The sequence below is a fragment of the Aminobacter anthyllidis genome, from assembly GCF_018555685.1.
Taxonomy (GTDB): Bacteria; Pseudomonadota; Alphaproteobacteria; order Rhizobiales; family Rhizobiaceae; genus Aminobacter; species Aminobacter anthyllidis.
On record NZ_JAFLWW010000003.1, the window covers coordinates 506,736 to 622,078 of the forward strand.

Below are 115,343 nucleotides of genomic sequence, written 5' to 3' on the forward strand. Positions count from 1 at the left end.
CCGCAGGAGAACGCCTATATCGGCGTGCTGCGCCAGGCGATGGCGACCGATCGGCTGGACCCCGCCGGCGTCTACTTCGGCACCAGCTCCGGCGCCCTGTTCGCCAGTCCCGACGAGGGCGAAAGCTGGGTCAGCGTCGCCCAGCACCTGCCGACGATCCTGTCTGTCGAAACGCTCGTCGTCGACTGACGGCGCGGGTAGCGACAGTGGACAACACCCCTTCCCCCGGAGCCAGGCCAGCCTCGTCGCTAGCCACCATCGTGGTGCGACTACCCGGCGTGCTGGTCGACCTGTTTCCCGGCGCCGTCAGGCGCGTCGAGGTGCCGGCTGCGACTGTCCGCGACATGGTCGACGAACTCGACAGGCTTTGGCCGGGCATGCGCGACCGCATCTGTGACAGCCGCCCCGCAATCCGCAAGCATATGAATGTCTTCGTCGAAGGCGAGCGCGCCACGCTGAAGACGCGTCTCAGGCCCGGCGTCGAGGTCTTCGTGCTCACCGCCATCAGCGGCGGCTAGTCCGGGTCGGGCGCCTTCCGAAAATCGATTCCGCAGCGCCAGGGCATCGGCTAGTATCCCCCCGGGATTGACCACAAGGGGTTATCAGATGCGGAAAATTGGCCTTCTTCTTGCAACGATGCTGGCATTTGCACCTGTTTTGCCCGAGGTGGCGGTGGCGCAGGAGCGCGTGGAGACGCTGCGCATGCGCCCCGGCGCGACGCAGACGACGGTGCGCGGCATCGTCATCGGCAGGATCAGCGCCTCCTACCGGCTCGAGGCGCGGGCCGGCCAGCGCATGAGCCTCGACCTCAATTCGCGCAACACCTTCCTCTACTTCAACGTACTCGACCCGCGCGGCCGCGCCATCGCCCGCGAGGAAACGCAGTGGGACGGCCGCCTGCCCGCCTCCGGCGTCTACACCATCCAGATTTACCTGGTTCGCGCCGAGGCGCGCCGCAACCGGCCGGCACCGTTTTCGCTCGACGTCCGCATCGCCGGACGCGGCGAAGGCCCCGGCCCGGCACCAGGGCCGGACCCGGCACCCGGCCCACGTTCGTGGCGTGTCGTCGGCGTCGCTGCCAACGACGTGCTCAATCTCCGGGAAAGCCCGTCGCCGCGCGGCTTCGTCGTCGCCGAAATTCCGTTCGACGCCAACGGCCTGCGCAATCTCGGCTGCCAGGACGGCCAGAGCTGGTGCAAGGTGCGCTATCGCGGCCAGGAAGGCTGGGTCAACGGCCGCTTCCTCAGGCCGGAATGATCCGCCCGAAGCCGGCGCCGGCTCAGATCTCGGAAACGGGATCGACCAGCAACGGCCCGCTGTGCAGGTAGCGCGTGGTCTTGCGCTTGGAGGCAATGTCGGTCCACACGCGTCCGACCTGCTCGGCGGTCAGCCCCGAAGCACGGCCGACCTCTTCGGCCGCAATGCCGTTGTTGAGCCCGTAAAGGCACAGGTCCATGCGGTCGTAAGGCAAGGAGAAATAAAACTCCTCCTGCGTCTGCTGCAGCGAATAGGTATCGGTCGTCGGCGGCCGCCGGCGGATTTCCTCGGGCACGCCGAGATGGGCGGCGAGCTGGTAGACCTGCGACTTGTAGAGATGGGCGATCGGCTTGACGTCGGCGGCACCGTCGCCGTTCTTGACGAAGAAGCCCTGGTCGTATTCCAGCCGGTTCGGCGTGCCGATGACGGCATAGTTGAGCCGGTCGGCGTGGAAATACTCGACCTGCTTGCGGGTGCGCTGCTTCATGTTGGTGGAGGCGACGATGCCGAGATAGACATGCGGCGGCATGCGCAGCTTGGTCTGCTTGCCCTCGGGGTCCTGCACCACCAAGGACGAGATGTTGTAGCCGCCCTCGTTGGTCAGCGCGTTGGCAATCACGATCTTGCACGCCCAGCCGGCACCGTATTCAGGCACGAGCTCGCGGATGAAGGCGTCGCGGCGCTCATAGCAGCCCATCGCCTTGAGCGTCGGGCCGATGTTCTCGATGACCGCCGATATGCCGAAGGTTTCGGCGACGAGCCGCCCGAGCTGCAGGCTCTCCGGGTCGGAATCGTCCTCCGGCATGAACAGGGCAAAGACATTCTTGGCGCCGACCGCGCGTACGGCAAGAGCAGCACTCACGCTCGAATCGACGCCACCCGACAGGCCGAGCACCAGCCCGCGCCGGCGCAGCGTGCCCGTCAGCTGGCTGCGCAAGGCGGCTGATATCCTCGCGGCCTCGGTTTCAGGATCGATCGTCAGCGTCGCCGCGCCGAAACTGCCGGTTTGCGCCAGTGGCATGTTCATTGCGTCGGCTCCATGGATTCGGCGGCGAGACGCCGGCTGACCTTGCCGGTGTCGGTCCTGGGCAATTCGGATCGGAACTCGATGATCTTGGGCACCATGAAGTCCTCGAGATGGGCCTGGCAGTGGCGGAGGATTTCACGCTGGCTGAGGTTGGGATCGGACAGCACGATCAATGCGCCGATGGCATGGCCGAGGATGGGATCGGGCACGCCGATCACCACCGCCTCGGCGACGCCGGGGCAGGCGTGCAGAACGGCCTCGACCTCCTTGGGCGCGACTTTTTCGCCGCGCGTCTTGATGATGTCGTCCTTGCGCCCGACGAAATAGAGGAAACCCTCGGCGTCGCGGCGGAACAGGTCGCCGGTGTAGAGCAGCTTTTCCCAGGGGTTGAAGCCCGGGCGCAGCATGCGGTTGGTGGCTTCCGAGTTCTCCCAGTAGCCCTGCATGACGTGGGGCCCGCGGATGACCAGCTCGCCCGGCGTGTCGGGCGGCACCGGCTGGCCGAAGTCGTCGACAACGAAGGCTTCGGTGTTGGGGATGGCGATGCCGACCGAGCCGGGGCGCCGGTCGAGTTCCGCCGGCGGCAAATAGGTGCAGCGCTTGCACTCGGTCAGGCCGTACATGGAATAGAGGCGGACCCCGGTGAACAGTTCGCGCAGCCTGGCGATATGCGCCGGCGGCAGCGCGGCCGCCGTGTTGGTGACGTAACGCAGGCTGGGCAGGAAGCCCGGCTTGATGTCGCGCATCTGCAGGATCAGCGCCGCCATTGTCGGTACCAGCGGGAAGCCGGTGACGTTCTCGGCGCGGATGACGTCGAAGATCGCCTGCGGGAAGGAAAACGACTTTTCGAGCACCAGCGTGGCGCCCATCTTGACCGACATGATCAGCTGGTAGAGGCCGTAGTCGAAGGCCAGCGGCAGGACGTTGAGGATGATGTCGTCCGCTGTGTTTTCGAGATAGGTGGTGATCGAGCTGGCAGCCGCCTCGATGTTGCGGTGGGTCATCATCACGCCCTTGGGCCGGCCGGTCGAACCCGAGGTGTAGATCAGCATGGCAAGGTCGACATCGATGCCGCCATGACGTGGCGGTTCCGCACTGCCCTGCAGGCATTCTTCGAACGAGACGGCACCTTCTGCTGACTTGCCGCCGGCCGAGGTCGACACGACGATCAGCTCGCCGCCGTCATTGGCCTCGGTGACGACGGGCAGCAGCCGCGCCTGGGTCAGCACGGCGCGCGCGCGGCAGTTGCCGATGATGAAATCGAGCTTGTCAGCCTTGGTCGACGGGTTGATCGGACTGAAGACGGCGCCGGCCTTGGCAATGGCAAACACCGACACCGCGGCTTCCCAGCAATTGTCCATGAAGACCAGCACGCGATCGCCACGGCCGACGCCGAGATCGCCGAGCCTAGCTGCCAGCCGGTCCGACATGCTGTCGAGCTCGGCATAGGTCAGGCGCACGTCGCGGGCAATCAGTGCGGTCTTGTCGCCCCGCAACCGTGCACTGTCGCGCAAGAATTGCTCCAGTCGCATTGCCCCCTCCCAGGCGCCTCAGGCGGCGCCAGCTGCCTGCTTGATCGGCTGCGCCGCTGCCTGCTTGGCCTCGATGAAGGCGGCGATCCGCACCAGCGAGTCGAGATTGGCCGGAACGATGTCGGAATCCGCCATCTCAAGCCCGAACTGGTCCTCGATATAGGTCACCAGCTCGAGCACGCCGGTGGAGTCGATCACGCCGCTTTCGATCAGCGAAACGTCGTCGGCCAGTGCGTAGGACGTGTCCCCGAACAGGAAGTTGTCGATGATGAAGGCTTTGACCGTGTCCTTGATCTGCTGCGTCATGCTCTCTCCTTTTGGTCCATTGTCAGGCAGCCTCGGTAACGTCGGACCTCGATCCGGCGAATGACCGGTTCCACAGCTGCGTCGACAGGATGCCGACGAAGGCGGCGTTGTCCCGGAAGCCCGATACGGCTTGCTGCCGGCACTTTTCGGTCAGCTTCCTTACCGTTGAAACGTCGAAGAATCCTGAATCGGCGATCGCCTCGGCGCTCATCGCCTCGCGCAGCCACACCGGCTCGCTGGCACCGACGAAGGATTGCGAATCCGGGGCGCGGTAGGGCTGCTTGACGCGCTGGCCGATCGATGGTGGCAGCAGGTCCTTGGTCGCCTCGCGCAATATGTGCTTTTCGACCAGCCCCTTGAGCTTCATGCCGGGCGGCAGCCGGCTTGCAAACTCGACCAGCCGATGGTCGAGGAACGGGAAGCGCCCTTCGATGCCGTGCGCCATGGCCATGCGGTCGCCCTGGCTCGACAGGATATAGCCGGGCAGCAAAAAGCGGCTTTCGAGATATTGCGCCTGATGCAGCGGGTGCCAGCGGGCGAAACGCTCGGGTAGCCGCGAGGCGAGTTCCGCGGCGGCATCGTAGGATGCGAGCTTCGCGCGCAGGTCCCCTGAGAAGAACAGCTTTGCCGCGGCGGTGTTGCGCATGCGCGGACGGTGCGAATAGAGCGGATCGTCGAGGCTGTCCTTGCCGGCACCGAAGAAGGCGGCGAGATAGGCGGCCGACTGTTTCTGCAGCCCAGGCAGGTAGGGATAGAGCTTGCGGAACAGGTGCGGCCGGCTGGTCGAGCCGGGCTGGCGGTCGCAGAAGCGCCGCACCAGCGTTTCCTTGAAGATGTCGTAGCCGGCGAAGACCTCGTCGGCGCCCTCGCCGGTCAGCACCACCTTGATGCCCTTGGCGCGGACAAGCCCGGAAAGCTGGTAGAGCGGCGCTGGTGCGGTGCGAATGACCGGGCGCTCGGTGGCGTTGATCACCTCGGGGAAGATCGAAGCGATGTCGCCGGGGCCGACATTCACCGCGCTGTGGTGCGAGCCGATGGCAAGGGCCATCTCTTCCTGGAATTCGCTTTCGTCATGCTCGGCACTGTCGAAGGTCACCGAGAAGGTGCGCAGCCCGCCAGCGGCCATCGGCGCTGCCAGCGCCGAGACGATCGATGAATCGAGGCCGCCCGAGAGATAGGAGCCGACGGTCACGTCGGCGCGCATGCGGATGCGCGTTGCATCGGTGAGCAGCGCCCTGAGTTCTTCCGCCGCCGCCTTTTCGTCGCGCGGAGCGCGGTGCGTTTCGGCGTCGGGGAAATCGAGCTGCCAGTAGGGACGCGTGACGAGCCCGCCTTTGTCGGCGATCATGATGTGTGCGGGTTCGAGCTCGTAGACGTTCTTGAAAGCGGTGCGCGGCGCGATCGGCGCCCACAGCGTGAATATCTGGTCGAGCGCGATTTCGTCGAGTTCGGCGGTGAAGCCCGGCACCTTGGCAAACGCCTTGACCTCGGAAGCAAAAAACAAGGTACCGCGCACCTCGGTGTAGAACAGCGGCCGCACCCCCATCCGGTCGCGAGCCAGGAACATGCGCTGCCGCGGCGCGTCCCAGATGGCAAAGGCGAAGTCGCCATTCATCACGTCGACGCAGTCCGGGCCCATCTCCTCGTAGAGATGCAGGATCACCTCGGTATCACTGCCGGTGCGGAACCGGCGGCCCCGCGCCTTCAATTCGTCGCGCAACTCGACATAGTTGAATATCTCGCCGTTGAAGGCGATGTGGAGATCGCCCGAGGCGCTGGCCATCGGCTGCTGTCCATCGCCAAGCCCAACGACCGACAGGCGCGCATGGCCAAGGCCCGCCGATGGCGCGACGAAGATGCCTTGCTCGTCGGGGCCTCTGTGGGCGATGCTGCCGGTCATCCGCCGCAGCAGCATTTCAGCTGCCGCCGGCTCGACACCTCCGAGATACCCGACAAAACCACACATACGCTGGACTCTGTTCCGCTAGTGCGACGAGCGCACGTGTTTAGCGCAGGTTAACCAATGGCAGGAAAGCACACTTCCGATATCAAAACACATCACAAAGCCGATAGTCTTCGGTTTCGCGGCCAGAGATACGATAGTAGATATCGATATGAGGTTCTTTGCGTAATGACTTGTATGAACAAGTCATGTTGATGACAATCGTGCCTGACAGAAGCATTGCCCGGTTGACGATCCAAGGCACTAGGGTTGTCATGGGCAGGGCAAGGGACTTGGCGAGGGCAACAATGCATATCGTTGAGAACAGCGGCGGCAAATCGGGAATAGCGCTGCACAGGTTCATGGACATCGAGCTCGAACTGGGGCCCGACGTGCTTGTCCCGCGCGAGGAAACAGAAATTCTCGGCCGTGCCGCGATCGGCATCCTCAACGGCCGCGAGCCTGATATCAGGGTGATCGACATGTGTTGCGGTTCCGGCAATCTCGGACTGGCGATCGCCAGCAAGGTGCCGGGCGCGCGGGTGTGGAGCGCCGACCTGACCGACAGCACCGTCGCCACCGCCCGCCGAAATGCCGACCGTCTCGGCGTTGCCGACCGGGTGACGATCGCCCAGGGCGATCTGTTCGGCGCGTTCGACGGGCTCGATCTCGCCGGATCCATGGACCTCGTGGTCTGCAATCCGCCCTACATATCGTCGGCCCGCCTGGAAGGCGACCGCAGCGAGTTGCTTGCATCCGAACCCAGGGAGGCATTCGACGGCGGACCCTATGGCCTGTCCATCCACCAGCGGCTCATCCGCGATGCGGCGGCATTTCTGAAGCCGGGCGGGTGGCTGGCCTTCGAATTCGGCGAAGGCCAGGACCGCCAGGTGGCGGCGCTGCTTGCCAGGGCACGCGCCTACGCGCCGGCGGAATTCGTCGCCGACGGCGCCAAGACACCGCGCGTGGCCATCGTCCGCAAACTCGACCCCGCGTGACCGGGAGTTCGAACTTCACCCTTCCTAGATGTTTCCCACCTAATCCATTGCTGCCGTGACATGACCGAGGCTTCGCCCGATGCCTGAAATTCGTCCATTGCAGGCCGCCGATCTCGCGGTCGTCGCAGACATGTTCCAGCGTGTGCTGCGCAAGCGCCGCACGCCCACGCCCGCCTCCCTTCCCGGCTACCTCCAGCGGCTCTATCTCGACTCCACGGATGGCACGGCTGGATCGCCGTCGCTTGTCCATGTCGCCGACGACGGCCAGATATCGGGCTTCATCGGCGTCACCTCGCTGCCCATGCGCTTCAACGACAAGAAGCTGAATGCCTCGATCTGTGGCTCGCTGATGGTCGACGAGGACCAGCGCAACGACCTGTCAGGCGCAAGGCTGCTCAAGGCGTTTCTCGCCGGCCCGCAGGATCTTTCGTTCAGCGAGACGGCGAGCGACGTCACCGCCAGCATGTGGACGACGCTGCGCGGTTCGATCCTGCCGCAATACAGCCTCGACTGGATCAAGGTGTTCAAGCCGGCTGCCTTTGCGGTTGCCGGCGCCAGGCAACGGCTGCCCGTTGCGCGCTTTGGTGCCCCGTTGGCCCGCGCCGTCGATGCCTGCCTCGGCCTTCGCCGCAGCGGCGGCGAATTTTCACGCTGGTTCGGCGCCGGCGATGCGACGGCATCGCAAGGCCGCTATACGGTTTCGGACATCGATGCCGACGGCTTCGCCGGATTGCTCGGCAAATTCACCTCGCGCTTCGCCATTCATCCGGATTGGGACGAGCAGGTGCTGTCCCGCGTCATGTCGGATGCCTCGACCAAAAAGGACTATGGCGAAATTTTCCGCTGCACGGTGGCTGCGCGCACCGGGGCCGTCATCGGGGCCTTTGTCTATTTTGGCCGGCCCGGCGACATCGGCCACGTCCTGCAGGTCCTGGCGTTGCCCGGCCAGGCAGGTGCCGTGATCGACTGCCTGATCAACCATGCCGCCGCTGCAGGCCTCGCCGGGATCAGGGGCAGAACCCAGCCGGCATTGCTGGAAGCAATGCTCGGTAGGCGGATCATCTTCATCAACGTCAACTCGACGGTCGTGCATTCCCGCGATCCCGAACTCGTGCGGCAATTCCAGGCCGGCAACGGCTTTTTCAACGGGCTGGTTGGGGAGCATTGGAGCCGGATCTTCGGCGACCACTTCGACTGACGGCTGGGTGGTCGGCCTGAACTAGAATGCGTAGGACAGGACGTCGCCGGCCTGGCTGCTCATTGGCCCGAAGCGGCAGGCATTCGGCACCGACTTTTCCGCGCAGTAGCGATTGACGGCACGCGTGGTCGTGCCGCTGAGGACGCCGGTGACGGGTCCTTTGTAGAAGCCGGCCTGCTTGAGCTGCTGCTGTGCCAGGTAGATGTAGCCGTTCGGATGGGTGGTTCGCATCATGCGGATCAGCGACTGGCGCTGTTCCGCAGAGAGTTCGTGCATGCGCGCGGCGATCGACTGGTAGTTCTGGCGGCCGGAGCCTGCGGCAGCAAACAGCATTTCCTCGACAAGGCGGTCGCCACGCGACAGCCACGGCGACACGCCCGCGATCAGTTGCTCGGCGCGTTTCGGATCGGCCTTGATGAAGGTCGTTCGGCCATAGCGGCGGCCGTCGCGATAGTAGCTGATCAGGTGCCGGGCCGCCGCGACGTTGCCGCTGCCCGCGGCCTGTTCGAGCAGCGCCACCGCTGCCTTGGCGTCGCGCTTGGTGCCCATGCCGTAGAGCATGGCATCGGCCAGCGGGATGACGGCATCGTCCAGCCCGGTCGCTTCGGCCTGGCGCAAGGCTGCGACCCCATCGGCCGGCTTGCCGGCATTGCGCAGCAGGCTCTCCGACAGAGCAGACCCCAGGATGAGCAGGCCGTAGGGATCGCCCGCCTCCGCCGCCTGGCGATAGTAGCCGGCGGCTCTCTTGCCGTTGCTCTGCAACAGCTTGCCTTCCCGAAAGAGGTCGCCGAGCCTGATCAGCCCTTGCGTCCGTCCGAGCGAGGCAGCCTCCGCATATTCGCGCATTGCGGCCTGGACGTCGGGTGGGCCGCCATCACCCCGGCTCAGCAGGTCGCCCATCACGACATGCGCCTCGGCTTCGCCGCTCTCGGTCGCAGCCTTGACCATGGCCCGGCCTGTGGCAATGTCTTGCGCTGTGCCCTGCCCGCGCGCCACCATTGCGCCGGCACGGACGGCCCCGATGACGTCGCCGAGCCCTGCGGCCTGGCGGTAGTAGCCGAGCGCCTTGGGCAGGTCCACGGCGACCGTCATGCCGTCGCTATAGAAGTCGCCGAGCCGCACCAGCGCCTCGACCTCATTGAGGCTCACAGCGCGCTCGTAGGCCGCGACAGCCGCATCGCCATCGACGTCGCCCGACTCCGGTTCACGCAAAAGGTCGCCAAGGCTGATCAGCGCCTGCGGGTTGCCGGCATCGGCGAACCGCCGGACGATGTCGCGCCCGCCCGAAACGTCGCGCAAGGTGCCCAACCCATGCGCCGTCATCTCGCCTGCCCGCAAGGCGGCGCGCGTGTTGCCCGCCTCGGCGGCGCGCTTGTAGTAGTCAAGGCCAGCGCCGGCATCGGTCGCCACCGGCGACTGCACCACGCCGCTGTAGACATCGCCAAGGAACGTCAACGCTTCGGCGTCGCCCGCATCGGCGAGGCTCTTGATCGAGGCCAGCCCGCCTTCGACGTCCTGGCGGGTGCCCTGGCCACGGAACGTCAGTTCGGCGACGCGCAGCTTGCCGAATTGTTGTCCAGCCTGCGCAGCCTTGTCGTAGAACTCGAAAGCCTTGACGTAATCGGGCTTGCCGGCGCGTCCACTGCCGTAGAGATCGGCAAGCCGCAGCAAGGCGTCGGCATGTCCGAGAGCCGCCGCCTTGGCATAAGCTGTTTCCGCCTGCTCCGCGTCCAACGCACCGGCATCGGCGTCGTTCATCAGGTCGCCGAGCGAAACGAGCGCGTGCATGTTGCCGCGATCGGCAAGCGAGCGCACCAGCGCTAGCCCGGCCTCCCGGTCCCTGGCGATGCCCTGCCCGCGCGCCAGCATCTCGCCGCTGCGCAGGATGCCTGTTTCGTTGCCCGCCGCGGCAGCGCGGCGGTAATAATCGTAGGCCCGCGGCAGGTCGAGCGGGATCGCCTGGCTGTCGGCGTGACTATAGAGACCGCCAAGCGAGGCGAGCGCTGCACCATCGCCGGCCGATGCCACCTCCTCGATGGCCGACAGGCCGGCGGTGATATCCCGTTCGGTGCCTTCGCCCAGCACGCGCATTTCGCCGACCCGCAACCGTGCTATGGCGCTGCCGGCCTCCGCCGCCTGGCGGTAGTAGTCGAACGCCTTCGCCGGATCGCGGTTGGCGTTGCCGGCATTGCTGTAGAGATCGCCGAGCCGCAGCAACGCATCGGCGTTGACGGCGCGCTCCGAGGTGGCTCCGCCCGATGTCGACGACGCGCCTGCCTCGGGCGCAGTTTCCGCCGACATGGCGGTGCCCGCCGAGAGTGCGACGAACACCGTCATCAGCGCCACATGGCAGATACGCGACAATGCCAACTCCTTAACAGCCGTCGGCCAAGCGACGCCGTTCAGTTCTGTACATTTTCTCCTGCTGCCGGGTTCTCCGCGTCGACCGCCTTCAGGTAATATTCCGCCGCCTTGCCGCCGTCGGCCGGAACGCCCTTGCCGTCGCGATAGACGTCGCCGAGCCTGAGCAGGGCATCGGCGCGACCCTGCCGGGCTGCATTTTCGTAGGCAGCGACGGCGGCATCACCGTCGACCGGTCCCACCGCACCGGACAGATGGAGGTCGCCAAGCACGACATAGGCATAGGGGTCGCCTGATATGCCGACCTGCCTGACAAGCTCGAGACCCGCCGGAATGTCCTGGCGCGTGCCTTCGCCCCGTGCGGTCATCTCGCCCTGGCGCAGCCTGCCGGTCTCGTCGCCGGCCATGCTGGCCCGGCGGTAATAATCGAACGCCTTGGCAGGGTCGGCCGGTATCGTGCCGCCAAGCCGATAGATGTCGCCGATGCGCACAAGCGCGTCCGGGCGTCCCAGTGCTGCTGCCTTCTCATAAGCCAGCACTGCCCCCGACGCGTCGACCTTGCCCGTCGAGCCATCGCCGATCAGCGCCGCGAACGACATCAGCGCATCGCTGTTGCCGGCGTCGGCTACGGCCTTGACCAGCCGCAGGCCGCCCGCGACGTCCCTGGCAGTGCCCTGGCCACGCACCATCATCTCGCCGGCGTGCACCGCTCCCATGACGCTGCCGGCATCGGCGGATTTGCTGTAATAGCCGAACGCCGTTGCCGGATTGGCCGGCAGCAGCCCGCCGATACCGCGCTGATAGAGCCCGCCGAGCAGGTTCATCGCGTCCGCGTCGCCGTCGTCGGCGAGCGAATTCATCTGGGCAAGGCCGGCGGCGACGTTGCGATCGGTGCCCTGCCCGAGAACCGTCATTTCGCCGACGCGCAGCTTGCCGGCCAGATTGCCGGCCTGCGACGCCCTGACGTAGTAGGCGAAGGCCTTGGGTGGATCGGAAGCAATCGCGCCGTTGCGGCTGTAAAGGTCGCCGAGCCTGACCAGCGCATCGCTGTGACCGAGCGACGCGGCCTTTTCGTAGGATGTGACGGCAGCGGGAAGGTCGACGGGGGCGACCGCCGCATCGCTGAGCAGGTCGCCGAGCGCGATCAGCGCGAAGGTGTCGCCGTGGTCGGCAAGACCGGTCAGCATCGCCCGCCCGGCCTGGTAGGATTGGCTGGTGCCGCGACCCCGCGCCAGCATTTCGCCGGTGCGCAGGATGCCGGTCTCGTCACCGCTGTCGGCGGCACGGCGGAAATAGCCGAAGGCCTTGCCGAGATCGATCGCGATGACGCCGCCATCGGCGCGGCTGTAGAGCGAACCGAGCAGGACGAGCCCGGCGGGGTTGCGCGTGCGCGCCACCACCTCCTCGATCATCGCCAGCCCGGCTTGGACGTCCTGCGTCGCCCCTTGCCCGATGGCGATCATCTCGCCGACACGCAGCTTGGCCATGTCATAGCCGAGATCGGCTGCCTTGCGGTAATAGTCGAGCGCCTTTTCCGGCTCCATCGCGACCATGCCCTGGCCGCCGGGCCGGTACAGGTCGCCAAGCAGCACCAGCGCCTCGGGGTTGCCGGCATCGGCGAGCGCGCCGATCATCGCCAGGCCCTTGCCGGTGTCGCGGGCGACGCCTTGCCCACGCGCCAGCATCTCGCCGACACGCAGCTTGCCGTCGGCGTTGCCGGCCTTGGCGGCCTGGTCGTAGAACAGGTAGGCCCGCTTCGGGTCGGCGGCAACGACCCTGCCCTCGCGGTACAGGTCGCCAAGCCGCATCAAGGCTTCCGAGCTGCCCATGCTCGCCGCCTGCAGGTAAAGCTCGGATGCCGCGAAGGGGTCGGCCGGCGCGTCCTTGACGACGCCGATCAGGTCCGACGGCGAGATGACCGCGTAGATCGCGGCGGGTCGGCCGGGATTGTCCAGGCCGCGATAATAGGCGAGCGCCGCTTCGGCCGCGGCAGCCGTCGTCTTGCCGTCGCGGTAGAGGTCGCCCAGGGCGATGTACGACGCCGCAAGCGCCTGCGTGAAACCATCGCGGGCATCCGCCTTGGATTTGGTAGCCTGGATGGCGTGGGGTTCGGCCGGGGACGCAAGGCCCAGCGCCGGCGACGTTGGAGCCTGTCCGGCGGGACTGGCTTCAGCTATTCCCGACACAACAGCGCTGGCAACCAACAACCAGCCGATACGCATGGGCCCAAGCTCCCAACAGCGCGGCGCATCCAGGATGCGCCGCTGCTAATATGAAACAGTTATTGCATTTTTCCGGCAAGAGTATTCTTCAACGGCGCCGTTCACGAAGCCGTATCCTCCGACGTGTCCGTCCGTTTCATCCCTATGGTTCGGCGCGCGCATCACTCGATCCACTCGCCCATGCCGATCCCCTGGTCGTTGGGTGCGAAAACGCTGGCATCGGCTGTTGCGCGCACCAGCCGGAACCGCGCCGAGTCGCGCAAGGCCTTCTCGATTGCGTCGAGCGAGCCCTTCGGCATCACCCCGAGATCGTCGATATAGGCCTTCTGGCTGCGCGTGATGATGATGAAGGCCGAGCCTGCCGGCACGGCCCGCAACCAGTCCCCGAGCTCGGCAGCAGGATCGGCGAGAACCGCCGCTATGGATTGCCTGCTCTCGTTGGAGATCGGCACATAGGTGAAGTTTTCGTAGTTCATGAACTGCTCGGGATAGTTGGGCGCGCCCTCGACAAGGACCGAACCGGCCGGTGCGTTGCGGTAGAGCCATTCGGACGCCTGCACTTCCGCTTGTGAGAAGGTGTACTGGCGGTCCTTGCCATTGTTGGCGAGAACGAAGGCGACGGAGAGTGCTGCGCCGAACAGGCCGATCGCAAAGCGCGCGATGGCGTCGCGTTGCGTACCCGACCACGGGAAGAACAATGCGGCGGCAAAGAAGGCCAGGAACGGCAGCGCGAACAGATAGACGCGGAACACGATCTCGCCGCCATAGGATGTGGCAACGACCATGAACGCAGGCGCCAGCGTCAGCACGATGGCCGGCCCGTCGCGATATCCCGCAACAAGCCTGCGCAGGCCACCCAAGACGGCTGCCAAAGCGACCGCACCGGTCAGCGCCCGCGACGCCCAGGACACCACCACCTGCCCCTCACTGACGATCGAGGTGTCCACCAGGCGCTCGCTGATTTCGTTTGAGGTGTCGCCAAAGCGCTGGACCAGTTCAGGCAGGATCGACGCCATGTAGCCGTCAGCGTAAAATAGAAGCCACGCAACTTCGACGAGGCCGGCAAAGACGAGGTAGCCGAGGCTCAGCTGGCCGATAACCCAAAGACCGCCAAGGGCCATGAGCACGACGATCGGCGTCAGCGGGTGTGTCGCGGTGATCATCACGATCAGCGCCATGGCCGCCACCGAGGCGGCGACACGGACATATGACTGGATAGCCAGCGTGGCCGGCGGCTGGCCGCGCGAGACGAAGGCGAAGTAGCGGCCGCAAAGCCTGGAAAGGCCACGCCCACAGGGATCGGCCCAGGCGGGCGAGATCCTGAGAGGGCCGACGCAAAGCGCGATCAGCATGAGGTAGAACAGGAACGCGACGCCCTGCGGCGAAAAGTAATCCTGGCCGATCCAGTTGCCGATGACGAACACCCACACCCCGCCCCAGACCAGCCGCGGGTCGGCGGTGAAGCGGCGATAGATCTGTGGCAGCACCAGCACATAGAGCAGGTTGAGCGCGGGCGGCGAAAAGCGTGCGATTTCGGCAAGCTGGATCGGCTTGATGTCGAACAGGTTGGCGATCGCGGCGCTGACGACGAACAGGCCGGGCCAATTGGCGTAGGCGGCGAGGAAGGGTGCCTTCGGGTCGATCTGGCCGTGCCGCTGGACGTAGTCGACGACACCGACATGCTTCCAGGCCCAGGCGTAACGCAATTCGTCGTAGACGATGGCCGACGTGCCATGAAGTAACAGCACCAGCATGACGATCATCAGGAGCGGCATGCGGGTCTCGCAGACGCCGCGCTTCAGGCTGAAGGCGAAACCCAGGCCAACGGCCGCATAGGCCGCCCAGATGATGCCGGGCAGGACCGAGATCAGGCCATAGTCGTCGACACCGGCGGGATCGGTGATGAAAAGGACGACCAGCCACAAGGCAAAAGCCAGGCAAAGGCAGGTCAACGACAGGGCGAACGACACTGTCGAGGCGCGGCTATCCCTGGCCAAAGGCGGCAACCGCAACGCCGGCGACAATGCGAGGCTGGCTTCCCTCGTCATCACATTCATATCGCGCCTCCATCGGTGGAGACGATCCTGAGAACACGATCGACGTTCGACGCAATCCAGAGCCGGCCGACACCTGCCTGCGCAGGGCTCCTTGCCCGCCCGCTGACCTGATGCAGCCAGACGAGGCCGACCATGGCACGGACCGCCGCGCCATTGCCGCTCCAGTCATCCGTCCCGTCAGGCCCGATGCCCAGCCATTGCCGTTCGTCGTCGCGCCATTGCGACGTCCACAGCAGGTCGGCAACGACCGCGCCGAGCGGCTCGGCGCCAACCATCATGCGCATGGCAATCGCCAGGACGCAGCCGTCGAAGCCCGATGGCGCGTTGGAGCGCGCGTTGCCCCATTCCAGCAGGCAGGTTAGCCGGACCCCGTCGCCATCCCCTGCCGCATCTGTGGCAGCGAAGTTCAGGCTCTGCGGCAGCAGGTCGCCGTGGCACCAGCCGAGGCGCACCTTCCGGCCAAGCCAGTAGCGGCGCTGCTGGGCAACGAAACTGTCAATTGCCCGCCGTCTTGTCGTGGCCGACATCGTCGATCCGCCGAGATGCGCGAGCTTTGCCGCCGGGCGCTCGACCCATTGCTGAAACCAGACTTCATCGATGGTGCGCATGGCCGAGGTCTGGCCGTGCAACGTGGCGGCGGCGTTGGCTGCGGCTTCGAGGCCCGCCTGCCGCTCGGAGGCGCTGCGCAACAGCACGCGACCGTCCGTCCCCGGCGCTATGGTCTCGATGCAGTCGACCGCGCCGTCGACGCGGGTAACGGCCAGCCTTGTCGGCAGCATCGGCCACAGTGCCTTGAGACGCGTATCTGCCCGTAGCAGGTCGAGATTGTCGATCAGGCGCTCGAGATAGGCGGCTGCGACCGGATCGCGCGAACTGCGGAGAACGGCATAGGTGCCTTGCGACCGGACCGGCTCATGCCTCGCCGCATCGTCCAGCACCAGGTCACCGAGATAGACGATTTCTGTTCCTTCGGGTCCGTGTTCGGATTTCAGCGCATGCCAGCCCGAGGCGGCGGAACTTCCCGTCATCGCCAGAAGCGGCCGAAGCTCGGCGTCATCCGGAACAGCAATCCCCTGCTTGCGGCCGAATGGCATGAACTGGGCCGAGAGCGTCTTCAGCGAAGCGGCAACCGCAAGACCCCAGTCATGCATGCTGTGACGCCGGCTGGTGACAAGCGCGAGCGCACCGACACCAAAGGTCACCACCAGCATCGCCAGCAGCCAGGCATGCGCCATGCCGATCGGCCCTTCGCTGCGCACCAAAAGGGCACCGGCGCCGAGCGCGATGACGAGCGTGGCGAATTCGGCAGCCGCCACCGAACGCATCCAGCCCTTGGTACGGGCGATCGACAGGTAGATGGACAGGACCGCTGAAACGACGCTGGCAAGCGTGAATACCCTGAGGATCGATGCGCCTTCGGTGGCATAGGCGGCGCCGAACACCGACATGACCGGATGGGCGAACACCAGCATCAGCACGACGAGGCCGAGCAACGGCAGGACGGACATAACAGCCGCATCCGCCGCCAGCGAGCGCAGCCGGCCGGCGTCGCTTGCGCCTTCGGCCAGCAGCGAAAGGCCCATCGAACTGCCGACGTAATACAGCGACGTGAAAATCGTCCAGGCCACGAAGAAGCTGGCGCTTTCGGCGGCACCGACGAGATTGAGCACGACCAGCGGTGTCGCCGTCCAGGCCACCATCATCGACACCGAGCCGATGTAATCCCAGCCGAAGAAGCGCGCCATGGCGCGGCGGTCGATCAGCTGAGCATGCCCGGTTCCAGCCTGCGCGATCGGAACGAGACGCTTGAAAATCAACAGGTTGACGGCGACGACGAAGACCAGCACAGGCGCTGTCCAGGACAGCGCAATGGCTTCCCATCCGAGCCCGGCGAGTGCCAGCGGGATCAGCATGGCGATCTTGACCAGCTGGTAGATGGTCTTCGAGACCGGCACCCAGATGGACTGCCGCAAGCCCGAAAGCGCACTGTCCTGCAGCGCGAACACCGACCAGACCGCGACTGTCGCCACGAACCACAATATGACGCCCGCACTCTCGGTCAGCACGTCGAGCTTGGGCATGAAGGCGCCGACGACCAGCAGGAAGACGGCGGCGACGACCACCGAGGCGATGAAGGACGTGGCATAGGCAAACAGGATCAGCCGCCCTGCGCGTCCGCCAGCCGTCGGCACGAAGCGGACGAGCAGATTGCCGAAATTGAGCTGCGCTGCATTGGAAAGGTTGACGATGGTGGCCGTGATCGCGCCGCCAAGGCCGATCGCCTCCTGCGAACAGTAGCGCGCGGCCAGGAACCAGAACGCCAGCCCCAGCACCGCACTCAGGCCGCTGTTGGCGATCAGCGCGTAGCCGTTGCGCATCAGCGACGACCCAATCAGCGCCGAGGGAATGAGCGACCGCCAGCCGCTGCCGCGCCCTGCCCCCGCTTTTGCCGCCGCGGGCTCACGGTGCCGCAGGGTGGGCGGGTGCGCGGTCATGGCCCGGCACGCCGCCAGACGCGAACATAGTCGATCAGGAAATCGGCCGGAAACTTGGTCTTGGCGTCAGGCGAACCGGGCCAGTTGCCGCCGACGGCGAGGTTGATGAGCAGGTACATCGGCTCCTGCGAGATGCCCTCGGGCTTGGTGTAGCGCCACATCTCCTTGCCATCGAGGTACCAGACGACGGCATCCTTGCTCCATTCCAGGCCATAGGCATGCCAGTCGGCGGAAAGGTCGACGGTCTTGGCGTTCTTGCCCTCGCTCTTCCAATCCTTCTTCTTGTCGAGATAGTGCAGGTGCATCTCGTAGACATTGGTCGCGTGGCCCAGGACTTCGAGGATGTCGATTTCCGGGCGCGGCTCCTGCGTCGACGGCAGCAGCCAGATCGCCGGCCACAGCCCCTTGCCCTTGGGGATCTTGGCGCGGATTTCGAAGTAGCCGTATTTGGTGGCGAACCGGTCGGGTTTTGCGCGCTCGAGATAGTCGCGACCCGTGGTCACCATGCCAGACGTGAAGTCGAAAGCTCGCCCTTCGTGGCCGGTCACCGTCTCCGGCCTGGCCGTCAGGCGCAAAACGCCATCGGCAACGCTGACGTTGTCGGGCATGTACCACTGCAGTTCCTTGTTGGCGAGATTGGTACAGCCGTCCTTGTCCCACCAGTAGCAGCGGGTCCACTTGTTGCGGTCGAGCTTGGGCTGGTCGAACTCCTCGGTGAAGATCCGTTCCCATTGACCCTTGATCAGTGGTGGCTCCATGCCTTGAGCCAAGGCGCTCGCATGCCCGAACCACCAGACGCCCGCCAGCGCCGCACCCCACAACCCCTTACCCATGCACCAACCCGATAGGCCTGATTACTCTGGCTCGTCGCTACAGAGGGTTGCCGGCCGTTGCCTGCGTGGTTCCGCAAAGTGGCGGCTCGCGCGCATTTGCCGGTTACCCGGAAGTCTGTCGCTTACGATCTGTTAACTAGGACGGTTGATCGACGTCCCGTCAAGCTGTTTTGCCTACCTCGGTAAATGACACGGCCCACTCTGGTTCAAATCCAAGATCATGTCTCCGGATTCTGGACACGTCGACTTGCTTGTTGAAATAGCGGCTATCTGTCCGGAATGCTTTATTTAAGTGGCTGAGACTTTGAATTGCCTAGTTGAGATAATTTTCCATCACGCATCAATAACAAAATTGTGATACACAATATCTTTACGGCAGTGCGGTAACCATTTCTGAACAAACGCAGATTCGAAAAGCAACGCCGCGACACCAAAGGTAGTGATACCTCACAAAATCTGCGACATTAGGTGGAAAGCGGGAGGTTTCGGACGGACACCGATCCGACAGATTTCGGGACCATACAGGACGCGCAAGCCACGGGGCGCGCGCCAGCGGGCTTCAACGTCCAAAGCCCGGCGCCGCGCGACCTCTGGCACCGCCTCATGCTCGCCGATCCCGAAGCCCTGCCCTACCAGTCGCCGGCATGGCTCGACAGCCTTTGCGCCCTCGGCAAGTACCAAGACGCGAGCCGCGCCTACCGTTTCCCGGGCGGACACCACTACGTGCTGCCGATGGTGCGCAACAGGCGTCTGCCAGCCCGGCTGTCGGTCGCCGAGTCGATGCCTTATGCCTGGGGACGCGGCGGCGTGATCTCGTCGCTCGCGCCGAAGGTCGAACATCTGCGCGCCATTTTCGATGACCTGGCTGGCCTTCCCTTTCTCCGGATCTCGGTCAGGCCGAACCCGCGCCATGCCCATCTGTGGGCTGCCGCCGCACCCGCCCATGTCACGGCGGTGCCCGGCTTGGCCCATATCCTCGACCTCGACGGCGGCTTCGACGCGGTCTGGTCGACGCGCTTCAAGAAGACGACGCGAACTAGGGTGCGCAAGGCAGAACGCAGCGGCATCGTCGTCGAGCGCGACACCACCGGCAAGCTGGTGCCGGTCTTCTATCAGCTGCTGCGCACATCCTTCGACCGCTGGGCCGACAAGCAGCACGAACCCAGGTTGCTCGCGCACCTGCGCGGCAGGCGCCGCGATCCGATGGCCAAGTTCAGCTCGATCGCCAGTCACTTCGGCGACGCCTGCCGCATCTGGGTTGCCTGGGTCGACGGCAAGCCGGCGGCCGCCGCCTTCGTGCTGCAATATGGCAATGTCAACGACGCACGCGGTGCGATCGACCGCCATGCGCTTGGCAGCTCAGGCGCCAACGACCTGATCCAGAAACTCGCCATAGAAGAGGCCTGCCACAGCGGCTGCCGTTACTATCACTTCGGCGAAACCGGGGCCTCGGCCTCGCTCGCGCACTACAAGCAGCGATTTGGCGCAACCCCGCACGCACATGCTGAATATTTCCTGGAGAAACTGCCGATCACGGCCGTCGATGCCCGCGTGCGGCACGCCGCGAAATGGACGATCGGCTTCAAGGATACTTAGGCCGTCAACCGGGGAACGCCAGAAGCATCAGCCTTTGCGCGATCAGGTAGAATGCGGCGGCGAGCAGCAGCACCGGCACCACTTCGAGCCAGAGCGGCCAGCGCGACCGCCCCGGACGCAGGCTGGCGACCGAGACCTGCCTGATCGCCAGTGCTGCGATCGCCGACATGGCTGCAACGAGCCCGGTGCGATAGTTGCCGGTCGCGTCATCGGAGCGGAGTTGTTCTTCCTCGACCTCGGCGCGCAGCTGCAGCTGCCCGCCAGCGTCCACGTCTTCCGGGAGTCGCACCCTGACCGTCTTGACCGACGGATGAGCGAGCAGAGCCTCGCGGAAACGATCGAGCTGCTCAGGGTCATAGGGATCGCCCTGCCTGAAAGGCTGCAGGCGGCTCAGATCCTCCACCTTCAGTCCGGTCAAACCGGCATAGGTGACGGTGCCAAATGTTGCCGATGATCCCGGCGCGACGACGATGCGGACCGTCGCCAGCGCCTGCCCCGGGATCGGCAGCAGCCCGCGATCGGTGACACGGACAAACGGATAGGATGCCGTGCGCAGTCGCCACAAGACTTCGTCTTCGAGAGTTGCCAGCAGGTCGCCGCGCGCGGGCTTGCCGGCGGCCTCCATCATCTGCCGTGAAACGTCGTCGCGAGCCGCATCGGTGGCAACGCCGTCGAGACCGTCGACTTCGACCATGCCGACACGGAAAAGCGGTCCGGCCAGCGGCTTGAGGATAACCTTTTCAGGGGAACCGGCCTCGGCGGTGGTAGCCGACATGTCGACCCGCGCCTCAAGATAGCCCTGGCCGCGCATGAGTTCTTCCAGCCGGTGGCGTTCGGCTTCGACGGCAGGCTGCCAAGCTTTCGCTTCGCCTCCTTTGGCGGCACGCTCAAGCTCGGGGGTGTTCAGCGCTGCGCGCAACACGCCGTCGAGTTTGGTGTTTGAAGTCGTCTCGAGTTCGATCACGGGAAAGTCGGCGGCAAAGCCGGAACCGACAAACAGCGACAGCATCGCCGCGCAAGCCAGTGTCGCCACAATGGCCGGCAAGAAACATGCGCTTCGCTGGGCGTCTCGCGTTCTCACCGGTATTTCATACACCGCAACAGCGGGAGCTGGAAATAGCCCTGCCGACAGAGGCTGCGTGCGCAACGATGGCGATGCCGAAAACGCATCACCTGGCTGCAGCGCGGTTCGCGGCTACTTCTTGGCGGGGTCGTCCTCGGAGTTGGACGGGGCTTCGGCCTCACCACGCTCGATCGTACCCATTACGAGCGAACCGCCGATGGGCCGGCGCCGTTGCCGCGTCTCCGCCACGACCTTATCCATTTCGGCCTTGATCTCGGCCAATGCGGCCAGTGCCTCGTCCTCGCTACGCTTCAACTCCGGATCCAGCGTGCCGGACGCGGCTTCAACGGCGGCCCGCGCATCACGCACGGCCAGGTAGTCCTTGTAAGCCGCATCCCACCTGCTCGTCAGGACAACCCAGTCGTCGAAAGCATCGGGGGCAGGAGGAGTTTCGGGTCGCTGTGGGCTAGGCAAATCAAATCCTCGAACAATCGGGCGCACAGAACATGTCACAGGCGCTGTGTCCGAACGCCGCTGATCGTGCTGGTGGCCCCCGCCTCCTGATTTGGGTCAACCTAACATGAACACCCCCAGCCGTCATTCATGCTGAGGCCTTATCTGCACACTTGCTAACAAACATCTGCATCCATGTTGCCCTTGAGCCTCACCTTGCGAACCCACCTCCGTGGCGACAAAACTCCGCGTTTTCAACCTGATCACAATGTTGCGACTGACCAGTGCGAGACGTGGCAGGTTACAACCAACACGGGTTTTGATCAGGTTTCGTCCCTGGCGAGCCGGAGTTAGCCGAGGTTTCGGGTCAAAAGAATTAATATTAAAGCTCAACCTAATATGGCGAGCATGAATTGATGTATGCCCGCTACCGGGCGATGCCCAAGGCTGCTTGACTAGTTTAATTTAGATAAACATCTATTTATCTAGTAGAAGCCATCAATCCAACAGGTTCATACAAATCCACATCTACGAATCAGCACTAATAGCGCATCAATTACATGCGGATACTACATATGGTTTACAATAAGTAAATGCATGGTATAGTTCTGATCGGCGAGTGGGGCTAACAAGACACTTGCGTCCAGATTTTATTCGGAAACAACCTTCCTGCGAAGTTGTGTTCGACAGGCTGCTGTTTTGCGTCCGGTGCGTTTGGTTCGCGTGGTCATTGGGTGCCGCCACCTTTGGGTTGGAGTAACCATAATGACGGCGGCAGCATTCCCGCATCGGCCTGCTATGGAAATTTTCAAACTGGCAGGAATGCCCGTTGGTGGCACACCTCGCATCAGCGTCGTGGTTCCCGCCAAGAACGAGGCCAAGAACCTTCCTCACGTTCTTCCCCATATTCCTGCGTGGGTGGATGAAGTCATCCTCGTCGACGGCAATTCGACCGATGACACCATCGCCGTCGCCAGGTCGCTGTTGCCCGACATCGTCGTGCTGCAGCAGGACAGGCGCGGCAAGGGCGCGGCACTGCGCACCGGCTTCAATGCCGCCAAGGGCGACATCATCATCACGCTCGACGCCGACGGCTCGGCCGATCCCGGCGAGATCCCTGCCTTCGTCGGTGCGCTTCTGGCCGGCGCCGATTTCGTCAAGGGCTCGCGCTTCATGCAGGGCGGCAACACCACCGACATGGAATGGTATCGCAGGCTCGGCAACTGGGGGCTGCTCACGCTCGTTCGCATTCGCTTCGGCGGCAAGTTCACCGACCTTTGCTATGGCTACAACGCCTTCTGGCGCGACGTGCTGCCTTATCTCAACATCGAGGACGCGACAGGTTTCGAAATCGAGACCGAAATGAACGTCCAGGCGCTGCGCGCCAACCTCAACGTCTTCGAGGTGGCAAGCAAGGAGTTCCCGCGCATCCACGGCGTCAGCAACCTGCGCACCATCCCCGATGGCTGGCGGGTGCTGAAGACGATCGTTCGCCTCGGCGTTTCCCGCCCGGCACGGCCGGCGGTACCCGAGCGCAATCCAACCGGACAACACCAACCCAGCATCTAGCGAGCGATCATGACGGCGTCGGCGACTTCGGTATCAGTCATCATCTGCGCCTACGCCGACAATCGTCGCGAGCAGCTTCAGCGCGCCATCGCCTCTGTCGTCGCCCAACGAAGCAAAGCGACCGAGATCATCGTGGTCATCGACCACAACATGCCGCTGTGGGCGTATTTCTTTGCCACCTATCCGGCCGTGACCGTCATCGCGAACGAAGGCGCACGCGGTCTTTCGGGTGCCCGCAACACCGGGGTCAGGCGGGCTAGCGGCGACATTCTGGCCTTCCTCGACGACGACGCTGTCGCGGCCCCCGACTGGCTGGAAAAGATGCTGCCGCACTATCGCAATCCGTCGGTCATCGGCTTGGGTGGGCGCGTGCTGCCGATGTGGCAGGTCGATCGCCCGCGCTGGTTTCCCGAGGAGTTCCAGTGGGTCGTCGGCTGCAGCTATCGCGGCCAACCCGAAAAAGTCGAGCCGGTGCGCAATCCCATCGGCTGCAATATGTCGTTCCGCCGCAACATATTCGATCTGACCGGTGGATTCCGCGAAGGCATCGGCCGCACAGCGGCCGATGCTGCCGGCTGCGAGGAGACGGAGCTTTGCATCCGCGCCCTGCAGGCCATTCCCGGCTCGCTCATCCTGTACGATCCTGACATGAGCGTGCACCATCAGGTGACGGCCGAGCGTGCGGGCTGGCGCTATTTCCGCAGGCGTTGCCTCGCCGAAGGCCGCTCCAAGACCCAGGTCGTCAACGCGGTGGGTGCGCTGGATGGACTGTCCAGCGAACAGCGCTACGTCATGCGCGTCCTGCCTGCGGGTGTCCTGCGCGGAGTTGGCGATGCCGTGCTGAAGTTCGACATATGGGGCCTGGCCCGCGCCGCCGGCATCTGCTTCGGGCTCGGCTACACGACGATGGGCTATGTCGGCGCCCGGCTGAGCCTTGCCAGGAGGCAAGTATGAGCGTGCCCGAGTTTCATCCGATCAAGATCCTCGACGTCGATGTCTGCCGGCCGATGAACGATGTGGCGATGCTCGACGCGGCGAGCGGCCAGCGCTATGGCGGCGTCTTTTGCCTCGTCCGCCGCCAGGGCCGTCCGGTGACGATCATGGAGTTCGACTTCAACGAAGACGTGCTCACGACATTCGAATTGCGCCGCCGCATCTCGGAGAACCAGGCCGTCCAGGACAGCACTTTCCAACATGACGCGCCGCTGCCGAAGAAGGACGGTCCGTTCGCCAGCGTCGTCATAGCCACGCGCGACCGCGCCGAAAGCCTGGGGCGATGCCTCGATTCATTGCTGCTCCAGACTTACCAGCCGTTCGACATCGTCGTCGTCGACAATGCGCCGTCCTCGTCGCAGACCGCTGATCTCATCGCCCGGCGCTACGGCGGCGCGCGCGCGGTGCGTTATGTCAGGGAAAACGTGCCGGGCTTGGGCCGTGCCCACAATGCAGGCCTAGCCAACCTGTCGTCCGAACTCGTGCTGTTCACCGACGACGACGTGGTGGTCGATCCCAACTGGGTGGCGGCAATGGCGGCCAACTTCGACCGCGACGGCCGGGTCGGCTGCGTCACCGGCCTGATCCTGCCGGCCGAACTCGACACGCGCGCGCAGTTCTGGACCGAGCGCCATGGCGGCTTCGGCAAGGGTTTTGCGCGCAAGGTTTTCGATCTCGCCGGCAACAGGCCGGCGGGGTCGCTTTTTCCTTTCACCGCCGGACAGTTCGGCTCGGGCGCCAACATGGCATTCAGGACCGAGGCGCTACACCAGATCGGCGGCTTCGATTCAGCGCTGGGTGCCGGCACGCTGGCGCGCGGCGGCGACGACCTCGCCTCGTTCTATGCCGTGGTCCAGGCCGGCTTCCAGCTCGTCTACGAGCCGCGCGCGCTGCTCTGGCACCATCACCGCCGAGGCGAAGACGGCATGCGCCGCCAGGCCTTCGGCTACGGCATGGGCCTCGGCGCCTATCTCACCAAGGTCGTCGTCGACGAACCGGCCGCCGCCTTGCGCCTGGCGCGCGCCATGCCGGCCGGCATCGCCCATATGGCTGGGCCTACGTCGCCCAAGAACCAGCGCCTGCCGGGCGACTATCCCAGCAACCTGATCTGGCGCGAGAGGCTGGGCATCGCCGCTGGCGTGCCGGGCTACCTGCGCAGCCGCTATGCCGCAGCACGCAGCCCGTCATCCGGCATCGCCCCTTCGGCAAACGGGCACGAGGTCGCCTTCAAGGGAGGATCGACAGCCATGCGCCCATCCGTGCCTATCCTTGTTTACCACAGCATCGACACCAGCTGCGCTGCGCCCTACCGGCGCTGGATGATGCTGCCCGACGAGTTCGAACGGCACATGCAGGTGCTGGCCGAAGGCGGCTTCCGCCCGGTGACGATCTCGGCGCTGGCGACGATCTTCCGCGAAAAGCGGCCCCTGCCCCCACGCACGGTCTGCATCACCTTCGACGACGGGTTGCAGGACTTCCTCACCGGCGCGATGCCGGTGCTGGAACGCCACGGCTTTGCCGCGACGCTCTATGTCGTCTCGGGTCTGGTCGGCAAGACGAGCCAGTGGCTCGCTTCATCTGGCGAAGGCGACCGCCCCATGCTCGGCTGGGGCGACCTGCGGGCGCTGGCCTGCGAAGGCATCGAAATCGGGGCCCATACCGTCAGCCATCCACAGCTGGATATCCTGTCGGCCAGCGACGCTGCACGCGAGATCCATGACAGCAAGCTCGCCCTCGAACACGGCCTGAAGCGGCCGGTGCACAGTTTCGCTTACCCGCATGGCTATTCGAGCCGCACCACGCGCGCGCTGGTTCGCGGCGCCGGCTTCACCTCGGCGTGCCGGGTCAGGCATGCCATGACCTCGACGACGGAGGATCCGTACACCTTGTCGCGCATCGTCATGACCAGCGAGGTCGGGCCAGCCGAATTGCGCCGCATGCTGACCCAGCCGGTGCTGCCTGTGGCACCGCCGGCCGACAGGCTGGTCGCCTCGGGCTGGCGCATGGTCCGCCGCTTCCAGCATCTCGCCCACCCCGGCGGCTAGCCACGAGCAAGTGCAACGACGCTCAGTTCAGGCGGCAGCCAGTTTGCCGTCGGTGTTGACAATGCGGTCGCGGCCATTTGCCTTGGCGAGGTAGAGGTTCCTGTCGGCAGCCAGCAGCAGTGCGTCGAGGCTCTGGCCCGGCTGATGTTTCGACACGCCGATGCTGACTGTGACCTCGCGGCCGCTCATGCCGACAATTGCTGATATCGCCTTCACCTTCCGCCGCAGGCGTTCGCAAACCTGCGCTGCCTTTTCCGGACTGGCACCGCGCAGCAGGACGACGAATTCCTCGCCGCCCAGCCGCCCGGCAAGCTCCTGTTCGCCAATGGTTGCGGTCAACGCAGCCCCGATTTCCTGCAGCACCGCATCGCCCATGGCGTGACCATGGCGGTCGTTGATCGCCTTGAAATGATCGGCATCGATGAAGAGCAGCATCCCAGCGCCCGCGCCTTCTTCGTGGTCGCTGAGGATCTGTCGGGATTGAAGCAGGAAGGTTTTTCTGTTCAGCAGCCCGGTCAGGTCGTCGAGGCGATTGGCGCGGTCTAGCTCGGCGGCGAGCTCGACGAGCTTGGCGCTGCGGCCCATGAAGAAGTAGGACAGCGGAAACGCCACCGCGACGACGATCAGGCTCGTCAGCACGAGATCGAGCAGCAGCCGATCCGAAAAGAAGATCGCGTAGAAGATCAGGGTCAGCAGGTCGGCACCGATCGTCGCGGCGGCCACGATCGCACAAGCCTGTCCCAGCACCGACAGGCGGTTGAATCGTGCAGCGATGCGACTTGCCCCAACCATCCCTGACCGTCCTCCCGATTTGCGGCTTGGGATTAGCAGCAATTGGTAAAGGCCAAGCTGACCGGCTTTGTTAATTGTTTGTTTCGATTGGCCTCGGAGCAAGACACCGAGGCTTCGATAAATCTCAGCCGAAGCGCTCCATGGCGTAGGGGGCAGGATCGGTAAATGCCGGCTCGCCCGTCATCATTTCGGCCAGCAGGCGTCCGGTGATCGGGCCGAGCGTCAGGCCATGATGGTTGTGGCCGAAGGCAAACCACAGCCCCTTGTGCCTGTAGCCCCGGCCGATCACCGGGCGCATGTCGGGCAGGCACGGGCGCGATCCCATCCAGGGCTTTGCCTCGATGCGCTGCCTGAGCGGGAATATCTGGCGCGCGAGCGGCTCCGTCCTGTCGAGTTGGACCGGGTTAGGCCGGCTGCCGCGCGAGGCGAACTCGACGCCAGTGGTCAGCCTGATACCCTTGGCCATCGATGCCAGCACGAAGCCACCTTCGACGTCGACAATGGGATGATTGAGCTGGGCATCGCCGTCGGTTTCGAAATGGACGTGGTAGCCGCGCTTCATCGCCAGCGGGATCTTGTAACCGAGCGAACGCGAGATCGTGTCCGACCAGGGCCCCAGCGCCACAACCGCCTCCGGCGCCTCGACGCGCCCGCTGTCGGTGACGATGCTCCAGCCTGTTTCCTCTTGCCGCAGCAACTGGGCATCGCCTTGCAGGAACAGCCCGCCGCGATCGACAAAATGGCTGGCATAGGCTTTCACCAGCGCGCCCGGATCGGCGACAGTGGCCGGATCGAGCCAATGCACAGCACCTACCAGCGCGTCGGAGATGTGCGGTTCGCGCTGCTGCAGTGCCTTTCGGTCCAGCACTTCGTATTTCAGGCCGAATTGGTGAAGGGCTACGGCGGCGCCCCGCGCATGCTCGAACGTCTTCTCGCTGCGGTAGGCTTCGAGCCAGCCGGCCCGGCGCAGCTGCGGCAGCACACCTGCCTCCGACATCAGCGCCTCATGCTCGCTCACCGAACGCTCGATGAGCGGCTGCATGTCGGCTGCGGCGCGCGCCAGCGGCTTGGGTGCCGACTCGCGCCAGAACCGCCACAGCCAAGGCGCGATGCGCGGCATCTGCAGCCAGTCGAAACGCACGTCAGCCGAGAGGTTGAACGCATAGCGCATCAGCTTCGAAAGCTCGCGCGGCGCACCGTAAGGCACGACGCTCGAGCGTTCGATCAGGCCGGCATTGCCGTAGCTCGTTTCTTCTCCCGCACCACGGCGGTCGACGAGGATGACGGAGCGGCCGCGCCGCTGCAGCTGCAGCGCGACCGAAACGCCTATGATCCCGGCACCAAGAACGATGACGTCGGCCTGCTGGATGTGTGGCTGCGCCATCGGCTTCCTTGCTGTCATCGCCATGCGCTTACAGTGTCATGTCGCGGTCGAGCGGGAAGATCGGCCGCGCGACGTTGCGATACGGCATCCTGGAATAATCCATGGTGCACAGCGCGCCGCTGTCGCAGACGATCACCTTGCCGGCGATGGGTTCGAAGGCCGCGCGGAAATGCTGCATCGACTTGAGCCCGACCACGCGATGGCGCGCCGGATCGATGCCGAACGCCCGGAACTGCTGGAGATCTCGCATCTGCGACGGCTCGGTGACGACGAGCACGGCGATGCCATCGATCTGCACGACGGCCGTCGGGCCAAACGAGAACTCCAGCCCGCCCAGTTGCTCGCCGTCGCCGATCAGCTTGCCATCGCTGATGACCAGCAGCTTGCCGGTCACCTCGAGCGGATCGCCGCCGAAGCGCGGATCGGTCTTGCCGCCAAGCTTCAGCTGGACGGTATCGCCTACGCTGGCGCGGTGGAGCTGGTTGGCCGTCTCCGGATCGACGATCGGGCCGAAGCAGGCATCGCCAATGCCCACTTCAAGCATGGCACCAAGCAAGGCCGTCGCGTCGCCATAGCCGCCGGCACCGGGATTGTCGGCATAGTCGGCAATGATCAGCGGGCGGTCGCCGCGGTAGTCATGCGCGATCTCGGCGGCCTGCATCACCGTGTAGAAAGTGTTCAGCACGTTGAAGCGATTGTCCCAGATCTCGTCGGCGATGCTTTCGGCAAAAGCCTGATGCCGCGCCGCATCCCCGTCATAGGTGACGAGCACCGTCGGGCCGACCTCGGGAATGTCGGCGTTGGGAAAGGCGCCATTGATGCTGACTGCCAGCGCGCCTGCTGTTTCTTCGTAGGCGCGCGCTCTGGCGATCCACTCGACCATCGGTCCGATGTCGGTGCGCCCGGCATTGGCCTCCTCCAGCATCGGCCGTCGCGCCAGAAGCGTCTTGGGCCGGATCTCGCCGGCCATCGTCTTCTGCAACAGCTCGCCGGCGTGATGGGCGATCTCGCGCATGTCGATATGCGGATAGGTCTTGAACGAGATCAGGATGTCGCCGAGCTCGCACATCTTCGCCGTGACGTTGGCATGCGGGTCGAGCGTGACGGCGATCGGCAGGTCCGGCCCGACCACTGCGCGCAGCCGCTCCAGCAGCTCGCCCTCGCCGTCGGGCGAGAAGTCGGTGACCATCGCGCCGTGGAGGCCAAGCAGGATGCCATCGAGCTCGCCCTTGCGTTCGGCCGCCGCCTTGACGATCGCGCCGCCGATGCGGTCGAAGGCATCGCGCGTCACCGGCCCCGCCGGTTCGGCGCCGGTGCTCAGCACATGCTCGATGGCCCAGCCATGTTTGCGGCCGATGTCGAGGAAACCGGCGATCTCGGTATTGGCTTCACCACGGGCGCGGATCGCGTCGTCGCCGAACAGCACGCCTTCGACGGTGAAGGCATCATAGCCGGTCTTGCGGACGCTGAACGTGTTGGTTTCATGCGAGAATTCTGCGGTTAGAACACGAAAGCTCATTGTCGGTCTCCAGATGTTCGTTCGGGCGTTTCGGATCGATCAGGCGCGCGCCACCGTTGCGTTCCTCGCCGAGGGACGCGCGTGCCTGACCAGGCTCAGCAGTTGGTTTGGTTTGGAACGGCGGCCGCGCCGGCAGGGCAGCGGCCAACCCGGATCAGGTCGGCTACTCCATGTGGAAGCGCATTTCGCTCACCCGGCCTTCAGCGTCGCGCCTGATCGCCCAATGCAGGTGGTAGCCGCCCATCTCCAGCCGATAGCGCCTGCCGCCGTCGTCTTCCTGGGTAAGTTCGAGCGGCACTCCCTCCACCGCAACGCCGCTTGCGGCGATCTGCTCGAACCAGCCATTGCTCCACAGGCGCCAGGCCTCATCGGCAAAGCTTTCGCGCGGCGCGCGGCGATCGACGATGGCCTGCAGCAGCTCAAGGTCGCGTTTCGTCAGAGCTTCGTTGCCGTCAGCAATCGGCTCGTAGGGCGCCAGCGCCGGATCGACGATCCCGGCGATCTTCTGGCCGATCCGGGCGACCTGGGCCTCATCCGTGTTGCCGAGCACGCAGACCGACAGCTTGCGCGCCGGAAACCGCGCGATCTCGGCGCGGAAACCGTCCCATGTGCCGCCATGCCGGATCTTGCGATGGCCGCGGATCGTGGAATTCTGCCAGCCCAGGGCATAGTTGTTGAACGACGGCTGGCCGTTTTGCATCAGCACCGGCTCGGACATCAGCGCGATGGTTTCGGGGCGCAGCACCGTCGGATTGTCCAGCTCGAGCAGCCAATGCGCGATGTCGCGCGGCGAGAAGTAGAGCCCGCCGTCGCCGGTACGCTGCAGCGTGGGCGCCGCCCAGTAGCGATTCTCCAGCTTGCCGTCGCGGATGCAGTGGCCGGCAGCGCGGTTCGGCACGATGTCGAACCATGAGGCCTCGCGCGCCGTCGCCATGCCGATCGGCTCGAACAGCCGCTCGCGCAGCAGCTCGTAATAAGGCTTGCCCGAGACGCGCGCGACGACAAGCCCGGCGAGGATGTAGCCGGTGTTGCTGTACTGATAGCCCTGGCCCGGCTGGTACATGAAGGGCGAGCGGCGTGCCAGGTCGATCAGCTGCTCGTCGCTGTGGTCCTGCCACAGGTTGAGCGGCACGGCCCCGCCCTCCCCGCCTTCCGTCGCTGCGAAGACGATATCGAAATTGCCGAAGCCGGCCATCATCGACAGCAGGTTGCGGATGGTGATGCCGGCCCAGTTTTCGGGGCCCTCGGGAATGTAGCGGCTCAGCGGGTCATCAAGCTTGATGCGGCCGTCCTGCAAAAGGAACATCACGGATGCCGAGGTGAACATCTTGCCGGTCGAACCGGAGTGGAAAACCGTATCCGGCGTGACCGGGGTCAGGTTCTCGACATTGGCAAGGCCATAGCCCTTGAGGTGAACGATCTCGCCATCGTGGACGATGGCGACGCCAAGGCCGGGAACCTGGCTGTTTTCGACTTCCGACTGCAGGTAGCGGTCGAGTTGTTCGGTAAAGTTCATGCTGGTTTCCTGAATGGCGTGGGCGTTCATGCGACCGACCTCTGCTCGACGACCTCGGGCACGGCAGCGAGCGGATGATGACAGGCCGCCTGATGCCCGCTGCCTTGCGTCGTCAATGTCGGAAGCACCCGGCGGCAGAGATCGGTGACGCGCGGACAGCGGTTGGCGAAGGCGCAGCCGGGCGGCAGGTCGTAGCCGCTCGGGATTTCGCCACCGAGCCGTGTGATCGAGCGGCGCCGTTTCGGATCGGGTTCGAAGGTGCTGTCGAGCAGCGCCCGGGTGTAGGGATGCGCGGGCGCCGCATCGCTCGGCAGCACCTCGACGATGCGGCCGAGATACATGACAAGGATCTGGTCGCAGAAATAGCGCACCAGTCCGAGGTCGTGCGAGATGAACAGATATGTCAGCCCGAGCTCCTGGCGCAGCCGCTCCAAGAGCGAAACGATCTGAGCCTGCACCGAGACGTCGAGCGAGGCCGTCGGCTCGTCGAGCACCACCAGCGACGGGTTGAGCGCAAGCGCCCGCGCAATGCCGACGCGCTGCTTCTGGCCGCCCGACAGCTGGTGCGGGTAGCTTGCCGCCAGCGAGCCGTTCAGCCCGACCATGTCGAGCAACGACGAAACAGTGTCGTCGGTGGATTTCGGCTTCACGCCTTGCACGCGATACGGCTCGAGCAGCGCATCCCTGATCGAGTAGCGCGGATCGATCGCCGAATAGGGATCCTGAAAGACCAGCTGCATGCGCTGGCGCAGGCGCCTCATGTCTGTCCGCGACAGCGACGCCATGTCGACGCCGTCGAACTGCACCTGCCCTGCGCTCGGGTTGATCAGGCGCAGCACCAGCCGCGCCAGGGTGGACTTGCCGCATCCGGATTCGCCGACGACGCCGAGGATCTGGCCCCGCTTCAAGGTGAACGAGACGTCGCTGACGGCGTGGAACACCTTGCGCTTGCGGAACAGCCCGCCATCGCTGAAACGGCGGCTGAGCCCATTGACGGTAAGAAGGTCGCTCATGCTGCCTCCGCCACGTGGCAGGCAACGCCATTGCCGCTGGTGCCGACGCGCAGTTCAGGGGTTTCCACTCGGCAGCGATCCGCGACAAGGGCGCAGCGGGGGTTGAACCTGCAGCCCGGCGGCTGCGCCGCAGCACTCGGAACCACGCCGGGAATGGCGCTCATAGTGCCCTTCGCCATGTCGTGGCGGGGGATGCAGCGGATCAGCGCCTGCGTATAGGGATGACGGGGGTGCTCGAAGAGCGCATCAACCTGCGCCAGTTCGACCACACGCCCGCAATACATCACCGCCACGCGGTCGCAGGCCTGGGCAACGACGCCCATGTCGTGGGTGATCAGGATCAAACCCAGCCCGCGCTGGCGCACAAGGTCGACAAGAATCTGCACGATCTGTGCCTGGACCGTGACGTCGAGCGCGGTGGTCGGCTCGTCGGCGATCAAAAGCTCGGGGTCGCCGGCAAGCGCCATGGCAATGACAATGCGCTGCTTCATGCCGCCGGAGAGCTGGTGCGGGAACAGGTCGTAGACCGAGGCAGGATCGGGGATGCGCAAGTCGGCCATCAGCTCCAGGCTTCTTGCCCGCGCCGCACTTCGGCTGAGGCCGAGATGCAGGCGCGCGGCCTGGTCGATCTGCGGCCCGATCCGCATCATGGAATCGAGCGAGGTCATCGGGTTTTGCGTGATCAGTGCGATGCGCCCGCCGCGCAGTCGGCGCAGCTGCCGCTCCGGCATCCCGACGAGGTCGGTGCCGTCGAAGCGGATGTTGCCGGCAGCTATCTGGCCGCCGATGCGCGGCAAAAGCCCCATGATCGCGGTTGCGGTCAGCGACTTGCCCGAACCGGATTCGCCGACGATGCCGAGGATCTCGCCACGATCGACGCTCAGCGTGACCTGGTCGACCGGCGAGAACGCGCCGAACCTGATCCGCAGCATTTCCAAATCCAGCAGCATCTTTACGCCTCCCTGAACTTGGCGCGGACATCGAGCGCTGCGATCACCGCGTCGCCGAACAGATTGAGGAAGACGACGGTCAGTGCCACTGCGAGGCCGGGCAACAAGATCACCCACGGCGCGATGAACAGCTGGGCCGTGCCGGAACTCATCATCGCACCCCAGCTTGGCGTCGGCGGCTGCGCGCCCAGTCCGAAGAAGCCGAGCGTCGCCTCGAGGATGATGGCATCTCCCGTTGCCAGCATCGCCGCGACCAGAACCGGAGCGAGCGCATTCGGCAGCAGGTGCGAAAACAGGACGTGGGCATGGCCGGCGCCAAGGCTGATTGTCGCCTCGACATAGGTCTCGCTCTTCAGCGACATGATCTGGGTTCGCGTCAGCCGGGTGAACTGCGCGAGATAGGCGATGGCAATGGCGATCACCACGCCCTCCAGCCCCGGGCCGATGATGGCGACCAGCATCAGCGCGATCAGGATTTCGGGAAACGACCAGGTCAGGTCGATGACGGTCATCACGATGCGATCGAACGTACCGCCGAAATAGCCGCAGGTGGCGCCCAGGACCAGGCCGAGCAGAACGGAGATGCCGATCGCCGTGACGCTGACCGAGAGCGAGGTGCGCGCCCCGGTGATCATCCGCGACAGCACATCGCGGCCGAACTCGTCGGTGCCGAACAGATGCGTCAGCGACGGGGCCTGGTTCATGATGCCCAGGTCCTGCTGGTCGTAGGGATATGGCGACAGCCACGGCGCAAACAGCGCGCCGATGACCAGAAGCAGCAGAAACGCCCCCGATATGCCGCCCTTGAAGGTCGAGACTGCCTTGAGCAGTGCCAATGCGCGATGCTTGATCATGCCCGTGCCTCGCGCTGGCGTGGATCCATCGCCGCCTGGACGATATCGCCGATCAGGGCGCCGATTATGACGGCCATGGCCAGCATGAGAAGGCAGCCCTGCACCAGCGGATAGTCGCGCTGGTTCAGCGCCCGGATCAGCAGCGAGCCGAGGCCCGGACGGGCGAAGACATATTCGATCGTCACGGCACCACCCAAAACCCAGCCGATGCGCAGGCTGAGGATGGTGACGACCGGAACCATGGCGTGGCGCAGCACATGGCGCAGCTGGATGATGAAGGGCGGCAGGCCCTTGGCGTGCAGCAGCATCACGAAATCCTGCCTGGAGGTCTCGATCATGGCGATCCGCGTGACCCGCGCCACCAGCGCGATACCGCCGAGACCGGCAGCAATTACGGGCAGGATGAGCGAACTCCAGCCGCGGGCGCCCGACACCGGAACCCAGCCGAGCCACACCGCGAAAACCAGGATCAGCATCAAGCCGAGCCAGAAGCTTGGCACCGTCGAGCCGAGCAGGATGAAGCCGGTGATCGTGTCGTCGACGCGGGTGCCCTGGTAGCTCGCCGCGATGACGCCGGCAGCGATGCCGGTCAGCGTCGAAAACAGCAGTGCCGCAACACCCAGCTCGAGGCTGTAGGGCAGGTTTCGGGCGATCAATGCGCTTACCGGCCGCCCCTGGATGATGGAGGTGCCGAGATCGCCGGTCAGAAGCCGCCCCATCCAGGTGACGTATTGTTCGATCAGGCTGCGGTCGAGACCATACTTCGCCGCGATCTGCAGCCGCTGCTCCGGCGTCGAGCCTGCCCGCAGGAGATTGTCGATGGGGTCGCCCGGTACCAGGTGGATGATGAAGAACACCACCAGCGAGACGACAAGGAATACGGGCAGCAGCAAAACAAGCCGCCTCAAGGTGAAGCCGATCATTATCGTCCCGCCGACCGCTTAGCCAACGACCTTGATGTCGACGGTCGTTGCCTGCACCAGCTGCGTGCCGCGCAGCTTTTCCGGCACTTCGAGCAAGGTCTTGTTGAATGCGTAGTTCTGCACCGGCTCATGAATCGGAACGAACAGGAAATTGCCGATCAGGTTCTCCTGATACTTCCTGAAGTTGGCCACGCGCTCATCCAGCGTCTTCGACTGCTGCATGGCGACGTTGCGAAGCTCCTGCGATTTCTCGTCCTGCCAGCCGGACGAGTTCGGATAGGGAATGTTGGTGGTGCTGAAGAACCAGTCGAGAATATCGGCGTTGTTCCAGCCATACTGACGCACCGCGAGCTGATGCTGGCCCTTCTTGAGCTGATCGACGACCGTCGTGCTGTCGAAGATGTCGATCTCGACAACCATGCCGATTGCCTTGAGCTGCGCCTGGACGATCTCGGCAGTACGTTTGATCGCCGTCTCCGACTGCGCCGTCAGCTTGATCTTCAGCGGCTTGCCGTCCTTGACCCGGATGCCGTCATCACCGCGCTGCCACCCGGCCTTGTCCAGAAGCTCGTTGGCCTTGGCCAGGTCGTGGTGGATTTCCAGCTTGGGATCGATCTTCGATTCCACCAGCGTGCTGATCAGGAACTGGTGCGCTTCGAGGCCAACGCCGTTGAAGACGCTCTTCAGGATCGCGCCCTGGTCGACCGCCAATGCGGTTGCCTGGCGCACGGCGGCATCGCCGAAAGGCTCGGCTCGGGTGTTGAACGCAAGATACGTGATCCCGAAGCCAGGCAGGCTCCGGAAGTCCAACGTCTCTTCTGCCTGAAGTTGCGGCAGGAACTGGTCCGGCACGCCGAGCAACAAGCCGACGCCGCCTGTCTTCAGTTCGAGGAAAGCCGTCGAGGCGTCGGGAATCTCGCGCAGGGTCAGCCGCTTGATATGCGGTGCTCCCTTGTTGTCCGAAAGGTCGCTGCCCCAGCTGTAATCCTCATTGGCGACCAGCACCGTTTCCTGGCCGACGGCAAAGCTCTCGAGCTTGTAGGGCCCGGTTCCGACGGCCTCGGTCACGCCAAAATTGTCGCCGGCTGCGTCATAGGCCTTCGGCGACGGGATGCCCATGAAGGACGACGCCAGATTGTAGATCAGATTTGGCTCCGCCCGTTTCATGATGAAGCGAACGGTGTAGTCGTCGACAAGCTCGACACGATCGACGGCATCGACGAGGTACTCGTTGGGGCTGCCTTTGAACTTGGGGATCCACCACGCTATGGTCGCGGCATTGAACGGTTCACCATCATGAAAGCGAACGCCTTGCCGCAACTTGAAGGTCCAGTTCATGCCGTCCGGGCTGTTCTCCCAGGATTCGGCGAGATGGGGATGGTAGGACTGATCGACATCCTGCTCGATCAGCCGGTCGTAGATCAGGGTCGCGACGGTGCTGAGCAAGGTGGCGCGGATTGGATCGTGATGAGGGGCGCCGATTTCGGCACTGCCGAGAGCGAACACGGCCTCCGGTTCTGATGCCCGCGCTGAATATCCTCCAGCCAGTCCGAGGCCCGCGGCCAGCGTGACCACCGATACCGAAGCAAGAAACCCACGTCGATTCATGTTCAACCTCCCCTTGGAAAATTGGCAAAAGCCCGCCATGCCGCGGAAGCAGCATTTTTTCGACAACAGACAAGAATTCGCGAGCTGGCACGGTCAGATAACCTGCCCCAGCTATGCGCCGTTTCCTCCCGGTTGCTGTTTTGTGCTGGCGTAAGCCCGCAACCCAGCAACGATTTTCTTCCCCGCTCCTCAACGAGGTGTGGCCAAGCTATTTTGAAAAAAAACAAACGTCAATCGATTCTGTGATAGAATTCTTACAAGAAATCCCGCCCCAGACAGGGAGAGCAAAATGACGGAATCGGTCCGCCGGCGGCTTGTCGAAAGCCTCGCCACCGCCACCAACGCCGAAAAGGCGCTGGCCAACTACATGTTGGCAAATTTGAACGGCGTGCCGTTCGAGACCTCGGCGACGCTTGCCGGCAAGGTCGGCGTCAGCGAACCGACCGTCGGGCGATTCTGCCGGACGTTGGGTTATGCGCGTTTCAAGGATCTCAAGGAGGATCTCCGCGACAACATCGGCACGCAGCCCTGGCTGGCTGGAGACCGGCTGAAGGAGTTCCGCGACCGCAGCCAGAACGGCGATGCGCTGGCGCGCAGCCTGGAGCTGGAGATCGCGGCACTGCTCAGGATCTACGAAATCGCCGCCACCAAGGAGTGGGCCCGCGCCGTCAAGCGCCTGGCGAACACGCCCCAGCTGTTCGTCGCCGGCTTCCAGACCGAGCGCGGCATCGCCCAGTACTTCGCCAACCAGCTCCAGTACCTTCGCCCCGGCGTTCAGCTCGCCGACATCGCCGGCGGCAACTTCAGTGAAATCCTGCTGAACCCGCCCAAATCCACATGCCTGGTGATCTTCGAGGCCCGCCGCTATTCGCGCCTGAACCTGCTTCTGGCGCAAGAGGCCAGGAAGGCGAAGATCCCGATCACGCTGGTCACCGACGCCTTCTGCGACTGGGGGCGCGACCTTGCCGACGAAATGTTCGTCGTGCCGACCGAATTCGGCATGTTCTGGGAATCGACGGCGCAGATGGCCAGCCTCGGCAATCTGCTGATCAACGGCATCTTCAACGAGCTCGGCGTCACGATCGAAGGACGCATGAACAAGGTCTCGGAACTGCACGGCAAGATCACCGGCTACGTCGGCGACTAGCCGAAAAGGATCCGGTGTTCGGCCAGCCAAGATCCGTGGGAAGGCGTTGGCCGGGTGGCGGCCCCGCGCGATCCGGTTTCAGGCTGGTGGTGTCACCTGCCCGACCATCCAGTCGAACAGCTGGTTGGTCAACAGCCCCGCCGCCTTTCGCTCGGGAACGACGAAATAGTAGCTCTTTTCGGTCTGGAGCGGCATGTCGAGCACGACCTGCAGCTTGCCGTCGCGCAGTTCGCTTTCCACCAGATAGAGCGGCAGCAGCGCGACGCCCAATCCGGCCACGGCAGCCTCGATCAGCATGGTGAACTGGTCGAAACGATGTCCCTGATACGCACCTTGCGCATCAACGCCGGCAGCCTGGAACCAGTTCGCCCACGCCTTGGGGCGGGTCGCCATGTTGAGCAGCGGCGCATGCGCCAGTGCCTCGGGCGTTGCGATGTCGCGGCCGGCGAGAAAGCCAGGGCTGGCAGCCGGCACGATGACCTCGCGGCAGATGTAGCGGCACACCGCATTGGCCCATACCGGCTGGCCATAGTGGATCGCCGCGTCAAACCCCTGCTCCTCGAGGTCGAACTGCTCCGAACGCGACACCACGTTGAGCGCGATGCCGGGATAGGTCTTGAGGAAGGCCGGCAGCCGCGGCACCAGCCAGCGGCTGCCGAAGGTCGGCAATGTGGCGAGGCTGAGCAGCGACACACCTGAGCTGGCCATCGCCCTAAGCATCGCCGCCTCGCCCTGTTCGAGCAGCTTGCGGGCGTCGGGCAGGAACTTCTGGCCGGCGGCCGAGAGCACCACGCGCTGGCGCACCCGCTCGAACAGCAGCAGGCCAAGCTGGGCCTCGAGGTCGCGGATCTGACGGCTGACGGCACTTTGCGAGAGATTGAGCTCGCGGCCGGCCAGCGTGATGTTGCCATGACGGGCGGCGGCCTCGAAGGCCTGCAGCTTGCCCAGGTCAGGAAGGAGCGTGCGCGCAGCGGTCATTCGGTTTTCGCATCAACTTAGATGAATTCAGCGCAATTCAGTGCCGATGGAACCGGATATAGCACTGTCGAAGCATGAAGTCGCCCATGCCGAATGCGAAAACAGAGGGTTCGAATGTCGCCGTCTCCTTTCATGTCGCCCGATGCCATCCGCGCCGCCTTCTCCGCGGCTATGTCGGCCATGTACCGCGATGAAGTGCCCGCCTATGGCACGCTGATGGCCTTGGTCGCCGACGTCAACGAAGCAACACTCAACGATCAGCCGGTGCTGCGCGCCAGCCTGGAAGCGACCGAGACGCTCGACCGCATCAGTGAGGAGCGCCACGGCGCCATCCGTCTCGGCACCGAAGCCGAGCTTGCCATGATGCGGCGTGTGTTCGCCGTGATGGGCATGTTCCCGGTCGGCTATTACGACCTCAGCGAGGCCGGCGTGCCGGTGCACTCGACCGCCTTCCGGCCGGTCGGCGAAGCCGCGCTCAAGATCAACCCGTTCCGGGTGTTCACCTCGCTGCTGCGGCTCGACCTGATCGCCGACGAAGGCCTGCGCGCCACCGCCGAAAAGACGCTTGCCCGCAGGCAGATCTTTTCCGACGCGGCGGTAGCACTTGTCGGCAAGGCCGAACGCGAAGGCGGGCTGTCGCATGAGGACGCCGGCCTGTTCGTCGCCGAGGTGCTCGACACATTCCGCTGGCACAGTGAGGCAAGCGTCGACCAGGCGCTCTACGCCAGGCTGCATGACGCGCACCGCCTCATCGCCGACGTCGTCTCGTTCAAGGGCCCGCACATCAACCATCTGACGCCGCGCACGCTCGATATCGACGCCGTGCAGGCCCAGATGCCGTCGCGCGGCATCGTGCCCAAGGCGGTCGTCGAGGGTCCGCCCAGCCGCGATTGCCCCATCCTTTTGCGCCAGACTTCGTTCAAGGCGGTCGAGGAGCGCGTTTCGTTTCCTGATGAAAACGGCAAGCTACAGACGGGTTCGCACACGGCGCGGTTCGGCGAGATCGAGCAGCGTGGCATTGCACTTACACCGAAGGGCCGCGCGCTCTACGACAGGCTGCTGAACCAGGCCCGTGCCACGGTGCGCCCCTCCCCCGATGGCTCGAATGCGGGCGGCTACCACGCGGCGCTCGCTGAGAGCTTCGCCGAATTCCCGGATGACTGGAATTCGATACGCAAGGCCGGGCTCGGCTATTTCCTCTACACCGTCGACGACGCAGTGGCCGGTGCGCGCGGCAGCGACATCGAAACTCTGATTACCGCCGGCGCGGTGCGTTTCGACGCAATCGTCTACGAGGACTTCCTGCCGGTCTCGGCCGCCGGCATCTTCCAGTCCAATCTGGGCGACGACGCCGTGCAGGACTTCACCGCCAGCCCCAACCAGCGCCTGTTCGAAAAAGCGCTCGGTGCAGCGGTGCTCAACGAGTTCGAACATTATGCCGGCATCGAACGGGCATCGATCGAGCGCTGCCTCGCCACGCTGAAGGCGTTTTCGGACGCGGCCTGACCAAGCATGCTGGCGCGCGAACACATCGACAACCTCAGTGCCCTGCTCGGCGCGGGCGGGCTGTTGACCGATCGAGCCGACATGGCCGGCTACGAAAAGGGCGCGCGCTATGATAGCGGGCGCGCCGCCTTCGTCGCGCGGCCGGCGTCCGTCGAGGCCGTCTCTGACGTCGTCGGCTATTGCGCGCGCCATGCCATCCCGCTTGTGCCGCAGTCCGGCAATACCGGGCTTGTCGCCGGCTCGACGCCCGACGACAGCGGCACCGAAGGCGTGCTGAGCCTCGAGCGGCTGCGCTCCACCTTCGATCTCGATGTCGACAACCGCAGCTTGCGCGTCGACGCCGGTTTCCGCCTCTCGGAGATCAACGCCCGGCTCGAGCCGCACGGCCTGTTCTTTCCGATCGACCTCGGCGCCGACCCGATGGCCGGCGGCATGGTCGCGACCAACACCGGCGGCGCGCGCTTCCTGCGCTTCGGCGACGTGCGCCGCAACACGCTCGGGCTCAAGGTGGTGCTCGGCGACGAGACAGGCACCATCGTCGATCTCGGAGCCGGCTTGCGCAAGGACAACACCGGCGTCGACTGGAAGCAGCATTTCATCGGCACTTCAGGCGCCTTCGGCGTCGTCACCGAATGCACGTTCAACCTGGAAAGGTTGCCGCAGCAGACCGCGACTGCCTATCTCGTGCCGCGCGCGCCCGAGCACGTGACTGCCCTGCTCAACGCGATGGAAGAACAGCTCGGCACCTACCTCAGCGCCTTCGAAGGCATGTCGGGGGCTGCCATCACGCGCACGCTCGCCCATGTCGAAGCACTGCGCAATCCGTTCCCCGGCGGTGCGGTGCCCGACTACGTCATCCTCGCTGAGGTATCGCGCTCCTGGCCGCGCCGCGAGAGCGAGCAGCCTTTGGAGGCCGTGCTCGAGGAGGTGCTATCAGAGGTCTGGAGCCATTCGGACGAGCCCTTGGCCGATGCCTTCATGGGTCCGCCGCAGGAGATGTGGGCGCTCCGGCACGCGCTCTCCGAAGGCGTGAAATCGGCAGGCTATGTCGTCGGCCTCGACCTCTCCTTCGCCCGTGGCGGCGTGATGCCATTCCGCGCCCGGATGAGCGAAATGCTGGCCAAGGAATTTCCTGATGTCGAGGTCTGCGACTTCGGCCATGTCGGCGATGGCGGCGTGCACTTCAATCTCGTCGTTCAGCGCGAAGCCGACGGCTCGGTGGATACCGCACGGATCGACGCGCTGCGCGAACGGGTGATCTCGATGTCAGTCGAGCAGCATGGCGCAAGCTTCAGCGCCGAACACGGCCTTGGCCGCCGCAACCAGCATTTCTACGACCGCTACACGCCACATAAGCTGAAATCGATGGCCGCCCAACTCAAGCAGGCGATTGCGCCGGGCCCGCTCGGCTCGACGCGGCTGGGTTGATCAGGGCGCCTGAACGAACACGACAACCGGAAGGACAAAACGATGACGATAGCGAAGGAAACAGCCGAGTTGCTCGGCAAGCTCGGCGTTGCCACAACCGCCTTCAGCGGCGGCGACCTGATCGTGCGCAGCCCGGTGACGGGCGAACAGATCGGCGCGCTGAAGTCGATTTCATCAGATGAAGCCGGTGCCGTCATCGAACGGGCCGATGCTGCCTTCAAGGCCTGGCGCAACGTGCCGGCGCCCAAGCGCGGCGAACTCGTGCGCCTGCTCGGCGAGGAACTGCGCACTTCCAAGACCGATCTCGGCCGCCTGGTCTCGATCGAAGTGGGAAAAATCCCGTCCGAGGGTCTCGGCGAAGTCCAGGAAATGATCGACATCTGCGACTTCGCCGTCGGCCTGTCGCGCCAGCTTTATGGCCTGACCATCGCCACCGAGCGTCCCGGCCACCGCATGATGGAAACCTGGCACCCGCTCGGCGTCGTCGGCGTCATCTCGGCCTTCAACTTCCCCGTCGCGGTGTGGTCGTGGAACGCGGCCCTTGCCTTTGTCTGCGGCAACTCGGTGGTCTGGAAGCCATCGGAAAAGACGCCGCTGACCGCCCTTGCCTGCCAGGCGATCTTCGAGCGCGCGGCAAAACGCTTCGGTGCTGACGCGCCGGAAGGCCTGTCGCAGCTGCTGATCGGCGACCGCGCCATCGGCGAAGTGCTTGTCGACCACCCCAAGGTGCCGCTGGTCTCGGCCACCGGCTCGACCCGCATGGGCCGCGACGTCGGTCCGCGCCTGGCAAAACGTTTTGCCCGCGCCATCCTCGAGCTCGGCGGCAACAATGCCGGCATCGTCTGCCCCTCGGCCAATCTCGACATGGCGCTGCGCGCCATCGCCTTCGGTGCCATGGGCACCGCCGGCCAGCGCTGCACCACCATGCGCCGCCTGTTCGTCCATGACAGCGTCTATGACCAGCTCGTGCCGCGCCTGAAGAAGGCTTATCAGAGCGTCTCGGTCGGCAGCCCGCTGGAGACGGCGTCGCTCGTCGGCCCGCTGATCGACAAGGCGGCCTTCGACGGCATGCAGAAGGCGCTCAAGCACGCGGCAGAAAGCGGTGGCAGCATCACCGGCGGCGCCCGCGTCGAGCAGGGTCATGACGGCGCCTATTACGTCAAGCCGGCACTGGTCGAGATGCCCGGCCAGGTCGGTCCGGTGCTCGAAGAGACCTTCGCGCCGATCCTCTATGTCATGAAATATTCCGACTTCGACCAGGTGCTCGAACTGCACAACGCCGTCGGTGCCGGCCTGTCGTCGTCGATCTTCACGCTCGACCTGCAGGAAGCCGAGCGCTTCCTGTCGGTCGAAGGCTCCGACTGCGGCATCGCCAACGTCAATATCGGCACCTCTGGCGCCGAGATCGGCGGCGCGTTCGGCGGCGAAAAGGAGACCGGCGGCGGCCGCGAGAGCGGCTCCGACGCCTGGCGCGCCTACATGCGCCGCGCCACCAACACGGTGAACTACTCCAAGGCGCTGCCGCTGGCACAGGGCGTGTCCTTCGACATCGACTGACCATGACGACACCGGCTGCGGCGGCATCAGCGCCGCCGCAGCCGCACGATATCAAGCGCCGTCCGCAAGATGCGGGCGGCGCTGCCTGAAACAGACCCGGCTCGGGCTTCACATCCCGAGCCGGGTGGATTTTTCCCGACAACCTGAAGCCACGGACGCCTGGCGATGCTCAGCACCTCGCAAACACCGCATTCACACGGGGCGCGTTCGCATGGCCTTTGGGAAGCCACGGCGCCAGTGGCACCGGCAACCTCGGCGCTCCAGGGACACGTATCGACCGACATCGTCATTGTCGGCGGCGGCTACACCGGCATGTCCTGCGCGCTGCATCTTGCCGAGGCAGGCCGGCGGGTGGTGCTGCTCGAAGGCAAGGAGATCGGCTTTGGCGGCGCCGGTCGCAATGTCGGCCTGATCAATGCCGGACTGTGGCTGGCGCCGGACGATGTGTCGGCAGCACTCGGGCCCGATCATGGCGAGCGGCTGCTCAAGCTGCTCGGCGAAGGACCGGCCGAGGTAATGGCGCTCATCGACAGGCACGGCATCGATTGCGAACTGGAGCGCAACGGCACGCTGCACTGCGCGGTCGGCTCCGCCGGCCTCGCCGAGATCAAGGAGCGCGAAGCGCAGTGGCAACGGCGTGGCGCGCCGGTCAGGGTGCTCGACGCCACGGAAACGGCGGCAAGGCTCGGCACCTCGGCCTATCTCGGCGCACTGCATGATGCGCGGGCGGGAACGCTGCAGCCGCTGGCCTATGCGCGCGGGCTGGCGACAGCTGTCATCAACGCCGGCGCAACGCTCCACACCGCGAGCCCCGTCACCACAGCTGCGCGGAAGGGAGACCGCTGGCACCTGACGACGCCAGGTGGCACCATCGACGCCGACTGGGTGGTCGTCGCGACCGATGCCTACAGCACCGGGCCATGGCAAATGGTGCGTACCGAACAGGTCCACCTGCCCTACTTCAACCTGGCGACACAGCCGCTCGGGTCCGACCTGTTGCGAAAGATCCTGCCCGGGCGCGAAGGCGTGTGGGACACAAAGACCATCCTCTCCTCCTTCAGGCTGGATCGCGCCGGCCGGCTGGTGTTCGGCAGCGTCGGTGCGCTGCGCAATTCCGGCACCGCAATCCACAAGGCATGGGCCCGTCGTGCCCTGTCCAGGCTCTACCCCGAGCTTGGCGACATCACTTTCGAACACGAATGGCATGGACAGATCGGCATGACCAGCGATGCCTTGCCCAGGTTCCACACATTCGGCCCCAACGCCGTCGGCTTCTCCGGCTACAACGGTCGCGGCATCGCGCCTGGCACGGTGTTCGGCCGCGAGCTCGCGCTGCTGATATCGGGCGAGAAGAGCTACGCCGACCTGCCCCTGCCGGTCTCCGATGTGACGCCTGCACCATTTCGCCGAAGCCGCGAAGCCTGGTACGAAGCCGGGGCGCAAATCGCCCATCTCATCTGAGCGCAGCAAGCGAGGCGGATGTCTCCGAGCGATCGCATCTCCAGACAGGAGACGCCCGTCGATGCCTATGCCATCCATCTCGTCCACAACCTGATCCGCGGCTGCGACCCCGGCGCCTGGCGCCTGGACCTCGGTCAGCGGCACCAAGGTCAGGCTGTTCGAAGCGCGCAAGCACCTGGTGCGCCGCTTCGAGGACGTCGTCGGCAAGCCCAGTGAGATTACCTCGATCGGCAAGCGCAGCATCAGCATTGCGGTGCAGGGTGGCGTGGTGGAAATCTTCAAGGTTCGCACGGAAGCCGGCCAGAAGCTGTCGGGTGCGGGCCTTGCCGAAGCCTTTGGCCTGAAGCCGGGCATGAAGATCGAGGCACCGGGCGTGGCGAAGGCGGCCGAGCCCGTCGCCTGACGATACTCGTCTGTCAGCCGCTGAGCTGACCATCCTGCCGCAAAAGCCGCCGAGCCATCGGCGGCTTTTGTCGTTCCGTTGAACCGCCCATCTCGACTTCGCCAACCACATCAAATGCCAAGGCCGATCGGAATAACCGCATTCAAGCAAAGCGACAGCCACGTAATGCTGCCGCAATGCGCCACCTCTATTCCGTCACACGGAAGATTTGCCAAGGAGAACTCATGCAGGTTTCCGTGATCATTTTGACGTTTGCTGCCGCGAGTATGGTGTACGTCTATCGTTTCCGAGGTGAAGCCCGCTACAAAACCCTGACTGAGTACATTCGCAAGGGCTGGCCGATCTTCACGCCGTTCAATTGCGTGCTCTTCATGACCACGCACCGACGTGGATCAAAGGCCGTTCTCGACCCGGTCGAGTTCCCGGAGGTTGGCCTGCTACGTCAGAACTGGCAGACCATCCGGGATGAAGGGCTGGAGCTCGTGCGCCAGGGCTACTTTGACGCTACCAAACGTCCGGGCACGGCAGGCTCCTACGATGTCGGCTTCCGGACGTTCTTCAAGTATGGCTGGAGCCGCTTCTACCTCAATTGGTACGGCTACACGCACCACTCCGCGATGCGGCTCTGCCCCAGGACGGTGGAAATATTGCACAAGGTGCCTGCGGTGCATGGCGCCATGTTCGCCTTCCTGCCGGCGGGCGCGCAACTCACCCGGCATGCCGATCCCATCGCCGTATCCCTGCGCTACCACCTTGGCCTCGCGACACCCAACTCGGACGCCTGCTTCATCAACGTGGATGGCCACAACCAGAGCTGGCGCGACGGCGAGGTGCTGATGTTCGACGAGACCTACCTGCACTACGTCCGTAACGACACCGCCTCCGATCGCCTCATCCTCATGTGCGACGTCAAGCGCCCGCTCAATCCAATCGGGGCGCTGTTCAACTTCTTCTACCAGGGGATAACGCGCGCCTCGGTCGTACCCAACACGCCGGAAGACCGTCGGGGCTTGGCCAACAGGATCTTTGCCTGGCTTGCTCCCCTGCTGGCACGCAACAAGGCGCTGAAGTCGACCAACCGACGGCTGTACTATGCCATCAAGTGGTCGGTGAATATCCTGCTGCTGGGGTTGGCCGTGGGCGCAGTTCAACTGGTTGGGCAACTGGTCTGAAGGCGGGCTGCCGCTCTAATTCAGCCATTCGTCAATCCGGAATAGCCTCAGGCATCGCCATTTTTCATATGCCTGTCTGCTGCGTCGGACGGCGCGGGCACGCCTGCCGCCGCATCAAACAACGTTCAAAGCGCCGATGAAGCGCACACCGACCGCATGCACGACATGCAGCGGCAAGTCCGCACCGGCGGCGCGTGCCTTCATCCGCAGGCGCCGAAGCGCTGCGTCGAGGCGGCGGCTTTCAGGGTCGGAGCTGCTGTTGCCGAACAATGTGTCCAGCACGTTGCGCGGGACCGTGGCACCGGCGGCCCGCGCAAGCTGCTCCACCAGCATCGCCTCGCGACCGGACAGCAGGATCGGCACCCCCTCTGGCGAGATCAGCCGGTGTCGTTGCAGGTCCAGCAGCCAAGGACGTTCCTGGGCGTGTTCCGGGATGCGATCCTTACGGTCGGCCATTGCCTTGGCCGACAGAGCGGCCGACCTGACCCGTCGCGCCAAATTGGCGATAGCAAGTGCCAGTTCCTCGCCGTCGACCGGCTTGGTCAGATAGAGGTCGGCGCCCTGTTCGTATCCCTTGATCCTGTCCTCACGGCCGGTGCGCGCCGTCAGCATGATGACGCCCATCGGCTTGCTGGAGGAAATGACCCGGGCAAGCTCGAAACCGCTGACGTCGGGCAGATTGACGTCGAGGATCGCGATGTCGAAATCGCCATCCATCAACGTCGTGTAGAAACCGGCCCCCGAGGCAACGTCGGTCACCTCGATCGCCTGCAGGCGCAGATAGTCGGCAATGCCCTGCCGCAGATCATGGTCGTCCTCGACGAGAATGACGCGGACGGCGCGATCGCTGCTGGACTTTGCGGCTTGTAGAGAAAGGACAGTTGTCGTCATAAGGCACAGAGCATTCGAATCAATAATGAGCCTGATCACGGCTGCGACCACACTGTCATGCAAGATGAAACTGTCGTGAGGCGTGCCGCGTTTCGTTGGGCGGCACGGCTGGGGAAATACCTTCCGCTTGCTTTGTTCGCCATGTTGTTGGCCCTGATGGCATGGCCTGCCGCGGCAATTGGGCCTTCGCCGGCGCAAGCCACGACAAACGACATTATTCCGCCGGAGGGCCGCAAGCTCTCAGTTCTCGCCGATCCATCGTGGGCACTGTCGCTAGCCGACGTGCTCGCGCCAGAAGGCCAGGCGGCATTCAAGCCGGTCGCCGGACCAAACGTGAACTTCGGCTACACCCGCAACGCCAACTGGCTCAGGCTCGAGCTGAACGCCGCCGCATCCGGCACCGCGTTGTTGTCGCTGGCGCCGAATTTCCTCGATTCCATCGACGTCTACATTGCCCGTCAGCGCCCCGGACTGACCAGCGCCGACTTCACGCCCTACCATCATGGCGACCATCGCCCGCTTCCAGGCGATGGGCTTTCAGGCCTGCAGAATGTTGTGCCGTTGTCCCTGTCCGCCGGCGAGACGACGCTGATCTACATCCGCATCGCCAATGCCAACTCGTCGACACATCTGAACATCGGGCTCTACCCGATGGCGGAACTGACGACGCGGGCCACCGAAGCCAGCCTTTTGTCCGGCCTGTGGTTCGGCGGCATGGGTGTGCTGCTGGTCATCCAGCTGGTCTTCTTCCATTTCGACCGCAAGCCGCAATATCCCCTGCTGGCTTTGAGCACACTCGGCATCATGCTCGTCTATGGCGGCAATCTCGGGCTGAGCCGGATGCTCTTGTTTCCAGACAATGGTCCCGGCAACGACCTGTTCATGGGCGCGTCAGCGTGGTTTGGCCTGTTCGCCAGCGCGCTCGCCTATTCCAGCATCCTCGAACTGCCGCGGCTCGCCCCCAGGCTGCACCGGGTCTACCAGGCCAGTGCCGTGGTCGGCCTCGTCGGCATCGGCTTCGCCATCTGCAAATCCAACATCGTGTTCGGGCCGATCGGCAACAATTTCGCGCTGCTGATGGGCGTGGTCAACGTGGCGCAAGGACTGCGCACGGCAAACGAAAGCGGCGCGGCAAGCCGATTGCGCGCCGCCGCATTCTGTGTCCTGTGGATCGGCTCGGTGCTGTCCTTGATGCAGAGGCAGGGTTATCTCGGGCTGCCCAACGTCTTCTGGCACGCCTACGCGATCAGCGGTCTTGTCCAGGCGATCCTGCTGACCGGCGCCCTGGGCGTCAGGCTGCGCGCCGCCGAGGCGCTGACCCGCCAGATGCGCGAGCAGGCGCTTGTCGCGGCACAGGATGCCGAAAGGTCGGCGAACGCGCTGGTCGTCGAAAAGACGCGCGAACTCGTGGTCGCACGACAGATCGCCGAGGACGCACTCCAGGCCGAACTGCGCTCGCAGCAGCAGCAGGTGCGCTTCATGGAGGTGATTTCGCACCAGTACCGCACGCCGCTTGCCGCCATCCGCTCCAATGTCGACAGCATCGACATCAGCCTGCCCAAGGCGGATGACAGCAACCGCGCCAGGGTGAAACGCATCCAGCGCGCCATCGTGCGGCTGGTCGAAATGCTCGAGGTCAACCTGGCGCGCAGCCGCCTGCAAGGGCCGTCGTTCAAGCCTGAAATGTCCGACGCGGTCGCCAGCGACATCGTTGCCGCCGCTGCGGCGCGTGCACTGGACCTGATGCCTGGAGCCGAGATCGAAGTCGTGATTGAACCTTCGGCCCGGAGCCTGCGCGTCAACGCCGACGCAGCCATGATCGAGCTTGCCTTGGTCAATCTGCTGGAGAACGCGGTAAAATTCTCCGCCGCTGCGACGCCGTCGCAGGTTGTCCTGTCGCTCGGCGCCATATCAGGCGCCGTCCGAGTTTCCGTGGCCGACAGCGGCATCGGCATTCCGGACCGCGAGTTGGAGCGCGTCTTGGGCCACGGCGTGCGCGGCTCGAATGTCGGCAACATCGAGGGCTCGGGCACCGGCCTGTCGCTGGTGTCGCGTATCGCCATAGCCCATGGTGGGTCGGTCGGAATTGTCAGCACCGCCGGCAAGGGTACGACCGTCCAGATGACCCTGCCCTTGGCATCGGACTGCGGCGACACCATGCAGATTGCCAGCGCGGCCACCGCCTAGTTTTCCTGAAACGTCGCGTCCAGACGAATCCGGCGCGCTGATGCAGGCGCGCCACGATTTTCGTTCCAATTCGTTACAACTCGTTCCATCTCGTTGCTGTCGCTGCCTTGCCTTGCCTCATAAATAGACGCCCTTGAGGGTGGAATGATCGACTGACGGCCGTCTGCCCCGAAATCGGAATATGGGGCATCGGGCTATGACGAAAACGGCAACACTGGACATGCGCGACCTGCGCGGTCCGACCAGGCGCAGCGCGCTGAACCTTTCATTGCGCGCGCGGCTGCGGATCGGCACTACGCTTGCGGGAATCGCGCTGCCGCTGGGCCTCCCGGGCCTTGCCATGGCCGCCGACGAATGCGGCGCGCCGATCGGCGGTGTCGTCAACTGTACGGCAGCGGGCAATCCCTACGCCGGCGGGATCACATACAATGCCGGTGGTCAAGATTTCACGCTGAACCTGTCCGCCGATGCGGAAGTACGCTCGTCCACAAGCGCCACCGGCGTCAGCGTGTCGAGCTACGGCGGCGACCTGAAACTCAATCTGGACGGGGGAATCGTAACGAATGGCGCCGGCGTTTATGCCGATTCCAGTGGCGACAGCGTTACCGTGAACGTAAACAGCATCAACTCGACAGGTGACGGACTTTCGACCTATGGCCGCGATGGTTCGACAACGATCAATGCCGGTTCGATCGAGAGCGGGAGGGTCGGAATAACCGCGTTGAGCAATGACGGGTCGATCGCGATCGACGTTCATTCGCTTTCGACGACCGGCGGTGTCGGAATAGACGCCTTCAGCAATGGTCGCGGAATGATCGAGATCAACAGTGACGGGCAGCTGTCTACAACTGCAGACTTGAGTTCAGGCATCGTTGCCCAGACGAACGGGAACGTCGTGATTGACGTCAACAAGGTGACGACCTTGGGCCGGCACAGCCAAGGCATCCTGGTCGTCACCGACGACTTCGGCCTGATCGACATCTCAGCCGCATCCGTTTCCACCGCCGGTATCGAAAGCCACGCTATCAACGCTCGGGCGCTTGCCGCAGGCGGCGCGATCGTCATTGATGCAGGTTCCGTGACCACGCTGGGCGATGGAAGCATCGGCATCAATGCCAAGAGCGTTGATGGCAGCATCAACATCACGAGCGGTGGCGCGTCCACTGCGGGCCAGGACGCCATCGCGATCAGGACCGAAACGTCCACAGGCGCGATCACGATCGAAAACACGGGCCCCATCTCGACGCGTGGAGATGCAAGCCATGGCATTCTGGCCTTGTCCACCGGCGGCGCCATATCGGTGACGAACAAGGGTTCGATCACGACCACGGGCATCGGCGCCGACGCGGTGCAGGCCGTCTCCACCACCGGTGCCGTTACGGTCGCCAACACCGGCACCATCTCCACCACAGGCGTTCTCAGCCGAGGCATGTTGGCATCCTCCACCCATGGCGCCGCGTCCGTCACGAACAGCGGCACGATAACGACCGTCGGTGACAATTCGGCAGGCATCATCGCTGAAAGCATCACAAACAACGCCACCGTCACCAACAGCGGCAGCATCACCACGACGGGCGCGCGTTCAGACGCGATCTGGGCGACGAGCGACCGGGGCGACGTCACCGTAGTCAACAGCGGCACGGCCGCAGCGACAGGCAACGGCTCATCCGGCGTGTACGCCAGTTCGAACCTCGGCGACGTCACCGTGATCAGCACCGGAAGCGCAAGTGCATCGGGTGATATGAGCGCCGGCGTCCTCGCGCAAAGTGGCTCGGGAAATGTCTTGATCGACGTCGTCTCTGCGTCTGGAGCTGGTATTCGCGGCAACGCCGTCTCCGGTTTCTCGGCGACAGGCAACGTTGTCGCAAAGGTCGGCACGGCCTCGACGAACGGTGAAGCTTATGTGGTCAGCCTGGCGAGCCAGACAGGTGACCTGAGCCTGGTCGCAGGTGACCTGACCTCCCGTGGCGACGTCGCGATCGGCGTAAGCACCGCGACCGACACCGGTCGCACCGACCTGAAGGTCAAATCGGTCACGACGATGGGCATGGAAAGCACCGCCATTGCCGCCGAGTCGGATACTGGGGCGATCGCAATTGATGTCAGCGGGCCGATCACGACTTCCGGCAACCTCTCGGACGGTATTGCCGTCACTTCCACGACCGGCGCTGTGACGATCAACGCGCTTGGTCCAATCGTGACGACCGGACGCGATGGCGATGGCATCAATGTCGAGACGGATAACGACGTCACGATCAGCACGTCCGAGATCAGCACCGCTGGCAGGTCGGCCGACGGCATCCTCGCAAGTTCGGGCAGCGGCAAGCTGACCGTCGTCAGCAATGGCATGGTGACCACGACAGGCGACCGCAGCGAGGGCATCGATCTCTCCAGCACCAGCGGCGACATCGACGTGGTGGCCGGCTCTGTCACTGCCAGCGGCGAAGACAGCGGGGCCATCGAAGCCAATAGCGGTTCGGGCTCGGTTCGTGTGGTCAGCACCGGAACGGTGTCGACTCTGGGCGTGGAGAGCACCGGCATCCACGCCTCGGGCGGAGCCGGCAGCACCGTCAATGCTGCCACCGTGTCAACGCTCGGCGAGGACTCGATCGCAATCCAGGCGATGGCGGATACGGGCGATGTCAGGGTCAGCGCGCTTGATGTTCTCGCCTCGGGTGACGGCAGCGACGGCATCGTGGCCTACAGCGCCGGCGGCTCGGCCACGGTAACGGCGCGCAACAGCATCGCGCACGCCAACGCCATCAGTGCCATCAGCCGCGCCAAGGACGTCAATGTCACTGTTTCGGGCACCGCCGCCTCGACAGCATCCGACGCGATCGTCGTCGACAGTGCGACAAGTTCGACTGTGACCATCCGGTCGACGGCCCGGGTTCACGGCGCCGCCAGCGCCATCGTCGCCAACGGCCCCGTCGTCACGATCGACAATGCCGGCTTCATCAGCGCCGGCACCGGCCCGACCTTGATCGCGACCGGCGGCACAGCCAGCCTCACCAACTCCGGCACTTTCGTCGGCAGCGTCCGTTTCGACGCCGGCAACGACGTCATCGGTAACAGCGGCACCTTCGCACTTTCCGGCCTGAGCGAGTTCGGCGGCGGTTCCGACCGCTTCTCCAACGCCGGTATCGTCAACCTGCTCGCCAGCGCAACGCTCCAGGACCTCGAGCGCTTCGACAATGCGGGCCTTATCACCTTGGCCAACAACCGTGCCGGCGAGGTGCTGGCGATTTCGGGCGACTATGTCGGCAGCAACGGACAGCTGGTGCTCGACGTCGATGCGGCTTCCGGCACGGTGACCCATGACCAGCTGGTGCTTGGAGGCACCGCGTCCGGCTCGACCACCATCGTCCTCAACTCGCTGCGTGGCGGCGCCTTGCTGCCCGGACGCACGCTGACGCTCGTCGATGCCGCTGGCGGCTCGGCTGCCGGCGCCTTCACGCTTTCGCCGGAATCGGTGAACACAGGCTTCTCGCACTATGGCCTGCGTTACGACGCGACAGGCGACGACTTCGTCATCACCGCCGCCGAAGGCCTTGGCCTGTTCCAGACGCTGAAGATCAACGAAGGCGCACAAGCGCTTTGGCGCCAGTCCGCCGACGCATGGTCGGCCCGCACCGCTTCCCTGCGCGATCCGGCAAAGAATGCCGAGCAACAAGGGCGCCTGTGGGCCCAGTTCTACAGTTCGGCCGACGAACGTGACCAGACCTATGCCGCCAGCGCCGGCGATTTCGACATCTCCTATCGCCAAAAACATGTCGGCGGCCAGTTCGGCGTCGATCTCGGCCAGATCGGTGGCCTCACCTACGGCCTGACCGGCGGCTATCTCGCTTCGGGGTTGAGGTTTACAGGCACGGAAGATCGTACCGACTACGACGCCTTCAACCTCGGCGCTTATGCCCAGGGACAGTGGGGCAACTATTTCGTCAACGCGCTCGCCAAGTACGACATGTTCGGGGCCAGGATCGACAGCGTGACCGGCGGCTTCACCGAAAAGCTCGACGGCAAGGCCTATGGCCTGCAGCTCGAGGCCGGCGCGCGCTTCGGCACCGCCAACCTGTTCTTCGAGCCGGTTGCCAGCCTGGCCTACAGCCGCACCGATCTCGACACGCTGGCGGCATTGGGCGCGACTGTCGATTTCGCCAACGCCGACAGCCTGCGCGGCAAGGTCGGCGCCCGTGTCGGAGGTACCGCGACATTGCCATCCGGCATCGCCACCTACTACCTCGGTGCGCATCTGGTGAACGAGTTCCAGGGCAAGGGTGGGGCGCGCCTGGACACCGGATCATTGACCAGTTCGCTGGTCAATGATCCGGTTGGCCCCTATGGCCAGCTCCAGCTCGGCGCCACGCTGACGGCCGGGAATGGTCTCACCAGCTTCGTCGAAGGCACCGCCTCCGCCGGCAGCGGCTACCAGAACTACGGCGGCCGCCTCGGCCTCCGCCTGGCGTTCTAGGCCGGCCCACGTAGCGGGCATGTGCCCCCAAATGCCCGCGACGACCTGCCTGACGGCGTCAATCCGGAACCAACATCCGGGTTGACGCCGATTATCCGCAAACAGGTGCAGCGCAGCCCGCATTCGTCATGCCCGCGTCAGCACCACCGGAATTTGAATTCGGATCGCCACGGCAAGGGGCCGAGGCATGCGCAATCGTTGGGTCGAGCAATGCAAGCCGGGAGGGGCCGCCCGACATCGGCTTCAGTATGGCGAGGCCGCGCACAAGATGCGTCACATTGCCTGAAATCGCGGCCGGCGCGTTTCGTTGAACCAACTGCCCAACCTCAATGCCAGCCGGCATCTCAACTGATTGGTAAAACAGCAAAATGGTGGGCCCGGAGGGACTCGAACCCCCAACCAAGCGGTTATGAGCCGCCGGCTCTAACCATTGAGCTACAGGCCCCACGCCCGGCTGGATAGTAAGTTTTGCGCGCTGGCACAAGCCATCTTCGCGCATCTGTTGCGCGCTGCCGCAATCCACCCATAATCCGCCCCTATTCGACACAATTGAAGGGCTCAGGACAACGGAGATTATATTATGAATCGCAAATACATGGCGCTGGCACTTGCAGCAGTACTCGCACTTCCCGCCGCAGCCGCCCGCGCCGACTCCCAGCCGTCGCCGCGCATCATCGTCACCGGCGAGGGCGAAGCCTCGGTCGCGCCCGACCTGGCGCTGCTGTCGCTGTCGGTGATGCGCGAGGCCAAGACCGCGCGTGAGGCGCTCGACGCCAACAACGACGCCATGGCCGCCGTGATCGCCGCGATGAAGAGCGCTGGCGTCGCCGACCGCGACCTGCAGACCGCCGGCATCCAGATCCAGCCGCGCTACAACTACACCAACAAGCCCGACGGCTCGCAGGATGCCGAACTCGTCGCCTACCAGGTGATCAACACCTTGTCGGTCCGCGTCCGCGACATCGCCAAGACAGGCGAGATCCTCGACAAGGCCGTGTCGCTCGGCGTCAACCAGGGTGGCGGCATCACCTTCACCAACGAGAAGCCCGAAGCCGTCATCACCGAGGCGCGCAAGCTTGCGGTGACCGACGCCATCGCCAAGGCGAAAGTCCTGGCCGAGGCAGCCGGCGTCAAGGTCGGCAAGGTGCTCGAGATCACCGACCAGTCCTATGCCCCGCCGCCAATGCCGATGCAGGCCAAGTCGTTCGACCGCGCCGCCGGTGCCGCGCCCGTCGAGGCAGGCGAAAACGCCTACCGTGTCCAGGTCAACGTCACTTTTGAATTGAAGAACTGACCGGCGAATTGACCCTGCCGCGCGTTCGCCGCGCGGCAGAATTCACGCAAGCGGATCGCCAACAATGAAAAACCCCGGAGGCCAGGCCTCCGGGGTTTTGTTTGGAGCCACACCCTTCCCTGGAGAAAGGGGCTCCCGCTACTGCGATCGGGTGTAACCGATGCTGTGGGTGCCGGCGAACCGGATTACCAGCGAACGACCGGGCAATTCGGGGCACGGGCGAAGGTGATCGCGACACGCTCGCCATACTTGCGTCCGCTGACAGTGATCGAGCGGCGGTTGACGTCGACGACGCGGGCGCGGCGCAGGCCCATGCGTTCCGCCTTGTCGACGGCGCGGTCCGGCGAGCAGGCGCGGTCCCAACGGCCACCCGGACGGCCGCCCCAGCGGTTGTCCTGACGGTTGTCCCAGCGGCCGCCGTTGCGGTTGTCCCAACCGCCGTTGCGGTTGTCACGGTCCTGGACATAGATGCCGACGTTCGGCTGGCCCTGTCCAAGGTTGAGATAGAGGCCTTCCGCCTGGGCCGTCGCCGGAATGGCGGCCAGCGTGCTGAAACCGATGACGGCAGAAAGAGCCGCAGTCTTGATCTTGTCGAACATGGTCTTCTCCTTGAACTCGGTGGCGTCAAGCCATCTGTACCTGAGCGATGACCACACAATGCGCCGCCCAAGCTGAACCGTTTTCGAACCGTGCATTCATTTTCGGTTCATCTGGCAAATATTTGATTCTGCTGATTATTTCTTACAGCCAGCAACATTGCGTGAGTCGCCACGCAGGAGCGAGTAGCCGCCCGAGGCGTCGACAATATGGCAATGACGGAGGAATCGGCGGCCTACGGCTCTTCCTCGAGCATGTGGTCGAAATAGTCTTCCGGCTCGGCCAGGTCGTCCTCGGAAGCAGTCAGCTTGCCACGCACCGAAATGCCGGCCTCATGCACCGTTTCAGGGCTGCCCGAGACAAGGTGGTGCCACCAGTAGAGATCGTGGCCCTCGCCGACCAGGCGATAGGCGCAGGTGCTGGGAAGCCAGGAAATCGTGCGTACATTCTGCGGCGTTAGCCCGACACAGTCCGGCACGCGCGCGAGGCGATTGGCATAATCGGCGCAGCGGCAGGTCGCGCCATCGAACAGGCGGCAGCCGACGCTGGTCCAGTAGATCTCGCCGGTATCCTCGTCCTCGAGCTTGGACAGGCAGCATTTGCCGCAGCCGTCGCAGAGTTGCTCCCACTGAGTGGGGTTCATCGCCTCCAGCGGCGTCGTTTTCCAGAAAGGCTCGTCCATGCTCTGGCAAATGGCGCGGCTGGCCGTCCGCGTCAAGCGAATGCAAGGTTCGCATTCATCGCCAGTTCAGCGAAACCACGATATTGCCTTGTTGATGTCGGGCAATCGCCCCGATGCGATGCGACTGCCACGCCAAGCGGAACCATTGACGGTTCCATCTGTTTGGGCCGGGACGGGACCAAACTTCACTTCGAGGAGATTTCCAACGATGAAACGCCAACCACGGATTCTCGCAGGCACGGCAATCGGCCTGTTCATGGCATCCGCGCCGTTGGGCGCCATGCCGCTGCCGAACGGCCCGCTGGCCGACGCAGCCACATCGCTGCCGCTGATCCGCATCCAGTCGGACTGCCAGGAAGGCGAATCGGCGGAAGCCTGCGCCGCGCGCCAGGGCGCCGGCCAGCAAGCCCCCGCTCCCGAGCCGCAGGCAGAACCTGCCCCCCAGCCGGAGCCGGCACCGCAGCCTGAGCCCCAGCCCGAACCTCAGCCGCAGGCCGAACCCGCGCCGCAGCCGCAGGCAGAGCAACCAGCACCCCAGGCCGAAGAGCCGGCACCCGAGCCGCGCCGCAAGAAGCGCGAGGCCCCGGCGGAAGAACCGGCACCTCAGCAGGAGGTCGCCCCGCAGGCCGAACCCGAGCCTCAGCCGCAGGCGGAAGAGCCCGCCCCCAAGCGCAAGAAGCGCGAGCCCGCCGCCGAACAGCCGGCAGAACAGCCCGCTGCCGAGCCGGAGGCGACGCCGCAGCCAGAGCCGCAAGCCGAGGAGCCGGCCAAGACGCCCGAGGTCGCTCCTCAGCCCGAAGCACAGCCCGAGCAAAAGCCGCAGGCCGAGCAGCCCGCCGAACAGCCCGCAGTGAAACCTGCCGAGCCGACACCCGAACAGGTCCCCACACCTGCCCCGGCGCCCGAAACGACGGCTCCATCCGGCGAAGCTCCCGCGCAGGGCGAACAGCCTGCCGCACAGCAGCCATCGACGGAGCAGCCCGCGACAGGCGAGCAGCCGGCAACGGGCGAACAACCCGCGACAGGCGAGCAGCCGGCGGCAAAGCCTGCCCAGCAGGGCGAAGCGCCTGCGAACCAGCCGCCGGTGAACCCGAACGAGGCACCGCTGCTCGACAGCCAGAAGGAAACGCCGCCCGCCCAGGCCGGTGGCCGGCAGCCGGCTGCCGAAGGCCAGCCCGCCCAGCCGGCGCCCGAAGGCCAGACTGGCGAGCAGACGGCGCAGCCTGTACCGGTGCCCGTCGATCCCGGCCCGCCGCCGGTCGACGACAAGACCGCCACGGAAGCCGCCCAGCCTGTCGATATCCAGGCCGTCACCGCCGAAAAGGGTACCCGCATCGAAAAAATGCCCGAGTTCGACCTGCGCCGCAGGCCGCGTCCTGAAGGCAGCGAGTTCCTGCGCGAGATCGGCGACCGCGTGATCATCCAGATCAACAACCAGATCATCGTCGAGAGCAACGACCGCCCGCGCATGACGCGCGACGCACAGGAGGTCTACTACGAGGACCTGCCGCGCGGCAGAACCCGCGAGGTCATCATTCGCGACAACGGCAATCAGATCATCACCATCCGCAACCGCTATGGCGACGTCGTGCAACGTTCGCGCATCACGCCCGACGGCCGCGAATATGTGCTGAGCTATGTCGACGACCAGTATTACGAGGGCATGGACGAGTGGCGCGATCCGGGTCTCGACCTGCCGCCGCTGCAGCTGCATATCCCGCGCAACGAGTACATTCTCGACGCGCAATATGTCGAGGATGACAACGCCTATTACGACTTCCTCGAGCGTCCTCCGGTGGAGCGCGTGAAGCGGCTCTATTCGGTCGACGAGGTCAAGCGCTCGGCCCGCGTGCGTGATATTGCGCGCCGCGTCGACCTTGACACACTGAGCTTCGAGTTCGGCTCGGCCTCGATCCCCGAGGCAGAGATTGCCAAGCTTGAGGGCGTCGCCAATGCGATGGAGAAACTGCTCAAGAAGAACCCGGCCGAAACCTTCCTCATCGAGGGTCACACCGACGCCGTCGGTTCCGATGTCGCCAATCTGGCGCTGTCGGATCGCCGCGCCGAGGCCGTGGCCGATGCGCTGACCAATGTCTTCGGCATCGCGCCGGAGAACCTGTCGACGCAAGGCTACGGCGAGCGTTACCTCAAGGTGAAGTCGCAGAAGCCGGAGCGCGAAAACCGCCGCGTCGCCATTCGCCGCATCACGCCGCTGGTGGCGCCGATCGCCAGCGCCAACTAGCGCCAGGCGACAACGAAACAAGGCCCGCTCCGCGCAACGCGGGGAGCGGGCCTTTCCTTGATCCAGCGCCCTGTCTGGCCACGGAATCGCCGGTAACAATCACGCGATCACCCGGCTTTGGCCATTGAATCGCTGGATTTTGATGCCACTTTGTGGGTGACGTGGTTCCCTGCCCCGTCCCATCTCCGGCGTTTCAGGAGATCAGGCCCGGCCGAATCCCCCCTCCAGCGGCCGGGCCTTGTTTTATCAGCCAAGCTGTTGCATTTGCTCGTCGAGCGCCGTCCTTTCGCGAGGGTGCTCCAATGTTTGAACCGGCATCGTGCTTCCTTGGAACGGTTTCGCTCCTGAATCCGATGCGCCAGCCCGAAACTCCACACTTCCCAACCTTCGGACGAATATTGATGAAGCGCCTCGAACACGCCGTTGAATCCATCATCCTCGCCTCGCGCTGGCTGCTCGTGGTGTTTTACCTCGGCCTCGCCGTGGCGCTCGGCATCTACGCGCTGTCCTTCGTCAGGAAGCTGTACGAGTTCGTCATGAAGGTGATGGTGCTCGACGACACAGACACCATCCTCAAGGTGCTCGGGCTGATCGATGCCGCGCTGGTCGCCTCACTCGTGGTGATGGTCATCATTTCCGGCTACGAAAACTTCGTCAGCCGCTTCGACAACCACGATGGCGAGGTCCACTGGCTCGGCACCATCGACATCAGCTCGCTCAAGATCAAGGTCGCCTCGACGATCGTCGCGATCTCGTCGATCCACCTGCTGCAGGTCTTCCTCAACCACCAGCAATACACCTCCGAACAGCTGATGTGGCTGACGATCATCCACCTGACCTTCGTCTTGTCGGCGCTGCTGCTCGCCTACATCGACCGCCTCACCGGCCTCTCCAAGAGCGAAAAGAAGGCCGGCGCCGAGGACGGCCCGAACATCTGAACGGATGCTGGCCGGATTCATTTCCTCAGCCGCGCTGGCCAACTTGTTGGATTGACTGGGCTTCGGCGGGCGTACCGCAGATTGACAGGGACGAACGGAGGTGCTGCACAGCACCTCCGTTTTTCATTTGCTCGGAGGCTGCCCTGCGTTTGTTGGGATATGCACTGCTCGTCCTGGGCATCCTGGTCTGCGCGGTGACCTTTGGCGGCTGGGTCTGGCTGAACGCCTATGGCTGCGGCACCGGCTGCAATGATTTCCGGCTGCGCTGGGAAGACACGGAGGCACTGGCCGTATTCATCCCGCCCTTCATTGCCGGCTTCGTGCTTGCACTGGCAGGCGCTGCCACGATCCTTGCCAATCGCAGGAAATAGCCAGGCAATACCGGCGCCGCGCACGACGGCAATTGCGTGCCTCCCAGGGTTTTCCGACGGTCATGGGGGCGTTGAACGGCCGGCCACGGCAGTATTGAACAGCTGGCCCGGCTTTACTAATCTCGCCTCGGAAGCGAGGACCATCTCCCCCATCTGGGACGCTTTTTCGGAACGGGCCGAAATCCCCAGGGGTTTGAGATGCGCACCACTTTTGATCGTGTCCGTCACGCCGTCAGCTTCGAGTTGATCGGGCTGGCGCTCGTCACCCCGCTTGGCGCCTGGGCCTTCCATATGCCCGTGGGCGACATCGGCGTCGTCGCCATCGTCAGCGCGACGATCGCGACGGTCTGGAACTACCTGTTCAATCTCGGCTTCGACCACCTGCTTCTGGCCGTAAAAGGCAGCGTGCGGAAATCGCTGCAGGTGCGTGTCGCTCACGCCGTCCTGTTCGAGGTCGGGCTTCTTGCCGTCCTGATGCCGTTCATTGCCTGGTATCTCGGCATAAGCCTTCTCCAGGCGCTGCTGATGGATGCGTCCTTTGCGCTGTTCTACATGGTCTACGCATTCGTCTTCAACCTGGCCTACGACCGCGTCTATCCAATACAGGAGCGCCCGGCCAAGGCTTAGGCTCGGACCGACCGCGGTCAGGCCGATGAGAAGCTCGGGGACAGCTCCAGTGTTCGTTTGCTTACCGTGTGGGCACAGTGTCTGGTCAGGCGCAAAACCTTTCTTCAAAACGCCGCATTCATCTTGCGTTCAAGCCAAGCCCGCTAAAGTTGAGGCCTCCAACGATTCGAGGACATCTATCGTGTCAATCGCCCAAACACTTACGATGCGGACGGCCTTCGCATCGATCTGCATCGCCGGACTGGCGGCAACCGTGTCCGCGTTCACCCCCACCCCTGCAGAGGCTCAACGGCTGATCCGCTGCGCATCGGAAGGCGGCACCTGCCGCCTGCCCTATCCGGCCGAGGTCGTCTATGGCGCGCAAGGCAGGACCACGTCGCGCTACATCGACGGCCCCGCGGTCCGCTGTTCGAACCGCACCTTCGGCGACCCGGCACCGGGCATGCGCAAGGAATGCTACATCGTCGAACGCGGCCGGCGTGACCGCGACTATGGCGACGGCGGCTACGGCGAACCGCGCCGCAAGCGCTGGGTCGTCTGCGCCAACGAGAACGATTATTGCGACTTCTACGGTCGCAAGCGCGTCCGCTACGGCACGATGAACCAGTTCGAGGAAGGCGTCTTCCGCGATGGCGTCGACTGCGACAACGATACGTTCGGCGATCCGGCGCCCGGCGCACGCAAGCGGTGCTTCATCCAGGACTAGCCATGTGCGTGGCCAGGCGTTGAAGCCTGACGGAATTCTAACGGAGGTGCCTCGCGGCACCTCCGTTTTCATTTGCGTCAGGCGTCAACCCTATCCGGCACATACAGCGCCAGGAACTCGGGGCTCGGCGGGATCGGCGTGATGACGTCGATCAGCACGCCATTGGGATCCCTGGTGATGAAGTGGCGCTGCCCGAAGTCTTCGTCACGCAGCGAGCGCAGGATCGGCAGCCCTTCCGCGACGAGCCGTTCATGCACGGCATCGACATCCTTGACCTCGAAATTGATCAGCAGGCCGGTGACCCGCCCGCGCCCCTCCTCGGGGATCGTCTCGTGGTCGCCCTGGACGATGGCGAGATCGACGCGCTTGTCCTCCGTCGACCGCAGATGGACATACCAGCCGGCGTCAAACTCATACGCGAAGCGGAAATGCTTGACGTAGAAAGCGGCGGTGCCGGCGACGTCGCCGGTCATCAGCACGGGATAATAGCTGGTCGTTTTCATGGCTTTCCTTCTCTCCTCAGTCAACATACAGTCTGCATGTAAATGTGAATTAACATACAGGCTGCATGCATGCAAGTGAAAAACGAACGCCGCTCCAACCGTGACCGCACCGAGGCAACACGCGGCGACCTGATCGCCGCCGCGCGCAGGCTGTTCACCGAAAAATCCTATGCCGAGACGAGCACGCCTGAGATCGTGGCTGCGGCCGGCGTGACGCGCGGCGCGCTCTATCACCACTTCAGCGACAAGCAGGCGCTGTTCGCCGCAGTTGCCGAGCAGGAGGCGAATGCGGTTGCCGAGGAGGTCGAACGCGCTGCACCCACTGCCCTTGGCGCCCGCGAAGCGCTCCTGGCCGGCTCCGAAGCCTATCTCCGGGCGATGCAGGTGCCGGGGCGCACGCGGCTGCTGCTGCTCGACGGCCCCGCCGTGCTCGGCCGCCCCGGCATGGACGCCATCGACGACCGCCATGGCAACCGCACGTTGCGTGAGGGCCTCGCAGCGACCATGCGCGCCGGCGCCATGCGCAAGCTGCCGCTTACAGCCCTCACCAGCCTGCTCGCCGCCACCTTCGACCGTGCGGCGCTGGCGATCGACGCCGGCGCGCCCCTCGCCGACCAGGTCGCGGTCATCTCGGCGCTGATCGATGGCCTGATGGTCGAACCGGCCGGCAACGGCTGACCCCACCGCCTTTCCACCGTCGTCAACAGATCGGCGCCACTCGCCTCAGCATGGTTGAGCCAGTTGCTGGTCATTGACGGGCCAGACCGGCCGCCCGACCGCGCGCCGAAGCCAATCCCACGCTCCGCTGTCGTTCCGAAAGCCATATGGACACCGGTCTCACCGGGGTTCCTGGCGGTCAGGCTTGCGGTGGCTTTGCCTCTTCAAACAGCATCCGCTCAATTACATAAACTTACTTGAGTTATTTTATCTTCTGGCCATAGTCTGCATGGCTGGCCCCGTTGGCCAGCGGAGGCGCCCACGGGAGGGGAGCTGCCACCTCTGGGCGCCCCCTGATTACGAGAGGAGATTTCCATGTCCACGATGACCCGGCGATTGTTCATCGCTTCGCTGCCGCCTGCCCTTCTGGCCATGCGCACTGCCGCGCACGCCGCGCCCGCCACCGACCTCGAGCTGATCGCCCGGCAGAAGCTGGAGCCGGCAATCGTGACCCTGCACCGCCGCCTCGAGCGGCTGACCTCGACACTCACCTTCATGACCACCGGGGCGCACCCCGACGACGAGCCGAGCGGCCTGCTTGCCGCGCTGCGCCACGTCTACGGCATCCGCCCGGTGCTCTACTGCATCACCCGCGGCGAAGGCGGCCAGAACAACATCGGCGCCGAGCGCGGCTCGGTGCTCGGCGTGCTGCGCACCCGCGAAATGCAGGAAGCCTCGCGCTTGCTCGACGCCTCGCTCGCCTTCGGCGGCCGCGGCCATTCAGATTCGGTGCATGATTTCGGCTTCTCCAAGGACCCGAACGCCACCATCGACCGCTGGGGCCGCGACCGTGTCGTCGAGCGCATGACCTGGGCCTTCCGCCAGTACAAGCCCGACATCGTCATGAACTGCTTCCTCGACGTGCCGGGCCAGCACGGCCAGCACCGCGCAGCGGTCGTTGCCACCTTCGTCACCGCCGACATCTCGGGCGATGCCAAGGAATATCCGGACCAGATCGCCTCCGGCCTCGACCCGTGGAACGTGCCCAAGATCTATTCGCCGGCCTATGGCGGCGGTGGCGGCGTCTATGACGACGAAACACCCCCGCCCCCGACAACGCTGACGGTCACCGCGCCCGAACGCGACAAGATCTCCGGCGCCACCTTCCCGCAGATGGGCGAGTGGTCGCGCTCCTGCCACCTGACCCAGGGCATGGGCAAATGGCGCGAGGAGCCGCAGACCGAATGGCAGCTGCACCTCGCCCGCGTCGCCAAGGGTGAGCCGGCTAAGAGCGAAAGCGACATCCGCGAGGGCCTGATCGCCACCGTCGGCGACATCGCCAGGCTCGACGGCATGCCGGCCTCTTCGGCCGACGCGCTGCGCAATGCGCAGGGCCTGATCGACGAGGCCATCGCCGACTATGGCGACCCGGTCGTGGTGGTCTCCAAGGCAGTCGAGATCGCCAAGGCCATCGCTGAGGCGCGCAAGCAGCTGCCGCAGGAGCTCCGTGCCCAGGTCGCCCACCGCCTCGAACGCAAGGCGCGCGAAATCGACCTGGTTCTGGCAACAGCCTCCGGCATGCATGTCAGGGCCTTCACCGACGGCGAAGACCTCAAGCCGGGCGACAGCATCACCATCAAGACCTTGGTCGAAGCCCCTGAAAACGTTGTCGTTGAATCGGCCGAGATCATCGCCCGCAAGGGCCTCACATCAAGCAACGACCAGCTTTCGGTGGCAGCCGACGCCGAGCTCACCAACCCGCTGACCGAGCAGTTCGACCCGCTTGGCGGCAATGGCGATGCCTTCGTGCGCCTGACCGCCAGGATCGGCGGCCATTCGGCGGTGCTCGACGTCGATCTCGAAGACGCGCTCAGGGTCGTGCCCGCGGCATCGCTCGAGCTGAAGCCGGATGCAGTGGTGTTCAACACGGCGGCTGACCTGGCGCCTGTCGCCATGACCGCGACTGTCACCAACGCCAAGGTCGGCGACCTCAAGATCGACCTGCCCGAGGGCTGGGCGCTCAACCCGTCGGGTGAAGCGTCTGATAACTCTGGCACCTTCGACTTGCAGCCGCCGGCAAAGCCCGGCGAGACCCGCTTTGCCATCGAGCCGCAGCTGCTCGGCAAGGATGCCTATGCCATCAACACCTTCACCTACCCGCATATCGGCCGCTCCGTCGTGCCGACCAGGGTCTCGGTTCCGGTGCAGACGGTGGGCGCCGAGCTGACCGGGCTGAAGGTCGGCTACATCAGCGGCGGCAACGACAAGGTCGGGCTGTGGATGAAGCGGCTCGGCATCGACGTCGTCGAGCTCAGCCCCGCCGATGTCGAACAGGGCAGCTATCGCGACCTCAAGACCATCGTCGTCGGCATCTTCGCTTTCGGCAAGCGCAAGGATCTCGCCAAGGCCGTGCCCGAACTGCACAAATGGGTGCAGGATGGCGGCCATCTGGTCACGCTCTACCATCGTCCGAGCGACGGCTGGGATGCGGAAAAGGTGCCGCCGCTGTTCCTCAAGATCGGCTCGCCCTCGATCCGCTACCGCGTCACCGACGCCAAATCGGATGTCGATATCCTCGAGCCCGAACACCCTCTGCTCAACAAGCCCAACAAGATCGGGCCGGAGGACTGGGCCAACTGGGACAAGGAACGCGGCCTCTACTTCGCCTCCGAATGGGACAAGGCCTACAAGCCGCTGCTGGCGATGAGCGACAAGGGTGAAGACAAGCTCACTGGCTCGCTGCTGTCGGCCGAGATCGGCAAGGGCCGCCACACCCACACCTCGCTCGTGCTGCACCACCAGCTCGACAAGCTGGTGCCGGGCGCCTTCCGCCTGCTCGCCAACCTGGTCCAGCCCGCCTGACCTGAGCAAGAGGCCCCGGCGACAGCCGGGGCCTCTTCTCCCGGACCAAGTTCATCCCTGTGACATTGCTAGCCCTTGCGCGCCAAGGCTCCGGATGCTTTACGGGCGATCTCTTTTACGGGCGCAACCGATGACGTGGTGACCCGACACATCCTCTGGGTCCTACAAAACATGATTCGTCTCGAAAACATCGGCAAGCAGAACGGCAAGCAGCTCGTCTTCATCGAGGCCTCGGCAGCCCTCCAGAAGGGCGAGAAGGTCGGCCTCGTCGGCCCCAATGGTGCTGGCAAGACGACCTTGTTCCGCATGATCACCGGCCAGGAGCAGCCCGACGAGGGCCAGGTCTCGGTCGATCGCGGCGTCACCATCGGCTATTTCAGCCAGGACGTCGGCGACATGTCGGGCCGCAGCCCGGTCACCGAGGTGATGGACGGCGCCGGCCCGATCAGCGAGCTGATCGCCGAGATGCGCGAACTGGAAGCCGCGATGGTCGACCCCGACCGCGCCGACGAGATGGACCAGGTCATCGAGCGCTACGGCGAGGTGCAGGGCCGCTTCGAGGAGCTCGACGGCTATTCGCTCGACGGCCGCGCCCGCGAGGTGCTCGACGGTCTTGGTTTCTCCCAGGAGATGATGGACGGCGACGTCGGTGCCCTCTCCGGCGGCTGGAAGATGCGCGTGGCGCTCGCCAAGATCCTGCTGATGCGCCCCGACGCGCTCTTGCTCGACGAACCGAGCAACCATCTCGATCTCGAAAGCCTGATCTGGCTCGAGGCCTTCCTCAAGAACTATGACGGCGCGCTGCTGATGACATCGCACGACCGCGAGTTCATGAACCGCATCGTCAACAAGGTCGTCGAAATCGACGGCGGTTCGCTGACCGCCTATTCCGGCAATTACGAGTTCTACCAGCAGCAGCGCCTGCTGGCCGACAAGCAGCAGCAGGCCCAGTTCGAACGCCAGCAGGCGATGCTGGCCAAGGAAATCGCCTTCATCGAGCGCTTCAAGGCGCGCGCCTCGCACGCCGCCCAGGTGCAGAGCCGGGTCAAGAAGCTCGACAAGATCGACAAGGTCGAGCCGCCCAAGCGCCGCCAGACGGTGTCGTTCGAATTCCAGCCCGCGCCGCGCTCGGGCGAGGACGTGGTCACGCTCAAGAACGTGCACAAGAGCTACGGCTCAAAGACCATCTATGAAGGCCTCGACTTCCAGGTCCGCCGCCGCGAGCGCTGGTGCATCATGGGCATCAACGGTGCCGGCAAGTCGACGCTGCTGAAGCTGGTTGCCGGTGCTTCCAATCCCGACAACGGCACCGTCGCCCGCGGCCCCAGCGTCAAGATGGGCTACTTCGCCCAGCACGCCATGGACCTGCTCGACGGCGACCGCACCGTGTTCCAGCAGCTGGAAGACACCTTCCCGCAGGCCGGCCAGGCGCCGCTGCGCGCGCTCGCCGGCTGCTTTGGCTTCTCCGGCGACGAGATCGAGAAGAAGTGCCGCGTGCTGTCAGGCGGCGAAAAGGCCCGCCTGGTCATGGCGATCATGCTGTTTGATCCGCCCAATCTGCTGGTGCTCGACGAGCCGACCAACCACCTTGATATCACCACCAAGGAAATGCTCATCACGGCGCTGTCGCAGTATGAGGGCACCATGCTGTTCGTCTCGCACGACCGCCACTTCCTGGCGGCGCTGTCGAACCGCGTGCTCGAGCTCACCCCCGACGGCATCCACACCTATGGCGGCGGCTACACCGAATATGTCGAGCGCACCGGCCAGGAAGCCCCCGGCCTGCGCAGTTAAGCTCGAACGCCACGACACCGGTCCGGGCAATCCCCTCGATCTATTGCTTGTGACGGGGCTTGTGCGACACTGATGCCATCGGAGGATGGCACATGCGAAAGCTCCAGGCCCAAGGCGTACATCACATCACCCTTGTCGGCGCTGACCGGAACACCTCGATCGATTTCTGGGAAGGCCTGCTCGGCATGCCTTTCATCTTCGAGCAGCCCAATCTCGACAAGGCCAGCGAAAGCCATCTCTATTTCGATCCTGGCGACGGCCGCCTGATCACCATCTTCACCGACGAGAACCGCAAACCCGATCCGAAGCGGACACCGACCGACATCGGCTGCGTGCATCACATCGCCTTCGCCGTCTCGCGGGTGACATTCCTGCAGGCCGTCGAGCGCCTGGACGAGCGCGCCATCAAGCACAGCGGCGTCAAGGATCGCGGCTTCATGGATTCGATCTATTTCGAAGACCCGCTCGGCCTGCTGATCGAGCTCGCCTCTTACCGGTTCGAGCCGCCGGCCGGCTACACCCATGCCGACGTGCTGATGGAAGCCCACAAGGTCAGGGTCGCCCGTGGCGACTACAACATCGCCGAAATCCACCTGGCCGACGCCATCGAGGCGCTCACCGAGCGCAGCCGGTCGACCCTGTCGGCCGGGCGCGAGCCCAAGGACCCTTATCGCAACAACTGAGGCTGGGAGAAGCTGACATGGCCGACATCAAGCTCAACGTTATCAAGCCGAGCGTCAACAACATGAGCGCGCGCGTGTTCCTGCGTGCGTCGGGTCTCGGCTTCACCGAAAACGATGTCTACGGCCAGACCAGGACGCCGGAATATCTCGCGGCATGCCCGGCCCATCTCACGCCGATGATCGAAACCGCCGAATTGCCCAACGGCGTTTTGTGGGAGAGCTGCGCCATCATGCAGTATCTCTCCAACAAGCACGGGCTGGAAAACCTCTACCCCAGCGATCCCGAGCGGCGCGCGATGATCGACAGCGCCATGTTCTATCTCATCGGCACCTTCTATCCCTATCTCGCGCGCGCCACCTACCCGGCGCTCAACTTCCCGCAATATCCTGGTGAAGTCGGCCACAGCGACGCCGATGCCCCGACCAAGGAAAAGGCGCGCCAGGCCGCCGTCGAAGCCCTCGCCGAGCCGCTCGACGTGTTCCGCGCCTTCTACATCAAGGACCAGCCCTTCATCGGCGGCGACAAGCCGTCCATCGCCGACATCCGGCTCGCCGCGACCCTGGAGTTCCTCGCCGTCATCGACTATCCGCTGCCAGGCTGGGCAAAGGCCTATGTCGCGGCGATGGAGAAATCGCTGGGCGATGCCTACGCCGAACCCGCCGCCGACGTGCGCGGCTACATCGGCTACGTCAGGTCACTGGGGTAGGCTTGCAACAGCCATCCACCTCGGAAACAAAAAACCCCGGCACGAGGCCGGGGTTGATGGCGAAGGAATGACGCCTCAGAACTTGTAGTTCAGGCCGATCTTGACGGCGTGCACGTCGAAATCGCCTTCGTAGGTGCGGAAGGCCACGGGATCGTTCACGGCAACGTCGCCCGAGAAGCGATAGAACTGATACTCGCCCTTGACCGACCATTTGTCGTTCAGGGCATGCTCGACGCCGCCGCCGATCGTCCAGCCCGTCAGCGTCTCGGATCCGCGTGCGTTGAAAGTATTGGGATCGTCGAAATCGTTGATTTCGAGCCGGGTGAAGCCAATGCCAGCCTTGGCATAGAACAAGGTGCGGTCCAGCGCATAGCCTGCGCGGCCGGTGATGCTTGCAAGATAGGTGTACTCGCTGTCCGTCCGGCCATCGGCGTCCAACCCACCGGGGAACGTATTAATTCTGGAGCTTCCGTCTGCCCAGGAATAAGACAGATCGCCCTCGATACCGAGGACCAACGACCCCCACTGGTGGTTGTAACCGACCTGCGCCCCCAACAGCCCGCCCTGGGCCTCGGGATAGGCCGTCTCATACTGCCCGACACCAGGTTCCGGATAAGCACCATCGCCGCTGCCCCAGGAATAGCCGCCATGGACGCCGGCGTAGAAGCCGGTCCAACTGTAGGGCGCGCCAACCGGGTCGGAGGCCACCGCGTCAGCCGCCATGCCGGCGCCGGTTGCGGCGAGGAGAATGGTCGATGCGAGAAGAACGGATTTCATGAGCGTCCCCAGAATCGGATGTGAACACCCTAGGGTTTCATGAAAATGATGCGCAAGGCAGGATCGCGATTGCTTGGCATGCATTGCGACAGCAAGTTGCATTAGGGCAACATGATGGACCGACATCGAGGCGACGAAACCTGGTCGAAGACACCCTGCCTCAGCCGAACATGCGCTCGCCCTGCTCGTCGACGAGCTGGCGCCCCTTGGTCAGCGACACTTCGACGGCATCGTCGAGGGCTGCGAAACGGTCGGCACGGATGAACTTGTGTTCCTTGACGACACCATCGACATCCTTGGAAACGATGCCGCAGGTCTGGAACTGGCCGCCTTCCTTGTAGGGCATCGCCTTGATGGCAAAACCCTTGTATTCGATCTCCTTGGCGACCGCTGGCGCCGACGTCTCGGCCGCCCCGCCGCCACCGCCAAATAGCCTCTTCAGAAACGACATCTTGCTCTTCCCGTTGTTTTTCCGAAGCTTAGACGGTCATCTTGATTCAGTCGAGGCGTTTCGAACCGGGCCACGGCGCACGCGGCATGCGCGCGCCGTGGCATGCGTCTAGCCCATCGAAGCAATGATCTCGCGATAGGCAAGTTCGGGGAAGGCTTTCAGCGTGCGCGTCCTGATGTTGCCGCCCTGTCCCAGGATCAGCGCGAAGCGCGCCACCACCGCATCGTCAGGCGCCTCCGCAACCGCCACCATGTCGTATTCGCCCATCGTCAGGTAGAACTGCTTGAACGAGCCGCCCATGTCGCCGAGCAGCTTCTTGGCCGCATCGAGCCGCTTGGGCGACGAACGCACGTCGCGCACGCCCTGGTCGGTCCAGTTGATCAGCATGATGTATGTCGTCATGGCACACCTCCCTCCGGTGCCACGGAGCACGGCCATCAAGCCGGGGCGGGCATCCGGGTCATCGCCCTCAAATGCATCCACACCCGCAAGTATCCTCTCCTGCCGGCATTCCGGCAAGGCAGAGCGCAATCAGCTCGGCTGTGCTGCCTGGCGCAGCCGAACTTGCGCGGGAGAAGCGCCATAGACCGCCTGGAAGCGGCGGGCGAAATGCGATCTGGACGCGTAACCAGCCGCATCGGCGGCATCGGTTAGGTTGCCCTCGCCACGCACCAGCATCTCATGCGCCAGCTGCATCCGCGCCGATGCCTGGACGCCGCGCAGCGACGTGCCCGCTTCGACAAGCTTGCGCCGCAGCGTCGAGGCACCGACGCCGAGTTCGCGCCCGATCTCCTCGGCCGTCCAGCGCTTCGATGGCGCACGCGCCACCAGCCATGCCGCGCGCTCGGCCAGCGACTGCGCAAACAGCAGCTGGGCCACCGGCATCTTCCTGAGCAGGATAAGCACCTCGGCGAGGCGGTGTTCGGCCAGCGCCGCCGCATGATCGGATCCCCCGAGCGAGATCGCGGCATGGCCGAGCGCATCGACGAGCTCCTGAGACAGCGGCACGCGCAGGTCGAAGCCGGCGGCCGGACGGGCACCCGGCATCTCCTGCACCCATTTCGGCACCTGGGTGATCTCGACCAGCAGCGATTCGTAGAGGCCGCTCGTGTCAGAGGGAATGTTCACCGCGTCAAACGCCGTACCCGCCGGCAGCACGAACACGTCGCCGGCGACGAAACGCTGGCCGGCATCGCCGAGCCAGAACTCCTTTTCGCCGCTGAGCACGATGCCGATCCTCGGCATTTCCGAAACCACGCTCGCGAGTCGCTCGCGCTCGATGCAGCAATAGCTGAACAGCTGGCGGGCATGGCTGTGGAAGCCCGGCCCGCGAGCAGTTCGGCTCGCCATGGCGAGCGGCTTGAGCAGCTGCAGCAGGCGTCGCGACAATGTGCCTTGGGCGTCTTCGACAGATTTGAGCATGCCGGCAATGTAGCGCCCGCCAAAGCTCTGTCGACCTCACTTTGAGCGTTTCGGGCACATGTGGCGCCAATTCCGGGCACGCCTCGCCGACATCGGCGGACCATTTTGGCGCCGCGCCGGCAATCGACGCCGTCGCCGCATCAAGGAGATCCGAAATGAACCCAAGACAATATCTGCTCGCCGCCATGCTGGCGCTGCCGGCATTCGGCGCCGCACAGGCCGCCGACGTCGAACTCTGGCGCCTCGATTGCGGGTCGATCAGGATCGGCGACCTCTCCGCATTCTCCGACACGCTTCGGTATCAGGGCGAGGAACGGACGCTCACCGACAGCTGCTATCTGATCCGCCACGACGCATCCTACATGCTGTGGGACACCGGCCTGCCGGCAGCGCTGCTCGGCGCGTCGCAGGAAGGCGGCGGCATGAAGCCGAGCCTGGCAACGACGATCAAGGACCAGCTGTCCGAGATCGGCGTCGCTCCGGAGAAGATCGAAACCGTCGGCATCAGCCACAACCACTTCGACCATGTCGGCCAGGCCGCCGATTTCCCGCAGGCAAGGCTGCTTATCGGCAAGGCCGACCTGGATGGCTTCCGGGCCGAGCCGCCGGCCTTCGCCGTCGACCCGTCGCTGGTCAAGCCATGGCTCGACGGCAAGGGTGCGCTCGAAGCCGTCGAAGGCGACAAGGACGTGTTCGGCGACGGCTCTGTCGTCATGCTGTCGACGCCCGGCCACACCCATGGCAGCCATTCGCTGCTGGTCCGGCTCGCCGGCCAGGGCGCGGTTCTGTTGAGCGGCGACACCGTGCATTTCGAGGAGCAGTTCGACAACAACGGCGTGCCGCCCTTCAACGTCGACAGGGCGCAGTCGCTGGCGTCGATGGACAGGCTTCAGGACATGGCCAAGGCGCTGAACGCCACGCTCGTCGTCCAGCATGACGCCAACGACATCGCCAAGCTGCCCGCCTTCCCGGCCGGCGCAAAATAGGTAGAGACAGAGGAAGCGCTCCGCCGCACCAGCGATCAGGCAGTCGCGGCGGTCGCCGCGCCGAGCTGCTTTTCCATGAACACGCTGAGCGGGTCCTCGCGGTAGTCGCCAAAGGGCCCGCGGCGGACGAAGCCCTTGCGCTCGTAGAGCGCCAGCGCCTCGCGGTTGTCGATGCCGGTTTCCAGGCGCAACAGCGTATGGCCTGCCTCGACGGTCCTCGCCTCGAGGTCGGCGAGGATCGACTTGGAAAGGCCCTTGCCCCGGGCTCCCGGCACCACCCACATGCGCTTGAGTTCGGCGAAATCGGCCGACATCGCAACCGCACCGGTGCCGACGGCCGTGCCCTGCCCGTCGCGGGCGACCACGAAACGTACATTCGGTGCTCGCAACGCCTCCAGCGGCAGGAAGTGGTTGCTTTCAGCCGGGTAAAGCGAGGCGCCATAGGCGTCGCCCGCTTCCAGCAGCGCAATCACCTCAGGTGTTGCGGGATCTTCAAGGGCAATGCTGAACTGCATGTCGTCAGGCTCGGCTCAAAATCTCGTCGAGCCCGACTAAAGCCCAGCTAGGGCGGCCGGGCAAGCCGGCCGACGGGGCCACTGTCAGCGTTCCGTCAGGGCCAGCTTGGCGCCGAGCATGACGAAGGCCGCGGCAAAGGTACGCCGCATCCAGGTCATGACGCGCGGGCTGCCCGTCACCTTGTCGCGCACGGCAGCGGCACACAGCCCATAGATCGCGAAGATGACGAAGGTCGCCAGCATGAAGACAGCAGACAGCTCCAGCATGCGCCCGAGCACGTTCGCCTCATTCGGCGCGATGAACTGCGGCAGGAAGGCGACGAAGAAGATCGACAGCTTCGGGTTCAGCACATTGATCAGGATGCCGTCGACAAGCACCTGCCAGGCGCTGCGCGGATCGGCATTGGCCTCGACCTTGAGCGCGCCATGCTCACGCAGGCTCTGCCAGGCCATGTAGAGCAGGTAGGCGACGCCGGCATATTTGACGATCTCAAACAGCAGCGCGCTGGTGTGCAGCAGCGCGGCAAGGCCGGTCAGTGCCGCGATCAGGTGCGGCACGATACCGAGCGTGCAGGCAAAGGCGGCAAGCACGCTCGCCTTGCCGCCACGCGACAGCCCCGCCGCCAGCGTGTAGACGACGCCCGTGCCGGGCGATGCGACGATGATCAGCGTGGTCAGCAGGAATTCGATCGACACTGGCGTCCTCCCTCAAGGTGAGGCGACCATAGTGCAAGACGACATCAGGCAAAAGCCACCCGAAAAGCCATAGCTGACACCGTTGCATTCTGTTGCAGGCAAAGCTATCTAAGCCGCGCTGCCTTCAGCGCATGCCGTAAGCGTCTCACGTCAAGCAACGCATTCAACCGGTCCCGACCGGGAGGAATGCCATGACTTGCACTCTCGTGATCGACGGACCGCTTCCCAGTGAGTGATCCCATGAGCTTACGTTCCAATCCCCGCTCGCGCGGCAAGCTGCCTGCGCGCTACGCCACTATCATCATGCCACTTGTCCTGTCCGTGTTGATGACCTTCGTGGTCTCGGCCGTCTCGACGCTGAAGAGCCTCGGGCCGACGCCGGCCTTCCTGTCGACCTGGCCCGCCGCCTGGGCGCTGTCCTGGCTGGTGGCGTTCCCGACACTGCTGCTGGTCCTGCCGCTGGTCAGGCGCATCGTGGCACTGGTCGTCGCGACACCACCGGCCAGTTAGCCGTGAACCGTACCGGGCGGCACGACCTGCTGCCCGGCGCGCCTGCCGGGCCCAACGAAAAGCCAATTCGCCGCAGCATGCCGAGACAACCCGTCCGGTGCCTTGCTGCATCAGCTACTGCCCCAGCGTCCGCAGCGGTTTCTAACATGCGAACCCCCGACGCAAGTCTAAATTAGCCCCAATGCATTGAAACAAAAGACAAAAATTCGTCCACAGGCAGCGCTGTGCAATCCTCAATTTAATCTAGACTCTTTTATTCAAGTATCATAGTTCACCGGTGTTCAATCGGAAATTTGAAGTACCTGTCATGAAATTCCCAAGCCTGTTTGTTGTGGCGCTGGCCTCCGGCACCGCCCTCTCCTCCCACGCCTTTGCGCAAGCCCAGCAGCCGATCCTCGAGCTTGAAGGCAACCTCGCTTATGGCCACGGCAATGGCGGCATCGGCATCTTCATGCCGTTCCTGCTCGACGGCGGCAACGGCGTCTTCTTCGATGCCAGCGGCCACTTCGTCGAAGGCTCGGCACGGCAGGCCTCGTTCGGCATGGGCTACCGCCACCGCATCGAAAACGGCTGGTTGCTCGGCGGCTATGGCTATCTCGACGTCTTCAACAGCGAACACGGCAACTCCTTCAACCAGCTGTCCTTCGGCGTCGAAGCGCTCGGCCCGGTCTTTGAAGCGCGCGCCAACGTCTATCTGCCGCTCGGCGACGACAAGGTCGCCGCCAGCCTGAGCCATGCCTTCGTTTCCGGCAGCGAGCTCAAGTTCCAGGCCGGCCGCGAATTCGCCCGCACCGGCGCCGACACCGAAGCCGGCATGCGCCTGCCGGTGTTCCCCGAAGGCATCGACGCCGAGATGAAGGTCTTTGGCGGCGCCTACTGGTATGACGGTGCCCGCGGCCTCGACGACACGCTTGGCGTCAAGGCGCGCACCGAAGTCAGCTTCTCCGGCCTGCCCGGCGTTTCCGGCTCGACGCTGGCGCTCGGCGCGTCGGTCTCCTACGACAATGAGGACCGCACCGAATTCGGCCTCACCGCGCGGCTGCGCGTGCCGCTCGGCGGATCGAACCGCACCGGCAAGGCTGCCTTCGATCCGATGTTCCAGCGCGTCGAACGCTCGGACTTCGTCCGCACCCATGCCGACAAGGACGGCGTGACCGAGGCTGCCGAATTCGTCCATGGCGGCCAGGCCGTCGGCAAGGTCGTCTCGATCTCGTCGGCAACAGGCGATGCCGCCGCCATCAACGCCGCGCTCACCACCGCCGGCACGAATGCGCTGGTGCTTGCCAATGGCGGCATCTCGGTCGGCCAGGCGCTGCAGCTCGGCACGGGCCAGCACATGGTTGGCGGCGGCGGATCGATCGCCGTGCGCGGCGCCAACAGCCGCATCCAGGCGGCGTTCCGCGCCGGTGGCGAGGCAGCCAGCCTGACAGGCACCAACGCCGCCGCCAACGTCGTCACCATGGCCTCGGGCAGCGAAATCGCCGGCCTCGCGATCACCGGCGGCCTCGCCGGCATCGCCTCCAACGGCGCCTCGAACCTTTCAATCCGTGATGTCGACATCTCCGCCACCGCCGGCGATGGCATCCGCCTCGACAACGTGACCGGCGCCACGATATCGGGAGCCAACATCCACGACCTCTACATCTGCAACAGCAACACCAATTGCGAGTTCGCCGTTGGCAGGCCGAACCGCGCGCCCCACGCCGCGATTGCCGCGCTCGGCACCAGCGGGCTGACGGTTCGCGACACGGTGATCGACAGCGTCACCTACGGCATCTTCGCCGGCAGCCGCATCGACCAGAGCGACTGGCCCGAGGTGATCACCCATGCCGCCAGCGACATCGTCATCGACAACGTCAAGATCAGCAAGTCGCGCCGCGAAGGCATCCTGCTCGTCGCCGCCAACGACGTGACGATGAACAAGGTCACCATCGACAATTCCGAACAGGGCCTCGACATGGATCTCGTAGTGCTCCAGGGCACCTCGAACGTGTCGATCAACGACATGACGCTGAAGGGCGGCATCAACGGCCTGATGCTGGTCACCGCCTCGACCCTGCCTGAGGATGCCGTGACGACCAACGTGAACGTCAACGGCCTCAAGATCGACGGCACCCGCAATGCCGGCATCTTCCTCAACCCGGTCTCGGGCATCAGCTTCAAGGACGTGACCATCACCAATGCCGGCACCTATGGCGCCTACATCTACGGCAGCGAGTGGGATTTCCTCGGCGGCCCGGTGAAGAACATCGACTTCGGCAACATGCGCGTCGAAGGCGCCAGCAAGGCGGGCCTCTACTTCTCGGGCCCCGCCGAGAACATCCGCGGCGACGTCACCGTTGTCGGCACGCCGCTCAACTGCCTGGCCGATCAGGGCGCGTGGTCGGGCACCTCTCTGACACAGACAGGCGGCTCGGTGCTGAAGCTCAACGGCAACGCGCTCGAAGCGAGCAAGCTGAAGACCACCTGCAAGTGATCCACTTGACCCGCGCGGCGAAAGTCGCGTGGGTCGCACCTTGAGACGGGGGGTGCGTGCCTCACTCCTTCGGCGCGACGCATTTCTGGTCGCGGAACAGCGCCCATTCCTCGCAGATGCTGCCGTCGGGCATGCGGCAGTAGCCGGTCTCGTTGCCGGTCGCGTCCTTGCGGATCTCGAGCTTGCCGCCGATGTTGCCGCAATGCACAGAGGCCGGATTGGCCATGCCGATGGGCTTTTGCGCCGGTGCGGCCGCAGCCCCCATCATCACCAGCGAAATGGCCGCCAGTCCCGCCGAGCTTGCCACAAGCCGCCGCATCGCGCCCTCCCTTCAAGCATGCTGTCCAATCGCTGCAACTAGAGTTGCTCCGGCCAAAGGCAATTGCCAAATGAAAAAGCCCGGGAACCTGCCCGGGCTTTTCGGAAGTTGCGAAGAACGGCCCTCAGGCCGGCATCGGCCCGGTATAGACCGAGGCCGGACGCAGCAGGCGGCCGGTACGCTGCTGCTCCAGCGCATGCGCGACCCAGCCCGCCGTGCGGCCGACCGCGAAGACCGGCGTGAAGGCCTCGCGCGGAATGTCGAGCGCGCCGAGCAGGATCGCGGTGTAGAACTCGACATTGGTGTCGAGGCGTCGGCCCGGCTTGGCGCGGGCCAGTGCCTCGCGGGCATAGCCCTCGACCTCGGCAGCGAGTCCCAAGTCCATGCCCTCGGAGCCCAGCGTGCCCACCGACCGCTTCAGCACGTCGGCGCGCGGGTCGCGCACCTTGTAGATGCGGTGACCAAAACCCATCAGGCGCTCGCCGCGCGCCAGTGCCGCGTCGATCCACGGCGCGATGTTGTCGGCCTTGCCGATTGCTTCCAGCATGTCGAGCACCGGGGCTGGCGCGCCGCCATGCAGCGGGCCAGAAAGCGCGCAATAGCCTGCCGTGACCGCCATGAACAAATCAGCCTGCGTCGAGGCGACGACACGCGCCGCGAAGGTGGACGCGTTCATGCCGTGATCGCTGACCGTCACCAGGTAGGCATCGAGCGCCGCCGCCTCCGCGTCACTCGCCGCCTTGCCGCGCATCATCCGCAGCATGTCGGCGGCCTGGCCGAGGCTGGCGTCCGGCGCCACGGGTGCGAGGCCTTCAGCGCTGTGCGCCAGTGCCGCCGCCAGAACCGGCATCGCACCAAGAAGTGCGACCTCGTCGTCGAGCCCGTCCTCCTTGTCGATCGCCGCGATCGCGGCACGGAACCCGGCTCCGAGCGCCAGGCCCTCCGTCGCGGGAAGAATTTTATCAAGCCGCGCAAAAGCGCGAAGACGTGCCTCGCCGAGCTTCGCCCGCAGTTCGCCGGCGTCAGTTTCCTTGCCCGCAGCCGACAGCAGCCGCGCCGCGGCACCTTCGAAATCCGTCTCGGCGGCCAGTTGCGCGACGCGGCTGCCGGCGATGATCAGTTCCCCGCCCTCGCCGTCGACATGGGAAAGCGCGGTCATGGCCGCGGTCACGCCGTCCAGTCCGGCGGTCGTCTGATGAAGTGTCATGGGCTTGCTCCTTGCTGCGATGCAGAAGGATGGGGCTCTTTTCATATTGATCAATCTTGATTAGCTTGATCAATATGAAAAAAGCCTCCGAACCGCTCTATCTCTCCGCTCGCGAGGCCGCGGGCGAGCTCGCCGTATCGCCGGCCACGCTCTACGCTTATGTCAGCCGCGGCCTGATCCGCTCCGAACCATCCGATGACGCTCGCGCCCGCCGCTACCGCGCCGACGATGTGCGTGCCCTTCTGGCACGGCGCGCACCGGCTGGACATGCAAGCGCCGGCGAAACCGAAGCGCCGGTTCTGGATTCAGCGATCTCCACCATCACCAGCGAAGGTTCAGTCTATCGCGGCGTTCAGGCGGTAGCCCTGGCCGAACACGCGACGCTCGAACAGGCGGCAACGCTGTTGTGGGACATGAACGACGCCGATCCGTTCGCCGCCGCCAACATGCCTGTTGTGAGCGACACCATGCGGTCGGTGGCTTCGGTGACCACGGGCGAGGCGCCCATTCCCCGCGCCATTGCCATGCTGGCGCTGGCCGGCGGCAACGATTCACGCGCCTTCAACCGCTCGCGCCAGGGCCGCGTCGAGGTCGGCGCCCGCGCCGTTCGTTTGCTCACGGCCGGCATCCTCGGCACCAACCCCTCGCCCGCGCCGATCCACCTGCAGGTGGCGAACGCCTGGGCACCCGGCAATCCACATGCCGAGGCGATTTTCCGCCGCGCGCTCGTACTGCTCGCCGACCACGAGCTCAACCCCTCGACCTGGACGGTGCGCTGCGCCGCCTCGACCGGGATCAACCTCTACGACGCGCTGATCGCTGGCCTCGTCGCGCTCAAGGGACCGAGGCATGGCGGCGCCGGCCCCCTGGCCGCCCACATGGTGGCAGATTTCGCCGCCACCGACGTCGCCGCCAACATCCGCGAGCGCGTCGCCATCGGCGACCGCATCCCCGGCTTCGGCCACACGGTCTACCGTGACGGCGATCCCCGCGCCGACAGCCTGCTGGCTGCCCTGGCCGAGGCGGGCGCCGACCGGCGCCTCGCCGTCGAGGCACCGATGCTGATCACCGAAGCCACCGGCCTGCACCCCAACATCGACTATGCCCTGGCAGTGATGGTGCGCATGTTCGGGCTGCCGATCGGCTACGAGACGGCGTTTTTCGCCATCGCCCGCTCCACCGGCTGGGTTGCGCATGCCATTGAGCAGCTGACCTCGGGCGTATTGATCCGCCCGCGCGCCCGCTATGTCGGGCCAGCGCTGGGGCGCGGCGGCAGCTAGGCCTGAATGCTGCACATGGCAGCATGGCGCAAGGCATGCGAACGGACTAGCTTTGCGCCCAAGGGGAGACCAGCCAGATGATGCGCAAGGAAATGCCGGCGGAAAGCCCCGAGGCCTATGTCGCGGCCTTGAGCGGCTGGCGCCGCGACATCGTCGAGGCCCTGCGTGCAGCCACCCGCGCCGCTGGCGATGCCGAGGCCCGCATCAAATGGGGCCACATCGTCTGCTTTTCCAACGGCCCGGTCCTGCTCATCCGCGCCGAAGAGGCCCGCGTGCTGTTCGGCTTCTGGCGCGGCAAGCGGCTGCTCGGCATCGAGCCAAGGCTGAAGGCCGGCGGCAAATATGAACTCGCCACCATGGAGTATCGTGAAGGCGACACGGTGGACATCGCACTTGCCGAAAAGCTCGTCCGGGAAGCGGTGCGGCTGAATGCCGAGATCGGCGACCCGACGAAGAGCAGCTGACGCGCCGCTGCGGGCGATCATCTCGGTCTCCACCACGGCCGAACCCGATACTGGCGCCGCAATGGCGCCACAGTGACAGGCGAACCAACGGGCTTCATCAGAAAGCCGGTTGCATGACGCCCGCCGCGAAACTGGATCCCAGCTGGCCCGCCTCGCTCGCATTGCATGCCATGCTGCTGGCGGCCATCGTGCTGTTGCCCAGGCCACAACCCTTCAAGCTGCCGGCCCAAGAAGTGGTGCCTATCGAACTGGTCGCGCCCCAGCCCGAACCAGCTGACGTCCCATTGCCGCGTCAACCGGAAGCTCCCGCCACCGCGCTTGCGCCGGCCGCCGGCGCCACGGTCACGCCCAAGCCCGCAGCGCCGCACCCCGCCATGGTCGAGGCCCACAGTTTCTACGCGGCAAAGGTCCTCGCCGACCCTCGCAGCCGCCGCGCCAGGGCCGCGCTCGCCACCTTTGCCCCAAGCGAACGCACAATCCAGCTGTGCAACATCGAGGCCATGGAGCAGATCCATCGCTGGAAAGCGGAACTCCGCCCCGATCTCGTGGTGCCTTATGCAACCAGCAACCTCAGGATCGACAGCGGCTCGATCCAGGCGGATGGCGCAGCGTTCCGGGCCGCCCGACGCTGGTATGGCGTGAAATTCACCTGCGGCGTCACCGACGGCGTTGTCACCGCCTTCGCGTTCAGCGTCGGCGAGACAATTCCCAAGGCCAAATGGGCCGAATACAATCTCGTCGCCGGCGACCCGGAAGATTAGGCCCTGAAACAAAAAAGCCCGGGACATGCCCGGGCTTTTTTGTTTTGGTTCCAACCTCAGCTGTCGAGGAAGCTTCTGAGCTTGCGGCTGCGGCTCGGATGCTTGAGCTTGCGCAGCGCCTTGGCCTCGATCTGGCGGATACGTTCGCGGGTGACCGAGAACTGCTGTCCAACCTCTTCAAGCGTGTGGTCGGTGTTCATGCCGATGCCGAAGCGCATGCGCAGCACGCGTTCTTCGCGTGGCGTCAGCGAGGCGAGCACGCGCGTGGTGGTCTCGCGCAGGTTCGCCTGGATCGCCGCGTCGATCGGCAGGATCGCCATCTTGTCTTCGATGAAGTCGCCGAGGTGCGAATCCTCCTCGTCGCCGACAGGCGTTTCGAGCGAAATCGGCTCCTTGGCGATCTTCAGCACCTTGCGCACCTTTTCGAGCGGCATGGCGAGCTTTTCGGCCAGTTCTTCCGGCGTCGGCTCGCGGCCGATCTCGTGCAGCATCTGGCGCGACGTGCGAACGATCTTGTTAATCGTCTCGATCATATGCACCGGAATGCGGATGGTGCGGGCCTGGTCGGCGATCGAACGCGTGATCGCCTGCCGGATCCACCATGTCGCATAGGTCGAGAACTTGTAGCCGCGACGGTACTCGAACTTGTCGACCGCCTTCATCAGGCCGATGTTGCCTTCCTGGATCAGATCGAGGAACTGCAGGCCGCGATTGGTGTATTTCTTGGCGATCGAGATGACGAGGCGGAGGTTGGCTTCCACCATCTCCTTCTTGGCGATCGCTGCCTCGCGCTCGCCCTTCTGCACCTGGTTGACGATCTTGCGGAATTCCAGGATCGAGATCGCCGTCTCGGTGGCGAGGTTCTGGATTTCGGCGCGCAGGTCGCGGATGGCGTCCTTCTCGTTCTTGGTGAACTCCTTCCAGCCGCGGCTGGACAGGTTCGAGATCGAGCGGATCCAGTTCGGGTCGAGCTCGGAACCCTGATATTCCTTCAGGAACTCTTCGCGGCGCACGCCATAGCTTTCGGCGAGGCGCAACAGCTTGCCTTCGTTCTGCACCAGCCGCTTGTTGATGTCGTAGAGCTGCTCGACAAGTGCCTCAATGCGGGCATTGTTGAGCGACAGCGACTTCACGGCCTTGACGAGCTGGTCCTTCAGCTCCTTGAGGCGACGGTCCTGGCTCGGCGACAGCGTGCCGGCGGCGGCGAGACGGTTCTCGACCTGCTGGTCCTGCAGCTTGCGCAGCTTCTTGTAGGTGTCGGCGATGACGTCGAGGGTTTCCATGACCTGCGGACGCAGTTCCGCTTCCATGGCAGCCAGCGACAGGCTTGCCTCGTCGTCTTCTTCCTCGTCATCCTCGCCGCGGGTGTCGGCACCGACATTGGTGATGTCGTCTTCTTCGTCGCGGCCACCGCGGCGCGGCTTTTCGTCGGTCTTGGCCTTGGTGTCTTCCTCGACGCGCTCGACGATCGGCGCCTGCTTGGCCTCGGGGCCGGCATAGGTCGCCTCGAGATCGATGATCTCGCGCAGCAGGATCTTGGCTTCGTTGAGCTCGTCACGCCAGATGATGATGGCCTGGAATGTCAGCGGGCTTTCGCACAGGCCAGCGATCATCGTCTCGCGGCCGGCCTCGATGCGCTTGGCGATGGCGATTTCGCCTTCACGCGACAGAAGCTCCACCGAGCCCATTTCGCGCAGATACATGCGCACCGGGTCGTCGGTACGGTCGGTCGGCTCTTTCTTGGTCGTGGTGGCGGCGACGGCCGTGCCGGTCTGCTCGGCAAGCTCGTTGGCGTCTTCCTCGGCGTCGCCTTCGGCGGCCTCGGCTTCTTCGCCCTGCTCGTCGTCCTCGACCACGTTGATGCCCATGTCGGAGAGCATCGCCATGGTGTCTTCGATCTGTTCGGAGGTCACTTCCTCCGACGGAAGCACCGCGTTGAGCTCGTCCATGGTGACATAGCCGCGCTTCTTCGCGACTTTGATCATCTTCTTGACAGCGTCATCGGAAAGGTCGAGCAAAGGTCCGTCTGGGGCACCTTCGCGTTCGGTCTCGACCTCTTCCTTTTCTTTTGTCGCCATTCTTCGCTTTCTCCAGGCGGCCCGTCAGCCGCTTAAACTCTTGGACAGTGCAAATCAGATGCGCTCATCGAACCTGCGCCTGAACTGCCAGTAGCTGCACCTGTGTTAAGTCCAGATTAACCGTGATATCTGTGGCGGAATATCTTCCTGTCCAGTGACAAGTGCCCCAATCCGCATTTTCAGGCCATCGACACGACTGGCGACCTGGCCGCCGGTTAACTTTTTCGAATCGACCTGATTCCGTCATTCTGGCGGAAGGTCAAGCGCCTCTCGCATGATTCGCGCCAAAAAAGCGAATCAATTGCGGGATAATCGGTCCGCGGCGTCAGTTACGACCGCTTCGGCCCGAAGACACCCCGAAGCCTTCGATAAGCGCTTCGGTGGCCTGCACGTCGTGAAACTGCGCCTGAACTTCCACCAGATGTCGGTAGTTTTCGTCGGTAGGATCTGTAGCCAGCGCAACTTCGGCCTGTTTCAGCTCCTTATGTAAGGTGCGGGCGCTGCGGTGCAAGTGCAGCGTCTGCGCGAAGGCGTCGCGGGCATCTTCGATCGCCGCGTCCTCGAACGCCGTCCATTGCCGGGCGCGCCGCGCCAACGTCACGGCACGCTCCCACATCTCGGCGCATGAAGCGCGCTCGATCGCCGCCACCACCGCCTCGCGTGTATTGGCCTCGCCATGCGCCATTGCGTCGATCAGCACCGAATGCAGCTGCTTGAGTTCGCCGTGGCTGAGGTCGAGCCGCTCGACATGCTCGAAATTCTCGTCGATCAGCGAGGGGTGGTTGACCAGCGTGACCACGAGGGCGGCCTCGCGCAGCGGCATGATGCCGCCGGCGCGCTTGACCATCGCCGAACGCGCCAGACTGTCCGACACCGCGAGCCGGCCGGCCGCGGCACCTGCGCCACCCTTGTTCCACTGGCCGCGCTCGCCGCCGCCCTTGTTGAACGAGCCCTTGTTGTACGAACCCTTGCCGCCGCCACCCTGCCCTTGCTGGCGTCCACGCTGGCTGCCGAAGAAGTTCAGCACCCGTTCGCGCATTTCCTGCTGGTAGTGGTAGCGGACGCTCTCGTCCTTGATCCTGCTGGTCAGCTCGCGCAACGTCTTTTCAAGCTCGGCCCGACGCTCCGGCGTGTCGAACACCCCGCCCGATGTCTCGCGCATCCAGATCAGCTCGGACAAAGGCCGCGCGGCATTCAGTACGGTGCGAAACGCCTCCGGGCCTTCCGCCTTGACCAGGTCGTCGGGATCCTTGCCCTCGGGCAGCAGCGCAAAACGGGTCGTGTGTCCGGGTGCCACCAGCGGCAGTGCGAGGTCGGCCGCGCGGTAGGCGGCCTTGAGGCCGGCCTTGTCGCCGTCGAAGCACAGCACCGGCTCGCCCGACATCCGCCACAACAGCCCGAGCTGGCTTTCGGTCAGCGCGGTGCCGAGTGGCGCCACGACATTTTCGAAGCCGGCCTGGGCCAGCGCGATCACGTCCATGTAGCCTTCGACCGCGATCACCGTCCCGTCCTTCTGCAGCGCCTTGCGGGCACGGGCGAAATTGTAGAGCACGTTGCCCTTGTGGAAGAGCTCGGTTTCCGGCGAGTTCAGGTACTTGGCCGAAACCTCCGCCGACATCGCACGCCCGCCAAAAGCGATGATGCGGCCGCGTGAGTCAGGGATCGGAAACATGATGCGGTCGCGGAAGCGATCATAAGAAACCGGCACGTCTTCGAAGACGGTCAGCCCACAGGCCTCCATCTGCGCCTTCTCGATGCCCTTGGAGGCGAGGAATTCCTTGAGCGCGTTGCGGCTGTCGGGCGCGAAGCCGAGCCGGAACTGCTGCTGGGTCGTCTGCGTCAGCCCACGGTCGCGCAGATACGCGCGGGCACGGGCTCCATCCGACGTCTGCAGCCGGTCCTCGAAAAACGTGGTCGCCAGCTCCATGACGTCGTGCAGCGAGGCCCGTTCGCGCTCGCGCCGCTCCTCCTGGGCGTCGCGCGCCGGCATCGGCACGCCGGCCATCTCGGCGATGCGCTCGACCGCCTCGGGAAAGCTCAGCCCGTCGAGGTCCGTCAGGAAGCGGAAATGATCGCCCGACACGCCGCAGCCGAAGCAATGGTAGCGGCCCTTGCGGTCCTCGCAGTGGAACGACGGCGATTTTTCGCCATGGAACGGGCAGCACGCCCAGAAATCGCCGCGCGGCGCGTTGGTCTTCTTGCGGTCCCAGGTCACGCGCTGGCCAACCACGGCCGATATCGGCACGCGGTCGCGTATCTCGCTCAAAAATCCGTCGGAAAAGCGCATCGGGTCCTGCTTGTTTCAGATTTGATATAGGCGCTCGCCTCGCCCGACACGACTCCTATTCGCCACCATGCCCGCTGTTCACAGCCCTCCCCGGCACAAACATCCGGATTGCGCCACCCGACGGTCGTTGTGGAACTCCAGGCTCACCTGCACGTATCTCTATATATGAACGACCGTGCATCTTGCGATGCGGTGCACACGCGTGCAATATGGACGAAAAATATTATCCGGCTAATCTAATCGGCATGTTCATGACAGTGATTCGCATAAGCGCCCAAACCGTCGCGGTTACCACCTCAAACGCCCCCAGGTGCGCCCGATGAGCGGCTCTGTCGTCCTGCTTCACCTCGCCGGCGCGATCGCCCTTTTGCTGTTTGCCACCCGAATGGTGCGTACCGGCGTCGAGCGCGCCTATGGCGACGTCCTGCGCCACAAGCTGCGCAACACCATGCGCAACCCGATCCTCGCCGTGCTTGCCGGCACGGCGCTCGCCATCGCCTTCCAGAGCTCGACGGCGGTTACCTTGCTCGTCGGCTCCTTCGCCGGGGCCGGCATCGTCAGCGGCATCGCCGGCCAGCTCGCCGTTCGCGGCGCCGAGATTGGCTCGGCACTGGTCATCAAGATCCTGACCTTCGACCTGTCGCTTCTGGTGCCGATCTGCCTCGCCGCCGGCACCACCATGTTTCTGGCCACCGACCGCCGCAGCTGGCAGCAGACCGGCCGCATCCTCGTCGGCATCGGCCTTCTGGTGCTGTCGCTCGAAATGGTCGGCCAGGCCTCCGAGCCGCTGCGCGAAAGCAGGCTGCTGCCCGTCATCGTGGACTATTTCGCCGGCGATCCCATCACTGCCTACCTGCTCGCCGCTATCGTCACCTGGCTGTTCCACTCCTCCATCGCCGCGGTGCTCCTGATCGTCACCCTTGCCGGCCGCGGCTTCGTTCCGCCCGAACTCGGCATCGTGCTGGTGCTCGGTGTCAATCTCGGCAGCTCGATCATCGCGCCCTTGCTCACCCGCAACGCCGAGCCGGGCGTGCGCGTCGTTCCCATCGGCAATCTTTTGATGCGCGGCGCAGGTTCGCTGGTCATGCTGGTCGCCTTCCTATGGGCCAAGCCGTCGGTCGCCTTCCTCGGCGCGACGGTTCCCGACCAGATCATCAACGCCCACATCCTGTTCAACTGCCTGATCCTGGTCGCCGGCATTCCGCTCGCCAAACTTGTCTACAGCGCCTCGGAAAAGATCGTCGCCCTTGGCACCAAGTCCGATCCCGCCAAGGACATGGCGGTCGCCGAGCTCAGCGCGCTCAACGAAGCCGCCCTCGACACGCCGTCGCAGGCGCTGGCCAACGCAACGCGCGAAGTGGTGCGCGTCTGCGAGACCGTCGAGATCATGCTCCAGCGCATCATCGAGCTCTACGAAAAGCCCGATGCCGACAAGATCAATGCGCTCGCCTCGCTCGACGACCGGGTCGACCGCAAGCATGCGGCGATCAAGCTCTATCTCGCCAAGGCCACCATCCGGCCGATGACCGAGGATGAGGCACTGCGCTGCCAGGAACTGCTCGGCGCCTGCGTCAAGCTCGAGCAGGTCGGCGACATCATCGTCCGCAACATGCTCGCCCATGTGCAGAAGAAGCTCGACCGCGGCCTCGAATTCACCCCCGAGGGCTGGCGCGAGCTTGCGAGTTTCCACGCCGCCGTCATGGCCAATGCGCGGCTTGCCTTCAACGTCCTGGTCTCGCGCGACCCCAACACCGCCCGCCAGCTGGTGCTGGAGAAGGACCGCTTGCGCGACGTCGAGAAGCAGACCAGCCAGAGCCATTTCCTGCGCCTGCGCGACGGCACCATCAAGAGCGTCGAGACGAGCTCCATCCACCTCGACACCATCCGCGACCTCAAGCAGATCAACTCGCTGCTCGCCTCGATGGCCTATCCGGTGCTCGAGGAGCAGGGCCTGCTCCGCGGCTCGCGCCTCAAGGCGAGCTGAGCGGGCTCCACCTGCTCCCCTTTGGAAGAAGGGAACGCCCGCACTGCCCGCCCTCGAGCTCGCAGAACTTGGGTTCCTCGCCCCCACAAAGTGGGGGAGAGGTGGCACGGCGAAGCCGTGACGGAGAGGGGGGCTTTCTCGTCTGCTACTGGCCTCACCGACAAGTCTTGCCTGCCACCGTCAATCCGGGTGAGGCTGCATCTCCAAAACCGGGGATCAGCACATGGCCGCGCTCGACCAGAAAAACCTCGTCGCCGAGATGACAGCCTGGCGGCGCGACCTGCACGCCCATCCCGAGTTCGGCTTCGAGGAGAGGCGCACCAGCGCGTTCGTCGCGGCACAACTCAGGGCCTTCGGCCTCGACGAGGTCGTGGAAGGCATCGGCGGCACCGGCGTCGTCGGAACGCTCAGGCGTGGCAACGGCAACCGCGCCATTGCGCTCAGGGCCGACATGGACGCACTGCGCATCACGGAGCAAGCCAACCACGACCATCCCTCGCAAAATCCCGGCGTCATGCATGCCTGCGGCCATGACGGTCACACGACGATGCTTCTGGGAGCGGCAAAGCTGCTCGCCGGCGAAGGTGGCTTCGACGGCACCGTGCGTTTCATCTTCCAGCCGGCCGAAGAGTGGGGCAAGGGCGCGCTCGCCATGCTCGACGACGGCCTCATGTCGCGTTTCCCCTTCGACGAGATCTATGGCCTGCACAACATGCCCGGCCTGCCTGTCGGCCATTTCGAAACCCGGCCCGGCCCGATCATGTCGGCGGAGGACAATTTCGAGATCGTGCTGCGTGGCCTTGGCGGCCACGCCGCCCGCCCGCATCTTGGCCGCGAAGTGCTGGTCGCCGCCTGCGCCGTCGTCACCAACCTGCAGACCATCGTTTCGCGCCGGCTCAGCCCGGCTGACATATCGGTGGTGTCGGTGACCGAACTCATCACCGACGGCACCCGCAACGCCCTGCCCGGCTTCGCCCGCATCCTCGGCGACGCGCGCAGCTTCCGCCCCGAGGTCAGCGCCGAGATCGAGAAACAGATGCGCATCATCGCCGAAGGCACGGCGCTGACCCACAACTGCACGGCCGAGGTCATCTACACTAGGGAGTTCGTGCCGCTGATCAACGACACTGAGGCCACAGCCAACGCGGTCGAAGCCGCCGCGTCGGTGTTCGCCGCAGGCGCGGTCAATGGCAACGGCGAGATCGTCACCGCGTCGGAGGATTTCGCCCGCTTCCTCGATCATGTGCCCGGCTGCTTTGCCTATATCGGCAATGGCGAAGCCTCGGTGCCGCTCCACAACCCGTCATTCGACTTCAACGACGAGGCCCTCATCCACGGCGCCCGCTTTCACGCCGCGATCGCGCGCCGGCGCCTGCCGGTGACCTGACGCGAGCTTCCTTCTCCCACAAGGAGAGAAGGGAGTTTGCGCCGCCCTCGCCGCAAAAAGAAAACGCCCCGCGCTGCAGCCAGCCGGGGCGTCTTTTGTTCATGCGGCCTGAGCCAGCAGGAGCCTACTGCAGCAGCTCCTTGACGATGCCGCTTGCCTTGCCGAAATCCATCTGGCCGGGATAGCGCTCCTTGAGCGCGTTCATGCAGCGGCCCATGTCGCGCAGGCCGTCGGCGCCCACGTCCGCGATCACTTTCGTGGCGGCGTCGCGCACCGCGCCTTCCTCCATCTGCTTGGGCAGGAAGTCGGTGATGATGGTGATCTCGTCGCGCTCCTGGGCGGCAAGCTCCAGCCGCGCACCCTCCTCGAAGGCCTTGGCCGATTCCTGGCGCTGCTTGACCATCTTGGTCAGGATCTGCAGGATTTCCTCGTCCGTGACAGGGTCCTTGCCGGCACCGCGATGAGCGATGTCGCGGTCCTGGATCGCCGCCTGGATCAGCCTGAGCGTCGATGTGCGGCGCTTGTCGCCGGCCTTCAATGCAGTCTTCAATGCCTCGGCGAGTGTCTCGCGCATGGCCGTTACTCCTGAACGTGTCGCAAACAATAGCGCCGACCTGCCACAGTGGCAAACCGAATGACAATGGCCAACTTCCTGTTTTCATTAGGAAAAATAATTAGCCTCGAATTCCGGCGCGGTCATTGACCATGTGCCGGCCTTCGCTTATTGTCCGCGCCTTGCAAGGACTTGTTTGTTTTGTGCACGGGGCCCGCCTGACGGTGGTCGTCCGTGCTTTTCGCTGCGCGATATGGCCCCTTGCGAGCCATTTTTCAAGTCGCGGCCTAGTTAAGCAGGAGCATCGCCATGGCCGCAGAGACCGCCCCCTGGGCAACCGAAGTGCCGACCGCCGTTCTGGTTCTGGCCGACGGCACGGTCATCACCGGCCGAGGCCTCGGCGCCACAGGCAGTGCCGTCGCCGAAGTGTGCTTCAACACAGCGCTCACCGGCTACCAGGAAGTCCTCACCGACCCCTCCTACGCCAGCCAGATCGTCACCTTCACCTTCCCCCACATCGGCAACATCGGCACCAACGACGAAGACGTCGAGGACCTGAACCCGGCGGCGCGCTTCGGCGCGGTCGGCGCGGTGTTCAAGGCTGACGTCACCAACCCGTCGAGCTATCGCGCCGCCGGTCATCTCGACCAGTGGCTGAAGCGTCGCGGTATCGTCGCCATGTCCGGCGTCGACACCCGCGCGCTAACCGCGCTGATCCGCGAAAAGGGCATGCCCAACGCCGTCATCGCGCACGCGCCGGACGGCAAGTTCGATCTCGACGATCTCAAGGCCCAGGCCCGCGCCTGGTCCGGCCTTGTCGGCCTCGACCTCGCCAAGGAGGTCACCTCGGGCCAGTCCTCGTCCTGGACCGAGACCCCCTGGGTCTGGAACGAAGGTTATGGCGAGCGCGCTGAAGAGACCATGCACGTCGTTGCCATCGACTACGGCGTCAAGCGCAACATCCTGCGCCTGCTCGCCGGCCTCGGCGCCAAGGTAACGGTCGTTCCGGCCAAAACCTCGGCCGAAGACATCCTGGCGATGCAGCCGGACGGCATCTTCCTCTCCAACGGCCCCGGCGATCCGGCGGCGACGGGCGAATATTCGGTGCCGGTCATCAAGGACCTGCTCAAGACCGAGTTGCCGGTCTTCGGCATCTGCCTCGGCCACCAGATGCTGGCGCTTGCCTTGGGCGGCAAGACGGCAAAGATGCACCAGGGCCACCACGGCGCCAACCACCCGGTCAAGGACCACACCACCGGCAAGGTCGAGATCGTGTCGATGAACCACGGTTTCGCCGTCGACGCCGAGTCGCTGCCCGAAGGCGTGGAGGAAACCCATGTCTCGCTGTTCGACGGCACCAATTGCGGTATCGCGCTGACCGGCCGCCCCGTGTTTTCGGTCCAGCACCACCCCGAGGCCTCGCCCGGCCCGCAGGATTCGCACTACCTGTTCCGCCGCTTCGCCAACCTGATCCGCGAACGCCAGGGCGAACCGGCACTCGCCGAGCGCTGAGACAATCGGCAAGCACAAGGTGCAACCAGACGATGCAAGAGGCCCCGCAATGCGGGGCCTCTTTTCTTTTGGCGCAAGCGAGTGGCCGTGTGTAGCGGCTTCGTCGAGGCGAACCGCTCTAGTTTGGCGCCGGAGCACTCAGAAATGCATTGGCAGCTACCGCCACCTGCTGCGCCTTCGCCGGGTCGGCGAGTATGCCCATGTGGGTCGTATCAGGCAGCACCAGCAGCTGGCTGCGCGACGGGCCGTTGACGTCGCCATTGGCGTGGCCACCGAGAGCTGCATGCATGTCGGCCAGGTGGCCGAGCGTCACTACATCGGCGTCGCCGGCGATGAGCAGCACCGGCGCCTTGACCTTGGCAAGGTCGACAGTCCAGTCAAAGGGCTTGAGCTCCAGCCGCTTGACCTTGTCGACAAGCGCCGGGAAGTCCGGCTTGGGTGAGCGCTTCTGATACTCGGCGACCATCGGCGCGCCGGTGAACATGTCGGCAGTCAGGTGCTGCACCATGTCCTTGTGTCCCACGGCCAGCCCCTTGTCGCTGGCCGCCGCCGACACGGCAACGATGCGCTCGACACGATCGGGATGGCGCAGGGCCAACTGCAGGGCGACGTTGCCGCCCATCGAGTAGCCCATGACGGAAGCCTTCTTCACGCCCAGCTTGTCGAGCAGGCCAGCGACATCGTCGGCCATGGTCTCGTAGCTCAGCCCGGTCGCCCGGTCGGCAGTGCGGCCATGGCCCTGCAGCTCGACCGCGATGATTTTGTTCGACCTGGCGAGTTCGCCGAGGCTGGTCGACCAGTTGGTCTCGATCGTCAAGAAGGCACCGTGGAGCAGAACAAGCGGCGGCCCCTCCCCGTAGACCTGGTGATGCAGTTCAAGGGGTTCTGCCTCCTCAGCCGAAACCGTTGCCGGTGCGATGGTGAAAAAAAGGGTGAGCAGAGCCGCGCCCGCAAGTGCCAGCGTTTTCATTGTCGTTTCCTGTCTTGGGATGAGCGATCCCGCCCGGCCGCCAAGCGGCCGGTTGGGTCACCATTGCGATGGGGAACTGCCGGCCCGTCGGCCGGCGGAAGATCAGGCGGAGATGAGTTCGCCGAGCAGCTCTTCGAGCTGGTTCATGCTGTCCTGGGCGCCGGCTTCCATGCCCGAGGCGACCATGCCGTCGCGGTCCTCGATGCTGTCGAAGCGGGTGACGCCGCTGTAATGGGTTTTGCCGGCCTTCTCCTCGAAGCGATGGGTCTCGATGACGTTCTTGTCCTCGAACATGCCTTCCAGCGCGAAGGTGTTGACCAGCTTCTCCGGCTCGTCGACCTCAATGTATTTGCCGATGAAGGCAAAGACGGTGCCATCAGGCGTGGTCTGCTCGAAGCGCCATTCGCCGCCGGGGCGGAGATCGAGCTTGACCACCCTGGTCGCGCCCATGGCCCGCGAACCCCACCACCGCGCCACATGCTCGGGCCGGGTCCAGGCCCGCCACACAAGCATCCGCGGCGCATCGAAGGTGCGGCTCATGCGAATGATGGGTTCGCCTTCCGGCGTCTCGACGAGCATCTTGTTCATGTCACTATTCCTTTCGTCCAATCACTGCTTGTTGGTGTCGTCGCCGCGCTGCATGTCGGCAAGATAGACGTCGAGCTGGTCGAGATTGTCGCGCCACAGTTCGCGATAGGCGCCAACCCAGCCGTCGAGGTCCTGAAGCGGGCCGGCCTGGAGCTTGCAGTAGCGGTACTGCGCGTCCTTTTCGCGGGAGATAAGGCCGGCGTTTTCGAGCACCTTGATGTGCTTCGACACTGCCGCCAGGCTCATGTCGTAGGGCGCCGCCAGTTCGCCGACGCTCGCCTGCCCCTGGGCAAGCCGGGCCAAGATGGCGCGGCGCGTCGGATCCGCCAGGGCGGAAAAGGTAAGGGAAAGAGGATCGGTCATGTTATTATTCAACCGCCAAGTTATTAACTTAATGGTTGAATAGCATTCACCCAACAGGTTGTCAACCAGTTGGTTGAGAACCTGTTGGGGAGAATTTTTCGCCGAGCCCCCATGGCCCGGCGTGACACTGGCGCCGACAAGAAGTCCTCCGCCATGACAATGCACCGGCCGCGAATCTTGACAGCGCACTGCCAGCGGTCTGTGAGTGAACCGCTCAGACCAGGATGCCGACATGACAGCCCCGACAGCGACGCGAAGCGCCATTCCCGCCGGCATCTGGGTCCTGGGGTTCGTCTCCATGCTGATGGACATCTCGTCCGAGATGATCCACGCCTTGCTGCCGGTCTACATGGTGACGGTCCTCGGCACCTCGGCGCTCACCGTCGGCATCATCGAGGGCATCGCCGAAGCGACGGCGTCGATCACCAAGGTCTTCTCAGGGGCCTTGAGCGACTGGCTCGGCAAGCGCAAGTTCCTGGCCGCGCTCGGCTACGGCCTGGCCGCCTTCACCAAGCCGATCTTTCCGCTCGCGCCGACCGTCGGCTGGCTGGTCGCCGCACGTTTCATCGACCGCATCGGCAAGGGCATCAGGGGCGCGCCGCGCGACGCCCTTGTCGCCGACATCGCCCCGGCCCATCTGCGCGGCGCGAGCTTTGGCCTGCGCCAGTCGCTCGACACCATCGGCGCCTTTGTCGGCCCGCTGCTCGCCATCGGCCTGATGTGGCTGACGGCAGACAACTTTCAGGCGGTGTTCTGGTTCGCCGTCATTCCGGCTTTCCTGTCGCTCGGGCTGATCGTCGTTGCGGTCAGGGAGCCTGAGCGCCCCCGGGAGTTGCGCCGCGTCCGCATGCCCCTGCGCCGCAGCGAACTCGCCAGGCTCGGCGCGCGCTACTGGTGGGTGGTGGCGATTGCAGCCGTCTTCACCCTTGCGCGTTTCAGCGAAGCCTTCCTCATCCTGCGCGCCCAGTCGATCGGCCTGCCGCTAATGCTGGTCCCGCTCGTGCTGGTCATCATGAGCCTTGCCTATTCGCTGTCGGCCTACCCCGTCGGCGTGTTGTCCGACCGCGTCAACAAGGTGACGTTGCTCATCACAGGCCTTGCCTTGCTGCTCGTCACGGATCTCGTCCTCGCCTTTGCGACCGGTTTGGCCGGCCTTGGCATCGGCGTGGCACTTTGGGGCCTGCATATGGGCTTCACCCAGGGCCTGCTGGCAACCCTGGTCGCCGAAACCGCGCCGGTTGAGCTGCGCGGCACCGCCTTCGGCATGTTCAACCTCGTGACCGGCCTGGCGCTGCTTTTGGCCAGCGTCATCGCCGGCGCCTTGTGGGACATTGCCGGGCCGCAAGCCACGTTCCTTGCCGGGGCCGCATTCACGCTGGTGACCTTGGCTGGGCTGATTTCGGCGCGCGGCCGCCTGACCGCACCTCCACAAGGATAGGTCTCAGGCAACCCACGAGCACCATCATCAGCCCTTTTCGCGCCTGTCGAACCGCCCAAATGCCGGCTCCTGTGCGACGTCATGCCAAACCGCCTAAATGCTGCCGTGGCGTCAAATGAACCAGCCGGGGGCGATCTTTCGCAAACTCAATCCCCTTGCCGCGCTGCTTTTGAAATCCTCTCGCTCTCCAATATCTACAAATTCCGTAGAGTTAATGGGTATCGACCGCTGATGAGGATCCGCACATGCCAAGACAACTCGTGGTGGGAATTTCGGGCAACCTGACCCGTCCGTCGAAGACCAGACTGTTCATCGAGCACATCGTCGGCGAAGTCGCCAGGAACACCGGAGCGGCGGCGGCCACCTACGACATCGAGGACCTCGGCCCGTCCTTTGCCCAGGCACGGCGCGTCAGCGATCTCGCCCCGCCCGCCCGCGCCATCGTCGAGCAGCTGTCGAATGCGGCCATACTTGTCGTCGGCTCGCCCACCTTCAAAGGCAGCTATACCGGCCTGTTCAAGCACTTCTTCGACCTGCTCGACCCCAATTCGCTGAAGGGCAAGCCGGTCATCCTCGCTGCCACCGGCGGCGGCGAGCGCCATTCGCTGATCGTCGAGCACCAGCTTCGCCCGCTGTTCGGCTTCTTCGAGGCGCTGACCATCCCGACCGCGATCTACGCCTCCGACCGGGATTTCGCCGACGGCGCGCTGGTGTCCGAGGCCATCCGCGCCCGCGCCCAGCAGGCAGTCGCCGAGGCGTGTCGTGTTGCCCAGGCGCGCGACAGCGTCGACCTGGCCGCCTGACCTCAAACCTTCGCCTTTCCATTCCCTGACACGACCCGGCCTGCGGCACGCGCCGCCGGAGCGAGTTTTGTCGTGTTCTTACGGAGAAAATCATGACCAGACAGATCAAGCTAGGCGCCTTCCTGCCCGGTGGCGGACAGCACATCGCCGCCTGGCGCCACCCCGGCTCTCCCGCCGACGGCGCCACCAGTTTCGCCTTCCACACCGAGCTTGCACGGACCGCCGAACGCGGCCTGTTCGACGCCTATTTCCTCGCCGACAATCTGTCGGTCGGCCTTGGCGGCCGCGAAGGCGGCAACGCCAAGATCGCCGGTTTCGAGCCGGTCACGCTGTTTGCGGCATTGGCGCCGCTGACCACGCATCTCGGCTTCATCGCCACCGCCTCGACCACCTACGAGGAGCCCTACACGCTCGCCCGCAAGTTCGCCTCGCTCGACCACCTGTCGAACGGCCGTGCCGGCTGGAATGTCGTCACATCAGCCGGCGACGAAACGGCGCGCAACTTCAACCGCAACAAGCAGCCCGACCACGCCGACCGCTACGCTCGCGCCAGGGAACATGTCGACACCGTCAAGGCGCTCTGGGACAGCTGGGAGGACGATGCCTTCATCCGCGACAAGCAGACGGGGCGTTTCTACGACCCCGCCAAGGTCCACGACATCGACCACAAGGGCGCGCATTTCGCAGTCAAGGGACCGCTCAACGTACCCCGCCCGGTCCAGGGGCATCCTGTCGTCGTCCAGGCCGGCCAGTCCGAGGACGGGCGCAGGCTGGCGGCCCTTTCCGCCGAGGTCATCTTCACCGCGCATCAGAACCTCGCTTCCGCGCAGGAGTTCTACCGCGACATCAAGGCGCGCGTCATCGCCGAGGGCCGCGTGCCCGAGCACGTGCTGATCATGCCTGGCGTCGCGCCCTTCGTCGGCCGCACCGAGGCCGAAGCCCGCGCCAAGTACGACAAGCTCACCGAGCTGATCCTGCCCGAGGACGGCGTCGCCCTGCTCAACGGGCTTGCCGGCGGCACGCTCGACATCAGGGGCTATCCGCTCGACGGGCCGCTGCCGAAAAGCGCTGAAACCGAGGGCATGAAGAGCCGCCAGGCGCTGATCCGCCAGATCGCCGACGAGCACAACTTCACCATCCGCGAGCTCTACCAGTGGATCGCGACCGCGCGTGGCCACTACACCATCGTCGGCAGCGCCACCCAGGTCGCCGACCAGTTGGAAGAGTGGTTCCACAACGAAGCCGCCGACGGCTTCAACATCCTGCCGCCATGGCTGCCAGGCGCGCTGAACGATTTCGTCGATCTCGTCGTGCCCGAGCTGCAGCGCCGCGGCCTGTTCCGCACCGCCTATGAGGGCCGCACGCTGCGCGAAAACCTTGGCCTGCCACGCCCCGTAAATCCCTGGACGGTGAGCCGCAGCTCGCTGCAGGCCGCCGAATAATCCTCAAGCGCGAAGGACAAGACGATGAGTTTGCAGCACATAGAGCAGCCGAGCGTGCTGGGCGCCGGCATCGGCGACAACAGCTACGGCCACGAGCTTGTCCAGCGCGGCAGCCAGGCGGCGGCCCGCTTCCTGTCGCGCTACGGCGCACTGCTGGGCTTCCTTGCGCTGTGGCAGGTGTCCAGCACCAGGGGCTGGGTCAACCCGGCGGTCATCCCCCCGCTCGACGCCATCGTCGTCGCCTTGTGGACGGGTGTTGTCGGCGGTGCCCTGCTCGACGACATCGCCATCTCCCTGCAGCGCTCGGGCACGGCCTTCGCCGCCGCGGTGGTGGTTGCGATCCCGCTTGGCCTGTTCATGGGCCAGGTCCGGGCGGTCGAACGCGCGTTCGATCCTATCCTGCAGGTTTTCCGCCAGACATCGGCGCTGGCGCTCTACCCGATATTCATCTTGCTGCTTGGCCTCGGCGAAGCCTCCAAGGTCTTCGTCATCTTCTGGGCGACGCTGTTTCCGCTGCTGCTCAACACCATCGGCGGCGTCAAGGAGGTCGATCCCAAGCTGATCGAGATGGCACGCGTCTACGGCGCCACCAGGCTGACCGTCTTCCGCCGCGTCGTGTTGCCGGGTGCCGTGCCTTCGATCTTCGTTGGCCTTCGCCTGTCTGCGACCACCGCCCTTCTGCTGCTCATCGCCTCCGAGATGATCGGCGCCAACAAGGGCGTCGGCTTCCAGGTGATGAATGCCCAGTACAACTTCCAGATCCCGCTGATGTTTGCGGCCATCGTCCTGCTCGCAGGCCTCGGCCTTCTCTCCAACTACGCGCTCGTCCTGTTGCAGCGCCGCCTCTGCCGCTGGAGCAGCGCGACCGCCTGACCGCACGACTGCATGCCCCAACGCCCCCATCAACCATGAAAGAAGATTTGACCATGACACTTACGCGCCGTTCCCTCGGCCTCAGTGCCGTTCTCGCCCTTGGGCTTTCCGCGACAGGTCTGCCCAGCTTCGCGCTTGCGCAATCGCCTGAAACCGTGAAGTTCCGCTACCTTGCCAGCCAGGGCAGCGTCTCCCCGCATGAACTGGCATACGAGCTGGGATACTACAAAGATCTCGGCATCGAGTTCGAGAATGTCGGCTACGCCCAGGGCGGCCCGGCCTCGCTTTTCGCGCTGGCCGCCGGCAGCGTCGACCTCGGTTCCGCCGCGACTTCGGCGGTCGTCAACTCGATCGCCGGCGGCAATGACTTCATCGCCGCCTATCCCAGCAACGGCATCAACGACAAGGTCCAGAGTGTCTTCTACGTGCTGGAGGACAGCCCGATCAAATCGGTTGCCGACATCGCCGGCAAGTCGATCGCGGTGAACACGCTCGGTGCCCATCTCGACTACACCGTGCGCGAGGCGCTGCACCAGGCCAAGCTGCCGCAGAATGCCGCCAATCTGGTCGTGGTGCCGGGGCCGCAGCTCGAGCAGACCTTGCGCTCCGGCCAGGTCGACATCGCCGCACTAGGCTACTGGCAGGCCACTTTCGAGGGCCTGCTGAAGGAGCATGGCGGCGTCCGCGCCATCTTCGACGACACTGACGTGCTGGGCGAGATCGCCGGCGGCTTCGTCGTGTTGCGCCGCGACTTCATCGCCGCCCATCCCGACGCGGCGCGCAACTTCGTCGAACAGTCGACCCGCGCCGCCGAATGGTCGCGCCAGAACCCTGACGAGGCGCGCAAGGTGCTGGCTGGCATACTGGAAAAGCGCGGCGAAAACGCCGAACTGGCCAAGTACTGGACCGGCTTCGGCCTTCGCGAAGGCGCCCAGGCGGTTCCGCGCGACCTCGATTTCTGGATCAACGTGCTCGAACGCGAAGGCTCGCTGCCCAAGGGCAAGCTCAAGGCGGCCGATCTGCTGTTCCAGCCCAACGCCGAAGCCAAATCCAACTGAGCCTGATCCAGGCCTGGCGCATTGGCCCGAAAATCGGAAACGAGCTTCGGAAAGTACCAGGCGCAGATTCAAAGTGCTGGAGCGTCCCTTGTGCGTCCATTCGAACGCACGGCGCTCCAGCAGAACCGGGAACGACAATGACCAGCACCGACACCACCCGCCGTGGCGAGGTTTCGATCCGCGACCTCTCCAAGTCCTTCGCGATCAACGGCCGCCCGCTGGCCGTGCTCAAGGGGCTGAACCTCGACATTCGATCAGGCGAATGCCTGGTCATCGTCGGTGCCTCTGGGTCGGGCAAGACCACGCTGTTGCGTGTGCTGGCTGGCCTCGAGGCGGCGGATGGCGGCCGGGTGCTGATCGATGGCGCCCCGGTCCAGGGTGTCGGCACCGACCGCGCCGTAATCTTCCAGGAGCCGCGCCTGCTGCCTTGGCTGACCGTGCTCGGCAACGTCGCCTTCGGCCTCGAGGTGCGCGGTGAGCAGCGCGCCAGGGCGGAGGAAAGGGCCCGCGACTATATCGGGCTCGTTGGCCTCGGCGAGTTTGCCGACGCCTACCCCAAGCAGCTCTCGGGCGGCATGGCCCAGCGCGTCGGCATCGCCCGCGCGCTGACCGTCCAGCCTGAGATCCTGCTGCTCGACGAGCCGCTCGGCGCCCTCGACGCCATGACCAAGATCACCATGCAGGAAGAACTCGCCCGCATCTGGAGCGAGGAGAACGTCACCATGATCATGGTCACCCACGATCTCGAGGAAGCGGTCTATCTCGCCGACAGGGTGCTGGTCCTGCCCAAGGAAAAGGGGGCCGCCGCCCGCCTGATCGACATCGACCTGCCCCGCCCGCGCGACCGCAGCGAACCCCGCTTCGTCCGCTACCGCGAAGAACTGCTGCGCGAATTCGGCCTGCATTGAAGGCACACCGCGCGGCTTGATCCCGCCTCTTGCTCAGCCGCTCACTTCTTGCCTTGCGGGTAGATCGTCTCGCCACGCTTGAGCATGGCGACGAAGGTCTCGATTTTCTTCTTGCGCCCTGCCTCGGTCTTCATGTTGTGGGTGCGGAACGCCAACGCGAACCGGTTCTGCTCGCTGAGCCTGGCGAGCATCGCTTTCGCCTCCGGCTCGGCGTCGATCGCGGCCTGGAGATCGTCGGGGATCAGCATGTCCTTGCCGCTCTTGTAGGCCTTTTCCCAGCGCCCGTCGGCCTTGGCCGCCTCGACCTGCTTCATCCCATGCTCGGTCATCCGGCCTTCAGCGATCAGGCGCGCCACGCTGTCGACATTGATCTGGCTCCAGGTGCCCTTCTTGCCGCGTGGCGAGTAGCGCTGCAGGAAGCTCCTGTCGTCGAACCCCTTGCGCACCCCGTCGATCCAGCCCCAGCACAACACGACCTCGATCGCCTCCTTCGGCGTGATCGACTTCAGCCCCGATCCGATCTTGTGGACCTTGATCCAGACCTCGTCCTGGGTGTCGTGGTGCCGGCTTAGCCAGGCATAAAAAGCAGCGGCATCGACGAATTCTTGAACCTTGCTTGGGTCGACATAGACCGGTGCCATCAGTTGACCTGCTCCACTTCGGCGGCGGCGACCTTCTCCCGCGCCGGCCGCTCGACCTTGAAAATGAGCACCAGCAGCGACAGTGCGAGGAAAATGCCACCGACGGCATAGGGTGCGCCAGCGAACGTCACCGGGGCGCTCGGCCCGGTGAACCAGGCGAAGATGCCAGTGTAAAGCAGCGGCGTGATGATGCTGGTGATCGAAAACAGGCTGGTCATCGCGCCCTGCAATTCGCCCTGCGCATCGGGCGGCACCTTGGCCGCGGCCAGGCTCCTGAGCGGTGGGTCGGCGAGTGCCTCGAGGCAGGTGACGACGATCACCGCATAGATCATCCAGCCCTGCCAGGCGGCGGCATAGCCGAAGGCGGCGATGGTGGTGAAGCCGAGGCCGAGTGCTGCCGTGCGCCACTCGCCGAGCTTCGGTATGACGCGCGGCAGAACCAGCGCCATGACCAGTGCGCCGCCAAGGCCGAACACGCCGAGCGAGAAGCCGATCTGCCGCTCGCTCCAGCCATAACGATAGCTGCCGACGAATGCCCAGACCGCCGGATACATCATGTGGCCGAGCGCCATCAGGAAGAACACCAGGCCGATCCAGCCGATGCCCTTGTACTTGCGCATCTGCTTGAGCGCGCCGAGCGGGTTGGCGCGGCGCCATTCGAAGGCGCGTCTGTTGTGGCGCGCCAGCGTCTCGGGCAGGAAAAACAGCGCCACCAGGAAATTGAGGAAGGCGAGCGCCGCCGCACCCCAGAACGGCACGCGCGGCCCGAACTCGCCGAGGAAACCGCCGAGCACCGGCCCGATGATGAAGCCGACGCCGAAGGCAATGCCGAGCAGGCCGAAATTCTTGGCCCGGTTGTCGTCGTTCGACACGTCGGCGATGAAGGCGGCGGCCGTCGAGTAGCTGGCGCCGCTGATGCCGGCGAGCACCCGGCCGACAAACAGCATCGGATAGGACCAGGCGAGCGCGCAGATGGCGTTGTCGATGGCAAAGGTCAGCACCGAGGCGAGCAGGATCGGCCGGCGTCCGAAACGGTCGCTGAGATTGCCCATCAGCGGCGCAAACAGGAACTGCATCGCCGCATAGACGAAAAACAGCCAGCCGCCCTCGATCGCCGCCTCGCCGACGCCGACGCCGGTCAGCTCCTGCAGGAAGGCCGGCAGCACCGGCATGATGATGCCGAAGCCGATGATGTCGAGCAGCAATGTGACGAAGACGAGCGCAAGGCCTCGTCTCGCGGTCTTTTCATCAACCATGTCGAACCCACAGGCGCCGCATCGAGGCCGCGAAGATCAGTCAAGTTGCGCCGGCGCCTGCATACGATGCTTGAGCGCCAGCTTCGAACCGCCGGGGGCATGCGGAAAACTGCTTATAAGCGAAGCAGCCATCAAGAACAATACAAGAACATATCAAATCTGTTCATGGCTGGAGGGCTTCTCGCGGAACATTACGGGACCGCGCGGCCCTCGCTCGCCTCAAGAATGGCGAACCACTGCTGACGGTCGAGCGTAACGTCGAGCGCCTTGACCAGCCCGGCCAGCCGCTCCGGCTTCATCGTGCCGAGCACCGGCACCAGCCGCGCCGGGTGCCTGAGCAGCCAGGCGATGGCGATGGTCGAGATGTCGCCGGCACCGGTCTCGGCGGCGACGGCCTGGAGCGCTGCCCGCACACTTTGCTCACGCGCGCCCTCGCCGGTGAACAGCGAACCGCCGCCCAGCGGCGACCAGATCATCGGCGCGTAACCCAGCCTTTGCGCATGGTCGAGCCGCCCGTCGGTCAGCGCCGAAGTCTCCAGCACCGAATGCTCGATCTGGTTGGTGACAAGAGGAAACGGCAGCCGCGAGGCCAAGAGATCGAACTGCTCAGGCGTGAAGTTGGAGACCCCCACCGCCCGCACCTTGCCAGCCGTTACCAGCCGCTCGAACGCGCGCGCCGTGTCGTCGGCGTCCATCAGCGGGTCGGGCCGGTGGATCAACAGCAGGTCGAGATAGTCGGTGCAAAGGTTTTGCAGCGAGCGCTCGACCGAGGCCTCGATGTGGACAGCGCCGGTGTCGTAATGCTTAAGCCGGTTCTGCGGCCGGTTGGGCGAGGCCAGCATGATGCCGCATTTGGAGATCAGCTCGATGCCCTCGCGCCGGCCCTTCCAGCGCGCCAGCCCGGCGCCGAAGGCTTCCTCGACCTCGTAGCCGCCATAGATGTCGGCATGGTCGAAGCTGGTCAGGCCGAGATCTACTGCCGTATCGATCAGCCGCGCCACCGCGTCGCCATCAGGCCTTTGGCCATCGAGCAGCCGCCAGGCGCCAAACACCAGCCGCGACAGCGACAGGCCGCCGGCCACCAGTTCGATGCGTGGGGAGACAGCCATCAGATCGGATTGTTGAAGGTATCGCACTCCGACAGCTTGCCGCTCTTGAAGCCGGCGGCAAACCAGCGCTGGCGCTGCTGCGAGGTGCCGTGGTTGAAGCTTTCCGGCACGACATAGCCTTGCATGCGCTTCTGCAGCGTGTCGTCGCCGATCTGCTGGGCGGCGTTCAGCGCCTCTTCGATGTCGCCCTGCTCGAGCAGGCCCTTCTGGTCGGTGTAGTGGCCCCACACGCCGGCGAAGCAGTCGGCCTGCAGCTCGACGCGCATCGACATCTGGTTGGCGTCGGCCTCGCTCATCTGCTGCCGCATCTGGTTGAACTTGGGCAGGATGCCGGTCAGGTTCTGGACGTGGTGGCCGACCTCATGCGCAATGACATAGGCTTGGGCGAAGTCGCCGGCGGCACCGAACTGCTTGGCCAACTGGCCGAAGAAGGCGGTGTCGAGATAGACCTTCTGGTCGCCGGGGCAATAGAACGGCCCGGAAGCCGACGAGGCAAAGCCGCAGGCCGAACGCACCTGGCCCGAAAACAGCACCAGCTTGGGCTCCGTGTACTTCAGCCCTTCGGCCTGGAAGATGCCGTTCCAGGTGTCCTCGGTCTCGGCCAGGACAGTCGAGACGAACTGGGTCATCTCGTCATTGGCCGGCGCGCCGCCCTGGGTCACCTGGCCGCCGCCGGGGACCGAACCGTCATCGCCGCCCGACAGGATCTGCATCGGGTCGATGCCGCAGGCGCGCAGCGCAAAGAACAGCACGACAAGGATGATGATGCCGGAAAGCCCGCCACCGCCGGTCGACATGCGTGGCCCCATCGGCAAGCGTCCGCCACCGAGCCCTCCGCCTATTCCACCGCCGCCGCCCTGGCCGCGCGTATCCTGCACATTTTCACTCTGGCGGCGGCCTCTCCAGCGCATAGGCGTATCCCTCGATGTTTGTCGCGGGCGACCCCGCTCACTGCAGACAATTAGCTTAACGCCTGCGGCAAGTCACAGGGTTTTTGCTTGTGCCACCCGTTGGCCGGGCGCTGCAAAATCAGCTTTTCTGCTTGGTGCCGGCGCTCTTGCCATCGGAGCTTTTGGAACGCTCCTCGAAGCGCTTTTCGCCCTTCGCGAAGTCGCGGCCGGTCTTGGCCTCAACCTTGCGCTCCTGCTTGGCCGCGGCCTCGCGCAGACCTCTTGCGGCCTCTTTTCCCTTGGCGGTCGGGGCTTGTGTGATGGCCATCTTCGCTTCCTCCCAGGCGCCGCTCCATTGCAGCGCTCAGGCTAACGCGAAGCGGCGGCACTCGTTCCCTGCTTGCGCAAGCTCGGCCACGCCGCTTCTGATTGGAGGCCGCTATTCCGCCGGCGCTGCGTGCGCGCCAAGCGCGGCTCCATGGCCACGCCGGCCGGCCAGCCAAGCGGTCAGCGCCTTCTGGCCGTGGGCCGCGGCGATGCCGGTCAGGATGCCGGTCGCGACGCTCAGCGTGGCCATCGCCGGCCACGGCAGCTTGAGCTGCGGCAGCAGCAGCTCCGGCACCAGCCGATGGAACAGGTAGACGTGATATCCAGCCGCCGCTACAGGCAGGGCAAGCGCTGCGACCGGCCTCGGCACGGTGACACGCGGGTTGCATCAAGAAAATGCAGGCAATATACGCCGGCTGAGGACCGGTATTTGCCGCAACTCAAGCTAGGATCCGCGCCTTGAGCCAGAGGAACAGCGGCACGCGCGCCCATTTGCGCAGCAGGTCTGAATCGACCCGGTCCGGGATCGGCTCACGCAATGCCGTGATTGCAAGGCCCGCGCTTTCCAGCGCCGCCATGTAGTCCTCCAGCGGCTGCGACCAGCCGGCGAAATGCATCTTCAGCCCGTCGCGTTCTTCTTCGCCGTCGAAATGTTCGCGGCCGAAATAGCTGCCGTCGACCACGAACGGCGCGTCGGCCGCCTCCCCGTCAAAGCGCCCGCGATCCCTGAACGGGTGGACGAGCGAGATGAACAGCGTCCCACCAGGCTTCATCACGCGGCGGATTTCCTTGAGTGCCGCCGGCACATCGTCGACGTCCATCAGCACGTTGTAGGCCATCACCAGGTCGAACTGGCCGTCATCGAAGGGCAGCTTGTCCGTTCCGGCGATGCGATAATCGTCGGCCGAATTGGCCTGCCGGGCCGCTTCCACCATCGCCGGCACGACGTCGGTCGCGGTCACATGGTAGCCCAGCGCCTTCAGCTCGCGGCTGACACGGCCTTCGCCGCAGCCGACCTCGAGCGCGCGGCCAAAACCGCTGCCGATGAACCGCGCCAGTCCCTCGCGATAGACCCAGAAGGCGTCATGGCTGGGCGAACGCGCCCAGGCTATCCACTGGTCGGCAACATTCGTCCAATGCTCTTCGTCGCTCTTCATCTCATCCATCCCGGCCAAATCGAATGTCGCGTTTAAGACAGTTCAACCGGCCGGAAAAGCCTTGATGTGTTGGACCAGCCTCAGCGGGCGGCGGCGAGCCGGATCGACCTGCTGCTGGCCGCGAGCACGGCAAGCGCCACCAGCGGAAAGGCCGCCGCGACGAGTCCGAGATCGGACGGCCGGGCGAACTCCAGCACCCGGCCGCCAATGACGGTGCCGAAGGCGATGCCGAAATAGAGCGCCGATGCATTGAGCGACAGCGTCAGATGCGCAACCTCCGGGCCCATGCCGACAATACGGCTTGCCTGCGCCGGCGGAAATGCCCAGCCGATGATGCCCCACGGCACCATCAGCGCGATCAGCACGGGGCCGGCGACGTGGTGCGGCAAGAGCTTCAAGGTCAGCGCAATGGCGATGCAGAAGCCCGACGACATCAACAGCGAGATCACCACCATGCGGGTAGCGCCGATGCGGTCGGCGAGATAGCCGCTCGACAAATTGCCGATAACGGCACCGGCGCCGAAGGCCAGCAGCATGCCCGGAAGCGCGATCGCCGGCAGCCCCGCCCCTTCCAGCGCCAGCGGCGCGATGTAGGAAATCACGGTGAAGCCGCCGGCGAGATAGAGCAGCGTCACCAGCAGCGACGGCAGGATGCCGGGCCGGGCAATCGCGGTGAAGCGCTCGGCGAGCGTCAGCTTGATGCCGCGCGAGCCCCTGGGCAGCCGCACCCACAGGATCGCGGCGCAGGAGATGCCGAGCAGCGCGATGGCAACGAAGGTGCCTCGCCAGCCCCACATGGTGGCGATCAGCGAACCCACCGGCGCGCCCAGCGCGACGGCGAATGTCGTGCCGCCAACCACGACGGCAATCGCCCGCGCCCGGTGTTCTGGCCCGGCCAGCGACACCGCTGTCGCCTGTGCGGTGGCGGCATAGAGCCCGGCCGACATGCCCATCACGATCTGGGCGACAAGAAGGCCAACAAATGAACTGCTCGTCGCCGCAATGATGTTGCCGGCGACGAACACCAGCATGGTCGCGGCAAGCACGCGCCGGCGGTCGATCTCACCGGCCAGCGCCGACAGTACCGGCGCGCCGATAGCATAAGCGAGCGAAAACGCCATGATCAGGTAGCCGGCGAAGGGCACCGAGACATGCGCGTCGCCGGCGATCATCGGCAACAGGCTGGAAAACACGAAGCCGACGGTGCTCATGGCGAACGAGCCGACCGCCAGCCAGATAAGGCGCTTGTCCATGACAGGGTCCTTAGTTCAAAATATATTGAACTATTGAACTTCTCGCTGCGGCATGTCAATCTGCATCTTGTCGGCTCCTGCCAGCCCGGTGTCAGCAGCCGGCACCGGGCCTTGAACCGCCGCAACCGCACAGCTACCTCTAGATCATGTCCCTGCCGCACCCAAATCTCGATCAGATCAGCCTCGCCAACGTGCTGTCAGTGCTCGGCGACCAGACCCGCCTCGCCGTCGTCGGCTATCTCGCCCGCAACGAGGGCGTGGCGATGAGCTGCGGCCAGTTTTCCGAGTTCGGCTCCAAGACCAACCTGTCCTACCACCTCGCCAAGCTGCGCGAGGCCGGCATCACCCGCACCGAGGTCTCGGGCACCAGCCGGCTGATCTCGCTGCGTCGCGACGACCTCGACAGCCGCTTCCCCGGCCTGCTCGATTCGATCATCACCGCGGCACAGGACCTCCCCGCACTCGAGCGCCTCCGCGACGACGCCTGAGGATGCGCATCGCCGTCATCGCCGACATCCATGGCAACATCCTTGCGCTGGAAGCGGTGCTCGCCGACCTCGCCCGCCGTGGCGGCGCCGACCTCGTCGTCAATCTCGGCGACCTCGTCTCCGGTCCGCTCTGGCCGGGCGAAACCGCCATGCGGCTTCAGGCCCTCGGCTGGCCGACAGTGCGCGGCAATCACGACCGCCGCGTCGCCTCCGACCCGCTCACTGAAATGGGCCCGTCCGACCGCTTCGCCCATGAGCGCCTGACGCCGGCCCAGCGCGACTGGCTGGAGGCGTTGCCGCTGACGCAGGAGATCGCCCCTTCGGTGCTCGCCTTCCACGCCCGCCCCGACCACGACGAACGCTATCTCTCCGAGGTCATCGACGAAGGCCAGCTCATCCGCGCGCCGCTGAAGGTCATCGAAAGCCGCCTCAGGCGGATCGATGCGAAGTACCGGCTGCTGCTCGCCGGCCACAGCCATCGTGCCGACCTCGTCCAGCTCGCCGACGGGCGGCTGCTGTTCAACCCGGGCAGCGTCGGCGTCCCGGCCTACAGCGACGACACCGCCCCCGCCCATGTCTCCGAACAGGGTTCGCCGCTGGCCCGCTATGGCCTCGTCGAACTCGATGAGGCCGGTGCCGTTGCCGGCATTGATGCCCTTGCCGTTCCCTACGACCATGAGGCCGCAGCCCTGCGCGCCGAAGAGGGCGGCCGCCCCGAGTGGGCGCATGCCCTGCGCACCGGCTTCATGCCTGACTGACGCGGCTGCTCCCTGCCGCTTTCGCCACTGGCTGCCAGCTGACCGCTAGGCTACTTCCGCCGACGCCCAGGCTTCGCCGTCTTCTTCGCGCCACCCGCTCGCGCGGATTTCGCCGCCGGTTTGCGCGCCCCACGCCGTGCCAGATCCTTCGGATCCAGCGTCAGTGCCGGCTTGCCGATTGCTTCCTGCCCGGTGCGCACGTCGGCGTCGCGCAACGTGTCGCCGAAATCGAGCCCCGTCAGGCTCTCGATATGCGCCACCGTCGTCAGGAACTCCGACACCCGCGCCAGCTCCTCGGCATCGCCAAACGCCTCCGCCATGCCCTCGGGCATCACCTCGATCAGCGGCCCCTGGTCGGCGAGCAGTGCGATCGAGCGCAGGTCGGTGCCATCGTTCCACGCCGCGATCTTCCAGAACTTGAGCGGCACCTTGCTTTCGAAGCGATAGGGCGGGTCGTTGTCGGCGAACACCGGCCCGGCAAACACCGTCACCCTTTGGCGCATGGTCACCGCGTTGCGCAGCACATAGGTCTCGACCGCCCGCCAGCGCAGCTTGCCCTTCGAGCCCGGCCTATTGAGCGCGCTGCCCTGGTTGAAGAAGCCGAGCTGCGGCGCCGCGTTGGTGTAGAAGAACGTGTCGCGCTCGGCGGCAACGGCTTCCGCATCGGTGCCCCAGGCCGGATCGCCGCGCAGCGTGATATGGCCCTTCTGGAAGATCCGCGCCTTGCGCTCGTTCGAGGTGGCAATGGGAAATCCTGCCACTTTCTGCGCGTCGTAGAAGGGCTTGTTCATCTGCTCTTCCAGAGCCACGCGCCGGTCGGGCCGGAAATCGTCGCTGGCTTCGGCTCCGCCGATCGACTCGATGCCGAGCTCGCTCAGGCTTGGATCGTCGGTCACCGTCTTGTCGTCGCGGTTGACCGCCTTGATGCGGGAACCGTCGATGTTGCAGGCGGTGTAATAGGCCAGCCGCCGCTCGGCATTCATGACGACGGAAAAATGGTGGTAGGGCAGTTCGAACGGGTCGTCGCCGGGCTTCGCCAAAAGATTCTTGGCAGCCCGCCATCGTGCACCGTCATGTTTCGGCAGCGGCAGAACGAAGCCGGGCACGAAGCCCGGCTCATAGCCGCCGCGGTCGTCGAAATTCTCGGTCTTCCAGCTCGCCGCCTCGGCGCCTGGACCGCCCGTCCTGACCTCGCCGGACTTCGGCACGGAGCCAGCCGATGCCTTTGCCATCAGCGGCGCACGCACGGAAATCTCGATCGGAAACGTCCAGGTCACCGAGCCGTCCTCGCCGAGCCGGGCCTTGGGCTCGCCGTCGCCACCTGATGTCAGCACCTGTGCCTTGCCGGCTTTCGCCGCCGCCCTGTCCGGCTCACCGGCGCCCTCGGGCACCGGCTGCAGCTTCAGCCGCCCCGCCTCTTCCCAGATGTCGAGCAGCTGCGTCACCGCCGCGCGGCTGCGGCCGTCCATGCCGGCAAGCCGCGTCTCGAGGTCGTTGACGATGGCGCTGATGCGGATGCCTTCGTTGATCTCCTTGGCCAGCGGCTGGCCGTTGGTGCCCATCACCTCGTGCCACGGCCCGCCCCAGTGATGCAGGGCGATCGGCTCCCACTCGTTGTTGAACACCGGCGACCCCGACGAGCCCTGCTCGGTATCGGCAACATAGTGCAGCACCTGCAGCGTCTCGTCGCGCGCCACCAGGTGGTTTTCGCGCAGCACCAGCTCCTTGTGCCGGCCATCGGGGTGCTGGACGACATTGGCGATCTCGCCCAGCATGTGCTTGTCGCCGGCGTTGGACAGCACCAGGAAGCCGAACTCGTCGAGCGCGCGCGGTCCGCGCCGGCGTTGGCCGATCCCGATCAGCGTATAGTCGAGCCCATCGATGTCGTCGGTGACGAAGCACAGCTCCGGGTCGAGGAAGAACGACGTCGGCTGCCGGAGCTCGTCGAACGTGTCGCGCTCATAGTCGAACTGCACCTGGAACCGGGCGGCATCGGCCGCCGTCTGGATGACGTGATGATTGGTCAGGAACAGGTTCGGCCCGACCAGGAAGCCGGATCCCTGCGGCATCTCGTTGAGAAAGGCGACCCGGCCGACCGCATCGGCCGCGCGGCGCCCGCGCTCGAGAAAGGCAACACCGACGAAATCCAGCGTCGATCCCTGGATCGCCTCGGGTCCCATCGGCTTTGCGGCTGCCATGGCAGGTTTTCGTCCTGCTTTGGCCGGCTCGGCCACGCCCTCGATCGCGGTCGAGATCATCTCGGCTTGCTCGCGGGTCAGGTCGGCCTTGACCTGCAGCCGCTCGACGCGGCGGCGGCGCTCCGGCTCCGCCGCGAGCGGATTGCCTTCGGCAATGCGCGCCAGCGACGTGTCTATTTCAGGTCTAGTTTTCTTCAACCTTTCACGAACGACACGTTCAACTTCACCGAAGGTCTGGATATCAACCATGCCCGCCCCCTCTTGCTGAAGCCCCCAAGTATAACTGGAGAACCTACGCGGAGGTAGCGACGTTTTGTTGACAGCCTTCGCGGGCAAACCGCCGCCAGTCAGCGGCGAAACCGCTCCAGCGTCGCGGTGAACAGCTCGGTCAACGCGGCAACGGCGTCGTCATATGATATCCGGCCCGCCGCCGTATCCCGCGACACGGCCTCGGCCGCCCCGAGAAGGCCCGACAGAACCGGGTCTCCAATATCCTCGGGCAGATCGACGAAGCGCGAAACTGCTTGGCGGTATTCGGCGAGATAGCCGTCGCGCAGCGTCTGGCGAAACTCGTCCATCTCTTCTGTGCCCGAGAGTGCCGCATATACCGCTCCCGCTTCCGGGCCGGCCCGGCTGGCGCAGCGCACATAGGCTTCACCCAGGATACCGGCCACATCGCGCAGTGTCTTGCCGCAGGCGGCGAGTGCCTCGCGCTGCGTCTCCAGCTGCATGTCGCTATAGCTGGAAAACAACGCCATCAGCAGCCCCGCCCTGGTGCCGAAATGCTCGTAGGCGATCGGCTTGCTCACCCCTGCCCGTTCGGCGACCCGGGCGAGCGTCAGCGCGTCGGTGCCTTCCTCGCGCACCATCTCCTGGGCGGTTTCCAGCAGCTGCGCGCGCCGTTCGGCCTTCGGCAGTTTTTTCATTGAACTTGCAGTCGTCATCGCCTTCGCATCCGGCCCGAATTTTTTCGGCCTGCGGCTTGAACATCGCCGTACGCCACATATGTTACGACTAGTAACTTACAAATAGTAAGCTACACTTGGTAGATGACTACACATATAGGGGAATTCAATGACCATTGCAGCCCGTGAAATCCATCTGAAGAGCCGCCCGTCCGGTTTGCCGGGCGCGGACAACTTCCAGCTTGTCGAACGCACCCTGCCGGCCCCCGCTGCCGGCCAGTTGCTGGTCAAGACGCTGTTCATGTCGGTCGACCCCTACATGCGCGGCCGCATGACCGACCGGCCGAGCTACATAGCGCCCTTCGAGATCGGCCAGCCGCTTGAAGGCTCCGCCGTCGGTATCGTCGAGCAGTCCGCCCATCCCGATTTCAAGGCGGGCGACCTTGTCAGCCACTTCTCCGGCTGGCGCGACCACGTGCTTGTCGATGCCGCCACAGCAAACAAGATCGACGCCTCCAAGGCGCCGGCCGAAGCCTGGCTCGGCCCGTTGGGCATCCCCGGCCATACCGCCTATGTCGGCCTGCTCCGGATCGCCGGGCTCAAGGCAGGCGAAACCGTCTTCGTCTCGGCTGCCGCCGGTGCCGTCGGTTCGATGGCCGTGCAGATCGCCAAGCTCAAGGGGGCGCGTGTCGTCGCTTCCGTCGGCTCGGAGGAAAAGGCCCGCTGGGTCCAGGAACTCGGCGCCGGCGCCGTCATCAACTACCGCACCGCCGGTGACCTGACCGAGGCGCTGAAAAAAGCCGCCCCCGAAGGCATCGACGTCTATTTCGACAATGTCGGCGGCGATCATCTCAGGGCAGCGCTCGAAGTCGCCAAGCCGCGCGCCCGCTTCGCCATCTGCGGCATGATCTCGGGCTACAATGACGAGAAGCCCGTTCCCGGCCCCGACAATCTCGCCGCGATGGTCATCAAGAGCATCAGCATGCGCGGCTTTCTCGTGCTGGATCACTTTGACATCCTGCCGGAATTCATAGCCGACATGGCCGGCTGGCTGGCCGATGGCCGCGTGACCTACCGCGACACCGTCGTTTCAGGCCTCGAAAACGCGCCCCAGGCCTTCATCGGGCTCTTCTCCGGCGAAAACCTCGGCAAGATGCTGGTCAAGCTCGCCTGACATCAGGCGGCGAGTTCGCTCGCCGCCGCCTCCCCCTTTCCGATCCAGACGTCACAGCGCCGCGCTTAGGCGGCCACAGAGGAGTATTGCCAAATGACCACGCACAAGCCCGTCCTCATTATCGGCGGTTCCGGTTTCGTCGGCGCGCTCGCCGCCCGCACGCTGCGCCAGCTGCATCCCGCCCTGCCCATCGCCATCGGCGGGCGCAACCTCGAAAAGGCCGAAGCGGTAGCCAAAGAGATCGGCAATGCCGAAGCAGTCGTCATCGACCTCGACCGCAAGGATCTTGGCGTGCCGGCGGACAAAGGCTTCAGCGCCATCGCCATGTTCGTCTACGACAACACGCTCAATGCCCTGCACTACGCCCAGACCAACGCGGTGCCCTATCTCGGCGTCTCGACCGGCATCCAGGAGATCGGGCCGGAGATAGCGCTTTATGCCCACAAGGCGGCCGCGCCGTTCCTCATGGGCAGCAGCTGGCTCGGCGGCGCCGCGAGCCTCGCCGTCGTGCATTTCGCCAAGCAGTTCGAGACGGTGGATTCGATCGAAATCACGGCCCTGCTCGACGAACACGACATGGGTGGCCCCGCCGCCGAAGCCGACTTCGAGCGCCTCACCATGATGTCCAGCACCCTGGGTCTCGACGCTGGCAAATGGCGCTGGAACCCCTCCGGCGAACAAGGCCGTACCGTGACGAGCGTCGACGGCCGCCAGGTCCCCGGCCTGACCTATTCTCCATTCGACGTCTTCAGCCTGCCGATCACCACCGGCGCCGAGACGGTGCGGTTTGATTTCGCGCTCGGCGAAACCGCAAGCCGCCATCGCGGCGAGCATTTCTCCACCGAGATCACCATCGCCATCTCCGGCAAGAGGAAAGACGGCACCTCTGGCCGCAGCCGCTATGCGTTCGTCCACCCGCAAGGACAGGCGCCAGTCACCGCACTCGCCGTGGCGCTTGCGGTCGAGCGGCTGATCGGCCTCGACGGCAAGGCACCGACGGCACCCGGCCTCTACTTCGCCGAAAATGCTGGTCGACGCCGACTATGCGATCGGGCGCTTCAGGGAATTCGGCGCCAGCATCTCGCAAGCCTCGTAAGTCGAGCACCAATCCAGGGGCAGTCGCGCGTTACCGCGGCTGCCCTTTCGTTTGTCCGCCTTCATCACGTTCGAACCCGCATTCCGGCACAGGAAAAGCGTTTTTCGGGGTTCCCCACTCCCAATCCTTCCCCTATAAGGCCCGCCTAGCCTGATACTCGAATCTCACTTGCGCACCGGCCCGGGCATTGCCCCGTCCCGGTTCTTCGCGCAGGCCTTTTTACGGACGCACGCCATGCCAAGACGCACCGACATCAAGTCCATCCTGATCATTGGTGCCGGTCCCATTGTCATCGGCCAGGCCTGCGAGTTCGACTACTCCGGCACCCAGGCCTGCAAGGCGCTGCGCGAAGAGGGCTACCGGGTCATCCTGGTCAACTCCAACCCGGCCACCATCATGACCGACCCGGAATTGGCCGACGCCACCTATATCGAGCCGATTACCCCCGAGGTTGTGGCAAAAATCATCGCCAAGGAGCGCCCCGACGCGCTGCTGCCGACCATGGGCGGCCAGACCGCGCTCAACACCGCGCTCTCGCTGCGCCGCATGGGCGTGCTCGAACGCTACAATGTCGAGATGATCGGCGCCGACGCTGCAGCCATCGACAAGGCCGAGGACCGCTCGCTGTTCCGCGAGGCCATGGCCAAGATCGGGCTCGAGACGCCGAAGTCGATGCTGGCCAACGCCTCCGACGTCAAGGACGCCGACCGCAAGAAGCACGAAGCCGAGCGCGCCGCGCTCAAGGCCGAAGCGCCCGCCAATCTCGACGCAGCGCTCGACGCGCTCGAAACCCAGTGGAACCTCGGCGAAGGCGACCGCAAGCAGCGCTACATCAACCACGCCATGGCGATCGGCGCCCAGGCGCTCGACCATGTCGGCCTGCCCGCCATCATCCGCCCGTCCTTCACCATGGGCGGCACCGGCGGCGGCATCGCCTTCAACCGCCAGGAATTCTTCGACATCGTACAAAGCGGCCTCGACGCCTCCCCGACAACTGAAGTCCTCATCGAGGAATCGGTGCTCGGCTGGAAGGAATACGAGATGGAGGTCGTGCGCGACCGCGCCGACAACTGCATCATCATCTGCTCGATCGAAAACATCGACCCGATGGGCGTGCACACCGGCGACTCGATCACCGTTGCCCCGGCACTGACGCTGACTGACAAAGAATACCAGATCATGCGCAACGCCTCGATCGCGGTGCTGCGCGAGATCGGCGTCGAGACAGGCGGCTCCAACGTCCAGTTCGCCGTCAACCCGGCAGACGGGCGGCTTGTCGTCATCGAGATGAACCCGCGCGTCTCGCGCTCGTCCGCTCTTGCCTCCAAGGCCACCGGCTTCCCGATCGCCAAGATCGCCGCCAAGCTCGCCGTCGGCTACACGCTCGACGAGCTGGAAAACGACATCACCGGCGGCGCGACGCCCGCTTCCTTCGAGCCGTCGATCGACTATGTCGTCACCAAGATCCCGCGCTTTGCCTTCGAAAAGTTCCCCGGCGCCTCGCCCGTTCTCACCACCGCCATGAAGTCGGTCGGCGAGGTCATGGCGATTGGCCGCACCTTCGCGGAATCGCTGCAGAAGGCGCTGCGTGGCCTTGAGACCGGCCTCACCGGCCTCGACGAGATCGAAATCCCCGGCATCGGCACCGATGGCGACGACCGCAACGCCATCCGCGCCGCGCTCGGCACGCCGACGCCCGACCGCCTGCGCATGGTCGCCCAGGCGATCCGCATGGGCACCTCGCTCGAAGACGTGCACGCCATGTGCAAGATCGACCCGTGGTTCCTCGAACAGATCGCCGCTATCATCGCCATGGAGGCGCGCGTGCGCGAGCACGGCCTGCCGCAGGACGCCGAAAACCTGCGCATGCTGAAGTCGATGGGCTTTTCCGACGCCCGCCTCGCGTCCTTGACGAAGACGGAGCCGGAAAGCGTTCAGAAGACTCGCCAAAAGCTCGGCGTGCATCCGGTTTACAAGCGCATCGACACCTGCGCCGCCGAGTTCGCCTCGCCCACCGCCTACATGTATTCGACCTATGAAGTGCCCTTCGCCGGCGCCATGGCCGACGAGGCCAAGGTCTCGGACCGCAAGAAGGTCGTCATATTGGGCGGCGGTCCCAACCGCATCGGCCAGGGCATCGAGTTCGACTATTGCTGCGTCCACGCCGCCTATGCGCTGCGCGAGGCCGGCTACGAGTCGATCATGGTCAACTGCAACCCCGAGACCGTGTCGACCGACTACGACACCTCCGACCGGCTCTATTTCGAGTCGCTGACATCAGAGGACGTGCTCGAAATCCTGCGCGCCGAGCAGGCCGCCGGCACGCTGCACGGCGTCATCGTCCAGTTCGGCGGCCAGACCCCGCTCAAGCTTGCCGAGGCGCTTGAAAAGGCCGGCATCCCGATCCTCGGCACCTCGCCCGACATGATCGACCTCGCCGAGGATCGCGACCGCTTCCAGAAGCTGCTCAAGAAGCTCGACCTGACCCAGCCCAAGAACGGCATCGCCTATTCGGTCGAGCAGGCCCGCACCGTTGCCGGCGAGCTCGGCTTCCCGCTGGTCGTGCGCCCGTCCTACGTGCTCGGCGGCCGCGCCATGCAGATCATCCATTCCGAAGGCATGCTGCAGAGCTACCTGCTCGACACCGTTCCGGGCCTGGTGCCCGAAGACATCAAGCAGAAATACCCCAACGACAAGACCGGCCAGATCAACACCTTGCTCGGCAAGAACCCGCTTTTGTTCGACACCTATCTCTCCGGCGCCATCGAGGTCGACGTCGACTGCCTGTGCGACGGCACCAACACCTTCGTCTCCGGCATCATGGAGCACATCGAGGAAGCCGGCATCCACTCGGGCGACTCGGCCTGCTCGCTGCCGGTGCACTCGCTCTCCAGCGAGATCGTCGACGAGCTCGAGCGCCAGACCTCGGCCATGGCGCGCGCGCTCAATGTCGGCGGCCTGATGAACGTGCAGTACGCGATCAAGGACGGCACCATCTACGTGCTCGAAGTCAATCCGCGCGCCAGCCGCACCGTGCCCTTCGTTGCCAAGACCGTCGGCAAGCCGATCGCCAAGATCGCCGCCCGCATCATGGCCGGCGAAACGCTCGACGAGGCCTTCGCCCATTACGGCGCCAAGCCCGATCCGCGCAATCCCGGCCACATCGCGGTCAAGGAAGCGGTGTTCCCATTCGCCCGCTTCCCCGGCGTCGACACGCTGCTCGGACCGGAAATGAAGTCGACCGGCGAGGTCATGGGCCTCGACCGCGACTTCGCGCTCGCCTTCGCCAAGGCCCAGCTCGGCGCCGGCGTCGACCTGCCGCGCTCGGGCACCTTGTTCGTCTCGGTCCGCGACGAGGACAAGGCCGGCATACTGGGTGCTGTCCAGCGCCTGTCCGGCCTCGGCTTCAAGGTGCTCGCAACCTCCGGCACCGCGCGGTTCCTGATCGAAAACGGCGTGCCGGCCGAAAAGATCAACAAGGTGCTCGAAGGCCGTCCGCATATCGAGGACGCCATCCGCAACCGCCAGATCCAGATCGTCTTCAACACCACCGACGGCCAGAAGGCCGTCTCCGACTCGAAGTCGATCCGCCGCGCCACCCTGATGCAGAAGG

General features: G+C 64.9%; 98 protein-coding genes and 1 tRNA gene (2 of these 99 cut by a window edge). 49 read left to right on the plus strand and 50 right to left on the minus strand.

Going from position 1 to position 115,343, the window contains the following annotated elements; all coding sequences use genetic code 11:
- The 3 genes from J1C56_RS12060 to J1C56_RS12070 form a co-directional block, all read left to right on the plus strand.
- On the plus strand, nt 1-189 hold the final stretch of the coding sequence (locus J1C56_RS12060) for a WD40/YVTN/BNR-like repeat-containing protein (protein WP_214389365.1). The gene continues 891 nt to the left of window position 1, outside the view; the window shows 189 of its 1,080 coding nt (coding positions 892-1,080); its start codon lies beyond the left edge, outside the window; the stop codon is at nt 187-189.
- A gap of 17 nt (nt 190-206) precedes the next feature.
- On the plus strand, nt 207-518 hold the full coding sequence (locus J1C56_RS12065; RefSeq protein WP_214389366.1) for a MoaD/ThiS family protein: 312 nt from the start codon (nt 207-209) through the stop codon (nt 516-518).
- A gap of 88 nt (nt 519-606) precedes the next feature.
- Nucleotides 607-1,257, plus strand: coding sequence for an SH3 domain-containing protein (locus J1C56_RS12070; protein ID WP_214389367.1), 651 nt, complete (start codon nt 607-609; stop codon nt 1,255-1,257).
- A 22-nt stretch (nt 1,258-1,279) separates the two neighbouring features.
- On the opposite strand, the gene nadE is transcribed toward J1C56_RS12070, so the two are convergent.
- From nadE to asnB, 4 genes are read right to left on the minus strand one after another with little or no spacing between them, the layout of a single operon-like run.
- On the minus strand, nt 1,280-2,284 hold the full coding sequence (gene nadE, locus J1C56_RS12075; RefSeq protein ID WP_214389369.1) for an NAD(+) synthase: 1,005 nt from the start codon (nt 2,282-2,284) through the stop codon (nt 1,280-1,282).
- Nucleotides 2,281-3,816: a class I adenylate-forming enzyme family protein gene (locus tag J1C56_RS12080; protein WP_214389371.1), complete on the minus strand. Its 1,536-nt coding sequence runs from the start codon at nt 3,814-3,816 to the stop codon at nt 2,281-2,283. The genes nadE and J1C56_RS12080 overlap by 4 nt, the downstream gene beginning before the upstream one ends.
- Nucleotides 3,817-3,834: 18 nt before the next feature.
- Nucleotides 3,835-4,122, minus strand: coding sequence for an acyl carrier protein (locus J1C56_RS12085; protein ID WP_214389373.1), 288 nt, complete (start codon nt 4,120-4,122; stop codon nt 3,835-3,837).
- A 22-nt stretch (nt 4,123-4,144) separates the two neighbouring features.
- Complete coding sequence (gene asnB / locus J1C56_RS12090) at nt 4,145-6,088, minus strand: asparagine synthase (glutamine-hydrolyzing) (protein WP_214389375.1); 1,944 nt, start codon at nt 6,086-6,088, stop codon at nt 4,145-4,147.
- Nucleotides 6,089-6,372: 284 nt separating this feature from the next.
- Here asnB and J1C56_RS12095 point away from each other — a divergent pair, with 284 nt between their 5' ends.
- Both J1C56_RS12095 and J1C56_RS12100 read left to right on the plus strand, forming a co-directional pair.
- Nucleotides 6,373-7,062, plus strand: a complete 690-nt coding sequence (locus tag J1C56_RS12095; RefSeq protein WP_246591319.1) for a N5-glutamine methyltransferase family protein — start codon at nt 6,373-6,375, stop codon at nt 7,060-7,062.
- Between the two features lie 79 nt (nt 7,063-7,141).
- Nucleotides 7,142-8,260, plus strand: coding sequence for a hypothetical protein (locus J1C56_RS12100; RefSeq protein WP_214389377.1), 1,119 nt, complete (start codon nt 7,142-7,144; stop codon nt 8,258-8,260).
- Nucleotides 8,261-8,281: 21 nt separating this feature from the next.
- On the opposite strand, the gene J1C56_RS12105 is transcribed toward J1C56_RS12100, so the two are convergent.
- The 5 genes from J1C56_RS12105 to J1C56_RS12125 form a co-directional block, all read right to left on the minus strand.
- Nucleotides 8,282-10,624: an SEL1-like repeat protein gene (locus J1C56_RS12105; RefSeq protein WP_214389379.1), complete on the minus strand. Its 2,343-nt coding sequence runs from the start codon at nt 10,622-10,624 to the stop codon at nt 8,282-8,284.
- 38 nt (nt 10,625-10,662) lie between these two features.
- Complete coding sequence (locus tag J1C56_RS12110) at nt 10,663-12,843, minus strand: tetratricopeptide repeat protein (RefSeq protein WP_214389381.1); 2,181 nt, start codon at nt 12,841-12,843, stop codon at nt 10,663-10,665.
- Between the two features lie 161 nt (nt 12,844-13,004).
- Nucleotides 13,005-14,900, minus strand: a complete 1,896-nt coding sequence (locus J1C56_RS12115; protein ID WP_214389383.1) for a hypothetical protein — start codon at nt 14,898-14,900, stop codon at nt 13,005-13,007.
- A complete protein-coding gene (locus tag J1C56_RS12120; RefSeq protein WP_214389385.1) occupies nt 14,897-17,395 on the minus strand; it encodes a lipopolysaccharide biosynthesis protein in 2,499 nt (832 codons plus the stop codon). The genes J1C56_RS12115 and J1C56_RS12120 overlap by 4 nt, the downstream gene beginning before the upstream one ends.
- A complete protein-coding gene (locus tag J1C56_RS12125; RefSeq protein WP_214389387.1) occupies nt 17,392-18,228 on the minus strand; it encodes a glycoside hydrolase family 16 protein in 837 nt (278 codons plus the stop codon). The genes J1C56_RS12120 and J1C56_RS12125 overlap by 4 nt, the downstream gene beginning before the upstream one ends.
- A gap of 603 nt (nt 18,229-18,831) precedes the next feature.
- On the opposite strand from J1C56_RS12125, the gene J1C56_RS12130 reads away from it, so the two are divergent.
- Nucleotides 18,832-19,824 carry a GNAT family N-acetyltransferase gene (locus tag J1C56_RS12130; protein ID WP_214389389.1) on the plus strand — a complete coding sequence of 331 codons (993 nt, stop codon included), beginning with the start codon at nt 18,832-18,834 and terminating at the stop codon, nt 19,822-19,824.
- Between the two features lie 4 nt (nt 19,825-19,828).
- Here J1C56_RS12130 and J1C56_RS12135 read toward each other — a convergent pair whose 3' ends face one another.
- Nucleotides 19,829-20,869 carry a BamA/TamA family outer membrane protein gene (locus J1C56_RS12135; RefSeq protein WP_214389391.1) on the minus strand — a complete coding sequence of 347 codons (1,041 nt, stop codon included), beginning with the start codon at nt 20,867-20,869 and terminating at the stop codon, nt 19,829-19,831.
- 150 nt (nt 20,870-21,019) lie between these two features.
- A complete protein-coding gene (locus J1C56_RS12140) occupies nt 21,020-21,361 on the minus strand; it encodes a hypothetical protein (RefSeq protein WP_214389393.1) in 342 nt (113 codons plus the stop codon).
- Nucleotides 21,362-22,138: 777 nt separating this feature from the next.
- Here J1C56_RS12140 and J1C56_RS12145 point away from each other — a divergent pair.
- From J1C56_RS12145 to J1C56_RS12155, 3 genes are read left to right on the plus strand one after another with little or no spacing between them, the layout of a single operon-like run.
- Nucleotides 22,139-22,909, plus strand: coding sequence for a glycosyltransferase family 2 protein (locus J1C56_RS12145; RefSeq protein WP_214389395.1), 771 nt, complete (start codon nt 22,139-22,141; stop codon nt 22,907-22,909).
- A gap of 9 nt (nt 22,910-22,918) precedes the next feature.
- Entirely contained in the window at nt 22,919-23,863 is a 945-nt protein-coding gene (locus J1C56_RS12150) for a glycosyltransferase family 2 protein (RefSeq protein WP_214389397.1), read from the plus strand.
- Nucleotides 23,860-25,947, plus strand: a complete 2,088-nt coding sequence (locus J1C56_RS12155) for a polysaccharide deacetylase family protein (RefSeq protein WP_214389399.1) — start codon at nt 23,860-23,862, stop codon at nt 25,945-25,947. The genes J1C56_RS12150 and J1C56_RS12155 overlap by 4 nt, the downstream gene beginning before the upstream one ends.
- 27 nt (nt 25,948-25,974) lie before the next feature.
- Here the strand turns inward: J1C56_RS12155 and J1C56_RS12160 are convergent, their stop codons facing one another.
- From J1C56_RS12160 to J1C56_RS12200, 9 genes are all read right to left on the minus strand, one after another.
- A complete protein-coding gene (locus tag J1C56_RS12160; protein WP_214389401.1) occupies nt 25,975-26,739 on the minus strand; it encodes a GGDEF domain-containing protein in 765 nt (254 codons plus the stop codon).
- 124 nt (nt 26,740-26,863) lie between these two features.
- Nucleotides 26,864-28,123, minus strand: coding sequence for an NAD(P)/FAD-dependent oxidoreductase (locus tag J1C56_RS12165; protein WP_214389403.1), 1,260 nt, complete (start codon nt 28,121-28,123; stop codon nt 26,864-26,866).
- A 28-nt stretch (nt 28,124-28,151) separates the two neighbouring features.
- The gene (locus tag J1C56_RS12170) at nt 28,152-29,642 is read right to left on the minus strand and encodes a M81 family metallopeptidase (RefSeq protein WP_214389405.1); all 1,491 of its coding nucleotides are present in this window, start codon (nt 29,640-29,642) and stop codon (nt 28,152-28,154) included.
- Nucleotides 29,643-29,805: 163 nt separating this feature from the next.
- On the minus strand, nt 29,806-31,158 hold the full coding sequence (locus J1C56_RS12175) for a serine hydrolase domain-containing protein (RefSeq protein WP_214389407.1): 1,353 nt from the start codon (nt 31,156-31,158) through the stop codon (nt 29,806-29,808).
- 26 nt (nt 31,159-31,184) lie between these two features.
- On the minus strand, nt 31,185-32,171 hold the full coding sequence (locus J1C56_RS12180; protein ID WP_214389409.1) for an ABC transporter ATP-binding protein: 987 nt from the start codon (nt 32,169-32,171) through the stop codon (nt 31,185-31,187).
- A complete protein-coding gene (locus J1C56_RS12185; protein ID WP_214389410.1) occupies nt 32,168-33,121 on the minus strand; it encodes an ABC transporter ATP-binding protein in 954 nt (317 codons plus the stop codon). The genes J1C56_RS12180 and J1C56_RS12185 overlap by 4 nt, the downstream gene beginning before the upstream one ends.
- 2 nt (nt 33,122-33,123) lie before the next feature.
- Entirely contained in the window at nt 33,124-33,975 is an 852-nt protein-coding gene (locus tag J1C56_RS12190; protein ID WP_214389412.1) for an ABC transporter permease, read from the minus strand.
- Nucleotides 33,972-34,898 carry an ABC transporter permease gene (locus J1C56_RS12195; RefSeq protein ID WP_214389414.1) on the minus strand — a complete coding sequence of 309 codons (927 nt, stop codon included), beginning with the start codon at nt 34,896-34,898 and terminating at the stop codon, nt 33,972-33,974. Before J1C56_RS12195 ends, J1C56_RS12190 begins: the two co-directional genes overlap by 4 nt.
- An 18-nt stretch (nt 34,899-34,916) precedes the next feature.
- Complete coding sequence (locus J1C56_RS12200) at nt 34,917-36,506, minus strand: ABC transporter substrate-binding protein (RefSeq protein ID WP_246591320.1); 1,590 nt, start codon at nt 36,504-36,506, stop codon at nt 34,917-34,919.
- Between the two features lie 289 nt (nt 36,507-36,795).
- On the opposite strand from J1C56_RS12200, the gene J1C56_RS12205 reads away from it, so the two are divergent.
- Nucleotides 36,796-37,653 carry a MurR/RpiR family transcriptional regulator gene (locus J1C56_RS12205; protein WP_214389416.1) on the plus strand — a complete coding sequence of 286 codons (858 nt, stop codon included), beginning with the start codon at nt 36,796-36,798 and terminating at the stop codon, nt 37,651-37,653.
- A gap of 78 nt (nt 37,654-37,731) precedes the next feature.
- On the opposite strand, the gene J1C56_RS12210 is transcribed toward J1C56_RS12205, so the two are convergent.
- A complete protein-coding gene (locus J1C56_RS12210; RefSeq protein WP_214389418.1) occupies nt 37,732-38,631 on the minus strand; it encodes a LysR family transcriptional regulator in 900 nt (299 codons plus the stop codon).
- Between the two features lie 114 nt (nt 38,632-38,745).
- Here J1C56_RS12210 and hglS point away from each other — a divergent pair, with 114 nt between their 5' ends.
- The 6 genes from hglS to J1C56_RS12240 all read left to right on the plus strand — a co-directional run bounded on the left by hglS (nt 38,746) and on the right by J1C56_RS12240 (nt 46,158).
- Nucleotides 38,746-40,137, plus strand: a complete 1,392-nt coding sequence (gene hglS, locus J1C56_RS12215) for a 2-oxoadipate dioxygenase/decarboxylase HglS (RefSeq protein WP_214389420.1) — start codon at nt 38,746-38,748, stop codon at nt 40,135-40,137.
- A 6-nt stretch (nt 40,138-40,143) separates the two neighbouring features.
- Complete coding sequence (locus J1C56_RS12220; RefSeq protein WP_214389422.1) at nt 40,144-41,565, plus strand: FAD-binding oxidoreductase; 1,422 nt, start codon at nt 40,144-40,146, stop codon at nt 41,563-41,565.
- 42 nt (nt 41,566-41,607) lie between these two features.
- The gene (amaB, locus tag J1C56_RS12225; RefSeq protein ID WP_214389423.1) at nt 41,608-43,122 is read left to right on the plus strand and encodes an L-piperidine-6-carboxylate dehydrogenase; all 1,515 of its coding nucleotides are present in this window, start codon (nt 41,608-41,610) and stop codon (nt 43,120-43,122) included.
- A 165-nt stretch (nt 43,123-43,287) separates the two neighbouring features.
- The gene (locus tag J1C56_RS12230) at nt 43,288-44,583 is read left to right on the plus strand and encodes an NAD(P)/FAD-dependent oxidoreductase (RefSeq protein ID WP_214389425.1); all 1,296 of its coding nucleotides are present in this window, start codon (nt 43,288-43,290) and stop codon (nt 44,581-44,583) included.
- Nucleotides 44,584-44,737: 154 nt separating this feature from the next.
- On the plus strand, nt 44,738-44,986 hold the full coding sequence (locus J1C56_RS32865) for a hypothetical protein (protein ID WP_246591361.1): 249 nt from the start codon (nt 44,738-44,740) through the stop codon (nt 44,984-44,986).
- A gap of 224 nt (nt 44,987-45,210) precedes the next feature.
- Nucleotides 45,211-46,158, plus strand: coding sequence for an aspartyl/asparaginyl beta-hydroxylase domain-containing protein (locus J1C56_RS12240; protein WP_214389427.1), 948 nt, complete (start codon nt 45,211-45,213; stop codon nt 46,156-46,158).
- A gap of 114 nt (nt 46,159-46,272) precedes the next feature.
- On the opposite strand, the gene J1C56_RS12245 is transcribed toward J1C56_RS12240, so the two are convergent.
- Nucleotides 46,273-47,049 (minus strand): response regulator transcription factor, encoded by a 777-nt coding sequence (locus J1C56_RS12245; protein WP_214389429.1) that lies wholly within the window; start codon nt 47,047-47,049, stop codon nt 46,273-46,275.
- A gap of 156 nt (nt 47,050-47,205) precedes the next feature.
- Between J1C56_RS12245 and J1C56_RS12250 the strand changes: the two genes are divergently transcribed.
- Both J1C56_RS12250 and J1C56_RS12255 read left to right on the plus strand, forming a co-directional pair.
- Nucleotides 47,206-49,236, plus strand: coding sequence for a sensor histidine kinase (locus J1C56_RS12250; protein ID WP_214389431.1), 2,031 nt, complete (start codon nt 47,206-47,208; stop codon nt 49,234-49,236).
- Between the two features lie 196 nt (nt 49,237-49,432).
- Entirely contained in the window at nt 49,433-53,707 is a 4,275-nt protein-coding gene (locus J1C56_RS12255; protein ID WP_214389433.1) for a beta strand repeat-containing protein, read from the plus strand.
- 369 nt (nt 53,708-54,076) lie between these two features.
- On the opposite strand, the gene J1C56_RS12260 is transcribed toward J1C56_RS12255, so the two are convergent.
- Nucleotides 54,077-54,152 (minus strand) — tRNA-Ile (locus J1C56_RS12260).
- Between the two features lie 135 nt (nt 54,153-54,287).
- On the opposite strand from J1C56_RS12260, the gene J1C56_RS12265 reads away from it, so the two are divergent.
- Complete coding sequence (locus tag J1C56_RS12265; RefSeq protein ID WP_214389441.1) at nt 54,288-55,001, plus strand: SIMPL domain-containing protein; 714 nt, start codon at nt 54,288-54,290, stop codon at nt 54,999-55,001.
- Between the two features lie 185 nt (nt 55,002-55,186).
- On the opposite strand, the gene J1C56_RS12270 is transcribed toward J1C56_RS12265, so the two are convergent.
- Nucleotides 55,187-55,600 carry a hypothetical protein gene (locus J1C56_RS12270; protein ID WP_214389443.1) on the minus strand — a complete coding sequence of 138 codons (414 nt, stop codon included), beginning with the start codon at nt 55,598-55,600 and terminating at the stop codon, nt 55,187-55,189.
- 233 nt (nt 55,601-55,833) lie between these two features.
- On the minus strand, nt 55,834-56,280 hold the full coding sequence (locus J1C56_RS12275) for a YcgN family cysteine cluster protein (protein WP_214389445.1): 447 nt from the start codon (nt 56,278-56,280) through the stop codon (nt 55,834-55,836).
- 208 nt (nt 56,281-56,488) lie between these two features.
- Between J1C56_RS12275 and J1C56_RS12280 the strand changes: the two genes are divergently transcribed.
- From J1C56_RS12280 to J1C56_RS12300, 5 genes are all read left to right on the plus strand, one after another.
- The gene (locus J1C56_RS12280; RefSeq protein ID WP_214389447.1) at nt 56,489-58,522 is read left to right on the plus strand and encodes an OmpA family protein; all 2,034 of its coding nucleotides are present in this window, start codon (nt 56,489-56,491) and stop codon (nt 58,520-58,522) included.
- A 401-nt stretch (nt 58,523-58,923) separates the two neighbouring features.
- Nucleotides 58,924-59,460, plus strand: coding sequence for a TIGR00645 family protein (locus J1C56_RS12285; protein ID WP_214389449.1), 537 nt, complete (start codon nt 58,924-58,926; stop codon nt 59,458-59,460).
- 149 nt (nt 59,461-59,609) lie between these two features.
- Nucleotides 59,610-59,831, plus strand: coding sequence for a hypothetical protein (locus J1C56_RS12290; RefSeq protein WP_214389451.1), 222 nt, complete (start codon nt 59,610-59,612; stop codon nt 59,829-59,831).
- Between the two features lie 198 nt (nt 59,832-60,029).
- A complete protein-coding gene (locus J1C56_RS12295) occupies nt 60,030-60,458 on the plus strand; it encodes a PACE efflux transporter (protein WP_214389453.1) in 429 nt (142 codons plus the stop codon).
- 181 nt (nt 60,459-60,639) lie between these two features.
- Complete coding sequence (locus J1C56_RS12300) at nt 60,640-61,164, plus strand: hypothetical protein (RefSeq protein WP_338001429.1); 525 nt, start codon at nt 60,640-60,642, stop codon at nt 61,162-61,164.
- Between the two features lie 77 nt (nt 61,165-61,241).
- Here the strand turns inward: J1C56_RS12300 and J1C56_RS12305 are convergent, their stop codons facing one another.
- Nucleotides 61,242-61,667, minus strand: a complete 426-nt coding sequence (locus J1C56_RS12305) for a VOC family protein (protein WP_214389455.1) — start codon at nt 61,665-61,667, stop codon at nt 61,242-61,244.
- 69 nt (nt 61,668-61,736) lie between these two features.
- Between J1C56_RS12305 and J1C56_RS12310 the strand changes: the two genes are divergently transcribed.
- The 5 genes from J1C56_RS12310 (at nt 61,737) to J1C56_RS12330 (ending at nt 68,370) form a co-directional block, all read left to right on the plus strand.
- Nucleotides 61,737-62,345, plus strand: a complete 609-nt coding sequence (locus J1C56_RS12310) for a TetR/AcrR family transcriptional regulator (protein ID WP_214389457.1) — start codon at nt 61,737-61,739, stop codon at nt 62,343-62,345.
- Between the two features lie 354 nt (nt 62,346-62,699).
- Complete coding sequence (locus tag J1C56_RS12315) at nt 62,700-65,186, plus strand: PIG-L family deacetylase (RefSeq protein WP_214389459.1); 2,487 nt, start codon at nt 62,700-62,702, stop codon at nt 65,184-65,186.
- 171 nt (nt 65,187-65,357) lie between these two features.
- The gene (locus tag J1C56_RS12320) at nt 65,358-66,980 is read left to right on the plus strand and encodes an ABC-F family ATP-binding cassette domain-containing protein (protein ID WP_214389461.1); all 1,623 of its coding nucleotides are present in this window, start codon (nt 65,358-65,360) and stop codon (nt 66,978-66,980) included.
- Nucleotides 66,981-67,072: 92 nt separating this feature from the next.
- Nucleotides 67,073-67,663 carry a VOC family protein gene (locus J1C56_RS12325; protein WP_214389463.1) on the plus strand — a complete coding sequence of 197 codons (591 nt, stop codon included), beginning with the start codon at nt 67,073-67,075 and terminating at the stop codon, nt 67,661-67,663.
- Nucleotides 67,664-67,680: 17 nt separating this feature from the next.
- Complete coding sequence (locus J1C56_RS12330) at nt 67,681-68,370, plus strand: glutathione S-transferase family protein (RefSeq protein WP_214389465.1); 690 nt, start codon at nt 67,681-67,683, stop codon at nt 68,368-68,370.
- Nucleotides 68,371-68,445: 75 nt separating this feature from the next.
- On the opposite strand, the gene J1C56_RS12335 is transcribed toward J1C56_RS12330, so the two are convergent.
- From J1C56_RS12335 to J1C56_RS12350, 4 genes are all read right to left on the minus strand, one after another.
- On the minus strand, nt 68,446-69,147 hold the full coding sequence (locus J1C56_RS12335; RefSeq protein ID WP_214389467.1) for an outer membrane protein: 702 nt from the start codon (nt 69,145-69,147) through the stop codon (nt 68,446-68,448).
- A 160-nt stretch (nt 69,148-69,307) separates the two neighbouring features.
- Nucleotides 69,308-69,598, minus strand: coding sequence for an HlyU family transcriptional regulator (locus tag J1C56_RS12340; protein ID WP_214389469.1), 291 nt, complete (start codon nt 69,596-69,598; stop codon nt 69,308-69,310).
- A 108-nt stretch (nt 69,599-69,706) separates the two neighbouring features.
- Nucleotides 69,707-70,000 (minus strand): GYD domain-containing protein, encoded by a 294-nt coding sequence (locus J1C56_RS12345; protein WP_115731282.1) that lies wholly within the window; start codon nt 69,998-70,000, stop codon nt 69,707-69,709.
- Nucleotides 70,001-70,129: 129 nt separating this feature from the next.
- Nucleotides 70,130-71,020, minus strand: coding sequence for a helix-turn-helix transcriptional regulator (locus J1C56_RS12350; protein ID WP_214389470.1), 891 nt, complete (start codon nt 71,018-71,020; stop codon nt 70,130-70,132).
- Between the two features lie 155 nt (nt 71,021-71,175).
- On the opposite strand from J1C56_RS12350, the gene J1C56_RS12355 reads away from it, so the two are divergent.
- Nucleotides 71,176-72,006 carry an N-acyl homoserine lactonase family protein gene (locus J1C56_RS12355; protein WP_214389472.1) on the plus strand — a complete coding sequence of 277 codons (831 nt, stop codon included), beginning with the start codon at nt 71,176-71,178 and terminating at the stop codon, nt 72,004-72,006.
- Between the two features lie 35 nt (nt 72,007-72,041).
- On the opposite strand, the gene J1C56_RS12360 is transcribed toward J1C56_RS12355, so the two are convergent.
- Together J1C56_RS12360 and J1C56_RS12365 are read right to left on the minus strand one after the other, a co-directional pair.
- A complete protein-coding gene (locus J1C56_RS12360; RefSeq protein WP_214389474.1) occupies nt 72,042-72,521 on the minus strand; it encodes a GNAT family N-acetyltransferase in 480 nt (159 codons plus the stop codon).
- An 84-nt stretch (nt 72,522-72,605) separates the two neighbouring features.
- On the minus strand, nt 72,606-73,217 hold the full coding sequence (locus tag J1C56_RS12365; protein WP_214389476.1) for a LysE family translocator: 612 nt from the start codon (nt 73,215-73,217) through the stop codon (nt 72,606-72,608).
- A gap of 240 nt (nt 73,218-73,457) precedes the next feature.
- On the opposite strand from J1C56_RS12365, the gene J1C56_RS12370 reads away from it, so the two are divergent.
- Both J1C56_RS12370 and J1C56_RS12375 read left to right on the plus strand, forming a co-directional pair.
- On the plus strand, nt 73,458-73,727 hold the full coding sequence (locus J1C56_RS12370) for a DUF2798 domain-containing protein (protein WP_214389478.1): 270 nt from the start codon (nt 73,458-73,460) through the stop codon (nt 73,725-73,727).
- 307 nt (nt 73,728-74,034) lie between these two features.
- Nucleotides 74,035-76,203, plus strand: a complete 2,169-nt coding sequence (locus tag J1C56_RS12375; RefSeq protein ID WP_214389480.1) for a right-handed parallel beta-helix repeat-containing protein — start codon at nt 74,035-74,037, stop codon at nt 76,201-76,203.
- 61 nt (nt 76,204-76,264) lie between these two features.
- On the opposite strand, the gene J1C56_RS12380 is transcribed toward J1C56_RS12375, so the two are convergent.
- Nucleotides 76,265-76,522: a putative hemolysin gene (locus J1C56_RS12380; RefSeq protein WP_214389481.1), complete on the minus strand. Its 258-nt coding sequence runs from the start codon at nt 76,520-76,522 to the stop codon at nt 76,265-76,267.
- 124 nt (nt 76,523-76,646) lie between these two features.
- On the minus strand, nt 76,647-77,729 hold the full coding sequence (locus tag J1C56_RS12385; protein ID WP_214389483.1) for a citrate synthase: 1,083 nt from the start codon (nt 77,727-77,729) through the stop codon (nt 76,647-76,649).
- Between the two features lie 74 nt (nt 77,730-77,803).
- Here J1C56_RS12385 and J1C56_RS12390 point away from each other — a divergent pair, with 74 nt between their 5' ends.
- From J1C56_RS12390 to J1C56_RS32870, 3 genes are all read left to right on the plus strand, one after another.
- Complete coding sequence (locus J1C56_RS12390) at nt 77,804-79,009, plus strand: citrate synthase family protein (protein ID WP_214389485.1); 1,206 nt, start codon at nt 77,804-77,806, stop codon at nt 79,007-79,009.
- 77 nt (nt 79,010-79,086) lie between these two features.
- A complete protein-coding gene (locus J1C56_RS12395; RefSeq protein ID WP_214389487.1) occupies nt 79,087-79,473 on the plus strand; it encodes a DUF1801 domain-containing protein in 387 nt (128 codons plus the stop codon).
- A gap of 113 nt (nt 79,474-79,586) precedes the next feature.
- Entirely contained in the window at nt 79,587-80,234 is a 648-nt protein-coding gene (locus tag J1C56_RS32870; RefSeq protein ID WP_246591321.1) for a DUF930 domain-containing protein, read from the plus strand.
- 56 nt (nt 80,235-80,290) lie between these two features.
- On the opposite strand, the gene rpoD is transcribed toward J1C56_RS32870, so the two are convergent.
- Nucleotides 80,291-82,312 (minus strand): RNA polymerase sigma factor RpoD, encoded by a 2,022-nt coding sequence (rpoD, locus tag J1C56_RS12405; RefSeq protein ID WP_214389489.1) that lies wholly within the window; start codon nt 82,310-82,312, stop codon nt 80,291-80,293.
- A gap of 325 nt (nt 82,313-82,637) precedes the next feature.
- Nucleotides 82,638-84,599 carry a DNA primase gene (gene dnaG, locus J1C56_RS12410; protein WP_214389491.1) on the minus strand — a complete coding sequence of 654 codons (1,962 nt, stop codon included), beginning with the start codon at nt 84,597-84,599 and terminating at the stop codon, nt 82,638-82,640.
- A 319-nt stretch (nt 84,600-84,918) separates the two neighbouring features.
- On the opposite strand from dnaG, the gene J1C56_RS12415 reads away from it, so the two are divergent.
- A complete protein-coding gene (locus J1C56_RS12415) occupies nt 84,919-86,583 on the plus strand; it encodes a Na/Pi cotransporter family protein (protein WP_214389493.1) in 1,665 nt (554 codons plus the stop codon).
- 223 nt (nt 86,584-86,806) lie between these two features.
- Entirely contained in the window at nt 86,807-87,970 is a 1,164-nt protein-coding gene (locus J1C56_RS12420; RefSeq protein WP_214389495.1) for an amidohydrolase, read from the plus strand.
- 124 nt (nt 87,971-88,094) lie between these two features.
- Here the strand turns inward: J1C56_RS12420 and J1C56_RS12425 are convergent, their stop codons facing one another.
- Nucleotides 88,095-88,544, minus strand: coding sequence for a GatB/YqeY domain-containing protein (locus J1C56_RS12425; protein ID WP_214389497.1), 450 nt, complete (start codon nt 88,542-88,544; stop codon nt 88,095-88,097).
- A 288-nt stretch (nt 88,545-88,832) separates the two neighbouring features.
- Here J1C56_RS12425 and carA point away from each other — a divergent pair, with 288 nt between their 5' ends.
- On the plus strand, nt 88,833-90,035 hold the full coding sequence (gene carA / locus J1C56_RS12430) for a glutamine-hydrolyzing carbamoyl-phosphate synthase small subunit (RefSeq protein WP_214389499.1): 1,203 nt from the start codon (nt 88,833-88,835) through the stop codon (nt 90,033-90,035).
- Nucleotides 90,036-90,153: 118 nt separating this feature from the next.
- Here carA and J1C56_RS12435 read toward each other — a convergent pair whose 3' ends face one another.
- From J1C56_RS12435 to J1C56_RS12445, 3 genes are all read right to left on the minus strand, one after another.
- Nucleotides 90,154-91,005, minus strand: a complete 852-nt coding sequence (locus J1C56_RS12435; RefSeq protein WP_214389501.1) for an alpha/beta fold hydrolase — start codon at nt 91,003-91,005, stop codon at nt 90,154-90,156.
- A gap of 102 nt (nt 91,006-91,107) precedes the next feature.
- A complete protein-coding gene (locus J1C56_RS12440; RefSeq protein ID WP_214389503.1) occupies nt 91,108-91,593 on the minus strand; it encodes an SRPBCC family protein in 486 nt (161 codons plus the stop codon).
- Nucleotides 91,594-91,614: 21 nt separating this feature from the next.
- A complete protein-coding gene (locus J1C56_RS12445) occupies nt 91,615-91,956 on the minus strand; it encodes an ArsR/SmtB family transcription factor (protein ID WP_214389505.1) in 342 nt (113 codons plus the stop codon).
- A gap of 232 nt (nt 91,957-92,188) precedes the next feature.
- Here J1C56_RS12445 and J1C56_RS12450 point away from each other — a divergent pair, with 232 nt between their 5' ends.
- The 6 genes from J1C56_RS12450 (at nt 92,189) to J1C56_RS12475 (ending at nt 98,478) form a co-directional block, all read left to right on the plus strand.
- A complete protein-coding gene (locus J1C56_RS12450; RefSeq protein ID WP_214389507.1) occupies nt 92,189-93,394 on the plus strand; it encodes an MFS transporter in 1,206 nt (401 codons plus the stop codon).
- 245 nt (nt 93,395-93,639) lie between these two features.
- Nucleotides 93,640-94,197, plus strand: coding sequence for an FMN reductase (gene msuE, locus J1C56_RS12455; RefSeq protein WP_214389509.1), 558 nt, complete (start codon nt 93,640-93,642; stop codon nt 94,195-94,197).
- Nucleotides 94,198-94,289: 92 nt separating this feature from the next.
- Nucleotides 94,290-95,639, plus strand: coding sequence for an LLM class flavin-dependent oxidoreductase (locus J1C56_RS12460; protein ID WP_214389511.1), 1,350 nt, complete (start codon nt 94,290-94,292; stop codon nt 95,637-95,639).
- Nucleotides 95,640-95,663: 24 nt separating this feature from the next.
- Nucleotides 95,664-96,512, plus strand: a complete 849-nt coding sequence (locus J1C56_RS12465) for an ABC transporter permease (protein ID WP_214389513.1) — start codon at nt 95,664-95,666, stop codon at nt 96,510-96,512.
- A 53-nt stretch (nt 96,513-96,565) separates the two neighbouring features.
- The gene (locus J1C56_RS12470; protein WP_214389515.1) at nt 96,566-97,570 is read left to right on the plus strand and encodes an ABC transporter substrate-binding protein; all 1,005 of its coding nucleotides are present in this window, start codon (nt 96,566-96,568) and stop codon (nt 97,568-97,570) included.
- Nucleotides 97,571-97,707: 137 nt separating this feature from the next.
- On the plus strand, nt 97,708-98,478 hold the full coding sequence (locus J1C56_RS12475; RefSeq protein WP_214389517.1) for an ABC transporter ATP-binding protein: 771 nt from the start codon (nt 97,708-97,710) through the stop codon (nt 98,476-98,478).
- Nucleotides 98,479-98,519: 41 nt separating this feature from the next.
- Here J1C56_RS12475 and J1C56_RS12480 read toward each other — a convergent pair whose 3' ends face one another.
- The 8 genes from J1C56_RS12480 to J1C56_RS12515 form a co-directional block, all read right to left on the minus strand.
- On the minus strand, nt 98,520-99,119 hold the full coding sequence (locus J1C56_RS12480) for a YdeI/OmpD-associated family protein (protein WP_214389519.1): 600 nt from the start codon (nt 99,117-99,119) through the stop codon (nt 98,520-98,522).
- The gene (locus tag J1C56_RS12485; protein ID WP_214389521.1) at nt 99,119-100,375 is read right to left on the minus strand and encodes a TCR/Tet family MFS transporter; all 1,257 of its coding nucleotides are present in this window, start codon (nt 100,373-100,375) and stop codon (nt 99,119-99,121) included. The genes J1C56_RS12480 and J1C56_RS12485 overlap by 1 nt, the downstream gene beginning before the upstream one ends.
- A 191-nt stretch (nt 100,376-100,566) precedes the next feature.
- Nucleotides 100,567-101,484, minus strand: a complete 918-nt coding sequence (locus J1C56_RS12490; RefSeq protein ID WP_214389523.1) for an aldo/keto reductase — start codon at nt 101,482-101,484, stop codon at nt 100,567-100,569.
- Nucleotides 101,484-102,395: a KPN_02809 family neutral zinc metallopeptidase gene (gene ypfJ, locus J1C56_RS12495; protein ID WP_214389524.1), complete on the minus strand. Its 912-nt coding sequence runs from the start codon at nt 102,393-102,395 to the stop codon at nt 101,484-101,486. The genes J1C56_RS12490 and ypfJ overlap by 1 nt, the downstream gene beginning before the upstream one ends.
- A gap of 118 nt (nt 102,396-102,513) precedes the next feature.
- Complete coding sequence (locus tag J1C56_RS12500; RefSeq protein ID WP_214389526.1) at nt 102,514-102,702, minus strand: hypothetical protein; 189 nt, start codon at nt 102,700-102,702, stop codon at nt 102,514-102,516.
- A 111-nt stretch (nt 102,703-102,813) separates the two neighbouring features.
- The gene (locus J1C56_RS12505; protein ID WP_214389528.1) at nt 102,814-103,071 is read right to left on the minus strand and encodes a hypothetical protein; all 258 of its coding nucleotides are present in this window, start codon (nt 103,069-103,071) and stop codon (nt 102,814-102,816) included.
- 70 nt (nt 103,072-103,141) lie between these two features.
- Nucleotides 103,142-103,858 (minus strand): class I SAM-dependent methyltransferase, encoded by a 717-nt coding sequence (locus J1C56_RS12510; protein ID WP_246591322.1) that lies wholly within the window; start codon nt 103,856-103,858, stop codon nt 103,142-103,144.
- 80 nt (nt 103,859-103,938) lie between these two features.
- A complete protein-coding gene (locus J1C56_RS12515) occupies nt 103,939-105,111 on the minus strand; it encodes an MFS transporter (protein ID WP_214389532.1) in 1,173 nt (390 codons plus the stop codon).
- A gap of 146 nt (nt 105,112-105,257) precedes the next feature.
- Between J1C56_RS12515 and J1C56_RS12520 the strand changes: the two genes are divergently transcribed.
- The gene (locus tag J1C56_RS12520) at nt 105,258-105,599 is read left to right on the plus strand and encodes an ArsR/SmtB family transcription factor (RefSeq protein ID WP_214389534.1); all 342 of its coding nucleotides are present in this window, start codon (nt 105,258-105,260) and stop codon (nt 105,597-105,599) included.
- 2 nt (nt 105,600-105,601) lie between these two features.
- A complete protein-coding gene (locus J1C56_RS12525; protein WP_214389536.1) occupies nt 105,602-106,357 on the plus strand; it encodes a metallophosphoesterase family protein in 756 nt (251 codons plus the stop codon).
- Between the two features lie 50 nt (nt 106,358-106,407).
- Here J1C56_RS12525 and J1C56_RS12530 read toward each other — a convergent pair whose 3' ends face one another.
- Together J1C56_RS12530 and J1C56_RS12535 are read right to left on the minus strand one after the other, a co-directional pair.
- Nucleotides 106,408-108,804, minus strand: a complete 2,397-nt coding sequence (locus J1C56_RS12530) for a DNA/RNA non-specific endonuclease (protein WP_214389538.1) — start codon at nt 108,802-108,804, stop codon at nt 106,408-106,410.
- A gap of 98 nt (nt 108,805-108,902) precedes the next feature.
- Complete coding sequence (locus tag J1C56_RS12535; protein WP_246591323.1) at nt 108,903-109,481, minus strand: TetR/AcrR family transcriptional regulator; 579 nt, start codon at nt 109,479-109,481, stop codon at nt 108,903-108,905.
- A 148-nt stretch (nt 109,482-109,629) separates the two neighbouring features.
- On the opposite strand from J1C56_RS12535, the gene J1C56_RS12540 reads away from it, so the two are divergent.
- The 3 genes from J1C56_RS12540 to carB form a co-directional block, all read left to right on the plus strand.
- Nucleotides 109,630-110,634, plus strand: coding sequence for an NADP-dependent oxidoreductase (locus J1C56_RS12540; RefSeq protein ID WP_214389542.1), 1,005 nt, complete (start codon nt 109,630-109,632; stop codon nt 110,632-110,634).
- 93 nt (nt 110,635-110,727) lie between these two features.
- Complete coding sequence (locus tag J1C56_RS12545; protein ID WP_246591324.1) at nt 110,728-111,879, plus strand: Rossmann-fold NAD(P)-binding domain-containing protein; 1,152 nt, start codon at nt 110,728-110,730, stop codon at nt 111,877-111,879.
- A gap of 85 nt (nt 111,880-111,964) precedes the next feature.
- Nucleotides 111,965-115,343, plus strand: partial view of a carbamoyl-phosphate synthase large subunit gene (gene carB / locus J1C56_RS12550; RefSeq protein WP_214389544.1) — the 5' portion only. 107 nt of this gene lie beyond the right edge of the window; the window shows 3,379 of its 3,486 coding nt (coding positions 1-3,379); it begins with the start codon at nt 111,965-111,967; the stop codon falls past the right edge of the window.

Coding starts and splice junctions, on each gene's coding strand:
- J1C56_RS12070 (WP_214389367.1), top strand. CDS start 607: ATGCGGAAAATTGGCCTTCTTCTTGCAACGATGCTGGCATTTGCACCT.
- nadE (WP_214389369.1), bottom strand. CDS start 2,284: ATGAACATGCCACTGGCGCAAACCGGCAGTTTCGGCGCGGCGACGCTG.
- J1C56_RS12080 (WP_214389371.1), bottom strand. CDS start 3,816: ATGCGACTGGAGCAATTCTTGCGCGACAGTGCACGGTTGCGGGGCGAC.
- J1C56_RS12085 (WP_214389373.1), bottom strand. CDS start 4,122: ATGACGCAGCAGATCAAGGACACGGTCAAAGCCTTCATCATCGACAAC.
- asnB (WP_214389375.1), bottom strand. CDS start 6,088: ATGTGTGGTTTTGTCGGGTATCTCGGAGGTGTCGAGCCGGCGGCAGCT.
- J1C56_RS12095 (WP_246591319.1), top strand. CDS start 6,373: ATGCATATCGTTGAGAACAGCGGCGGCAAATCGGGAATAGCGCTGCAC.
- J1C56_RS12100 (WP_214389377.1), top strand. CDS start 7,142: ATGCCTGAAATTCGTCCATTGCAGGCCGCCGATCTCGCGGTCGTCGCA.
- J1C56_RS12110 (WP_214389381.1), bottom strand. CDS start 12,843: ATGCGTATCGGCTGGTTGTTGGTTGCCAGCGCTGTTGTGTCGGGAATA.
- J1C56_RS12115 (WP_214389383.1), bottom strand. CDS start 14,900: ATGAATGTGATGACGAGGGAAGCCAGCCTCGCATTGTCGCCGGCGTTG.
- J1C56_RS12120 (WP_214389385.1), bottom strand. CDS start 17,395: ATGACCGCGCACCCGCCCACCCTGCGGCACCGTGAGCCCGCGGCGGCA.
- J1C56_RS12125 (WP_214389387.1), bottom strand. CDS start 18,228: ATGGGTAAGGGGTTGTGGGGTGCGGCGCTGGCGGGCGTCTGGTGGTTC.
- J1C56_RS12130 (WP_214389389.1), top strand. CDS start 18,832: ATGCTCGCCGATCCCGAAGCCCTGCCCTACCAGTCGCCGGCATGGCTC.
- J1C56_RS12145 (WP_214389395.1), top strand. CDS start 22,139: ATGGAAATTTTCAAACTGGCAGGAATGCCCGTTGGTGGCACACCTCGC.
- J1C56_RS12150 (WP_214389397.1), top strand. CDS start 22,919: ATGACGGCGTCGGCGACTTCGGTATCAGTCATCATCTGCGCCTACGCC.
- J1C56_RS12155 (WP_214389399.1), top strand. CDS start 23,860: ATGAGCGTGCCCGAGTTTCATCCGATCAAGATCCTCGACGTCGATGTC.
- J1C56_RS12160 (WP_214389401.1), bottom strand. CDS start 26,739: ATGGTTGGGGCAAGTCGCATCGCTGCACGATTCAACCGCCTGTCGGTG.
- J1C56_RS12165 (WP_214389403.1), bottom strand. CDS start 28,123: ATGGCGCAGCCACACATCCAGCAGGCCGACGTCATCGTTCTTGGTGCC.
- J1C56_RS12170 (WP_214389405.1), bottom strand. CDS start 29,642: ATGAGCTTTCGTGTTCTAACCGCAGAATTCTCGCATGAAACCAACACG.
- J1C56_RS12175 (WP_214389407.1), bottom strand. CDS start 31,158: ATGAACTTTACCGAACAACTCGACCGCTACCTGCAGTCGGAAGTCGAA.
- J1C56_RS12180 (WP_214389409.1), bottom strand. CDS start 32,171: ATGAGCGACCTTCTTACCGTCAATGGGCTCAGCCGCCGTTTCAGCGAT.
- J1C56_RS12185 (WP_214389410.1), bottom strand. CDS start 33,121: ATGCTGCTGGATTTGGAAATGCTGCGGATCAGGTTCGGCGCGTTCTCG.
- J1C56_RS12190 (WP_214389412.1), bottom strand. CDS start 33,975: ATGATCAAGCATCGCGCATTGGCACTGCTCAAGGCAGTCTCGACCTTC.
- J1C56_RS12195 (WP_214389414.1), bottom strand. CDS start 34,898: ATGATCGGCTTCACCTTGAGGCGGCTTGTTTTGCTGCTGCCCGTATTC.
- J1C56_RS12200 (WP_246591320.1), bottom strand. CDS start 36,506: ATGAATCGACGTGGGTTTCTTGCTTCGGTATCGGTGGTCACGCTGGCC.
- J1C56_RS12205 (WP_214389416.1), top strand. CDS start 36,796: ATGACGGAATCGGTCCGCCGGCGGCTTGTCGAAAGCCTCGCCACCGCC.
- J1C56_RS12210 (WP_214389418.1), bottom strand. CDS start 38,631: ATGACCGCTGCGCGCACGCTCCTTCCTGACCTGGGCAAGCTGCAGGCC.
- hglS (WP_214389420.1), top strand. CDS start 38,746: ATGTCGCCGTCTCCTTTCATGTCGCCCGATGCCATCCGCGCCGCCTTC.
- J1C56_RS12220 (WP_214389422.1), top strand. CDS start 40,144: ATGCTGGCGCGCGAACACATCGACAACCTCAGTGCCCTGCTCGGCGCG.
- amaB (WP_214389423.1), top strand. CDS start 41,608: ATGACGATAGCGAAGGAAACAGCCGAGTTGCTCGGCAAGCTCGGCGTT.
- J1C56_RS12230 (WP_214389425.1), top strand. CDS start 43,288: ATGCTCAGCACCTCGCAAACACCGCATTCACACGGGGCGCGTTCGCAT.
- J1C56_RS12240 (WP_214389427.1), top strand. CDS start 45,211: ATGCAGGTTTCCGTGATCATTTTGACGTTTGCTGCCGCGAGTATGGTG.
- J1C56_RS12245 (WP_214389429.1), bottom strand. CDS start 47,049: ATGACGACAACTGTCCTTTCTCTACAAGCCGCAAAGTCCAGCAGCGAT.
- J1C56_RS12250 (WP_214389431.1), top strand. CDS start 47,206: ATGGCATGGCCTGCCGCGGCAATTGGGCCTTCGCCGGCGCAAGCCACG.
- J1C56_RS12255 (WP_214389433.1), top strand. CDS start 49,433: ATGACGAAAACGGCAACACTGGACATGCGCGACCTGCGCGGTCCGACC.
- J1C56_RS12265 (WP_214389441.1), top strand. CDS start 54,288: ATGAATCGCAAATACATGGCGCTGGCACTTGCAGCAGTACTCGCACTT.
- J1C56_RS12270 (WP_214389443.1), bottom strand. CDS start 55,600: ATGTTCGACAAGATCAAGACTGCGGCTCTTTCTGCCGTCATCGGTTTC.
- J1C56_RS12275 (WP_214389445.1), bottom strand. CDS start 56,280: ATGGACGAGCCTTTCTGGAAAACGACGCCGCTGGAGGCGATGAACCCC.
- J1C56_RS12280 (WP_214389447.1), top strand. CDS start 56,489: ATGAAACGCCAACCACGGATTCTCGCAGGCACGGCAATCGGCCTGTTC.
- J1C56_RS12285 (WP_214389449.1), top strand. CDS start 58,924: ATGAAGCGCCTCGAACACGCCGTTGAATCCATCATCCTCGCCTCGCGC.
- J1C56_RS12295 (WP_214389453.1), top strand. CDS start 60,030: ATGCGCACCACTTTTGATCGTGTCCGTCACGCCGTCAGCTTCGAGTTG.
- J1C56_RS12305 (WP_214389455.1), bottom strand. CDS start 61,667: ATGAAAACGACCAGCTATTATCCCGTGCTGATGACCGGCGACGTCGCC.
- J1C56_RS12310 (WP_214389457.1), top strand. CDS start 61,737: ATGCAAGTGAAAAACGAACGCCGCTCCAACCGTGACCGCACCGAGGCA.
- J1C56_RS12315 (WP_214389459.1), top strand. CDS start 62,700: ATGTCCACGATGACCCGGCGATTGTTCATCGCTTCGCTGCCGCCTGCC.
- J1C56_RS12320 (WP_214389461.1), top strand. CDS start 65,358: ATGATTCGTCTCGAAAACATCGGCAAGCAGAACGGCAAGCAGCTCGTC.
- J1C56_RS12325 (WP_214389463.1), top strand. CDS start 67,073: ATGCGAAAGCTCCAGGCCCAAGGCGTACATCACATCACCCTTGTCGGC.
- J1C56_RS12330 (WP_214389465.1), top strand. CDS start 67,681: ATGGCCGACATCAAGCTCAACGTTATCAAGCCGAGCGTCAACAACATG.
- J1C56_RS12335 (WP_214389467.1), bottom strand. CDS start 69,147: ATGAAATCCGTTCTTCTCGCATCGACCATTCTCCTCGCCGCAACCGGC.
- J1C56_RS12340 (WP_214389469.1), bottom strand. CDS start 69,598: ATGTCGTTTCTGAAGAGGCTATTTGGCGGTGGCGGCGGGGCGGCCGAG.
- J1C56_RS12345 (WP_115731282.1), bottom strand. CDS start 70,000: ATGACGACATACATCATGCTGATCAACTGGACCGACCAGGGCGTGCGC.
- J1C56_RS12350 (WP_214389470.1), bottom strand. CDS start 71,020: ATGCTCAAATCTGTCGAAGACGCCCAAGGCACATTGTCGCGACGCCTG.
- J1C56_RS12355 (WP_214389472.1), top strand. CDS start 71,176: ATGAACCCAAGACAATATCTGCTCGCCGCCATGCTGGCGCTGCCGGCA.
- J1C56_RS12360 (WP_214389474.1), bottom strand. CDS start 72,521: ATGCAGTTCAGCATTGCCCTTGAAGATCCCGCAACACCTGAGGTGATT.
- J1C56_RS12370 (WP_214389478.1), top strand. CDS start 73,458: ATGAGCTTACGTTCCAATCCCCGCTCGCGCGGCAAGCTGCCTGCGCGC.
- J1C56_RS12375 (WP_214389480.1), top strand. CDS start 74,035: ATGAAATTCCCAAGCCTGTTTGTTGTGGCGCTGGCCTCCGGCACCGCC.
- J1C56_RS12380 (WP_214389481.1), bottom strand. CDS start 76,522: ATGCGGCGGCTTGTGGCAAGCTCGGCGGGACTGGCGGCCATTTCGCTG.
- J1C56_RS12385 (WP_214389483.1), bottom strand. CDS start 77,729: ATGACACTTCATCAGACGACCGCCGGACTGGACGGCGTGACCGCGGCC.
- J1C56_RS12390 (WP_214389485.1), top strand. CDS start 77,804: ATGAAAAAAGCCTCCGAACCGCTCTATCTCTCCGCTCGCGAGGCCGCG.
- J1C56_RS12395 (WP_214389487.1), top strand. CDS start 79,087: ATGATGCGCAAGGAAATGCCGGCGGAAAGCCCCGAGGCCTATGTCGCG.
- J1C56_RS32870 (WP_246591321.1), top strand. CDS start 79,587: ATGACGCCCGCCGCGAAACTGGATCCCAGCTGGCCCGCCTCGCTCGCA.
- rpoD (WP_214389489.1), bottom strand. CDS start 82,312: ATGGCGACAAAAGAAAAGGAAGAGGTCGAGACCGAACGCGAAGGTGCC.
- dnaG (WP_214389491.1), bottom strand. CDS start 84,599: ATGCGCTTTTCCGACGGATTTTTGAGCGAGATACGCGACCGCGTGCCG.
- J1C56_RS12415 (WP_214389493.1), top strand. CDS start 84,919: ATGAGCGGCTCTGTCGTCCTGCTTCACCTCGCCGGCGCGATCGCCCTT.
- J1C56_RS12420 (WP_214389495.1), top strand. CDS start 86,807: ATGGCCGCGCTCGACCAGAAAAACCTCGTCGCCGAGATGACAGCCTGG.
- J1C56_RS12425 (WP_214389497.1), bottom strand. CDS start 88,544: ATGCGCGAGACACTCGCCGAGGCATTGAAGACTGCATTGAAGGCCGGC.
- carA (WP_214389499.1), top strand. CDS start 88,833: ATGGCCGCAGAGACCGCCCCCTGGGCAACCGAAGTGCCGACCGCCGTT.
- J1C56_RS12435 (WP_214389501.1), bottom strand. CDS start 91,005: ATGAAAACGCTGGCACTTGCGGGCGCGGCTCTGCTCACCCTTTTTTTC.
- J1C56_RS12440 (WP_214389503.1), bottom strand. CDS start 91,593: ATGAACAAGATGCTCGTCGAGACGCCGGAAGGCGAACCCATCATTCGC.
- J1C56_RS12445 (WP_214389505.1), bottom strand. CDS start 91,956: ATGACCGATCCTCTTTCCCTTACCTTTTCCGCCCTGGCGGATCCGACG.
- J1C56_RS12450 (WP_214389507.1), top strand. CDS start 92,189: ATGACAGCCCCGACAGCGACGCGAAGCGCCATTCCCGCCGGCATCTGG.
- msuE (WP_214389509.1), top strand. CDS start 93,640: ATGCCAAGACAACTCGTGGTGGGAATTTCGGGCAACCTGACCCGTCCG.
- J1C56_RS12460 (WP_214389511.1), top strand. CDS start 94,290: ATGACCAGACAGATCAAGCTAGGCGCCTTCCTGCCCGGTGGCGGACAG.
- J1C56_RS12465 (WP_214389513.1), top strand. CDS start 95,664: ATGAGTTTGCAGCACATAGAGCAGCCGAGCGTGCTGGGCGCCGGCATC.
- J1C56_RS12470 (WP_214389515.1), top strand. CDS start 96,566: ATGACACTTACGCGCCGTTCCCTCGGCCTCAGTGCCGTTCTCGCCCTT.
- J1C56_RS12475 (WP_214389517.1), top strand. CDS start 97,708: ATGACCAGCACCGACACCACCCGCCGTGGCGAGGTTTCGATCCGCGAC.
- J1C56_RS12480 (WP_214389519.1), bottom strand. CDS start 99,119: ATGGCACCGGTCTATGTCGACCCAAGCAAGGTTCAAGAATTCGTCGAT.
- J1C56_RS12485 (WP_214389521.1), bottom strand. CDS start 100,375: ATGGTTGATGAAAAGACCGCGAGACGAGGCCTTGCGCTCGTCTTCGTC.
- J1C56_RS12490 (WP_214389523.1), bottom strand. CDS start 101,484: ATGGCTGTCTCCCCACGCATCGAACTGGTGGCCGGCGGCCTGTCGCTG.
- ypfJ (WP_214389524.1), bottom strand. CDS start 102,395: ATGCGCTGGAGAGGCCGCCGCCAGAGTGAAAATGTGCAGGATACGCGC.
- J1C56_RS12500 (WP_214389526.1), bottom strand. CDS start 102,702: ATGGCCATCACACAAGCCCCGACCGCCAAGGGAAAAGAGGCCGCAAGA.
- J1C56_RS12510 (WP_246591322.1), bottom strand. CDS start 103,858: ATGAAGAGCGACGAAGAGCATTGGACGAATGTTGCCGACCAGTGGATA.
- J1C56_RS12515 (WP_214389532.1), bottom strand. CDS start 105,111: ATGGACAAGCGCCTTATCTGGCTGGCGGTCGGCTCGTTCGCCATGAGC.
- J1C56_RS12520 (WP_214389534.1), top strand. CDS start 105,258: ATGTCCCTGCCGCACCCAAATCTCGATCAGATCAGCCTCGCCAACGTG.
- J1C56_RS12525 (WP_214389536.1), top strand. CDS start 105,602: ATGCGCATCGCCGTCATCGCCGACATCCATGGCAACATCCTTGCGCTG.
- J1C56_RS12530 (WP_214389538.1), bottom strand. CDS start 108,804: ATGGTTGATATCCAGACCTTCGGTGAAGTTGAACGTGTCGTTCGTGAA.
- J1C56_RS12535 (WP_246591323.1), bottom strand. CDS start 109,481: ATGAAAAAACTGCCGAAGGCCGAACGGCGCGCGCAGCTGCTGGAAACC.
- J1C56_RS12540 (WP_214389542.1), top strand. CDS start 109,630: ATGACCATTGCAGCCCGTGAAATCCATCTGAAGAGCCGCCCGTCCGGT.
- J1C56_RS12545 (WP_246591324.1), top strand. CDS start 110,728: ATGACCACGCACAAGCCCGTCCTCATTATCGGCGGTTCCGGTTTCGTC.